Below are 111,635 nucleotides of genomic sequence, written 5' to 3'. Positions count from 1 at the left end.
ACGCGTCGGCTGCTTCCGCCCGCCCTCGGTCCCCGACGGGGTCTCCCGGCTGCGGGTCACCGCCGGCGCGGGGGTCACCCCCGAGGACTGGGACCGGGCCGTCAAGGCCATCGACACGATCGTGGGTGAGGTCGGATGAGCGGGCGCGTGGTGATCGTCACCGGCACCAGCACCGGCATCGGCAAGACCGTCACGACGGCGACCCTGGCCTCCCGGGCGCGCGCCGACGGGGAGCGGGTCGCGGTCGTGAAGCCGGTCCAGACCGGCACAGACGACGGCGACTGCGACGCCGCCGAGATCCAGCGGCTGACCGGGATCGAGGTCCACGAGCTGACCCGGCTCGGGGAGCCGCTCGCGCCCGACACCGCGGCCCGTCGGGCCGGGGTGAAGATCCCGGCGGTGGCTGCGTACGCTCCGACGATCTCGGCCCTGACCAGGGACAACGATCTGGTCCTGGTCGAGGGCGCCGGGGGTCTGCTGGTGCGCCTGGACACCGACGGCGGCACGCTCCTGGACCTGGCCGACGCGCTCCTCGTCAGCGGCACACCGACGTCGTTCGTCGTCGTCACCTCGGCCGGCCTCGGCACGCTCAACCACACCGAGCTGACCGTGGCCGCGCTGCGCGCTCGCGGGTATGAGCCCGACGGGCTGATCATCGGCTCCTGGCCGGGCGATCCGGGACTGGCCGAGCGGTGCAACCGCATCGACCTCCCCCGGGTGACCGGTGTCCCTCTGCTGTTCGGCATCCCGGAAGGAATTGACAACCATTCTCAACTCGCCTGAGAATGGTTCTCATGGCCCCCACTCCCCGCTCCGCCGGACTCCTCGTTGCCGGCGCGCTCCTGCTCACCTCCGGCTGTGCCGCCCTCTCCGACGACTCTGGCTCCTCCGCCTCCGGTTCGGACGGGAAGGTCCAGGTCGCCGCCGCGTTCTACCCGCTGGAGTTCGTCGCGGAGCGGGTGGCCGGCGACCTCGCCGACGTCACCGGCCTCACCAAGCCGGGCGTCGAACCGCACGACCTCGAGCTCAGCATCAACCAGACCGCGGCCCTGCAGAGCGCCGACCTGATCCTCACCGAGCACGGCTTCCAGCCCGCCGTCGACGACGCGATCGAGCAGGACGTCAAGGGTGAGGTCGTCGACGTGGAAAAGGTCGTCGAGCTCCGCAAGGCCGAGGAGGGCGAGGACGAGCACGGCCACGAGGAGGAGGCCGCCGGCGAGGACGAGCACGCCCACGGCGAGTCCGACCCGCACTTCTGGCACGACCCGCTGCTGATGGCGCAGTACGCCGAGAGCGTCCGCGACGCACTGGTCGAGGCCGACCCCGACAACGCCGAGACCTACGAGGCAAACGCCAAGGCGCTGACCGAGGACCTGACGAAGGTCGACGAGGAGTTCAAGACCGGCCTGGCGCAGTGCAAGATCCAGGACGTCGTGGTCTCTCACGACGCCTTCGGCTACCTGGACAAGTACGGCCTGGAGTTCGAGTCGATCGCGGGCCTGACCCCCGACGCCGAGCCCAACCCGGCCCAGCTCGCCGAGATCGGCGAGCACGCCAAGGAGCACGGCGTGACCACGATCTTCTCCGAGCGCCTGGTCAGCACCGCGCTCGCCGACACCCTCGCCGACGACCTCGGTCTCAAGACCGCCGTGCTCGACCCGATCGAGGGCCTCTCGGCAGACACCGAGGGAGAGGACTACCTTTCCCTCATGCGCCAAAACCTCGACGCCCTGAAGGCGGCCAACGGTTGTCAGTGACCACACCAGGGGCCGGCCCAGGAAACAGCACGGTCCCCGCCGATGTCCCCGTGCAGCTGCTGCACGGGGATGTCGCCCTGTCCGGACGTCCCGTCCTGCGTGAGGTGGACCTGACGGTCAGACGCGGTGAGTTCGTCGCGCTGATGGGCGCCAACGGCTCCGGCAAGTCGACGCTCGTCCGCACCCTGGTCGGCCTCAACCCGCTCTCGGCCGGCCGCCTGGAGCTGTTCGGCCGCCCCCTGGCCGGCTTCCACGACTGGTCACGCGTCGGCTACGTGCCGCAGCGAAGCACGGCCACCGGCGGCGTACCCGCCTCGGTGTGGGAGGTCGTCGCCTCCGGCCGGCTCACCCACCGCAAGCTGCTGCGGCCGCTGCGCAGCGCCGACCGGGCCGCGATCCGCGCGGCCCTCGAGGTGGTCGGGATGGATGCGTACGCTCACCGCGGGGTCGCCCAGCTCTCCGGCGGCCAGCACCAGCGGGTGCTGATCGCGCGAGCGCTCGCCGGCCGTCCCGAGCTGCTGCTCCTCGACGAGCCGACCGCCGGCGTCGACCTGCCCAACCAGCACGCGCTGGCCGGGGCCCTCGGCCGGCTCAAGGACGACGGCGCCACGATCGTGCTGGTCGCCCACGAGCTGGGGCCGCTGGCTCCGCTGGTCGACCGCGCCGTGGTGATGCGCGACGGGCGCAAGGCCTACGACGGTGCGCCCCTCTCCGACGCCGACGTCCACGCCCAGGGCTTCGACGCCGGGCACGTCCACTGCGACGACGCCTCGACCCGCAAGCCCAACCCCGCCGTCCCCACCCCGCTGAAGGAGCTCTAGTGACTCTCCTCGAGCTCTTCTCGGTGCCGTTCATGCAGCGCGCCCTGATCGCGGCGTTCCTCGTCGGGATCGCGGCGCCCGCGGTCGGCACCTACATCGTGCAGCGACGCCTGGCACTGATGGGCGACGGCATCGGCCACGTCGCGGTCACCGGCGTCGCGATCGGCCTGTGGACCCAGACCTCGCCGACCTGGGCCGCGGTGATCGTGGCCATCGCCGGGGCCGTGGTCATCGAGATCGTGCGCGAACGCGGCCACGCCGAGGGTGACGTCGCCCTGGCGATGCTCTTCTACGGCGGGCTCGCCGGCGGCGTCTTCGTCACCGGGCTCGCCGGCACCGGCGCCTCCCGGCTCCAGGAGTTCCTCTTCGGCTCGATCCTGACGATCTCGGTCGACGACCTGCTCGTGACGATGGCCCTCGCGGTCGTGCTGATCGTGATCTGCGTCGGCCTCTCGCCGCAGCTGTTCGCGGTCTCCCAGGACGCCGACTACGCCAAGGTCGCCGGGCTGCCGGTGCGGTTCTACTCCATCCTCGTCGCGGTGCTCGCCGCCCTGAGCGTGGTGATCGCGATGCGCACCGTCGGGCTGCTCCTCGTCTCCGCCCTCATGGTCGTACCGGTCGCGATCGTGCAGCAGCTGACCCGGTCGTTCCGGATGACGCTGCTCGGCGCGATGGGCGCCGGGCTGATCGCCTCGGTCGGCGGGCTGGTGCTGGCCGCCGCGCTCTCCCGCACCGGCGCCAACGTGCAGCCCGGCCCCAGCATCGTGCTGGTCGCCCTGGCCGGGTTCTTCCTGGTCTGGCCGCTCGGCGCGTGGCTGCGCCGCCGGCGCGCCCTGGTGGCGCCGTTCCCGGAGACCTCGCCCGAGGAGAAGCCGGTCGAGGCACACCCGCACCACCACGGCGAGAAGTGCGGCCACGTCGCGGTCGAGCACGGCGACCACGTCGACTACATCCACGACGGCCACCGGCACGCCGCACACGTCGGCGCGGAGGGAGAGCACTATGACGAGCACTGAACCGCCCAACGCGCTGCGACCCACCAAGCAGCGGCTCGCCGTCGCCGAGGCGCTACGGACGTACGACGGCTTCCACTCCGCCCAGGAGATCCACTCCCGTCTCGACGGCGCCGTCGGCCTGGCCACGGTCTACCGCACGCTGACCGCGCTGGCCGAGGCGGGCGCGGTCGACGCGATGCGCTCCGAGGACGGCGAGACGATCTACCGCCGCTGCTCCGACACCCACCACCATCACCTGGTCTGCCGCCAGTGCGGCCGCACCGTCGAGGTCGAGGGCCCCGCCGTCGAGCGCTGGACCAAGACCATGGCCGAGGAGAACGGCTTCACCGACGTCTCCCACACCCTGGAGATCTTCGGCACCTGCACCGACTGCCGCTGACCCCAGCCTCCCGAGAGGTCAGTTCTTGACCACGACGCGTCAGTTTCTGGCCCCGACACGTCAGTTTCTGAGCGCGAGAGGTCGGTTTTCGACGCCGACATCTAGGCGTCAAAAACCGACTTCTCGGCGTCGAAGATTGACTTCTCGGCGCCAAGAACTGACGCCTCGGGGAGGGTCGGTCAGACGGGGTTGGGGAGGGCGCCGCCGTATCTCCGGTCCCTGCTCGCGTACGTCTCGACGGCGTGCCACAGGTGACGGCGGTCGACGTCGGGCCACAGCACGTCGGTGAAGACGAACTCGGAGTAGGCGGCCTGCCAGAGCATGTAGTTGGAGAGCCGCTGCTCGCCGGAGGTGCGCCAGATGAGATCGGCGTCGGGGAGGTCGGGGACGTAGAGGTAGCGCTCGAAGGTCTTCTCGGTGATCTTCTCCGGACGCAGCTTCCCGGCGCGTACGTCCTCCCCCATCCGGCGCACGGCGTCGGTGAGCTCGGCGCGACCGCCGTAGTTGACGCACATCGTCAGGGTGCAGACGGTGTTGTCCTTCGTCATCTCCTCGGCGATCTTGAGCTCGTTGATGACGGACTTCCACAGCCGCGGCGCGCGGCCGGCCCAGCGCACCCGGACGCCGAGCTCGTTCATCTCGTCGCGGCGGCGGCGGATGACGTCGCGGTTGAAGCCCATCAGGAACTTCACCTCGTCGGGCGAGCGCGACCAGTTCTCGGTGGAGAACGCGTAGGCCGAGATGGCCTTCACGCCGATCTCGATGGCCCCTTCGACGACGTCGAAGAGCGAGGACTCACCCTCTTCGTGGCCCTTGGTCCGGGGGAGGCCACGCTCCTTGGCCCATCGGCCGTTGCCGTCCATGATGATCGCCACGTGGTGCGGGACGAGGTCCTTGGGGACCGGGGGCGGGGTAGCCCCGGACGGGTGGGGTGTTGGGGTACGGACCGGCTTGCTCACGAGGTCCAACCCTAGTCGGGCGGTAGCCAGGAGGCGGCTGCGGCCCGGGAGCCTGCGGCCGGGGCGGCTGCGGCCTGGGCGGGACCATCGGGCGGCGCGGGGCGTCGTACTCCATCTCCGCAGCGTCGACGGCGGGGCCGGGCACGGTCAGCGCACCGATGATCGTGGTGATCGGCATCGCCAGCACCACCCCGATGCCCGCAGCCATCGTGGCGACGATCTCGCCGGCCATCTGCTCGGTGGTCAGCAGCGAGAAGAAGGTGCGGTCGTAGAGCTGGATCACCAGCAGCAGGGTCAGCGCGCTGCCGACGTAGGCGAACACGATCGTGTAGATCGTCGAGGCGACGTGGTCGCGGCCGATCCGCATCGCGCCGCGGAAGACGTCCCAGCGTGAGGTGTTCGGACCGGCGGCGCGCAGCTCCCACACCGCGGAGGCCTGGGTGATGGTGACGTCGTTGAGCGCACCGAGGCCGGCGATGATCACCGCGGCGACCAGCAGGCTCTGCAGGTCGAGCGCGGCGTCGAGCGAGGAGAGCGTCTGTCCGCTCTCCGAGCCCAGGCCGCTGAGCCGGCTCGCGCCGATCGCGAAGGTGCCGATCAGCGCGGTCACCGCGACCCCGGCCAGGGTGCCGGCCAGCGCCACCGAGGTGCGCACCGAGAACCCGTGGGTGGTGTAGAGCACCACGTAGAGGATCAGCACCGAGGAGACCAGCGCGGCCCACGCCGCGGGCTCGCCGGAGAGCAGCGCGGGCAGCAGGAACAGCCACACCACCGCCCCCGCGAACCCCAGACCGAGCACCGCCATCAGACCGCGCATGCGCGCGACGGCGACGACGCACCCGACGAAGAGGCCGACCAGCAGGAGCAGCGGCGGCCCCCGCTTGACGTCGAAGAAGGCGTACGTCGCCTCCCCCTCCTTCTCGGTGCGGGAGAGCTCCACCTCGTCGCCGGTCTCCAGCCCGGAGCGGGCCATCGGGGTCGAGATCTCGACCGCGACCTCGGTGCCGGTGTCGGGTCCGCTGGTGAGCTTCGCCGACGCCTTGTTGCAGCCCTTGGGTGTGCCCTCGGCGCTGCACGGCTCGGCGACCGAGGTCACCTCGGCGGTCTCGAAGACGACGCCGTCGGCGATGAACTCCTGCGATCCCTGGAGCTTGTCGACGGCAGCACTGTCGGGCCACCAGACCGCGACCCCGACGACGGTGAGGACGGCGACGAGCACCAGCGAGACGGTGAGCACCAGCCGCGGCAGGGCCTCGACCTCCACCTCGGCGTCGTGCCCACCGTGGGAGTGGCCGTGGGAGTGGCCGTGGGAGTGGGCCATCGTTCCTCAGCTCTCGACGTATTCGAGCGAGCGCAGGTTGCGGTCAAGATGCCAGGAGAGGTACGCAGCGACCAACCCGCTCGCCTGCCTGCTGGTCCGGTCCTCGGCGCCGCCGACCGTATCCCAGTCACCTGAGAGCAGCGCACCGAGGTGGCTGAGCGTCTCGGGCGAGGGTGTCGCCGAGCCCGGCACCCGGCAGGTCGTGCACAGCGCACCGCCCATGGACACGTTGAACCACCGGTGCGGCCCCTCCAGCCCACAGCGCGCGCACGCCTCGAAGCTCGGCGCGTAGCCGGCCACGGCCAGCGAGCGGAGCAGGTAGGAGTCGAGCACGTGGCGCGGGAGCCGGTCGCCCTGGGCGAGCACCCGCAGCCCGCCGACGAGCAGCAGGTACTGCTGCGGCGCCGGCTCGCCCTCCTCGTGGACCAGCCGGTCGGCGGTCTCGAGCATCGCGGTGCCGGCGGTGTAGCGGTCGTAGTCGAGCCCGATCCCGGCATGGAACAGGGTGAGCGTCTCGGCCTGGGTGATCGTGTCGAGGTTGCGCCCCTCGGCGAACTGCAGGTCGACGTGGGTGAACGGCTCCAGCCGGGAACCCCATCGTGAGGTCGTACGCCGCACGCCCTTCGCCACCGCACGCACCCGTCCGTGGTGGCGGGTGAGCATGGTGATGATCCGGTCGGCCTCACCGAGCTTGTGGGTGCGAAGCACGATGGCCTCGTCGCGGTAGAGGGGCACGACACCATTCTGCCGCGCGGCACCGACAACCGCGGCAGCGACAGACCGAGAACGATGCCCACATGATGGCAACGACGCGTGTGGCTGACCTGCTTTGGTGGACGTGTCTCCTATGGTGCCCACCATGAGCTCCTCGGGCATCGACCGTCGCCATGACGACCGCGAGCCGGGCGCCGCGTCGTCGCCGCCGGTCAACCTGGTCGACTGGCTGATGCTGGCGCTCGCGATCATCTCGGTCGGCCTGCTGGTCTGGGTCACCTTCTGGGACGTACCCCCGGTCTGGGAGGACCGGGTGATCATCGCCGACTACGTGATCTGCGGGATCTTCTTCCTCGAGTTCTGCGTCCGCTGGGTCAGGTCCGGCCTGGGCTGGAAGTTCCTGGGCCTCTACTGGTACGAGATCATCGGCATGATCCCGCTCTCCAACCCGGCCTTCCGCGCCTTCCGGCTGCTGCGGCTGGTGGTCATCTTCGCGCGGCTGATGCGGGTGGCCGACCGTGCCTTCGGCGACCGGGTCTCGGCGTACGTCGTGGGCAGGTTCTCCGGATCGATCGTCGACGCGATCCGCAAGCCGATCACGGTCGCGGTGCTCGACGAGGTGATCGCGGTGATCCAGACCGGCAACTACACCCGGCACATCTCCACCGCGATCGAGGAGAACCGTGCCGAGATCGACACGCTCATCATCGACCTCATCCGTCAGGACCAGGCGGCCGGGAAGCTGAGGTATCTCCCCTTCCACGACGACGTCGTCCGGCTCGTGGCCGACACGGTGCTGCGCCTTGTCGACCAGGGCCTGGCCGACCCGCGAGTCCACGAGATCATCTCCGACGCCATCCGCGAGTCCGCCCAGGAGCTGCGGGAGAACATCGGCTCGGAGAAGCACGCCGCCGTCAAGCGGGACAAGGAACGCTTCGGGAAGTAGGTCTCGATTTACTTGCGAAACCGGCAGAACCTGGTGTCACCGCCGCCTCGGTCGCCCGATCCAGGGCATGATTCGGGCATGACTCACCGGCAAGGCTCTCGGGGTCGGGAGCGATGAGCGCGACCTTCCCGACCAACCTCGGGCGGCTGCAGCAGATCCGCCACATCGGCGCCGGTGCGTTCGCCTCCGTCTGGCTCTACTACGACCCCGATCTCGACTCCCATGTCGCGGTCAAGGCGCTCTCCCCCGGCTGGGTCTCGAACCCGGAGATCCACAAGCGCTTCCTCCAGGAGGCGCGGCTGCTCCGCTCGGTCGACTCACCCCATGTCGTGCGCGTCTACGACATCGGCCAGACCTCGACCGGCATCCCGTTCTTCGTGATGTCGTACGCCGATGGCGGCTCGGTCGCGGACCTGCTCAAGGGCTCCCCGGGCGGTCTGGACGTGCACGAGGTCGCCGACATCGTCGCGCAGGCGGCCGACGGACTCATGGCGCTGAAGGCTCGCGGGGTGATCCACCGCGACATCAAGCCCGCCAACCTGCTGCTCACCTCCGAGACCTCCGGCGGCACCGCCGGCGCTCGCCGGGTGATGATCGCCGACCTCGGCGTGGCCCGCTCGCTCGACTCGCTCAACGAGGTCACGCGCGACATCGGCACCCCGTCCTACATGGCGCCCGAGCAGCTCGACCCGTCGCTGCCGATCGACCACCGCGCCGACGTACGCGCCCTCGGCGCGGTCGCCTGGGCCCTGCTCGCCGGCCGCTCCCCCGCCCCCGCTCTCGGGCTCACCTCCCGCGTGCCCGAGGCCGGTTCGGTACGCCCCCTCCCGGCCCCGATCAGTCAGGCCATCGCCCGCGCGCTGGAGCCTCGGGCCGAGGACCGCTGGCCGGACGCGCGCTCGTTCGCCGACGGTCTCCGCGGTGCGGTCGCGGGAGCCCGCGCCACCCCGGGGCCACCGTCTCGTTCCGTGTCCCAGCCTCCGCCGCCCGGCTCGACATCCTCGACGTCCCCGTGGCAGAAGTCGGCATCCCACGTGCCGCCCGTCGGCCCGCCCAGCCGACCGCCCAGCGGCCGGCCCAGCGGCCCGCCCAGCGGCCCACCGACCGGGCCTCCGACCGGGTCGCCGTTCGACCAGCCCACGACGGTGCCGACCGGCATCGCGACCCAGCACCCGCCGAAGCGCAAGCGCACCGGCCTCTTGGTCGGTGGCCTGGCCGCGCTCGTGGTCATCGGGCTGATCGGCGGGCTGATCTTCGTCGTGACCAACGGCGGAAGTCGCGTACCCGAGGCCGGCGAGTGCCGCGATCTCGACTACGCCGCAGCCACCGAGTTCGTCGACGAGACCGAGCCGGTCGACTGCGCCGAGCCGCACACGCTCTACACCTTCCACGTCGCCACCGACGTGAAGACCTACAACGACAACGAGGCCGCCGGCGCCGCCTGCTTCACCCGTCTGGAGACGGGGCTCGGGCTGCATCCCGACACGCTGGCCCGCACCGCCTACATCGTGAGCTGGTACTGGCCCTCGGAGGCCACCTGGAACGACGGCGACCGCTACGTCCGGTGCGACGTCGGGGTGACGGTCCAGGGCGCCCCGATGATCGACCTGCCCGAGGACCCGGTCCCCGACCCGTTCCCGGCCGACCTGCGGGCCTGCGTCGACAGCAAGATCGACAAGATCGTCCGGTGCGGGACCACCCACGACTACATCGTCGTCGACACCTTCGAGATGACCGGCGACGCCTACCCCGAGCAGAGCGACACCAACGTCCAGGGCATCGGCGGCTGCCCGACGGACGCGACGATGTTCAAGGCCCCGTTCAAGACCGCGTGGATGGCCGGCAGCCGCCTGGGCCTGTGCGCCAAGTACGACGTCGGCTCCTAGAAGACTTCTAGGAGATGAGTGGCGCCAGCCGCTTGACCGCCTCCCGGAGGCGGTCCGGGGTCGTCGCCGCGTAGCCGATCACCAGGCCGGGCGGACCCGCACCCTCGCGGTGCCGGCTCAACGGGTGCACGGCGATGCCCGCCTCGAGCGCGGCCGTGGCGACAGCGGTGTCGTCGACGCCGTCGGGAAGCGTCGCCAGCACGTGCAGCCCGGCCGCGACGCCGCGGATCCGAACGGCCGGCAGGTGCTCGGCGAGCGCCTCGAGCAGGGCGTCGCGCCTTGCCTTGTGCCGGTGCCGGACCAGTCTCAGGTGTCGCTCGAAGGCACCCGAGGTGAGCATCCGCGCCAGGGTGATCTGGGGTAGTGCCGGGCTGGCGAGGTCGAGCCAGTAGCGAGCCTCGACCAGCTCCTCCTGCATGCCGGACGGGGCGACCAGCCACCCGATCCGCATCGCCGGCGCGAGCGTCTTGGAGACGCTGCCGAGGTGGACGACCCGGTCGGGTGCGAGCACCTTGACGGCCGCGACCGGCGGCCGGTCGTAGCGGTGCTCGGCGTCGTAGTCGTCCTCGATCACCAGCCGGTGCGGCACCGCCCGAACCCACTCGACCAGCTCCCGGCGCCGCTGCGGAGAGAGCACGACCCCGGTCGGGAACTGGTGGGCGGGGGTGACCACGACGGCGTCGACACCGCTGGCGCCGAGCGCCGCGACGTCCAGTCCGTCGGCGTCCACCGGCACCGGGACCGTCGTCATCCCCCACCGCTGCAGATGCACGCGCGCGCCGTAGGAACCGGGCTCCTCGAAGCCGATGGTGGTCCTGCCGCGCTCCTCCAGCCAGCGCGCCAGGAGCACGAGCCCCTGGGCGACGCCGTTGATCACCAGGATCTCGTCGGGCGAGACCGTCAGACCGCGGGTGCGGCCCAGCCAGACCGCGAGCGCCTCCCGGAGGGCCGGCACGCCGCGCGGGTCGCCGTAGCCCAGGTCGGCGCTGCCGATCTCGGCGAGCACCTCCCGCGACGCCTTGGCCCAGGCTGCCCGCGGGAACGCCGAGAGGTCCGGCACTCCCGGGGAGAGGTCGAGATCGGGAGTCGGCAGCCGGGTGGCGGCACCGAGGCGGCGTACGGCTCCGGGGACGGCGCTGACGCGCGTGCCGCCGCCGCTGCGCGCCGAGAGCAGCCCCTCGTCGGTGAGCCGCTGGTACGCCTCGACCACCACCCCGCGCGAGACCCCGAGCTGGGTGGCGAGGGTGCGCGATGCCGGCACCCGGGCCCCGACCGCGAGCCGGCCGTCGGCGACCGCGTCGCGCAGCGCACCGGTGAGCCAGCTCGCCAGCCCACCGGCCGGAACGCCGGCCGGGTCGAGCTGCAAGAAGTCCGCGCCGGTCACTTGGTCCACTCTGCCACGCCCGGTTTGGATCTGTCGGCCAGACCAAGATCGGAGCGAACCTCGTAGACGTGACCACCGAAGCCCTCCCCGCACCCGCCACCACCGACGCCACTATCGGAGCGGCGACCCACCGCGGCGCCCTGCTCGGCGTCGTCTTCGCCGCTGCCGGAATGGCCTGCGTCGGCAGCAGCGTCGCCGTCTCCGCCGCGATCACCGATGCCCCGCTGTTCACCCTGCAGACCGTCCGGTACGCCCTCGCCGCCCTGCTCCTGCTGGCGGTCGCACGCGTCACCGGCTGGCGGGTGCCACGACCGCGCGGTCGCGAGTGGCTCTGGCTGGCCGGGGTGGCGACCGCCGGCCTGGTGCTCTTCAACGTCGGCGTCGTCCGCGGTGTCGCCCACGCCGAGCCGGCAGTGATCGGCGTCGCCGTCGCCGCGGTCCCGATGCTGCTGGCGATCGTCCCGGCGGTCGCGACCCGCACCCTCCCGGCTCGCACCGTGATCGTCGGGGCCATGGTCGTGACCGCGGGCGCCGTCGTGGTCGAGGGCTTCGGGAGGACCGATGCCGCAGGGGTGGGCTACGCGCTGCTGGTCCTGGTCTGCGAGGCGGGCTTCACGCTCCTGGCGGTGCCCGTCCTCGCCCGTCTGGGCGCCTTCGGTGTCTCGTTCCACTCGGTGTGGATGGCCACCGCCGGGATGGCGATCATCGGCGTCACGACCGAGGGACCGGCCGCCGTCACCGCCCTCGACACCGTCGACCTCCTCGCGGCGCTCCACCTGGCCGCGGTCGTCACCACGCTCGCGTTCCTGCTCTGGTTCACCGCCGTCCGGCGCCTCGGCTCCGGGCGCGCCGGCCTGCTGACCGGGGTCGTGCCGGTGGCCGCGGCTGCCCTCGGCGTACCGCTCCACGGCGCCGTGCCCGGCCCGATGGTCTGGCTGGGCACGGCGGTGGTCGCCATCGGCCTGGCGATCGGGCTGAGCGGGCGGCCACGCAAGGGGTAACACGGTGTTACATCGGGTAGCAGCCTGCTGCAGCACGCTGCTACCCGGGCGAACACCGTGTTACCCCTGGGCGGCCGGAGCGATCAGCCGCGCGGGATCGTGACCGCCTGGGCGCGGTTGGCCGCGCAGACGACGGCCCGCAAGGAGGCGGTGACGATGTTCTCGTGGATGCCGATGCCCCACACGATCTCGCCGGCGATCTCACACTCGACGTAAGCAGCCGCGGCCGCGTCGCCACCGGCGGAGAGGGCGTGCTCGGCGTAGTCGAGGACCCGGATCTCGGCGCCGGCCTCCTTCAGCGCGTCGACGAACGCAGCGACCGGGCCGTTGCCGACACCCTTGTAGGTGCGCTGCTCACCACGGACGCGGAGGTCGACGATCTGCTCGTCGCCACCCTCAGCGTCGGTGACCGAGGACCAGCTCTCCAGGGCGTACGGCTCCTCGCGCTCGAGGTACTCCTTCGAGAAGATCGACCAGATCTCCTCGGGGCTGACCTCGCCGCCCTCGGTGTCGGTGTGCTGCTGGACGACGCGCGAGAACTCGATCTGGGCGCGACGCGGCAGGTCCAGGGAGTGCTCGGTCTTGAGCAGGTAGGCGACACCGCCCTTGCCGGACTGGCTGTTGACCCGGATGACGGCCTCGTAGGTGCGGCCGACGTCCTTGGGGTCGATGGGCAGGTAGGGCGCCTCCCACGGGATCTCGCTGACGTCCTTCCCGGCCTCAGCAGCCAGACGGTCGAGGTCCTCCAGGCCCTTCTTGATGGCGTCCTGGTGGGAGCCGGAGAAGGCGGTGTAGACCAGGTCGCCGGCGTAGGGGTGGCGCGGGTGGACGTTGATGTTGGTGACGTACTCGACGGTGCGGCGGATCTCGTCGATGCCGCCGCCGATGGTGAAGTCGATCTGCGGGTCGATGCCCTGGGAGAAGAGGTTCATGCCCAGGGTGACCAGGTCGACGTTGCCGGTGCGCTCGCCGTGGCCGAACAGGCAGCCCTCGACACGGTCGGCGCCGGCCATCAGGCCGAGCTCGGTGGCGGCCACCGCGGTGCCGCGGTCGTTGTGCGGGTGCAGGCTGATGGCCGAGTGCTCGCGGCGGGTCAGCCCGCGGCCGAAGTACTCGATCTGGTCGGCGTAGGTGTTCGGGGTCGACATCTCCACGGTGGCGGGCAGGTTCAGGATGATCTCCCGGCCGGCCTCCGGCTGCCACACGTCCGAGACCCGCTCGCAGACCTCGAGGGCGTAGTCGGTGTCGGTCTGGGTGAAGATCTCCGGGCTGTACTGGTAGCCGAAGTCCTCGGTGCCGACCAGCTCGGGGACGTGCTCCTCGGCGTACTTCATCACCATCTCGGTGCCGCGCACCGCGATCCCGATGCACTCCTCCGGGGTCACGTTGAACACGACCCGGCGGAACAGCTCGGCGGTGGCGTTGTAGAGGTGGATCGTGGCGCGCGGGGCGCCGGCGATCGACTCGGCGGTGCGCGAGATGAGGTCCTCGCGGGCCTGGGTCAGGACCGAGATCTGTACGTCATCGGGGATCCGGTCCTCCTCGACCAGCTTGCGCACGAAGTCGAAGTCGGTCTGGGAGGCCGACGGGAAGCCGACCTCGATCTCCTTGTAGCCCATCGCGACCAGCAGCTCGAACATCCGCAGCTTGCGGGCGGGCGTCATCGGGTCGATCAGGGCCTGGTTGCCGTCACGCAGGTCGGTGGAGAGCCAGCGCGGAGCCTTGGTGATCTTCTTGGCGGGCCAGGTGCGATCGGGTACGTCGACGGGCACGAACGCGCGGTAGCGCTGGTGCGGCATCCCCGACGGCTTCTGCTGGTTGCTGGAGTTGCTCAGATTGGTCATGGAGTCCTCGCTGTGTCTTGGTCCGGAAGGGCCGGGCACGACAAACCTCCGCAGCGAGGGGGTCCGGCTGTCTCAGGCCCCGCTGCGGCAGCTAAGGAGGAGGCTGCGCATCATGACTCGGTAACAATAACAGAACAGAACTGGCAGACTGGCCGCGCAGTCGAATGAGCCTCGAACACTGAGACAGCGAAGTACTGTGACGCGGAAGAGATGGCGAAGGGGAGGAACGGGCGTGGCCCAACTCGAAGAGCTGACGGTCGAGGAGTCCTGGCGGCTCGCGGCGGACACCCAGATCTCCCGGATCGGCTGGAACGGGCCACGCGGTCCGGTCGTGCTGCCGGTGAACCATCTCGTGCACGACAGATCGGTCTGGATCCGCACCTCGGCCCACTCCTCGATGGCCGAGCAGGTCGACGAGAGCTCCGTGGCCCTGTTGGTCGACGACCTCGACCCGGACACCCACGTGGGCTGGTCGGTGCAGTTCAAGGGCCGCGCGGAGATCCTCTACCGCGACGACCAGATCCCCGAGGCCGTCAAGGACCTCCACACCTGGCCGGCCGGGCCGCGTCCGCTGTGGGTGCGGCTGCACCCCAAAGAGGTCACCGGCCGCCGTCTGGCCGCTGACGGCTGATGCCTCGGCTGCTCGTCGTCCACCACTCCCCCACCCGGTCGCTGCAGCGGCTGACCGATGCGGTGGTCTCCGGCGCCAACGACCCCGAGATCGAGGGTGTCGAGGTCCTCGTACGTCCCGCGCTGGAGGCGACGGCCGACGACGTCCTGGCCGCCGACGGCTACGTCCTCGGCACGAGCGCCAACTTCGGCTACATGTCGGGCGCCCTGAAGCACTTCTTCGACTCGACCTTCCTGGCCGTCGGCGGCGCGCTCGACCCGTCGGGGGCAGCCGGTGAGTCCGCCGGAGAGACCGCGAAGCGGCCCTACGGCCTCTACGTCCACGGCCGCTACGACACCACCGGCGCGATCCGCTCGGTGCAGTCCATCGTCGGCGCGCTCGGCTGGGCCCAGGCCTACGACATCCTCGACGTCCTGGGAGACGTCGAGGACGCGCACCTCGAGGCGGCGTACGAGCTGGGAGCCACGCTGGCGGCCGTCCTCGCCTGATCTGTCCTTTCGGCTCGCTCATGGATTCGCAAGTAGAGTCGATCCCCGTGATCGGCCATACCCCCAGACGTACGACTTCGTTGTCGCTCCTGATCGTGGTGCTCGCCGCCCTCGCGCTCAGCGGGTGCGGCGGTGAGCGGGCGGCTGCCGAGGGCGAGGACCCGAAGCAGGTGGACTCGACCGCGCTGCCCGAGGTCGGCAAGTGCCGCAACCTCACCCACGAGGACGTCGCCGAGGCCTACAACTTCGACAAGTACGTCGCCTGCGACGAGCCGCACAACGCCGAGACCTTCGGCGCCGGACCGCTCCCGGACGAGTTCAAGGACGCCGAGTACGGCGACGAGAAGGTCAACGAGTGGGCCTTCAGCCAGTGCCGCAAGCTGCTGGAGAAGTACGTCGGCTCCGACCAGTCGCTGCTGATGCGCTCGATGCTCTCCCACGTCTACTTCGGCCCGTCGGAGAAGGCCTGGGACGAAGGCGCGCGCTGGATCCGCTGCGACGTGGTCGGCGGTGGCCAGCAGGGCGCCGAGTACGTCGACCTGCCGACCACCACCCGCAACCTCCTCAAGGTCAAGAAGGTCGAGGACGTCGAGGACCGGTGGATGGTGTGCGCCGAGGGCAAGACCGTCGCCTCCGCGAAGGTGCCCTGCTCCGAGCCGCACCAGATGCGCGCGGTGACGACCATCAAGCTGGGCGAGGACAAGACCAAGTTCCTCGGCGTCGCGGAGTCCAAGAAGAAGGCCTCGCAGTACTGCAAGGGCTCGGTCCAGGCCTGGCTGGGTTACCCGGAAAGCTTCGACTACGGGTACACATGGTTCGGAGAGAAGGAGTGGAACGCCGGCAACCGCTGGGCGGTCTGCTGGGCGGTGACCGAGGAGTGAGCATGCCAGAGACGCTGAAGCGGAGCCCGAAGCGGGCGGCGCCGCTGTGGGGGGCTCTCGTCGTCGTCGGGGCCTTGGCCCTCGCCGGTTGCGGCGGCGGCGAGCCGAAGTCGGCCCCGTCACCCTCCTCGGCGCCTCCGTCGCCCTCTGCCTCGGCAGCGCCCTCCCCGAAGGAGGGGGCCTGCTACAACCTCACCTACGACGAGGCGCTGGCCCCGACCGCCGGCGGCACCGCGGTCACCTGCAAGGGCAAGCACACCACCCAGACGTACGCCGTGGGCCGGCTGAAGAACGTCGTCGACGGTCACCTCGTCGCGGTCGACTCCGAGCAGGTCGCGGCCCAGGTCGCCGAGGCGTGCCCCAACAAGGTCACCAAGTATCTCGGTGGCGACGCCGACGACCTGCGGCTCTCGATGCTGCGCCCGGTCTGGTTCACGCCGACGATCGAGGAGTCCGAGGCCGGTGCCAACTGGTTCCGCTGCGACGTCATCGGCATCGCCGGCCCCAAGGCCCTGATGACCCTCAAGGGCAACATGAAGGGCGTCCTGGGCGACTCCGAGACCGCCGAGCCGTTCCGGATGTGCGGCACCGCCTCACCGAAGTCCGACTCCTTCAAGCGCGTCCCCTGCTCCCTCAAGCACACCTGGCGGGCGCTGTCGGTCATCGACCTCGGCTCCGGGAAGTACCCCGGCGAGTCGAAGGTCAACAGCGCCGGCGCCGAGGACTGCAAGGCCGCTGCCGCCGAGGTCGCCGACGACCCGCTCAAGTACGAGTGGTCCTGGGAGTTCCCCAGCGCCGAGCAGTGGGAGGGCGGCCAGAACTACGGGATCTGCTGGGCGCCTAGCTGATTGCGTGCCGAGTCGGCTCGTGTTCAGAAACCGAGCTTGCGCAGCTGCCGCGGATCCCGCTGCCAGTCCTTGGCGATCTTGACGTGCAGGTCGAGATAGACCGGCATCCCGAGCAGCTCCTTGATCTGCAGGCGGGCGCGCTGACCGACGTCCTTGAGCCGTGAGCCCTTGTGGCCGATCACGATGCCCTTCTGGGAGTCGCGCTCGACGTACAGGAAGGCGTGGATGTCCATCAGCGGCTTGTTCTCCGGGCGGTCCTCACGCAGGCGCATCTCCTCGACGACGACGGCGATGGAGTGCGGGAGCTCGTCGCGTACGCCCTCCAGGGCTGCCTCGCGGATGAGCTCGGCGACGATGATCTCCTCGGGAGAGTCGGTGAGCTCGCCGTCGGGGTAGAGCGGCGGTCCCTCGGGGAGGAGCTTGATCAGCAGGTCGGCGAGGAGGTCGACCTGGTCGCCACCGACGCTGGAGACCGGCACGATCTCGGCCCACTCGATGCCGAGCTCGACCCCGAGGTTCTGGATCGACATCAGGTGCTCGCCGATCTGCTCGGGGGTGGCGAGGTCGGTCTTGGTGGCGACCGCGACCCGCTTGATGCCCTTCTTGAGCTTGTTGGCGTTCTCCGCGATCCGGCGGTCACCGGGGCCGATCTTCTCGTTGCACGGGAAGCAGATCGCGACCACGTCGACCTCGGTCCAGGTGGCCTCGACCAGGTCGTTGAGCCGCTCGCCGAGCAGCGTACGCGGCCGGTGGATGCCCGGGGTGTCGACGAGGATCAGCTGGCCGTCGGGGCGGTGGACGATGCCCTTGACCACGGTGCGGGTCGTCTGTGGCTTGTCGGAGGTGATCGCCACCTTGGTGCCGACCAGCGCGTTGGTCAGGGTCGATTTGCCCGCGTTGGGGCGTCCGACGAACGACACGAAGCCGCTCCGAAATTCTGGTGCTGGCGGCGCCGGGCTCGGCTCGGTCACTGTTGCTCCTGTTGCTCGTCGTATCGCTGCCAGATCTGCTCGTCGGTGAGCCCCTGGGCCTTGCCCTCGCGCCACACCGGTCCGGGATCGACCGCGCGCGGCTGTCGCTTCTGGCCGCCTCCGCGCCAGTAGCCCATCACGTCGTAGGCGTGGGAGTCGAGCTTCCGCTCCCGCATCAGATGCTTGCGGATCGCCCGCATCTGGCTCGACTCACCCGCCATCCAGAAGTAGCCGTCGCCGGCGGGCCACTCGATCTTCTCCACGGCCGCGGCCAGGTCGGAGGTCGTCTCCGAGGGCGGCGCCGACCAGGTGACCTCGACGCCGTCGGGGAGATACCCGGGCAGGTCGTCCGGCGTCTCCGCCCAGATCCGCGTCGGCAGCGTGGTGGTCTCGGCGATCCGCGCCATCGCCGGCATCGCGGTCAGGTCGCCCACCAGCAGCAGCCACTGCGCGCCGTCGGGCTCGGCATAGGAGCCCTTGGGCTCGGTGATCGTGACCGTCTGTCCCACCGGGTCCAGCCGGGTGGCCCACTCGGTCACCAGCCCGACGTCGTGGACGACCACGTCGAGGGTCAGCTCGTCGTCGCGCCACGACCGCACGGTGTAGTAGCGCGACTGGAACTGCCCGGGCACGATCAACCCGACCCACTCGTCGGGGATCCCGGTCGACTCGAAGCCGGCCAGGCCGGGACCGCCGAGCACCAGGCGTACGAGGTGGGGCGTGATCTGCTCGCGCCGCAGCACCTCCGCGGCGTACTGCTCGGCCTTGACACTCATCGCCTCAAGGTTATCCGCGCACCCGCGGCCCGCCCGCATCAGCGGCGCACTCACCCCTGGCCGATGGCGAGCAGAGCCTCCCGAGTCGCGTCGTCGGCCGGGAACATCGCCTCCACGGCGATCTCGTCGACCGTCACGTCGCGAGGTGCGCCGATCACGGAAAGGACGTAGAGGAAGGACAGGTCGCCGAGGCTCGTACGCAGCATCAACGGCAGCACCGGCAGGGCACCCGCCGTGACCGCCGGCGCGTCCACGTCGGCCCCGGGCGGCGCCGGATAGCCCTCCACCTCCTTGAGGAGCTCGACCAGCCCCTCGGCCGCGGTGCGGTCGAGCTGGCGACGGATGCGGCCCACGACGTGGGCTCGCCACTGGGTGTAGTTGCGGACCTGCGCCGCCAGCCCGTCGGGGTGCAGGGTCGCGCGCAGCATGTTGAGCCGCGGCTGCCGCAGCGCGTCCGGCAGCGGGGCCAGGAAGAGCTCCATCGGCCGGTTGGTCAGCACCACGTCCCAGCGGACGTCGACCGCACAGGCCGGATAGGGCTCGTGGGCGGTGAGCACCGCCTCGACCGCGGACCTGGCGGCCCCGAGGTCGTCGAGCGGCAGCTCCTGGTGGACGGGCGCGAAGCCCGCCGCGAGATAGAGCCGGTTGCGCTCGCGCAGCGGCACCTCGAGCTCCTCGCAGAGCCGCTCGATCATCGTCCGGCTCGGACCCGACCGGCCGGTCTCGATGAAACTGAGGTGACGCGCCGACACCTCGGCCGCGATCGCCACCTCGAGCTGCGAGCGACGGCGCCGCTCGCGCCAGTCACGAAGCAGCTCACCGACGCTCAGCTGGGCCGTTGTCATGCCCTCAGGCTGCCGGGCGGAGCGCGGCGCGGCAACTACCCGGGAGGTAATCGACAGGGCTCGCGCAGAGGCGGATCGTCATGGCCATGACGACTGAAACCACACCTTTCTCACCTGCCGCCACCGCCGAGGCGTACGTCTCGTTCTGGAACCTCCCCGCCGACGAGCAGCGCACCCTCGGCGCCACCCTGTTCGCCTCCGACGTCGCTCGCTCCACTCCGATCGGCGAGACCACCGGCCTCGAGCCGCTGATCGACTTCACCCGCCAGTTCGCCGAGGGCGTCGGTGACTTCACGTTCCTGGCCCGCGCCGAGCCCGACGCGCACCACGGGCACCTCAGGGTGCGCTGGGAGATCCGCAAGGAGGAGGGCTCGTTCGCCGAAGGTACCGACGTGCTCGACCTGGACCGGGCCGGGCGGATCGCCGCGATCACCGCGTTCATCGATCGGGCCCCCGACGGCTTCGATCCGGACGCCCACCACGAGGAGGCCTGAGGGTTCCTCGGCCGCCCGGCCCGACCCTGCTCAGGCGGGAGCGTCGCCGCTCCCGCCCGGGCCACCTCCCAGCCCGATCTCGTTGCCGTCGGGATCACGGAAGATGGTCTTCCGGACCCCGTTGTCGTACGTCTCCTGCGACTGCGGCCGCAGACCGCGGTCGGCGATCGCGGCGAGGCGGGCGTCGAGGTCGTCGACGAAGAGGGTGAGGAAGCCACGGCCGGCGATCTGCGGCCTCACCTCGATGTAGAGGTAACCGTGCTCGACCACCTCGAAGACGGCCTCGACGTCGTTGGGGTAGAAGGCCGGCGGGCCGCCGAGCAGCGCCTCGTACCAACCGGCGGACCGCGCGAGGTCGGTGACCGGAAGGCCGGCGAACAGGTCGGTCATCTCAGAACCTCCAGCGGGTCGCGCCGTAGGGCTCGACGGTGGCCACCGCGTGCGCGGAGGTGGCGTCGATGCGGAAGACGTGCCAGGGCGCCGGGCCCGCGCTCTGCGCGTTGAACGGCGCCGTGAGGGCCTCGCCCGACCCGTCGACCTCGGCCGGCCAGCCCTCGTCGTCGTGGTAGTGCTTCGCCACCCGCTCGAGCTCGTCGCCGAGGACCCGCCGCACGCGGCCCTCCACGACCAGGTCGAACTCACGCACCGTGAGCGACAGCGCGCAGCGGGGATCGCGGGCGAGGTTGCGGCCGCGGCGCGTCCCCGGCCCGGTGACCAGGTAGAAGCTGCCGTCGAGCCAGATCGCACCGACGGCGTTCACGTGCGGTCCTCCGTCGGCGTTGATCGTGCTCACCCAGGTCGTGTAGCGCCCGGGCTCGCCCTCCTGCGACCCGGGGCCCTGGTCGAAGCCCTGGTCCAGGCGAGCGGTCACCTCCGCCCAGGACATCGGCGGGGCGTCGTACATCTCAGCGAGGTTGTGGGTCTCCATGGCGGTGTCTCCTTCGACTGGTTCAGACTCTTCACCTGTTCCACGAAGGAGTCACCGCCATTTCGACAGTGCCGCGACCTCGAGCTAGAAGGTGTGCCGCAGGGGGTAGCCCGAGCGACCGTCCACGGTCTTGGTCGCGAGCACGTGGTGGAGCTGGATGTTGTTGCGCTCGAAGCCGATCCGGGAACCGGCCATGTAGATGCCCCAGACCTTCGCGGTGCCGAGACCGACCTCGTTGACGCAGGCGTCCCAGTTGTCGCGCAGGTTGTCGTTCCACGCCGTCAGCGTCTTGGCGTAGTGGACCCGGATGTTCTCGTGGTGCTGGACCTCGAGGCCGGTGTTCTCGACCGCGGACACGATGGTGCCCGAGCCGATCAGCTCGCCGTCGGGGAAGACGTAGCGGTCGATGAAGGCCCCCGCGTTCGCCCGCGAGACGTTGTCGGGACGGGTGATGCAGTGGTTGAGCAGCCGGCCCCCTTCGCGCAGCTTGCCCTTGATGAAACCGAAGTAGGCCGGGTAGTTGGCCACCCCGATGTGCTCGGTGAGCCCGATGGAGCTGACCGCGTCGAAGTCCCCCTCGACCACGTCGCGGTAGTCGGAGAAGCGCACTTCGGCGACGTCGTCGAGACGATCGGCCTTGATCGCCTTCTGCGCCCAGCTGGCCTGCTCGCGCGAGAGCGTGACCCCGAGCGCCTTGACCCCGTAGTGCTGAGCCGCGTGGCGCACCATCCCGCCCCAGCCGCAGCCGATGTCGAGCAGCCGCATCCCGGGCTCGAGCCCGAGCTTGCGGCAGATCAGGTCGTACTTGGCCGCCTGCGCCTCCTCGAGGGTGGCGTCATCGGTCGGGTAGAGGGCACAGGTGTAGGTCATCGACGGGCCGAGGACGTACTCGTAGAAGGTGTTGGAGACGTCGTAGTGGTGGTGGATCGCGTCGGCGTCGCGCTCGGGCGAGTGTCGCGTCCACGGCAGCGCGCTGATGGCGCGACCGGAGAGGTGGCGTACATTCTCGGCCCGCTGCCGCCAGGCGGGCAGGTGCTCCTGCGGCGGTGGCTTGGGCGGCACGAAGTTCTTCACCCCGAGCGCGCGCACCATCTCGACCGTCTCCCGAGGACTGGGCCGCTTGAAGTCGGTCTTGTCCAGGATCAGGTTCAGGAGCGGGTAGGGGTCGCCCGGATGGATGCCGTGCAGGGCCATGTCACCGCTGACGTAGGCACGTGCCAGGCCGAGATCGCCCGGCGCGGTCAGCAGGAACGCGAGCCCGCGGGGGTTGAGGATCTCCATCCCGAAGGGAGAGTCCCTGTCGCCGGCGACGCTGCCGTCGTACGCGGTGAGCTTGATAGGGAGCCCACCGTCGAAGAGTTCGTTGATGGTCTCTGCAATGTGATTCACAGTCTCTTCACCGCCTTGCTGTACAGATCGGTCAACCGGTTGCCGGGGTCATACCTCGCCTTCACGGCAGCGAGGTTGTCCCCGTCATAGAGAGCGTCGAAGACATCCTTGTCGTAGAACGCCTCGGAGTAGAGCGATTTATGCCCGCCGAGCTCGTGCACCTTCGTCTCGATCGCACGGTTCTTGGGAGCGTTGACGGCGCCGGGGCCGACGTGGACCGTGCCCCAGAAACCGACGTTGACGTACGTCCGGCCCGCCTCGAGGGGGTAGGTCGGCCATTTCCCTCCTGTGTTCGTCCCTCGGGAGACCAGCGGGCACAGCCACACCGGCCGCATCCCGATCTCGGCGTCGAACCACTCCAGGAACGCCGGAAGGTTCTCGACCGGGACCTCGATGTCCTGGATCACCCGTTCCCTCAGGAGCCGTCCGGCACGCGCGTCGAGCTTGTCGGCGATGCCGAACCTCCGGTCCAGGCCGACCAGCTTCATGTAGACGTCCGAGCGCCGCAGCCGGCGCGGCCAGACCCTGCGGAGGTACTTGTTCTGCGCCCCGAAGGCACCCGAGCACCAGAACCAGTCGGTGTCCCAGCGCCACAGGTAGTCGTAGGTCGTCAGGAGGTCCACTCCGCCGTTTTCTTGGGAGAGCTGCTGGATCGAGCGGTAGTAGATCTGCTGGCCGCCGTAGTCGCTGGGCGCCTGTGTGGCCTGCTCGGTCCAGGTCGCCAGGGTCAGGTAGTACTCCCCCGGCTCGAAGGCGACCCCGTCGAGCCCGTCGACCCGCTCCCCCTCGTACGTCCTGGTCTCGGTGATCTGCGCGATCGTCTTCGTGAGCAGACCGAGGTCGTCGAAGCGTACGTGCCGCAGCGCGACGTAGCCTGGCACCTTCTCCAGCTTGATCTTGAGCCGGGTGGCGTAGCCGAGGGAGCCGTAGGAGTTCGGGAAGGTGTCGAACAGCTCCTCCCCCGGTCGGGTCGTGACGATCTCGCCCGACCCGGTCAGGATGTCCATCTCGAGCACCGACTCGTGCGGCATCCCGTTGCGGAACGAGGTGGCCTCGATGCCCATCCCGGTCACCGCGCCGCCGAGCGTGATCGTGCGCAGCTGCGGGACGACGTAGGGGATCATCCCGTACGCCAAGGTGGCATCGACGAGGTCCTCGTAGGTGCACATCCCCTGGACGTCGGCGGTGCCCGCTCCGGCGTCGACCTCGATCACACCAGCCAGTCCGGAGACGTCGAGACCGGGGGCATCGGTCGCCGCCCGGGCCCGGAAGAGGTTGGTGGTGCGTTTGGCGAGCCTGACGGGAGCGCCGTCAGGAATCCTTCGGTAGGAGGCCGTCAGCCGCTCGACGGCCTCGGTGTGTCGTTGCCAACCAGTCTCACCCGTCACTCCACGCACTTTACTCGCGCGCTGCGATCTCGGGTTTCGATTTTCACGTTCGTTCGCTTACAGTCACAAGCGCCGACTGCTCCCGTCGAGCTCCCCCATCTCGTGCACCCTGGAGGGTCCCCATGTCCAGTGCTGCCCATCGTGACGCTGTCTCGACGCTCGCCGAGAAGGCGACCCCCTACTTCACCGAGAACCAGGTCAAGTGGCGCAACAAGTCCGTCTCGCAGGCCCGGCTCGCGCTGGCGATCGACCAGATCGTCGTGCACATGCGTGAGAAGGGCGTCGACATGGCCACCATGAACGGCCTCACCGCCTACCGTGACGAGGACGGGATCCACGTCACCATCGAGCTCGGCACCCTTCCCCTCCTCGCCGAGTCCGGCGGGACCGGCGGGCACCGAGCCGCTCGCTGAGCGGCTCGCAGGGGCTCAGCGGAGGTTGCCGCGCGGGTCGCCGACGAGGACCGGGACGTCCTCGCCCGCGAACTCCTTGACGATCGAGAGGTCGTTCGCCGAGACGTCCTCGGCCTCGCCGAGCACGACCACGGCCTCGAGGCCCTTGGCGCCCGACGCCACCGCCATCGCCACGCAGACGCCGATCGCGGAGACCTGGAGCGAGGGCAGGTCCACGGTGGCAGCGGCGTAGGTGCGACCGTCGAGGTCGCGTACGGCTGCTCCTTCGGCCGCACCGGTGCGGGCGCGCGTCGCGCGGGCCAGGGTCACCAGCTTGCGGTCCTCCACGGAGGGCTCACTCTGCTCGGGCATGGGCCTCTTTCTTCCTGTCCGACTTCTCGCTGTGCTCGTCCTCGTCGTCGGCCTCGGTCTCGGCCGGGACGACGGCGCTGATGCGTACGGTACCGATCTTGTTCCGCCGGCCGGCAGCCTCCTCGGCCACGAAGCAGAGCCCGTGGGCCTCGACCTCGGACCCGGGGATCGGCACGAGGCCCAGATGCTTGGCCATCAGACCGCGTACGGAGTCGACGTCGTCCTCCTCGACGGGGACGCCGATGAGCTCCTCGAGGTCGCTGACCAGGAAGCGGGAGGGCACCCGCCAGGAGCCGTCGCCGAGGTGGAGCGGCTCGCGGTCCTCGAGGTCGTACTCGTCGGTGATCTCGCCGACGATCTCCTCGAGGATGTCCTCGATGGTGATCAGGCCGGCGGTGCCGCCGTACTCGTCGACGACGACCGCGATGTGCTGGCGGTGCTGCTGCATCTCGGCCAGCAGCTCGTCGACCGGCTTGGAGTCGGGCACCCAGGTCGGCTTGCGCATCAGCGACTCGACCCGCTGGGTGGTCTCGACCTCCGGCGCCTCGAAGTCTCGCGCGACGACGTCCTTGAGGTAGACCATCCCGATGATGTCGTCGAGGCTGTCGTCGATCACCGGCATCCGGGAGTAGCCCGAGCGCAGGAACAGCGAGAGCGCCTGTCGCAGGGTCTTGCGGCGCTCCAGGAAGACGATGTCGCCGCGGGGCACCATCACCTCACGGGCACGGGTCTCGCCGAGCTCGAAGACCGAGTGGATCATCCGGCGCTCGTCGGCCTCGATCAGGTCGGAGGCCTCGGCGATGTCGACCAGCTCGCGCAGCTCGGTCTCCGTCGAGAACGGGCCCTTGCGGAAGCCCTTGCCGGGGGTGAGCGCGTTACCGAGCATGATCAGCAGGCTCGGGATGGGGCCGAGGATGGCGGTGATCGCCCCGATCGGGCCGGCGACCGCGAGGGCGATGCCCTCGTGGTGCTGACGCCCCAGCGTGCGGGGACCGACGCCGATGACCACGAAGGAGACCACGGTCATCGTCGCGGTCGTGGTGAGCACCGTCGGCCACCAGCGGCCCTGGTAGAGGTCGTAGGCCCACAGCGCGGCCAGCACCGTGGCCCCGATCTCGCACAGCAGCCGCAGCAGCAGCACCGTGTTGAGGTAGCGGGCGGGGTCACCGACCACCGCCACCAGGCGCTTGGCGCCGGCACGTCCTTCGGAGACGAGCTCCGCGGCCCGGGCGCGGGAGAAGGCGCTGAGCGCGGCGTCGGCGGCCGAGAAGAGGCCGGCGATGAGGACCAGAACTGCGGCTGCGATCAGCAGCCTCGCATCGTCCATGGGTGTTGGTCGAGCTCCTACTCGGGTGCGTTGGCCGACGAGCCCCAGGCCGTGAGCAGCTTGGCCTGCAGCCCGAACATCTCGGCGTGCTCTTCGGGGTCCACGTGGTCATAGCCGAGCAGGTGGAGGATGCCGTGGGTGGTCAGCAGCTCGATCTCCGCCACCGTGCCGTGGCCGGCTGCCTCTCCCTGCTTGGCCGCGATCGTCGGGGCGATGATGATATCGCCCAGGTCGCCCTCCTCCGGCTCCTCGTCAAGGCGGCCGGGGAGGAGCTCGTCACCGGGGAAGGACAGCACGTCCGTGGGGCCTTCGGTGTCGAAGTAGCGCTCGTTGAGCTCGGTGATCGTGGCCTCGTCGCCGAACTTGATCCGCAGGTCGGCCTGCGGGTGCACGCGCAGCTGCTCGAGCAGGAAGCGAGCGAGCTTGGCGACGTGCTCGACGTCGATCTCCTGCTCGGACTCGTTGATGATCTCGGTGCTCATGTGGTCGCTCGCTTGCGCTCGCTCATCGCGTCTCTCCGGAAGCCCGCTCGCGCTGGGCCTGGCTCTGCACGTCGTGCTCCTCGTAGGCGGCGACGATCTTGGCGACCAGCCGGTGGCGTACGACGTCGTGGCTGGTCAGGTTGTTGAAGCTGATGTCCTTGACGTCGTCGAGGATGCCCTCGACGACCCGCAGCCCCGACCGTTGGCCCGAGGGGAGGTCGGTCTGGGTGACGTCACCGGTCACCACGATCTTGGAGCCGAAGCCGAGGCGGGTCAGGAACATCTTCATCTGCTCGGGCGTGGTGTTCTGCGCCTCGTCGAGGATGATGAAGGAGTCGTTGAGGCTTCGTCCGCGGAGGAACGCGAGCGGGGCCACCTCGATGGTCCCCGACGCCATCAGCTTGGGGATCATCTCCGGGTCCATCATGTCGTGCAGCGCGTCGTAGAGCGGGCGCAGGTAGGGGTCGATCTTCTCGGTCAGGGTGCCGGGCAGGAAGCCGAGCTTCTCACCGGCCTCGACCGCCGGACGGCTCAGGATGATCCGGTTGACCTGCTTGGTCTGCAGCGCCTGGACCGCCTTGGCGACCGCCAGGTAGGTCTTTCCGGTGCCCGCCGGGCCGATGCCGAAGGTGATCGTGTGCTTGTCGATCGCGTCGACGTAGCGCTTCTGGTTGAGCGTCTTGGGGCGGATGCTCCGGCCCCGGTTGGAGAGGATGTTGAGGCTCAGCACGTCGGCCGGCTTCTCGGTCGTGTCGGCCTGGAGCATGCCGATCACCCGCTCGACGGTCTCGCCGCTCACGCCCTGACCGGTGCGGATGATCTGGACCAGCTCCTCCAGGACCCGCTCGATCATCGCGATCTCGCTGGGGGCGCCGTGGAGGGTGATCCGGTTGCCGCGCACGTGCACGTCGGCGTCGAAGTGGGCCTCGATGATCGCGAGGTGCTCATCGGCGGGGCCGAGGACGGTCACCATGTCGACGCTGTTCGGAACGACCACGGTGTGCTTGGTCGAAGCGGAGCCCGAGACAACCTGGGCGGTCGTAGGTGTGTCGGTAGGAAGCGGGCTTGGGTGTCGATCGGTCATGGATGCCCGGAGCGGGCCCTTTCTCGTCATGAGGCTGATACGTCCATGGTACGCGGGCGCTCCGCCCCGCTCCTACTGGATAGTTCGGGGTCAGCTGCCGAGCAGCGATTCGACCCGGGAGGTCTCCTCGGCGAGCTCGTCGCGCTCGTCCGGGGTGAGGTCGCGGAGCAGCTTGACGATCTCGACCTTGCCGTCGACGGGCTTCCAGAGGCCGACGAGGTGTCCGCCCGCGATCATGACCGCGCCGCCGCCCCCGATGCCCCACTCCTTCCGGGTGCCCTTGGCGGTGATCCGCTCCCGGTTGGCGTGCGAGAGCCAGACGTTGTCGAACCTCCCCAGCAACCGCACCGGAGCGTGCTCCTCGCCGGTGGCGAGCGGAGCGTCCGGGACGTCGTAGAGGGTCTTGCCCGCCTCGTCGCGATAGGTCACCAGGCCCTCGATCCGCTTGACCACCGGGCCCAGCCGGGTCAGCGACGACCACGTGGTGATGTCGGCGGCGCTCGCCGGTCCGAAGGCGAGCAGGTAGCGGCGTACGATCTGCGGGGCCAGCGTCTCGACGACATCGTCCACGGCCACCGGGGGCACGCCCGTCCAGCGCGGGAGCAGGTCGTAGACGAGCCCGCCCGAGCCCTTCCACAGGCCGCGCGGCGGCAGCTGGACCAGCGGCAGCTCGTTGCGAGCGCGCAGGCCGAGCGCCTTGGCCGGCACGCCGGGGAAGTGCTCGACCAGACCGGCCTCGAGAGCCGCATTGGGCAGCGCCCCGAGAGCGAGTACGTCCTCGGCGGCCTCCACGAAGCCCTCCAGCTGCGCGGCCGGGCGGACGATCTCGACCCGCTGGGTGTAGAAGTCGTGCACCGGCTGGGTCCAGGCCCTGATCAGCGCGGCATCGGCCGCGGTGTGCATGTGGATGGTCGAGCGCAGCGAGGAGAGCCGGACCAGCGCGCTCGACTCGAGCTGCGCGCTGAGCGCGTAGGGGTCGAACGACTCCAGCCGGGCGGCCAGCGCGAAGAACGGCGGCAGCGACTCCTGCGCCTGCAGGCCAACAAGATGCTCGATCATCTCGTCCGGGGCGAGCGAGGCCCGCGACAGCAGGTGCTGGCGGAGCAGGAGGGTCCGGTTGAGCTGCCGTTCGGTGAGGATCACGGTAGCGATGATGTCCTACTCGACGGTGATCCGGGCGCCGACCTCCTCAGAAGGCTTCCCTTCGCCGTCGGAGGTGTCGTCGGTGCGAGCGATGAAGAGGTAGGTCCCGGGCTCGAGCCCGGAGACGTCGACCGTCGTCGTCCACGGGTAGAGCTTGTCCACCCAGCCCTCGGCCGTCGCATGACCTTCGAGCACCGTCTCACCGGAGCCGTCGCGGACCTCCCACGGCACGTTCGCCTCGGGAGAGTTGGCCTTGCCCGAGGCCTCGAAGCTGCCTTCGACGGTTGCTCCCTCCGCCGGCGCCGCCAGCGTGATCAGGCCGGAGGTGCGTGGCAGCGTCGACGGCTCCTGGGACGGCTGGGCCGACACCTCCGGGTCTTCGGCGACAGCATCGTCGCCTCCACACCCGCCGGCCGCCAGGGCCAGCGCGCCGGCGAACACGGTGGCTGCGACACGGCGCGCCAAGAACGTACCTGTGCTCCTCATGCCCCCATCGTCACCCTCCGCTCGCCAACCGCGAACCCACCACGCCGAGCAGTCACTTTCTGGTCGGTTCTAACGCCGAGGCGTCGAAAATCGGCGTCGAGAGGTCAAAACTCGAGCCCGAGATGTCAACCCTGGCGGCGAGGCCGGCGCGTTAGAACTGACGTCTCGGCGTCAGACTTCGACGTCTCGGCGTCAGATTTTGACGTCTCGGCGATCAGTCCCAGCGGCGGGTGCGGGCCAGCAGGGCGGCGCTCGCCGCGACGCCTGCCGTCGAGGTGCGCAGGACCTCGCCGCCGAGACGGATGGTGGTGGCGCCGGCCTTCTCGAACAGGGCGATCTCGTCCTCCGTGAGGCCGCCCTCGGGGCCGACCACGACGAGGATGGTGCCCTCGTCGATGACGGGGACGGCACCGAGCGGGAGGGTGCCCTCCTCGTGGAGCACGACGGCCACGTCGGCCGCCTCGATCTTGGCCACCACGGCCTCGGTGGTGGCCATCGGCTCGACCTCGGGGTGCCACAGCCGGCGCGACTGCTTGGCGGCCTCGCGGGCGGTGGCCCGCCAGCGGGCCAGGGACTTGACCGCGCGCTCGCCCTTCCAGACGGCGACCGAGCGGGCCGCTGCCCACGGGACGATGCGGGCGGCGCCGATCTCGGTGAGCATCTCGACGGCGAGCTCGCCGCGGTCTCCCTTGGGCAGTGCCTGGACGACCGTCAGCGCGGGCTCGGGCGGCGCGTCACCGACGATCACCTCGTCGACGCGTACGGTCATCGACTTCTTGGTGGTCGCCGAGATCGTGCCGGTCACGCCCTCGCCGGCGCCGTCGGTGAGCACGACCGCCTCGCCGACGCGGAGGCGGCGTACGACGACCGCGTGGTGGCCCTCGTCACCGCTCACCTCGATGTCGTCGCCGACACGGGTGCCGGCGAGCGACTCGACGAGGTGGACAGGGAGAGTCATCGTGGATCAGTGCCCGTTGAGGGTGTCCTTGAACCAGGAGAAGACGCCGCCCTTGTGGGCCGCTTTGAGCTGGCCCTGGACGGACTCCTCACCGCGCATCTCGGCGAGCTGGCGCAGCAGCGCCTCCTGCTCGAGGTCGAGCTTGGTGGGCGTCTCCACGTTGATGGTCACGATCAGGTCGCCGCGACCGCCCCGCAGACCGGGCACCCCGCGGCCACGCAGGACGTGGTCGGTGCCGGACTGGGTGCCGGGCTTGAGGTCGATCTGGATCGAGGCGTCCTCGGGGTCGATCTGGTCGGCACCCTCGCCGACGAGGTCGGCCTCCAGCGTCGGCAGGTTGAGCGTGGTGCCGAGCGCGGCCGCGGTCATCGGCACCTTCGCGGTGCAGTGCAGGTCGTTGCCCCGACGGGTGAAGGTGGCGTGCTTGGCGACGTGGATCTCGACGTAGAGGTCGCCGGCGGGGCCGCCACCGGGGCCGACCTCACCCTGCTCGGCGAGCTGCACCCGGGTGCCGTCGTCGACGCCCGGCGGGATCTTGACGGTCAGGGTGCGGTGGGAACGCACCCGGCCCTCGCCGCTGCAGTCGCGGCACGGGTCGGGGATGACGGTGCCGAAGCCGTTGCAGGCCGAGCACGGGCGCAGCGTACGGATCTCGCCCAGGAAGGAGCGCTGCACGACCGCGACCTCACCCTGGCCGTGGCAGGTCTCGCACGGGATCGGGTGGGAGCCCTCCGCAGCCCCCTCGCCACCACAGGTGTCACAGACGACCGCGGTGTCGACCTTGAGGTCGCGGGTGACGCCGAAGGCGGCCTCGGCCAGGTCGATGTCGAGCCGGATGAGGGCGTCCTGCCCGCGGCGTACGCGGGGGCGGGGGCCACGGCCCGCGCCACCGGCGCCCGCACCGGCGCCACCGAAGAAGGCGTCCATGATGTCGGTGAACGAGAAGCCCGCGCCCTGCGCGCCGAAACCGCCCCCGAACGGGTCCCCACCGCGGTCGTACGCAGCCCGCTTCTGGGGGTCGCTCAGCACCTCGTAGGCGTGGGAGATCTCCTTGAACTTCTCCTGCGACTCGGCGTCGGGGTTGACGTCAGGGTGATACTGGCGCGCCAGCTTCCGGTACGCCTTCTTGATCGTTGCGTCGTCGGCGTCCTTGTCGACACCGAGGAGCTCATAGGGGTCCAACGTCGGTCTTCCTGCCATCGAAGTTCGCTGATCTTCCTTGAATCGAGTCTGCTGCTCAAGCCTCGTCGAGGATCCGGGAGAGGTAGCGCGCCACCGCGCGCACCGCCGCCATGGATCCGGGGTAGTCCATCCGGGTCGGGCCGACCACGCCGAGCGTGGCCAGCGCCTCGTCGCCAGGTCCGTAGCCGGTCGCGACCACGCTGGTCTGCGACAGCTCCTGGTAAGGGCCCTCGGCACCGATCCGCACCGTGACCAGTCCGCCCGCGGTCGCCTCGCCCATCAGCTTGAGCAGGACGACGTGCTCCTCGAGGGCCTCCAGGAGCGGGCGTACGGCGGTGTCGAAGCTGTCGCCGAAGCGGGCCAGGTTGCTGGTGCCGCCGATCGAGATCCGCTCGTCGGAGCGGTGGTCGCTCATCGCCTCGATCAGCGCCTCGGCGACGCTGGTCGTGAGGTCGTCGCTCGGCGCGTCCTCCTCGGGCTGGGCGATCGCGCGCAGCGCCTGGCAGGCCTCGCCGATGATGACGCCGTCCACGGCGGCGTTGACCTGCGTACGCAGCCCCGCGAGGGTCTCCTCGGAGACCTCCTCGGCCACCTCGAGCAGCCGCTGCTCGACACGGCCGGTGCTGAGGATGAGCACGAGCAGGAGCCTGGTCGGAGCCAGCGAGACCAGCTCCACGTGGCGGACGGTCGAGCGGCTCAGGGTCGGATACTGCACCACCGCGACCTGGCGGGTCAGCTGGGAGAGCAGCCGGGTCGAGCGGCTGACCACGTCGTCGAGGTCGACCGCGCCGTCGAGGAAGCCGGCGATCGCCCGCTTCTCGGCCGCGGTCATCGGCTTGACCGTGGTCAGCCGGTCGACGAAGAGCCGGTAGCCCTTGTCGGTGGGCACCCGGCCGGCGCTGGTGTGGGGGGCGGTGATGTAGCCCTCCTCCTCCAGCGCGGCCATGTCGTTGCGTACCGTCGCCGGCGAGACACCCAGGCCGTGACGCTCCACGAGCGCCTTGGAGCCGACCGGCTCCTCGGTCTTCACGTAGTCCTCGACGATCGCTCGAAGGACGGAGAGTCTGCGTTCGTTCTGCATCTGCCCTCCTGTCGTCCTGGCTGCCTGGCACTCATTCCGTGCGAGTGCCAATCCTACCGGTTCGCAGCACAGGAACCAGTTTCCGGTGGCCGCTTCGCTCTGTGGAACGGATTACTTCTCTCGCCATCGAGATAGCCTTAGGTTAGGCTGACCTTAGAGTCATTGTTCCTCTGCTTCCGCCCCACTGGAGGGTCCCATGATCGCCGACGATCTGCTGGTCCGCATCACGGCCCACGCCAACGACGAGCACCAGGCCGACCTGTGCCGCTCGCTCTCCGCCCGGCTCGGGCTGCGGCCGCGTCACATCGTGGGCGTACGCCTCTCCCACCTCACCGCGGAGAGCGTCGAGGTCTCCTGGATCACCCTCGACGGCGGCCACCACGTGACCTTCCGGTTCCCGGAGACGGCGGCCACGCCGGACGATGTTCTCGAGCAGCTCGGGCGCGTGCTCACCGGTTCTCGCTGCTGACGCTAGTAGCGTTCTCCGGATGAGCGATCGCTATGGCTCCGACGTCCTGGCCGGTGATTGGAAGAAGCCCAAGCACGGGCGTGCCGTCGAGACTCCTGCCGAGCTGGGCGCGGTGGTGGAGGAGGTCGAGACCGACTTCGTCGGTGAGATCGTGCGGATCGACCGCGACCTGCACACGCTGACCCTCGAGGACCGGCACGGCAAGCGGCGTACGTTCCCGCTCGGGCCGGGCTTCTGGCTGGAGGGCAAGCCGGTCATCCTCACTCCCCCGGTGACCCGGGTTGCGCCCGCGGCGCCGACCCGGACCGCGTCGGGGTCCGTGGCCGTCACCGACGTCAAGGCGCGGGTCGCGCGCGAGTCGCGGATCTTCGTCGAGGGGCGTCACGACGCCGAGCTGGTCGAGAAGATCTGGGGCGACGACCTGCGGATCGAGGGTGTCGTCGTCGAGTACCTGGGCGGGGTCGACGACCTCGCCGACCACCTGGTCTCGTTCCGTCCCAGCCGCGAGCGGCGGGTCGGGGTGCTCGTCGACCACCTGGTCAAGGGCTCGAAGGAGGCCCGGATCGCGGAGTCGATCCGGCGCTCCGCGGTCGGCCAGCACGTGCTCATCGTGGGCCACCCGTTCATCGACGTGTGGCAGGCGGTCAAGCCGGCCCGGCTCGGGCTCGAGGCGTGGCCGAACGTGCCGCGCTCGATCGAGTGGAAGAAGGGCATCTGCCAGCATCTGGGCTGGCCGCACCGCGATCAGGCGGACATCGCCCGGGCGTGGAAGACGATCCTGGGGCGGGTGAACTCGTTCGGCGATCTCGAACCCGCCCTGCTCGGGCGGGTCGAGGAGCTGATCGACTTCGTCACCGAGCCGGTCTGAGGTCTTCGGTCAGCTTGGGTCAGTAGGACGACTTCTTCGGCATGATGATCCACAGCACGATGTAGACGATGAACTGCGGTCCGGGAAGCAGGCAGGAGATGAGGAAGGCCAGCCGGATCAGGTTCGAGTTGATGCCGAAACGCTGACCGAGGCCGCCGCACACGCCGGCGATCCATTTGTCGTTGGTGGGACGGGAAAGAGTTGTGGTTGCCATGACTCCACTCTCCCCTGTCGGACGCTCTTTACCAATCAGGATCACCCCTGATCCTGCGGTCAGGACCAAGGTCCCGGACTCAGGGCTGCTCAGGGCTCATCAGGGGAGCAGGTCTCGGACCACCGCGTCGGCGAGGAGCCTGCCGGTGTCGGTGAGGAGGATCGTGTCGCCCTCGACGGTGACCAGGCCGCGGCGTACCTGCTCCGGAAGAGCTTCCCGGCCCTCGTCGTCCAGGGCGTCTGCCGGGAGGCCGTCGGCGAGCCTCAGCTCGAGGAGCACACGCTCGACCCGGCGGTCCTCCTCGGCGAGGATCTCGCGGGCGTGGGCGGGGCTCTGGTTGCTGCCGATGCGGTCCGCGTACGCCTTGGGGTGCTTCACGTTCCACCACCGGGTGCCGCCGACGTGGCTGTGGGCGCCGGGACCGACGCCCCACCAGTCGCCGCCCTGCCAGTAGAGCATGTTGTGACGGCAGCGCTGGGACTCGTCGGTGGCCCAGTTGGAGACCTCGTACCAGCTCAGACCGTGCTTTCGGAACGTGGCGTCGGCCAGCTCGTACTTGTCGGCGAGGTCGTCCTCGTCGGGCATCTCGATCTCGCCTCTCCTGACCCGTCGGGCCAGGGCGGTGCCGTCCTCGACGATGAGGGAGTAGGCCGAGACGTGGTCGGGGTTGCTGGCCAGGGCGGTGTCGAGGCTGGTGCGCCAGTCGTCGACCGACTCGCCCGGGGTGCCGTAGATGAGGTCGAGGGAGACCTGCTCGAAGCCGGCTTTCCGTGCCCACTCGACGACCAGCGGGACCCGCTCGGGGTCATGGGTGCGGTCGAGGGTCTTCAGTACGTGGGGGACGGCCGACTGCATGCCGAAGCTGAGGCGCGTGAAGCCGCCCTCGCGCAGGGTGCGCAGGTAGTCCAGGTCGACCGAGTCGGGGTTGGCCTCGGTCGTCACCTCGACGTCGTCGGCGAGGCCGAACTCGTCCTTGATACTTGTCAGGATGCCGGTCAGGTCCTGGGCCGGGAGGAGGGTCGGGGTGCCGCCGCCGAAGAAGACGGTGTCCACCGCCTTGTCACGCTCACCGAGCACGCGGCGGGCCAGCCGGACCTCCTCGATGGCCTGGTCGGCGTACGTCTGCCGGCTCACGCCGGGGCCCAGCTCGACCGCGGTGTAGGTGTTGAAGTCGCAGTAGCCGCATCTGACCGTGCAGAACGGGACGTGGACGTAGAAGCCCAGTCCCTTCTCGCCCAGCGTGCTCAGCGATTCGGCCGGGAGCGACCCGTCGGTGGGGGCGGGGTCGCCGGGAGGCAGAGCGGAAGGCACGTCTCCATTATCGATCCACCTGTCGAAAAGGGTTAACCGCGCCTGATGGGGTGGTGGGAAAATCCTGGGGTGCCCGCCTCGCAGCCAGATCTTCTTCTCGACGATGTTCTCGACAACCCGGTCTGGCACTCGCTGACCGGTGCGCACGCCTCGCTCTCCGAGGGCTCGGGGCTCGCTCGTCGCTACCGGCCCGACGTCTCGCCCTTCGCCGCCGTCTCCGACCCGGGTTCGGCTCAGGCATGGCGCGATCTGGCCGCGGTGGTCGGGCCCGGTGGCACCGCGCTGATCACCGGAGCCGCGGGTGTCTGCGGCGAGGGCTGGGAGATGGTCGGAGGTGGCGAAGGAGTCCAGCTCGTCGAGACTGCTCGGGTCGCGGCCGTGGCTGATCCCGAGGCGGTCGTGCTCGGAGCCACCGACGTCCCCGAGATGCTCGATCTCGTCGCCCGCACCGAGCCGGGACCGTTCGAGAAGTCGACCCACACGATGGGTACCTATCTGGGGCTGCGTCACGAAGGCCGCCTCGTCGCGATGGCCGGCCAGCGGATGCACCCTGGTGGATGGATCGAGATCAGCGCCGTCTGTACCGCTCCCGAGGCCCGCGGCCGCGGCCTCGCCGGCCGCCTCGTCCGCGCGGTCACCGCCGACATCCACGCCCGCGGCTCTCGCGCCCTGATGCACGCCTCGGCCACCAACACCGGCGCCATCTCGGTCTACCTCGGTCTCGGCTTCGAGCAGCGGCGGCGTACCACCTTCGAGCTCTTCCGCGCGCCCCTCTGACCCCCTGCCGAGGCGTCACGTACGCCGGCCGAGAGGTCGCGTACGTCGGGCGAGACGTCGCGTACGTCGGGCGAAGCGTCACCTACGGCAGGCCGAGACGTCACCTACGGCAGGCGAAGCGTCACGTACGTCGGCCGAGAGGTCACCAACTGACGCCTCGAGCGACGGGAGCGACGCCTCGACCAACCGCAGTGACGCCTCGACCGACGTAGCCGACTTCTCGGCGCGTCAGTGGAAGTCGCGGGAGCGGTGGCGGGAGGCGATGGCACGGGCTGCCTCGGGGTGGAGCTCCTCGAGCGGGGCGAGGCGGTCGGCGACCAGGTTGGTGACTCCGTCGTTGCGCTCGAGGATGCCGCGGATGAGCATGACGGAGGTGGAGACGGCGATCTTGCGGTGCTTCCTCCACAGGCCGGCGGAGCAGACGACGTTGAGCATGCCGGTCTCGTCCTCGAGGTTGATGAAGGTGACACCACCCGCTGTCCCGGGGCGCTGACGGTGGGTGACCAGGCCGGCGACGGTGATGCGCCGGCCGGGTTCTGCGGTGGGGAGATCACTGATCTTCGGGAGTCCCGCCGCGGCCAGGCCGGCCCGGAGATGGGCGAAGGGGTGGCTGCCGGGGGTCACGCCGGTCGCCCACAGGTCGGCGAGGGTCTCCTCGACCGGGTCGAGGCCGGGCAGCGCGGGGGTCTCGGCGGTGAACCGTACCCCTTCGAGCTGGTCCTCGGTCTCCGTCCAGCCCGCCTGCCACAGCGCCTCGCGACGGCTCGATGTGAACACCTCCAAACATCCCGCGGTGGCCAGTGCCTCGAGCTGGGCCCGTTCCAGGCCGGCGCGACGGGAGAGGTCGAGGGAGTCCTTGAACGGTGACTCCTCGCGGGCCTTCACGATCCGCTCGGCCACGTCCTTGCCGATGCCGCGTACGGAGTCCAGGCCCAGGCGTACCGCGAAGTTGGCGTCACGCCGGTGCTCCGGGGTCGGGTCGGGGGTGCCGGGCACCCACGGGGTCTTCTCCCCGTCCAGCCGGCAGTCCTCCTTCCCGGTCGGCGTCATCTCGTCGGCGATCGGCTCCAGGTCTGCGGCGGCCTGGCTGCGGAGGAGGTCGGGGCGGCGTACCTCCACCCCGTGACGACGGGCGTCCTGGGTCAGCGACTGCGGTGAGTAGAAGCCCATCGGCTGGGCTCGGAGCAGGCCGGCCAGGAACGCGGCCGGGTAGTGGAGCTTGAACCACGACGAGGCGTAGACGAGCTTGGCGAAGCTCAGCGCATGGGACTCGGCGAAGCCGAAGTTCGCGAAGGAGAGGATCTGGGTGTAGACCGCCTCCGCGGTCTGCTCGGTCATGCCCTTGGCGCGCATGCCCTGGTAGAGCTGCTCCTTGAGCGAGTCGATGCGCTCGAGCCCACGTTTCGAGCCCATCGCCCGGCGCAGCAGGTCGGCGTCGTCGTGGTCGAAGTCGCCCAGGACCCGGCCCATCTCCATGAGCTGCTCCTGGAACAGCGGCACCCCGAGGGTGCGCTCCAGCACCGGCTCCAGCAGCGGATGTGCGTAGCCGACCTCCTCCCGCCCGGTCGCCCGGCGTACGTAGGGATGGACCGCTCCGCCCTGCACCGGGCCCGGCCGGATGAGCGCGATCTCGATGGCCAGGTCGTAGAAGCACCGCGGCTGCAGCCGCGGCAGGGTGCCGATCTGCGCGCGTGACTCGACCTGGAAGACCCCGATCGAATCGGCCCGGCAGAGCATGTCGTAGACCGCCGGCTCCTCCTTGGGGATGGTCGCCAGGGTCCAGCCCTCACCCAGATGCTCGAGCGCCAGATGCATCATGTGGTCGAGCGCCGCCAGCATCCCGAGCCCGAGCAGGTCGAACTTCACCAGGCCCATGTATTCGGCGGCGTCCTTGTCCCACTGGATCACGGTGCGCTTCTCCATCCGCGCCCGCTCGATCGGGACCACCTCCCCGATCGGCTCCTCGGTCAGCACCATCCCGCCGGAGTGGATGCCGAGATGGCGCGGAGCCCCGTGGATCTCCTCGGCCAGGGCGAGGACCGGAGCGGGGATGCCGACGTCGTCGGGTGCCTCGACGCGGGAGTAGCCGAGGTGCTTGGACCAGGCGTCCTGCTGCCCCGGCGAGTGGCCCAGCGCCTTGGCCGCGTCCCGGACCGCCATCTTCGGCCGGTAGCCGACGATGTTCGCGACCTGCGCGGCGTTGCGCCGGCCGTAGGTGTCATAGACCCACTGGATCACCTGCTCCCGCTTGTCGGAGTCGAAGTCGACGTCGATGTCGGGCTCCTCCTCCCGGTGCTCGGAGATGAACCGCTCGAACGGGAGCTCGTAGAAGACCGGGTCGATCGCGGTGATCCCGAGCGCGTAGCAGACGGCGGACGCGGCCGCCGACCCTCGGCCCTGACAGAGGATCTTCTGGCTCCGCGCGAACTCGACGATGTCGTGCACGATCACGAAGTAGCCCGGGAAGTCCTTGCGTTCGATGACATCGAGCTCATGCTCCACGCGTTCCCGGGCCTTCTCGACGAACTCCGGGTCGGAGGCGTACGGCTCCGCATAGCGCTCCGCGAAGCCCTCCTCGGTCAGATGGCGCAGCCGGCTCGCGGCGGTCTCACCCTCGGGGATCCCGCGCTTGGGCAGCTTGGGGGTGGCCTTGCGCAGGTCGAAGGCGCACTCCTCGGCGATCTCGACGCTGCGTGCCACCGCGCCCGGGTAGCGCCGGAAGAGCTGGTGCATCTCCTCCCCCGACCTGACGTACGCCACCGGGCCCGCCGGGAGCCAGCCGGCGATGTCGTTCAGGGTGCGGCGCGCACGGACCGCCGCGAGCGCGTCGGCCACCCGGTGCCGGTCGGGAGTGGCGTAGTGGACGTTGTTGGTGGCGACCGTGGGCAGGCCGGCCTCACGGGCGATGCCGGCGAGCAGGTCGTTGTCGTAGGAGTCGGTCGGATGACCGCGGTCGGTCACCTCGACGACGACGTTGTCGTGGCCGAACCGGTCGGTGAGCTCGCGCAGCGCCCGGGCGGCGGCGATCGGGCCGGTGTCGGTGAGGGCTTGGCGTACGGCGCCCTTGCGGCACCCGGTCAGGATCAGCCAGTTGCCGCTGCGAGCCCGGTCGGCGAGCTCGTCGAGGTCGTAGGTCGGCCGGCCCTTCTCGTCGCCGCGCAGCTGCGCCTCGGTGATCGCGCCGGCCAGCTGCCGGTAGCCCTCGACACCCCGGCCGAGCACCAGCAGGTGGCTGCCCTCGGGGTCGGCGACCCCGTTCTGCGGCTTGGTCAGCCCCAGGGACAGCTCGGCGCCGTAGATGGTCCGCAGCTGCTGCTCCCCGCTGGTCGGGACCAGCTTCTGCGCCGCCTCCGCTAGGGCAGGCGCCCCGTAGAACCCGTCGTGGTCGGTGATCGCGATCCCGTGCAGCCCCTGCCGGATCGCCTCGGCGACCAGCGCCGACGGCGAGCTCGCTCCGTCGAGGAAGGAGAAGTCGGAGTGGGCATGGAGCTCGGCGTACGGCACCACCGGGCCCTCCGGTCCGCGCACCTCCTCCTCGGGCAGCCGCTTCTTGCGGCGCGAGATCGGCGCGTCACCGTAGGGGTCCTTCGGAGGGCGGCCGGACAGCCTCCGCTCCAGCTCCTTCCAGGGGATCTCGGGGTTGTTCCAGCCCATCGGTCACCCCGTCAGTCATAGCTGGCTTCGGTGAGCCAGTGGTCGGTGTCGAAGGTGGCCAGCCAGGCGCGGCCGTCGACCCCGACGAGCTGGAAGCGCGCGACGCGCCGCCCACCGCCGGGCTCCCACCACGCCTCGGTGACCGGCCAGGGACCTGCCCAGGAGGCGACCCGCTGCCAGGGTTGGCCGGCCGCGGGCCGGTAGCGGACGGGATCTCCGGAGACACCACCGCGCGGGAGCACCACCACCTGCCGTCCGGCCTGGTCGCAGACCTCCGCCTGCCAGGGCTCGGCGAGCACCCGGGCGGGCGCCGGCGGCGGGATGCTCCCCGGCCACGGCAGCGCGCGGTCGCGGAGGGTGCTGGTGCGGTCGCCCCAGGGGACGTACGCCTGCCGGTCGCTCGGGCTCCGGCCACCCTGCAGCACCGGGGCGACGACGGCCTCGTGGCCGAGCAGTCCCTGCACCCGGGCGATGCCCCGGTCGACGCGCTCGTTGGTGCCGCCCCAGAGCCCGTCGGCGTGGACCGCCTCGGAGACGGCGACCTCGGGGACGAACCGGACCGCGGTCACCGCGCCCCCTCGCCCACCCGAGATCGCCCCGGCGAGCTGCCAGTGCAGCCGGTCGATGAGGTCTACCGAGGAGAACCAGCGCGGGTGCGCCCAGGTGCGGCAGGAGTCGGCGACGTCCTCCATCACGACCTCGATCCGCACCTCGGTGCAGACCTCCTGCCGCGTGGCCAAGCCCTTCACGAACCCCTCCGCGGCCTGTCGGGCCGAGAAGCAGACCGCCTCGGCGGAGTCGAGCGGCGGCTCGAAGGCCACCTCGGTGGCGAGCTCGGGCGGTGGCGTACGCCCGGTCACCGGCCTCGCTCCCTCACCGTGGATCACCTGGCGGACCCAGGCGGCCTGAGCCCCGAAGCGCGCCTTGACGTCGGCGCCGGGCAGGTCGGCGAGGCCCCCGAGCGTGGTCAGGCCGAGTCGTTGCAGGAGGCTGACCGCGTTGGCGTCCTCGAGGACGTGGACCGGCAGCGCGCGCAGGAACGCGGTGGAGCCACCATCCGCCGGGACGGCGTACGTCTCCTGCAGCCCGGCGCTGCGCGCGGCCTGCTCGGCGGTGAAGAGCTCATCGGCGATGCCGATCCGTACGTCCCAGATCCCGAGCCCGACCACACACTCGGCGATCGCCGCGCCGGCCTCGGTCTCACCGCCGTAGAAGCGGGCGGGCGAGCGCAGCGCGACCAGCCCCGGGCGGAGCGGCATGACCCCGGGCCGCAGCTCCTCCAGGCGCACCAGCACCTCCTCGAAGACCCGCGCGTCACGGGCCTCGTCGGCGGCGAGCACCTGGACCTCCGGGCAGCGCGACTGGGCGTCTCGACGCCGTATCCCGCGCTTGATCCCGAACTCCCGCGCCGCCTGGTTGGAGGTCTGGACCCGGTTCTGGGCGAAGACCGCGGCGGGCAGATGTCGCGGCAGGCCGGCATCGCCCAGCGCCGCGGCGACCGGCCAGTCGGCGCACCAGACCACCAGCGTGCGGCTCTTCTGGGTGGTCATGCCGACTCCTGTTTCCGCAGGTCAGCAAGGCCAGCGACGGGTTCGAGGACGCGGCGCAGACCGCCGTCCTCGGCCGGGAACCAGAGCGCCGTACGCCGCGGCGGAGCCGTCCCGCGCACTGCCTCGACCACCATCCTTCTCGCCCGGAGATGGCCGTCGCCGTTGCCCAGACCGACCCAGCGCGGCTCGGTCGCCCGCAGGCGTACGTCTGCTCTCGGCCACTCCCCCAGCGCGACCAGCGCAGCGCCGCGGGTGCGCAGCCGGGCACCGATCTTCTCGGCGACGCTCGGGGTCACCCGACCGGTCGGCCGGACCAGCACCAGCGTGACCACGTCGACCAGCGCCGCGGTCGCCTCCAGCCAGGAGTCCTTGGGCCGTGGCACCAGGATGGTCCGCTCCAGGTCGACCCCGGCCTCGGCCGCCGCCTCGACACCGAAGTCCTCGACACCGACGACGGCCGTCCACTCCCCCGCTCCCGACGGCCCCGCCAGCAGCAGCATCGCCAGCGACAGCGAGTCGGCCGCGTACGTCCCGCCGGCCCGCAGCTGCACCACCCCACCGAGCGCCTCGTGCGTCGCCAGCTCCGCACCCATGCCAGGCTTCTGCTCCAGCCGTCGCACCTTCGACCGGAGCTGCTCGATCTGAGCCAGCTTCTGGTGTCGCTCAATCCCCGCTACCACTCCCACTCAATGAGTATCGAACATTTGTTCGAACAGAGCAAGGTCGCCGAGGCGTCACTCCCGCAGGCCGAGACGTCGCCCCCGTCGGTCGAGTGGGCAACCCGCTGCCCATTCGGCCGACCGGGGTGACGCCTCGGCCGACCGGGGTGACGCCTCGACGAGGAGGGTCAGCCGCGGAGCGCGGAGGCGAGATAGGTGAGGCGGGGGTGGTCGGAGGTGGGGAGGGCGGTGACGGTGGTGGTCTTGGCCACCGCGACCTTCCAGTAGGTCGCGCCGGCGACGACGAGGAAGTCGGCCTTGGACGAACCATCGCCGGACAAGGGCGTGGTGATCAGCTCGGGCACACCGAAGGCGCGCAGGGCCGCGATGACCGGGGAGTCCTCCTCGAGGGCCGCGCGGGCGGCGGCGACGAGGCCCTCGTGGGCATCGGGGACGGCCACGATCCGCAGGGTCTGGATGCGCGGCTCGGTCTCGGGCGAGAGCATGACCTCGATGTCGTAGCGGCCCTTCTCGGCCGGCACCACGGCCAGCGCGACACCCATCGCACGGGAGAAGTAGCCGTAGGGCGCGCCGCCCAGCGGCAGCCCGACCTTGGCCCGCGCCTGGGTGATCTGGACGCGCCGGCCGGCGTCGGGGGCGTCGAGCTCGACGTTGTCGGCGAAAAGAGCAGGCGAGGCGAAGACCTCGGCGCCCGCCGGGTCGAACGTACGCAGCCGCTCGACCGCGGCCTCCAGCGCCGAGTCGAGCCGCGGCCGCAGGCCCTTGACCACCGTCGAGAACCGGTGCGGACCGCCACCGGCGAGCTCGTCGGAGACCAGCGAGCGCAGCGCGGTCATCGCGGTCGGGTAGCCACCGGCGTAGGTGCTGTTGGACAGCGTGATCACACCCAGGCCGGTCGCGGGGTGCCAGACCATCCGCGAGCCGTAGCCGGGGTAGCCGCCGGAGTGGTGGACGATCTGCCCGAGCCGACTGTCGTGGTCGACCATCAGACCGTAGCCGTAGCCGGCCGCGACCGCCCCGATCCCGGCCTCGGCCCCCGAGAGCTCCAGCGAGGCCGACACCGAGCCGAACCGGTGCAGCTGCTGCATCTCCCGCCGCGACGCCTTCGACAGCGGATGACCGTCGACCGCGGGCGAGAAGGCGCCCAGGAACCCGCCGACCCAGCGCGCCAGGTCGGCCACCGAGGAGTGCAGGCCGCCCATCGCCGCGAACGACCCCGACGGCACCGGCGCGGCCGGCGCCCACGTCGGCGGACCCTCGAGCCGGTCACCGGCCCAGGCCGGATGCAGCGGCGGCACATGGCCCGGCACCAGATTCGGCACCGCGGACGGCGAGTAGGCCGAGGAGGTCATCCCCAGCGGCGCCAGCAGCTCGTGCTCGACGAAGTCCCGGTTGGCCCCCTCGGGAGCCGAGCCACCGACGACGTTCTCGATCGCCCGGCCGAGCAGCGCATAGCCGAGGTTGGAGTACTCGAACCCGACCCCCGGCTCCCGTCCGGTCGAGAAGCCTCCGTCGAGGAACGTCCCGAAGGCGTCGTAGGACAGCGACTCCTGCCGATCGCCCCACGGGTCGTCGGTCGGCAGCCCGGCCGACATCGAGAGCAGCAGCCGCAACGTCACCGCCGGTGAGTCGGCCGAGTAGGGCGGCTGGTCGACGAGCTCGGGCACGTACTGCGCGATCGCCTCGTCGAGGTCGACCAGCCCGCGGTCGCGCAGCAGCAGCACCGCGGCCGCCGTGAAGGACTTCGACATCGACGCGATCCGGAAGACGCTCTCGGCCGTCGGCGCCGGACCACCCTCGGTCGTCGCCCCGAACGCGCCGGAGTGGACCAGCTCGGAGCCGCGTACGACCCCGTAGGCCAGGCCCGGAGTCAGGTTCTCCTCGAAACGTTCCTGGAAGAGCGAGTCGACGAGGGAGGTGTTGAGACTCATACAGGCGTTCCTTCGCTGGCAGGTTGCTCGACGCGTTGCAGCCTAACCACCGAGGGCACCGAGAGCGCGGCAAGGCAGACCGCGGCGTAGAGCACGCCGCTGACCAGGAAGACCGGCCGCTCCCCGAACCAGCCCGCCAGCGGCCCGTAGAGCAGCTGCCCGACCGGCATCGCGAGGAACGAGCCGAGCGCGTCGTAGGAGTAGGCGCGCGAGAGCATCTCGCCCGGGACGTTCTCCTGCATCGCCAGGCTCCAGCCGAGACTGAAGATCTCGATCCCGGCGCCGGCGATGGCCATCGCCACGATGAGCGGCAGCGTCTCCGGCCACAGCGCGAGCGCGAAGAAGGGCAGCGAGAACGCCATGATCCCGAACATCCCGGCCCGCAGCGGCCGCCGGATCGTGGCCCGCATCAGCACGATCGTCATGATGAGCATCCCGGCCGCGAGTGCGGAGTTGGCCAGGCCCCAGCCCTCGACGCCGAGCGAGGTCGACTTCGCGTACGCCGGCCCCAGCACGTTGAGCCCACCCGACTGGATCGCGTTGAGGACCATGAAGGCCACCACCACGACCCACAGCCAGGTGGTGCTGCGGAAGTACGTCCAGCCCGCCCGGAGATCCTCGATGGCCGAGGTCTTCTCCTCGTCCGCCGGGCGCGGTGGGATCCGCACCGGGAGCAGGAAGAGCGCCGCGAGCAGCCAGGTCAGCGCGTCGACCGCCAGCGCCCAGCCGGCGCCGACGCCGACGACGAGAGCGGCCGCGACCGACGGGCCCAGGATCGTCAGGGTGCTGCGCGACATCGAGAGCAGCAGGTTGGCCGGCTGCAGGTCCTTCTTCGCCACCAGCTGCGGCACCATCCCCTGCATCGCCGGGAACGCCATCGCCATCGTGGTGCCGTTCATCGCCTCCAGGACGACCAGGTGCCAGATCTCGGCATGCCCGGTGATGACCAGCGCCGCCGCGGCCGCCTGGGTCGCGGCCGAGGCGATGTTGCTCAGCTGCAGCACCAGCCGCCGCGGGAACCGGTCGGCGATCACCCCTCCGACCAGCAGGAACACGACCATCGGGATGGTGTGCGCCGCGACCACATAGCCCAGCGCCGAGGCCGAGTCGGTCACCTCCAGCACCGCGAACGCGAGCGCGACGTGCGACATCGACGACCCGGCGAGGTTCACGAACCGCGAGGCGAAGAACCATCCGAAGTCGCGTTCCTTGAGGACGAAGAGGCTCTCCCGGATGCTCACCGGCGCAGTCTGTCGCTCGACCGCGTCGACGTCCAACGGGTTTTCGGATGCGGTGCGCGTGCGACTAAACCGATCATGGCGCCTGTGCGTCATTCGGGCGTGAGCCGAGAAGAGTTCGCCGACTTCTACGTCGGTGCCAAGGACCGCTGCCTGCGTGCGGCCATCGCGACCGGCATGGACCCCGGGCGAGCCGAGGAAGCGACCGCCGAGGCCTTCGCGCGCGCCTGGTCGCGCTGGCCGACGGTCAGACTGGCCAGCTCCCCGGCGGCATGGGTGGTGCGTACCGCGGTCAACGTCGACATCTCCTGGTGGCGCAAGCGCCGCCGCGAGCTGATCGTCCCCGACACCCCCGAACAGCTTCCCCGCGACGGCTCGGGCCTCGACCACGACCTGCTGGAGGCCGTACGCCGGCTGCCACCGCGTCAGCGCCAGGTGGTCGCGCTTCGCTACTTCCTCGATCTCGACGCCGAGACGACCGCCCACGAGCTCGGGATCGCACGCGGCACCGTCTCGGCCACGCTCCACCATGCGCTCAAGACTCTGCGGCTGCAGCTGACCAACCCCGAAGGGATGCTGTCATGAACGACATCGAGATCTTGCTGCGCGACGGCAGCCGCCGGACCCTGGACGTACCTGCCGACGAGATCCTGCGCCGGGGGGATCGGATGCGGCGCCGCCGGCGCGGCTCCAAGGCGGTCGCCGCGGTCGCCGCCCTCTCGCTCGCCGGGGTCATGGCGTACGTCGCGATCCCTGACCGTCTGATCGACTCGAACATCGCCACCCCGGAACCGTCCACAACGGCCGCGCCCGAGCAGAAGACTCCGGTCGACTGGTCGGGCAACCCGACCAACCTCACGTCCGAGGAGCTCGACACGCTGAGCAAGCGGTGCCTGGAGACGGCCTGGGTTGACGTGGAGTCCCTGTACGCCGACGCCCCCGAGGCGAACAATGCCATCGACCCCGATGAGGTCGAGCGGATCCCGTCAGACACCTGGCCATTCCTCGCCGAGAAGCGTGGCTCGACGGCCATGGCGATCTTCGACGGCCCCGACTATGAGGTGACCTGCTCGACGCCGCAGAGCGCCGAGCAGGACGCCGACGGCGAGCCCGATCTCGCGGGGGCATTCGGCCTACCCCAGGTCTGGGGCACCTTCGCCGAGACCGGGCAGTGGGAGGACTTCTACCGTGGGGGCACCGGAGACGGCACGGAGTTCCTGCTTCCTCTCCCCGAGAAGATGAATGTCACCGAGGTGGTCTTCACCTCGGACGGTGAAGACTTCCCGGCGACCATCGTCAACGGCGTGGCGGTTGCGTGGACCGACCACCGGGTCGACGTCGAGTCAGCAAGCTTCCGCGCCTACGACGCCGACGGAGATCTGGTCTATCCCGAGCCGGATGAGGCGAGGCGGCAACCGCCGACCATCGAGTGGACCGAGACCGCAGAAGGGATCCGGGTGACGCGATCACTCGGCAACGAGAGCCTGGAGTCCGCCTGGTTCTGGGTCGGCAAGCAGCGGTTCGACGCGACCATCACCAAGGACAACGTGGCAGTCGCGCTGATCCCGATCGGGAGGCTCACCACGGATCAGCTGGGCAAGCTGCAGATCCAGGGCCGCTCCGCCGACGGCCTCTATCTGAGCGGCTGCAACGGTAAGCCCTGCGGCCCCTAGGACCGGGCGGCGACGTACTTCTCCGCCGTGGCCCGCGGTTTGCTCCCGAGCCCCTCGATCCCGATGAGGCTCGGGAGCAGGCTGCGGTCGGTGGTGAGAGCCCTGAAGAGGGTCGAGACGGTGAGGTCGTGGTCGGGGCGGTGGACGACGACGATCTCGTCGCCGGCCTGCAGCTGCCCCTCCTCGAGGACGCGGAGATAGGGCCCCGGGCGCGCCTCGGCGGCGAACCTCTTGACCCAGCGGGCGTTGTCGTAGCCGGAGACGCCCATCCAGTTCTTGAAGTCGTTGCAGGGCGTACGCACGCTGCAGATCTCCAGCAGCACCGTCCCGATCCGCCACTGCTCCCCCACGAGAGCCGCGTTGACGTCGATCCCCTCGGTGGTGAGGTTCTCGGCGAACTGCCCGTCACGAAGGGACACCCCCAGCTGCGAGCCCCACAGGTCGAGGTCCTCGCGGGCGAACGCGTAGACCGCCTGCTCCTCGCCGCCGTGGTGACGACGGTCGGTCTGGGTGTCGGTGAGGATGCCCTCCCGGCCGACCGTCACCGGCTCGGGCGTCGCGAGCTTCTCCATCGAGGTGGCGCCCACCTCCGCCCACTCGGCGGGCTTGGACTGACCGATGTTGACGCTTCGCACGATGGGCACAGGGCGATTCTCCCGTGGCTCCCGCATGCGGTCGAACGGGTTTCTCAGTCCTGGACGGCCTTGACGAGCGAGATCATCGCGGTGATCCAGTCTTTGTCCGGCGCCGGGTTGTCCTCGACCTCGTCCTTGACGTTGACCATCAAGCGCAGCACCACCCACGCGCGGGCGCGGTCCTCGTCGAGCTCGGCGGCGTCGACCAACGCGAAGAACCGGTCCCGGACACCGTCGCGGATCCGGCCCGCGTACTCGTCGAAACGGTTCCAGAGCATCGGCGCGAGCTCGTAGTGCGGGTCGCCGGAGAGGGGCTTGGGGTCGATGACCAGCCACTCCTCGCGATCACCGCGAAGAACGTTCTCGAAGTGCAGATCCGTGTGGACCAGCCTCCCGTCGGTGGCCTCGTCCGCGGCGAGGTCGCGGGCGATGGCCCGGGCCTGCTCGACCATCCGCGGCGGCACCGGAAGCCGCCGGCTCCTGTCCCCGAGCTCGTCGGCCCAGCGCGCGGCCTGCTGCGACAACGTACGCAGCTGCGGCGGAGCCGGCACGTGCAGGCGCCGGTAGAACCCGCCCACGATCTCGCAGGCCTGCACGTCCCACAGCTGCGAGAGGTCCTCCTCGGGATGCAGCCGTTCGAGCAGCAGCGCGAACCGCTTCGGGTCGGCCCGGAGCAGGCGTACGGCACCCCGACCGCCCCACACCTGCAGCGCCAACGCCTCGTGCTCGGCCTCCCAGTGCGGCCAGCCGACCTTCAGCACCGCGGCCTCGCCGTCGGCCGTGCGGACCGGGAGCACGACCGCGCAGCTGCCGTGGGTGGTCGGTCCGTCGAGGCTCAGCGACCACTCCTCGACCAGGTCGCGCAGCAGGCCCGGGAGGTCGTCGAGCCACGCGGCCCAGGACGGCCCGTTGGCGGCGAGGGCCAGGAAGGAGTCCGGGACGAGCGTCACGGCGGCAACCCTACTGACACATTTCTAATGGACTTCCCAACCCCGAGCGCGTGCGGCAGGTTGGGCCCATGTCACTTCCAGAGTCGATGGGGACCCGAGGTGTCCCCTACCCGCCCGAGCGCTACGACGGCGAGGCCGGTGAGGTCTCGGCGTTCCATCGTCCCGACAAGACCCCGCCCGACCTCGAGTATCCCAACGGCGTGAAGGTCGACTATCTCGCCACCGGCGCGACGACCGCGGGCGACTACGGGCTCTACCGGTGGCACTTCGGCCCCAACGAGACCGGTCCTGGGCCGCACTTCCACCGTGCCGTGGCCGAGTCGTTCTACGTGCTGACCGGGACCGTGCGGATCTACAACGGCGAGGAGTGGATCCCGGCCTCCGCCGGCGACTTCGTGCACGTGCCGGTCGGCGGTCTGCACGGCTTTCGCAACACCACCGACGAGCCCGCCTCGATGCTGCTCCACTTCACCCCGGGCGCGCCGCGGGAGGGCTACTTCGAGGGCCTGCGTGAGCTCGCCGAGGGCACCGAGCTCGGTCCGGACGAGATGGCCGAGTTCTACAGACTCCACGACAACTACTGGGTCGACTGAGCGACCTTCAGCGCCTCGATCCCCATCCGGACGATGGGGCTGGTGGAGTCGGCTCCGATCGCGGGGTCGTCCAGCGCGACCCACGCGGCGAAGTCGGTGGTTCCGTCGACCTCCAGCGTGCCCAGCTCACCCCCGACGATCCGCGCCTCGAAGACCACGCGGGTCGACTGGTAGGGCCGGCGCCCCGGGTCGAACGGCACGACGAACACGTCGGTCGTCAGCGGAGTCCCGACCTCGACGTCGTAGCCGGTCTCCTCCTTCACCTCGCGCACGACGGCGGCGGGCATCTGCTCGCCGTAGTCGACGCCGCCGCCCGGCAGCGTCCAGCCCGGGTCGTTGCGGTGGTTGCCGTTGAACCAGCTCAGCAGGATCCGCCCGGCATCGTCGACGATCACGGCGTACGCCGCCACCCGGGTGTCGTAGTCGGTGAAGTGCATCCCCGCGAGACTAGCGCGGACCAGCCGGATGTCAGTCGAAGACGAAGGCGGTCGCGTCCTTGGGGAACGAGGTCCAGGCCCGGATCCGCCGTGGATGCACCACCGGCGCGCCGTCGACGTAGTGCTTGGCCTCGAAGACGTTCTCGCCGTACTCGGGGTACTTCGCGTTCAGCAGCCCGGCGATCTGCTCGGCGACCTCCGGCGCGAACCTCGACTCCCGCACCTCGCCCTCGATGACGACCAGCTTCCACGGGTCCGGCAGGTTGACCGTCACCTTCGGATGCTCGGCCGCGAGCCGCCGGTGCAACGTCTCCGGGCTGCCCCCGTAGACCAGCTTTTCCTCGAACCAGATCCCGTCCAGCGGCGTCACGTGCGGACTCCGCCCCGGCCTCTCGAACGCGAACCAGAACTGCTTCGCCTCGACCAGCCGCTGACGTACGTCCTCCCACGCCAGCAGCTCGCTCGGCGTGCCATAACCCTGCGGAAACCGCACCTGTTCTGTACGCATGTCCCGAGTCAACCACCGCCCGTGCGCCCCTTGCCCGACCGAAATTGCGCACCTCGGCAGCGTCGGGCTCATCCGCTCCTGACCGGGTTCTCGGCCGCTGCTCGCCTGCCGCTCGCGATGATCAGCACCACGAGCATCACGGGCACGACCACCGTCCACGAGGTGGGGAGCAGGCCGGCGACGCACCCGATCGTCGTGAGGACGAACCCTCGCCTCGGTCGCCGGGGCAGGAGCAGGGTGCCGGCCAGCACCAGCACACCTCCACCGACGAGCGTGCCGAACCAGAAGAGGAAGCCACCGTCCCCGCTGCGTAGGACCCGAACGGTCTCGGCCGCGCCGGCCGCGAGGAGCGGGCAGCCGAGGAACATCCCGTACCACCAGACCCAGCCGCGCTCCGTGGGTTGCCTCATCATCGGTCCTGTTCGCGCCAGACGAGCCCGAGGCGAGCATCCGGCGGTACGTCGCCGACGATCCGCAGGCTCACGGTGTGCGCCCGGCCGGGAGACACGACCAGGCCCGGCCCTCCCCCGCCGAGGGGCAGCCCGGTCTCCGGGATCCCGTCGACGTACACCTGAACCTCCTGGTCGCCCGAGCCGGAGGTGTACCAGTCCACCTCGACCGGGATGTCGCTGGCCGGGTACGTCGAGGAGAGCTCCCGCGTCCCGGGGTCCGACTCCTCGTCGCGGACCATGCGGAACTCGCGGCCGCCGTCCACCTCGAGGGCCTGCACCTGGTGCCCCGCCACGGTGGCGGCGGGAGCGGGGAGGCGGTAGACCGCGGCACCGAGCTGCCCACGCTCCGGCGCCACCTTCTCGCCCCCGGACGTCCGGGTCAGCCAGAGCCGGAGCGTGTGCCGGCCCTCCTGCGGGTACTCCGGCCCGAGCTGGTAGGCGATCCAGCGGCCGGTGAGGAGCTCGACGTCGCAGGGCAGCGCACCGGCCTCTCCGTCGTCCATCGAGATGTGCATCGTGTAGCCGCTGCCGACTCCCGTGCAGATGGCTCGCCACTCGGTGTTGCGGGAGACCTCGGCGGTGAACACGAGCTCGCTGCGACCGGTGACGACCTCGGAGTCGATCAGCGTACGGCCGGCGAAGGCCTCGACGAACGAGCCTTCCGAGCGGTCGGGCGGCGTCACGATCGGCGCGGTGCGGTCGAACGGGTCGACCCCCAGTGCGGCCAGCCCCGCCACCGGAAGCACGATCGCCGCCACCGCGACCACGGCGATCCTCCGGCGCAGCCGGATCGTGGCCGCCCGGCGACGGACCGCGGCGCCCCTGCCGACGACACCGGTGTCCTCGATCGACCCGGCGTGCGCGCGCAGGGTCTCCTGGAGCTGTTCGATGCTCATCGCGCCGCCTCCCCGTGCGTCTCCTCGGCCAGCGCACCGTCGAGACGCAGCTTGGCCAGCGCCTTCACGCGCTGGCTCTTGACCGTGCCGACCGAGCAGCCGAGCAGCCGAGCCGTCTCCGCCTCGCTGAGATCCTCCATGTAACGCAGCACGATCACCGCCCGCTGTCTCGCCGGGAGCCTGCCCAGCGCCGTCCACAGGTCGTGGGTCGCGGCCCGGTCCTCGTCGTACTCGGCGTCCGGCAGCTCCGAGGTCGGCCGCTCGTCGTTCCACCTCCGCCGCCACCAGGTGGCGTAGGTGTTGACGAGGATCCGGTGGACGTACGCCGCCGGGTCGCTCTCGATCCGCGACCAGGACAGCCACGCCTTGACCAGCGCCGTCTGCAGGAGGTCCTCGGCGCGCCCGCGATCGTGGGTCAGCAGGTAGGCGGTCCGGAGCAGCCGCGTGGAGCAGGACGCGACGAAGTCGTCGAACTCCCGAGCAGCCCCGGCGCTGCTCCTCGTGCCCGAGACCTGGATGGCATCCACGTCCCCTCCCCGCTCGGCGCCCCCGACGGGGCGCCCCTACCCAGGACGACCAGGTCGCCCCCGGGAAAGGTTGTCCACCATCGAGCGTAAGACGTCCAAGGTTCTACGAGGGACAGAGGCGGTGGGTCACTTCTTGCCGGCGGTCTTGTCCGTAGAGGGCTGGGTGGTGGAGAGCGCGGCGACGAAGGCTTCCTGGGGGACCTCGACGCGGCCGACCATCTTCATCCGCTTCTTGCCCTCCTTCTGCTTCTCGAGCAGCTTGCGCTTACGCGAGATGTCGCCGCCGTAGCACTTGGCGAGGACGTCCTTGCGGATGGCACGGATGGTCTCGCGCGCGATGACGCGGGCGCCGATGGCGGCCTGGATGGGCACCTCGAACTGCTGGCGCGGGATGAGCTCCTTGAGCTTGCCGGCCATCATCACGCCGTAGCCGTAGGCGGCGTCGCGGTGGATGATCGCGGAGAAGGCGTCGACGGGCTCGCCCTGGAGCAGGATGTCGACCTTGACCAGGTCGGCCGCCTGGTCGCCGCTGAACTCGTAGTTCAGCGAGGCGTACCCCTTGGTCGAGGACTTGAGCTGGTCGAAGAAGTCGAAGGCGATCTCGCCCATGGGCAGGACGTAGCGCATCTCGACGCGGTCCTCGGAGAGGTAGTCCATGCCGCCGAGGGTGCCGCGCTTCTTCTGGCACAGCTCCATGATCGTGCCGATGTAGTCGGACGGCGAGAGGATGGTGGCCTTGACGACCGGCTCGCGCACCTCGCGGATCTTGCCCTCAGGGAACTCCGAGGGGTTGGTGACGATGTGCTCGGAGCCGTCCTCCATGATCACGTCGTAGACCACGTTGGGAGCCGTCGAGATGAGGTCGAGGTTGAACTCGCGCTCGAGGCGGTCGCGGGTGATCTCCATGTGCAGCAGGCCGAGGAACCCGACGCGGAACCCGAAGCCGAGAGCGCCCGAGGTCTCCGGCTCGTACGTCAGGGCAGCGTCGTTGAGCTGCAGCTTGTCGAGCGCCTCACGCAGCACCGGGTACTGGTCGCCGTCGATCGGGTAGAGCCCGGCGAAGACCATCGGGTTGGGGTGGGAGTAGCCGCCGAGCATCTCCGTGGCCGGACGGTTGTTGCCGGTGACCGTGTCACCCACGCGCGACTGGCGTACGTCCTTCACGCCGGTGATCAGGTAGCCGGTCTCGCCGACGCCGATGTGGTCAGCCTTGACCGGCTCCGGGCTGATCACGCCGAGCTCGAGCATCTCGTGGACCGCGCCGGTCGACATCATCTTGATCTTGTCGCGGTGGGTCAGCTTGCCGTCGAAGACCCGGACGTACGTCACCACGCCGCGGTAGGTGTCGTAGACCGAGTCGAAGATCAGCGCTCGCGCGGGCGCGTCCGGGTCGCCCACCGGGGGCGGCGTCTCGGAGACGATGTGATTGAGCAGGTCCTCGACGCCGAGCCCGGTCTTGGCCGAGACCTTGAGGACGTCCTCCGGCTCGCAGCCGACCAGGTTGGCCAGCTCCAGGGCGTACTTCTCGACGTTCGCCGAGGGCAGGTCGATCTTGTTGAGCACCGGAATGATGTGCAGGTCGGCACCCATCGCGAGGTAGAGGTTGGCCAAGGTCTGCGCCTCGATGCCCTGCGCCGCGTCGACGAGCAGGATCGCCGCCTCGCACGCCTGCAGCGACCGGGAGACCTCGTAGGTGAAGTCGACGTGGCCAGGGGTGTCGATCATGTTCAGCACGAACGTCTGGCCGGCGTCGTCGCCCTCGGTGACCGTCCACGGCATCCGTACGGCCTGGGACTTGATCGTGATCCCGCGCTCACGCTCGATGTCCATCCGGTCGAGGTACTGCGCCCGCGCGGCACGCTCGTCGACCACACCGGTCAGCTGCAGCATCCGGTCGGCCAACGTCGACTTGCCGTGGTCGATGTGGGCGATGATGCAGAAGTTGCGGATGATCGCCGGATCAGTGGAGCCGGGCTGTGGCGCGGAGTGAGTCACAGGCTGCTTTCGTAGATGCTCAAGAACGGGGGCGGGTACGTCACCGCCTATTGTCCCACGCTCAGTACTGATGGAACCAAAGCGGCAGCTGCACCGACTCGCCGGGGCAGGTCACGTTGCGGTCGCGACCGTTCTCGAGCCACTGCACCATCACCGCCGCACCGCCCTGGAACATCCACTCGCCACCGCACCGCTCCAGGGCCGCGGCCCTGGAGGCCTCGCCCGCCGGGCGCCACTCGGGCAGCTGCAGCTGCAGGTCGCCGACGATCGGCGTCCACAGGCCCTCGATCGAGTAGACCCCGACCCGCTTCCCGGCTTCCTGGTAGCCGGTCAGGGCGCCCCGGACCACCGCCCGGTTGGCCTCGATGTCGTCGGACCACTCCCAGACCGCGACCGGCTCGACGTCGAGCCAGACCGAGGGGGACTCCAGGCCGGCGCCCTTCATCTGCGCCAGGTTCCACCGAGCCTGCTGGTAGCCGACGTTGGTCAGCCGGCCGATCTTCGTGTCCGGATCGCCGGGGCCTTCCTCACCGTGCTCGCGGAGATCGGCCTCGGTGGGGTAGGAGATAACCGCATAGGCCGAGGTCATCAGCTTGCTCTTCTGGGCCCACTCGGCCTGTGAGGCCAGGCACGGGTTGGGGGTGAAGGCCGGGCCGTTGGTGAGCCCGATGACCACGTACTCCGCGGAGTCGAGCGGCATCGGCAGCCCCAGCGTCCGCCGCTCCTTGATGCCCATCCCCTCGGGACACTGCGGCCAGCTGAGGTCGCCGCCCTCGACGATCCCGCGATCCTCGGCGGGCGGGACGGACGGGATCTCGAGCGACTCGGGCGCGCGCGGTGGCGCGCTCGGCGACGTCTCGGCCTGCGCGCTCGCAGAGGTCGACGGCGAGGCGGACTCCGCCTCGGCCGGGGGCTCGGCGGCGCAGCCGAACAGCACCGGCGCCACCAGGAGCAGCAGCACAGCGGCGTGGGGGTTCCTTCTTGCCGACATCACCGCAGATACTGCCACCCGCATCCCAGCGGGTCACGCCGGGCGCCGGCAGCCATCGCGTACGTGTTCACCGACACGACCCGCGGAACTCACCGGTCGTTCCGCCGGGATCGGCAGGTTTGGTCCATGACCCCACTCAACCGCCGCTCCGTCCTCGGCCTCGGTGCCGCCGCCGGTGCCGGACTCGTCATCCCCACGACCGCCACCACCGCCCACGCAGCACCCGTCTTCGGCCCTGCCAATTTCGTACGGGGCAACCGCCCGAACCTCACCCACGGCGTCCAGTCCGGCGACGTCGGCGCCCGGGGCGGGGTCCTGTGGAGCCGCGCGGACACGACCTCGCGCCTGGTCGCGGAGATCTCGACCGAGGAGTCCTTCCGCCGGGCCCGCCCGGTCAGCGGCCCCGTGGTGACCGCGCGGAGCGACTTCACCGGGGAGCTGAAGGTCGACGGCCTCGAGGCGGGGCGCGACTACTTCTACCGGATCCGTGCCGTCGACCCCGACGACCCGCGACGCGGCAGCGCCTGGGAGCTGGGCCGGCTCCGTACGGCACCGAGCAGGCGCCAGGACATCCGATTCCTGTGGTCCGGTGACATCGCCGGCCAGGGCTGGGGCGCCAACCCCGACTTCGGTGGCTTCCGGATCGCCCCCGCGATGGCGGCGCGCGAGGCCGACTTCTTCCTGAGCTCCGGCGACAACGTCTACGCCGACGGCCCGCTCACCCCGACCGTGACGCTCCCCGACGGACGCGTCTGGAACAACATCGTCACCGAGGAGAAGCACAAGGTCGCCGAGACGCTGAGCGAGTTCCGTGGGCAGTACGCCTACAACCTGCTCGCCGACAACTGGCGCGCGTTCCTCGCCCAGACGCCGATCGTGGCGCAGTGGGACGACCACGAGGTCACCAACAACTGGTACCCGGGCGAGATCCTCCCCGACGACGGCCGCTACACCGAGCGCCGCGTGGACGTCCTCGCGGCCCGCGCGAAGCAGGCCTTCCACGAGTACATCCCGGTCGGCGACGCCTCCCCCGACCCCGACGGCCGGATCTACCGCAAGCTCTCCTACGGCCCGCTGATGGACCTGTTCGTCCTCGACATGCGCACCCACAAGGACGCGAACACGACCGACGTCGAGACCAGCGCCGACGGCGGCGTGCTCGGTGAGCGTCAGACGAGGTGGCTCCTGCGCGAGCTGGCCGCCTCCCGCGCCACCTGGAAGGTCATCGCCGCCGACCTGCCCATCGGCCTGGTCGTCCCCGACGGCACCCTGCAGGAGGGCCTCGCCCAGGGCGACGCCGGCGCCCCGCTCGGCCGCGAGCTCGACATCGCCAAGGTGCTCACCGGGCTCAAACGCCTCGGCATCCGCAACCACGTCTGGCTGACCGCCGACGTCCACTACACGGCCGCGCACTCCTACTCCCCCGACCGGGCGGCCTACCAGGACTTCGACCCGTTCTGGGAGTTCGTCTCCGGACCGCTCAACGCCGGCGCCTTCGGCCCCAACAAGCTGGACCCGACCTTCGGTCCGGCCGCCGAGTTCGTGGCCGCTCCCCCGGCCGCCAACACCTCGCCCGCCGACGGCTTCCAGTTCTTCGGCGAGGTCGAGATCGACGGGCGTACGCAGCAGCTCACCGTTACCCTCCGGGACATCGACGGCGGTGCTCTTTTTACGAAGACGCTGGACCCGAGTTTCCGTTAGGGTCTGCGGGCTAGGGCGTGTCTGTTGTGAGGACACGCCCTAGCCGTCTCCCGTTCGGGCCCAGGAGGACCAGCAGACCATGAGCGAAATTCATGTCGTCCCCAAGGACATGAAGACATCCATCGGCATCGCCACGGACGCCGAGAGCGCCGTACGCAAGGCCGATTCCGCCGGCTATCTGACCAAGGCGGGCGCTGCTGTCCCCGGAGCGGAGTCGGTCGGCTACCTGTCCGACCTCGGCACCCGCTGGACCGATGAGACGAAGGCCGCGGCCGACAGCTCCCAGAAGCTCGCCGCGGAGATGCAGAAGGCTCTCGACGAGTTCGAGGCCGCCGACAAGGCCGCCGGCGAAAAGGGCGGAAAGGTCATGGGCCCGAACTGATGGCGATCACGTTCGGCCAGGTCAAGACCTGGAAGGCGGCACCGTTGGGTGACGCCGGCGACGGGCTCAAGGCCGACCTCCGCAACCTGGAGACCAGTCGCGACGAGCTCGAGGCCAACGGCGTGGCCAAGTCCTGGACCGGTGCCGCCGCCGACGCCGCGCGCGGTCACCGCGACGCCCTGGTCAAGAACCTCAGCGCCCACATCACCGGCAAACAGGGTATGCAGAAGGCCCTCTACTCCGCCGAGACCCAGGTCGAAGCCATCGAACGCCTCGTCCAAGGCATCCTCGACCGCGCCAAGACCCAGGAGTTCACCGTCGGTGACGACGGCTCGGTCACCAGCACCGCCACGCCACCCACCTTCCACAACCGCTACGAGGCCGAGGAGTGGGGCACCAGCCGCCAGACCATCGCCCAGGAGCTCGCCGACGACATCACCGACACCCTCGCCAAGGCGGCCGGCGTCGACCAGATCCTCACCGACGGCATCCCTGCGGGCACCGACGCGGACCTCGACCAGACCCGTGATCAGCGCGGGATGGCCTCCCCCGAGACGGCCGAGCGGTGGGCCCAGCTCACCGATGCCGAGCGCAAGGCGATCATCGACCAGAAGATCGAGGAGCTCGCCGAGGAGTACGGCGTCGAGGTCGAGGACATCGTCTGGGACGCGAAGGGCAGCACCAACGGCTACTGGAGCGAGGACGACCACACCGTGCACCTCAATCCGGGCAACGTCGACAACCCCGACATCCTGCACACCGTGGCCCACGAGATGCGCCACGCCCGGCAGTACGAGGCCATCGACGACAACAACGACTTCCAGTTCTGGTGGGAGGACGACCCCTTCGACATGCACGAGGAGGACGGCATCACCGAGAAGCAGGCCGAGGAGTGGGAGGAGAACTTCGACGACTACAAGAGCACCGAGAACGGCGACACCTACGACGAGTACTACAACCAGCCCGTCGAAGCCGACGCCCGCAAGTCCGGCCGCGAATATCTCGACAACCTGACGCCCGCTGAGCTCGACCGTCTCCTGAAGGAGTCGAAATGACGACGTACGCCCATCTGGTCACCGCCTATCTCGACGACCCCGGCCCCGAGACCCTCGGACCGCTTCGCCGCGCGGTCCGCAGCTCGGCCAACTTCACCGTCGACCTCGATCTCAGCGGTGTCGACAAGCTGCTCGACGAAGGCGCCTACGCCGAGGCGGCCGACGCGCTGCGGGCACTCATGCCCGGGGCGATCTTCAGCCCGTCCGCCCACCTGCGTCTGGCGACCGCCCTGGAGCGCTCCGGCGAGGAGCGCTCCGCCGCCCGTGAGCGCCAGGTGGCCAGCGCCGCCCTGCGAAGCATCCGGGCGAGCGGCGACGGCAGCGCGGAGCATCCCTGGACCGTGCTGCGGATCAACGACGAGTACGACCTGCTCCGTGCCCTCCAGAAGGTCCCGGGCCGCCAGGATCTCCTGGAGACCGACGGGCGGCGGATCGACCGCCACACCTGCACCGACGGGACGCTCGCCCACTTCGACGCCACCGCGCTCGTCTGATGGCGATCACGTTCGGCCAGGTCAAGACCTGGAAGGCGGCGCCGCTGGGCGATGCCGGCGACGGCCTCAAGGCCGATCTCCGCAAGCTGGAGACCAGCCGCGACGAGCTCGAGGCCAACGGCGTGGCCAAGTCCTGGACCGGGATGGCCGCCGATGCCGCCAGAGGACACCGCGACGGTCTGGTCAAGGATCTCGGCAGCCACATCACCGCCAAGCAGGAGATGCAGAAGGCGCTCTACACCGCCGAGACCGAGGTCGAGGCGATCGAGCGTCTCGTCCAGGGCATCCTCGACCGGGCCAAGACCCAGGAGTTCACCGTCGGCGACGACGGCACGGTGACCAGCACGGCCACCCCGCCGACGTTCAAGAGCCGCTACGAGGCCGAGGAGTGGGGCACCAGCCGCCAGAACGTCGCCGAGGAGATCGCCGACGAGATCGAGAAGGCGCTGGCCAAGGCGGTCGGCGTCGACGCGATCCTCGCCCGTGGCCTGCCGACCGGCATCGACGAGCAGGGCGACGAGTACGGCAACATCGACCCGGCCATCGCGGAGAAGTGGGAGACGCTCAGCATCGAGGAGCGCAAGGCCGTGCTGGAGCAGATGGTCAAGAAGATCGCCGAGGAGAGCGGCGTCGACATGCCCACCATCGACTGGTCCGACCTGGGCAACGACACCTGGGACGACGGCAGCATCACCTACGGCTACTGGAACGACGAAGAGCCCACGATGGCGCTCAACCCCAACGTGCTCGACGACCCCGGCCAGCTGATCAACACCGTCGCCCACGAGGTCCGTCACGGTCGCCAGCACGAGGCCATCGACGACATGAACGACTGGCAGTTCTGGTGGGAGGACGACCCCTTCGACGAGCACAAGGCCGACGGGATCACCGAGCAGCAGGCCGAGGAGTGGGAGGACAACTTCGACGACTACAAGAGCACCGACAACGGCGCCACGTTCGACGAGTACTACAACCAGCCCGTCGAGAAGGACGCCCGCAACTCCGGCCGTGACTACCTGAACAACCTCACCGAGGAGGAGTTCAACCGCCTCCTGGAGGAGTCGAGGTGACGACGTACGCCGACCTGGTCACCGCCTACCTCGACGACCCCGGCCCCGAGACCCTCGGGCCGCTTCGCCGCGCGGTCCGCGGCTCCGCCGACTTCACCCCCGACCTCGACCTCGACCCGGTCGACAGGCTGCTCGCCGAGGGGTCGTACGCAGCCGCCGCCGACGAGCTGCGGCGGATCATGCCGGGGGCGATCTTCAGCCCCTCGGCCCACCTGCGGATGGCCACCGCGCTGGAGCAGTCCGGTGACGGACGGGCCGCCGCGCGCGAGCGGCAGGTCGCGGGGGCCGCGCTGCGCAGCATCCGCTCCACCGGCGACGGCAGCGAGCAACATCCGTGGTCGGTGCTGCGTATCAACGACGAGTACGACATGCTCCGAGCCCTCGACAAGGTCCGTGACCGTCAGGACCTCGTCGAGACCGGGGGCCGACGTCTCGACCGACTCACCTGCACCGACGGCACCGTCGCCTACTTCGACGTGTCCTCGTTCGCCTGACAGATGCTCGCCTGACAGTCCTCGGGAAGGACCGATGAAACCCCGAACGTACGCCCTCACCGTCCCGCTCATCGGCGTGCTCGCCGCCGCGCTCCTGGCCGGGTGCGCCGGCGACTCCGACCAAGACGGCTGCGACATCTCCGCGCTGGGCGGGTCCGGTGACTCGATCAGCCTGGCCGCCGCGGTCATGCCGTCGCGGCTGGTCGCCGGCTCGCTGGTCACCGACCCCGAGGGGAAGTACGTCGTGGCCAGCTGCACCGACGGCACCTGCCGCTGGAGCGCCGCCGGTGGGGCGTACGAGACGATCTCCGAGTCCGGCTACCGGGCCATCAGCCCCGACCTCACGCTCGTCGCGCGGAAGGTCGGCTGCTCGGACATCGCGCTGGTCGAGGTGGACGGCGACAAGCAGGTCCAGCGGCTCGAGGGCCTGCCGAACCCGAAGGTCACCGACGTGAGCCCGGTCAGCGAGATCGCGTTCAGCCCCGACGGCGAGCTCGTCGCCGGCGCCGGGCTCGAGGGCGACCTGGTCATCTGGTCGGTCGAGGACGGCGACGAGGTGGCGAGCACCGACCTCGGCAACGGTGTCGGATCGATCTCGTTCAGCCCCGACGGCACGAGGGTGGCGGTCGCCTCCGGCGACAAGGTCTCGATCCTCGACGCCGACTCGGGCGACGAGGTCGGCACCGTCGCGGCCGCGCGCGGCGCCGCCCCGGTCTGGAGCCCGGACGGCCGCTGGATCGCCGGCGCCACCACCGAGGGCTACCCCACGATCTGGGACGCCGAGACGCTCGAGGCCGCCGAGACGCTACCCGGTCACCCGGTCGGCGCAGTCGCCTTCTCCCCCGACTCTGGCTCGCTGGCTGTCACGAGCGACTCCGACGATGCCGAGCTGATCCTGTGGGCACCCAAGGCGCTGGGCGGTACGGGCGAGTCCCGTGACCTCGTCCGTACCGCGGTGCCGAGCTCGAACGTGATCTTCAGCCCCGACGGCAAGGCCCTCTACACCGCGTCGGCCGAGGAAGGCGTCGCCGCCTGGGACGTCGCCACCGGCAAGCCCGCCGGGGAGTTCGACCAGCCGCCGATGTCCTAGCGCCGTGGTGCGCTGGCGCATCACGGCCGGCGTACACAAGGATGTGGTCGTGAGCGCGATCCCGACGAACATCCCGCACGGGCAGACCGCCCGCCGCTTGGAGTGGACCCACCTGCCACCTTTCCTGCGGTCCTCGATCGAGAAGCGGCTCGGCGGTGGGCCGGTGGTCTCGGCGCAGTCGCACGGGGCCGGGTTCACGCCGGGGTTCGCCTCGGTGCTGACCTGTCAGGACGGCTCCCGGCACTTCGTGAAGGCGGCCTCCGCCAAGGCGCAGCGCGACTCCGCGGCGCTCTTCCGTGAGGAGGCGGCGAAGCTGAAGAAGCTCGCCGGCTGGGTCCCCGCCCCGAAGCTGAAGTGGTTCGACGACGGCGAGTGGGTGGTCCTGGCCTTCGAGCACGTCGAGTCCCGGCTACCGTCGCGGCCCTGGACCCTCGCCGATCTCGAGCTCGTCTCGCAGGCGCTGGTCGAGACCGCCGCCGCGCTCACCCCCGCCCCCGGCATCGGCTGGCCGACCTTCGCCGAGGAGCACGCCTCCTACCCCGCCCTGTGGGACCGGGTCGCCGGCTACCCGCATGCCGACCGGGCGGCCTCGCTCGCAGCGGGCTTCGCCGAGCACACCACCGGCGAGACGCTGGTCCACCTGGACGTACGCGACGACACCGTCCTCATCCGCCCGGACGGTGGTGTTCTGCTGGTCGAATGGACCTGGCCGGTCCTCGGCGCCGACTGGATCGACTCGCTCCTGCTGCTGCTCGGGCCGCGCGGCGACGGCCTCGACGCCGAGGCGTTCCTGGCCACGCATCCGCTGCTGTCGAAGGCCGCGCCGGAGGCCATCGACTCCGTCCTGGCCCTCTTCGCCGGCTACTTCCTGGCCGCCGCCGACCAGCCGGTCAAGACGACCTCGCCCCACCTCCGCAGGATGCAGCGGTGGCAGGGCGAGGTGTGTCTGGACTGGCTGACTGAGCGCCAGGGGTGGGCCCAGGACGTGGCTCAGGACCCGGCGTAGAACGCGTCGATGCGCGCCTGCTCCTTCGCCTCGACCACGTTGCGCTTCACCTTCAGCGACGGGGTCAGCTCACCGCTCTCGACGGTCAGGTCGTGCTCGAGGATCTCCCACTTCTTGATGGTCTCCCAGCGGTTGAGGCCCGCGTTGAGCTCGTCGACATAACCACCGATCAGCTCACGCACCTGCGGCGAGGTGACGATCTCCTCGTAGGACTTCCCCTCCAGCCCGTGGGAGGCGCCCCATGCGGTGATCGACTCGGGGTCGAGGGTGATCAGCGCGGTGACGAAGTTGCGGTTGGCACCGAAGACCAGGAACTGGCTGGAGTAGGGGCACAGCGCGGCGAACTTCGACTCGATCGCCGGCGGCGCGACGTACTTTCCGCCCGAGGTCTTGAACAGCTCCTTGATCCGGCCGGTGATGGTGATGTAGCCCTCCTCGTCGATCGAGGCCTTGTCACCGGTGTGGTACCAGCCCTCGGCGTCGAGCGCCTTGGCGGTCTCCTCGGGCAGGTTGTGGTAGCCCGGCATCACGTGCGGGCCGCGGATGAGCAGCTCGTCGTTGTCGCCGATCTTCACCTCGCTGCCCGGGAACGCCTTGCCAACGGTGCCGAGCTTGTTCTCCTCCAGGGTGCCGACCGCCGCGCCGGCAGCGTTCTCGGTCGAGCCGTAGCCCTCCATGATCAGGATCCCAGCGGCCCGGAACCACTCGGCGATGTCACGGTTGAGCGGGGCGGAGCCGGAGATGAAGAAACGTACGCGGCCACCGAAGCGGTCTCGGACCTTGCTGAGCACCAGCTTGTCGAGCACGGCGTGCTTGAGCGCGACCGAGGTCGGCACGGACTTGCCCTCGCGCAGCAGCCGGTCGCGGGCGATGCCGTTGGCGAAGGCGGCGTCGAAGAGCTTCTTCTTGATGCCGCCGTCGGCCTCGGTCATCATCACGATCCTGGAGTGGACCTTCTCGAAGATGCGCGGGGCCGCGCCCATGAAGGTCGGCTTCACGATGCCGAGGTTGTCGACGATCTTGTCCATCCGGCCGTCGATCGCGGTCGGGAAGCCGCAGGCGATCTGGATCGAGAGCAGCACCTTGCCGAAGACGTGGGACATCGGCAGCCACAGGAACTGCAGGTCGTCGGGGCCGAGGACGTCGCCCCGGACCCGGACGGCCTCGCCCTCGTAGACCCAGGCGCGGTGGAGCAGGCGCACGCCCTTGGGCCGGCCGGTGGTGCCGGAGGTGTAGACCAGCGTGGCCAGGTGGTCCGGGGTGATCTTGGCGGCGGTCTCCTCGATCAGGTCCGGGTGGTCGGCGAGGTACTTGTCGCCGATGGCCGCGAGGTCGTCCAGGCCGATGACCCGCTCGCCGTCGGTCTGGCCGTCGAAGGTGATGACCTTGACGATCTCGGGCAGGTCGGCGGCCTTCTCGGCGATCTTGGCGAGCTGGCTGTCGTCCTCGGCGAAGACGAAGCGGCACTCGGCGTCACCGAGGATGTAGGCGGTGTCCTCGACGTTGGTCGTCGGGTAGACCGTCGTGGTGGCGCCGCCGGCGAGCATCACCGCGAGGTCGGCGATGATCCACTCGTAGCGGGTGGTCGAGGCGATGCCGACCCGCTGCTCGAGGTCGAGGCCGAGCGAGACCAGACCCGCGGCGAGGCGGCCGGCCAGGTCGCTGGCCTCCTTCCAGGTCAGCGACTTCCACTCCTCTCCGCCTGCCTCGGTCGTCGAGCCGACCACCGGATAGCGGAACGCCTCCGCATTCGGGGTCGCCTTGACCCGGTTGAGGAAGTGAAGGGCGAAGTTCGCCGGCATCTCGTCGAGGAATGCGAGATCGATCGCGGACTGGGTCGGCATGATTCTCCTGGCCTGCAGTGTGTGCGTGGGGGTGAACGGTGGGCGGTAAGCACGAGAGGGACCGCGCGGGGGACCCTAGACGCTGGAGCCGAGCCGCAACAGGGGGTTCCGCCGGAAATCTCGTGACCGAGATCACCACAGCCTACCCCGGAGTAGCTAGGTGAGGTACGGCGATTTGAGGCCAAACGACGCGAGTCTGTAATCTTGACCGCAAGCGTGTTCGCGTAGGCCTCTCCCCTCTCATTTCCCCGAGGGGCCGGATTGAGAGCTCGCACCACCACACGTCGAAGCACTGGAGATCATTCACCCATGGCGAACATCAAGTCGCAGATCAAGCGCAACAAGCAGAACGAGAAGGCGCACGAGCGCAACAAGGCCGTCAAGAGCGAGCTCAAGACCGTCATCCGCAAGTTCCACGCCGCCGCTCAGGCCGGCGAGAAGGACGCCGCGGTCGAGACCGCCAAGGTCGCCACCAAGAAGCTCGACAAGGCCGCCTCCAAGGGCGTCATCCACAAGAACCAGGCCGCCAACCGCAAGTCGGCGATCGCCAAGAAGGCCGCCTCCCTCTGAGGCACCTTCTCTGACAAGCCCCGTCCTTTGGGACGGGGCTTGTGTCATTTCTGCCGAGGCGTCACGTACGTCGGCCGAGTGGGCACCGTGTTGACGGCTCGACCGACCGGAGCGACGTCTCGACCGACCGGGGTGACGCCTCGACCAACCGGGTTGACCCCTCGGCCAACCGGGTTGACCCCTCGGCCAACCGGGATGAGACCCCTCGACCAACCGGGCTGACCCCTCGACCAACCGGGCTGACCCCTCGACCAACCGGGCTGACCCCTCGACCAACCGGGATGAGACCTCTAGACCACGGGCTGACCCCTCGACCAACCGGGCTGACCCCTCGACCGACCGGGGTGACGCCTCGACCAACCGGGGTGACGCCTCGACCGAGGCTCGGCCGACCGGGGTGACGGCTCGGCAGACGGGGGCGAGGGCTCGGCGGACGGGGTGAGGTCTCGGCGTGGTTGTCAGCGCTGGCGGAGGGCGGCGATGGTGAGGACGAGACGCTCGAGCGTGTACGCCGGGTCGCTGGCCGCGCCCTTGAGGTCGGCGTCGGCTCGGGCGACCGAGCGGAGGGCCTCACCGATGCCTTCGCGGGACCAGCCGCGGGCGAGACCCGCGATGGACTTCTGCTTCCAGGGAGGGGTGCCGCTGTCGCGGATGCCGGCGACATGGTTGGCGACGGTGCGCAGCTGGCCGGCCACGGCGGAGAGGACGTAGACCGGCGAGGAGCCGGTGTCGAGGGCCCAGCGGATCTCCTCGAGGGCCTTGACCCGGTCGCCGGAGATGATCGCGTCGGCGATCACGTAGTTCTTCACCTCGGCCCGGCCGCCGAAGTACTGCTTCACGTGCTCCAGGCCGAGTCGCTTCGCCTCGTTGTCGCCGGCGAGCTGGCTCGCCGCGGCCGCCAGAGCACGAAGATCCTGGCCGACCGCCTGGATCAGGAAGTCGGCGCCCTCCTCGTCGATGCTCGCTCCGTGCAGCCGCAGCTCGGCCTTCACGAAGCTGCCGAACTCGCGCGCCTTGAGCTCGACGGACTTGTGCTCGGTCACCTTCGGGAGCTTGCGGAGCTTGGCGAGCGTGCCGCTGCCCTTCTGCCCACCTCCGTGGACGAGGACGAGCGCGACCTCCTCCGAGGGCATCCCGGCATACTCCATCAGACCCGCGACCGACTCGTCCGGCAGGTTCTCCAGGTTGCGCACCACGACGCAGCGGATGCTCGAGAAGAGCGAAGGTGCACTCAGCTCGCCGAGCGTCGCCAGCGTCAGGTCGGCAGCGGTCGCCTCGGAGACCTCGGCCTCGGCGTCGTAGGCCTTCACCGCGGCCTTTGCCGCTACGACCGTACGCTCCCCCAGGAACTCTTCCTTGCCGGTCACCAGCGTCACCCGACCCAGGACGTCGGAGGCAGACAGGTTGCCGGTGGGGCTCGGTGCGGAGGCGGTGCGTGCCATGCTCAAACCCTCCCACACGGCACCGACATCCGAGCCTTGGCCGGCGCTTGCGTCGGCCAAACGCGAGGAGGTCGAGCGGGTCGAGACCAACGCTAACGCGTAACAGCCGCTGCCTCACCTCCCGACTCGACGACCGCGACCGAGCCGTCACGGTCGGTGCGGTAGACCTTGGTGCCGCTCTCCTCGAGCCCCCGGACCGTGACGGTGGCCGGATGGCCGTAGTCGTTTCGCGCACCGACCGAGGTGAGTGCGATCTGCGCGTGCAGCGTACGCAGCCAGTCGAGGTCCTGGTAGCGCGAGCCGTGGTGAGGCACCTTGAGGACGTCGATGTCGAGCCCGGCCAGGTCATCGGCGAGCTGGTCCTGTCCCTCCGGCTCGATGTCGCCGGTCAACAGCAGACGCAGGCCGCGGGACTCGACGAGCAGGACCACGCTCGCGTCGTTGGCCGTGGAGCCGTCCCCAGGCCCTCGGGTGTCGGACTCACCCGTGGGCCAGAGCACCTGGATCCGCACCTCGCCGATGGTGGTCGTGGCTGCGTAGGGAGCCGGAACCGGCACCACTCCGGCCCTGCCGGCGGCCTCCCCGAGGACGCGTACGCCTCCGGGCGGGTCCTGCAGGCGCGAGGTCCACAGCTCACCGACCCTGCGTCCGGCGAAGACACCTTCGATGCCGTCGACGTGGTCGGCGTGGAAGTGGGTGATCACCGCGAGCGGCACGTCCTCGATCTCGAGGCGGTCGAGGCAGTCGTCGACCAGCGCCGGGTCGGGGCCGGCATCCACGACGACGGCACTTCCCGACCCGGTGCGTACGACCAGGGCATCTCCTTGTCCCACGTCGCACATCACCAGCACCCACCCCGCCGGGGGCCAGCCAGGGCTCGGCAGCCGCACCAGCGCGACCGCGAGCAGCACCAGGCATCCGGCCACCCCGGTGACCGGATGCCGCAGGACCCGAGGAGCGAGGAAGGCGATCGCGGCACAGATGACCACCAGCACCGCCAGGGCTGTCGGCCCGGTCGCCCACCCGACCTCCGCGGTCGGCAGACCGGCACCGAAGCGGGCCACGGCGATGATCCAGGCGACGCACCAGGTGGCGATCGTGCCCGCGACCATCCCGAGCGGATCCCACACCAGCCCGAGCAGACCGCCCAGGAGACCGAGCACCGTCGCGGGTGCGACGGCGGGCTCGACGAGCAGGTTGGCGAGCACCGCGACAAGACTGACCTGGCCGGAGATGGCCGCGACCACCGGGGTGCAGGCCAGCTGCGCCGCTGCCGGGACGGCGATCGCCTCCGCGCACCACTGCGGCATCCAACGTCTCAGGGCATCACGCCAGGGTGGCCCGAAGAGCAGGATGCCGGCCGTGGCCAGGACCGAGAGGGTGAACCCGATCGAGGTCGCCAGCCCCGAGTCGATCAGCAGCAGCCCGATCACCGCCGCGCCCAGCCCGCGCAGCGCTCGCTGCCGTCCGTTGTGCGTCATCGCGAGCAGTCCGACCGCGCCCATCGCGGCGGCCCGCACCACACTCGGCTCCGTGCGGGCGAGCACGATGAATCCGAGGATGCCGAGCACCCCGACGGCGTACAGCCATCTTCCCCGCACCCCGGACCAGCGGGCGACGATGAGCAGGAACCCCACCACCAGGGTCAGGTTGGTGCCCGAGACCGCGAGCAGATGGGTGAGCCCGGTCGTGCGGAAGTCGTCGGCGAGGTCGTCGGAGAGGCCGGTGTCATCGCCGTCGACCAGCGCCGGGACCAGGGCCGCCTGGTCGGGCGGCCGGTGCGCCACCGCGTCGCGGATCGAGCCACGCAGCGTCTCCGAGGCTCTCCACCAGATCCCCGGACCCGCGACGACCCGTGGCTCCCCGGCGATCAGCAGCGCGGACTCCTCGTGCGAGTCGCTCCCGCCCAGGCGCCCGGTCGTCGACACCGTCGTCCCCAGCGGGATGTCCGCCCATGTCTCGTCGCCGAGCACGACCACCGGCGTACGCAGCCGGTAGACCACCCCACGGCCCCTGATCTCCCGCACGCTGGCGCGCCGGAGCTGGTACGTCGCGTGCTCGCCCCGCACCTCCTTCGGGTCGGTGGTGATGGTGGCCACGACCCGCACCTGCGCCTTGCGCGCAGCCAAGTCCACCACCGGGTTGTCGCTGACGCGGGCGGCGTGCAGGCCCGCGACGACCGCCACGCCGGCGGTCATCAGCACCAACGCCAGCGCGGTCGGGCGCCGCTTCCGTGCGGCCCAGCCACCGCCGATGCCGAGGCCCGCGGCCAGGAGCACGAGCAGAACCACCCCGGGCCTTCCTCCTGCCACCACGACCGGCCCGGCCAACGCCCCCGCCCACGCACCGGCCCCGAGAAGCGGCAGTCGCAGGTCGTTCACAACGTGACCAGCGGTGCCAGCGAGTCAAAGGTCTTCGGCCCGATCCCGTCGACCTCGAGCAGCTCGTCGACGGAGGTGAACGCGCCGTTGGTGGTGCGCCAGTCGATGATCGCCTGCGCCGTCACCGGTCCCACGCCGGGCAACGTCTCCAGCTCTTCCATCGAGGCGGCGTTGAGGCTCACCATCGTGCCGGGCGTCCCAGCCACCGGCGCGCCGGAGCCGGGTGCCGCGACGCCTCCGGCCGCGTTCGGCGCACCGACCACGATCTGCTGACCGTCGCTGAGCAGCGCGGCGAGGTTGAGTCCGGCGAGGTGCTTGTGAGATGCCCCGCCTGCGGCCTCGACCGCGTCCACCACCCGCGAGCCGACCGGCAGCACGACAATGCCGGGCTTGGGCACCTTGCCCTCCACGTCGACCGTCACCGTCCCGGCCGATGCTCCGCCCGACGGCACCGCGGCCGTGCTCGGGGGCGGAGCCGAGCCGCTCGGCAACGGAACCAGTGGCGAGGCCGAGGGCGAGGCCCGGGCGGCCGGCACCACCTCCGGGTCGGCGCGGATCATCCACCAGCAGGCCACCGCCAACCCGGCGACCAGCACCAGCGAGACGACCACGAGATGCCAGGGACCTAGGCTCACCCGTCCGCGCAGCGGCTCCGGCAGCACGGCGTCGGGCGAGATCACGACCTGACGCCGCGACGCGTGGCGTCCTGGGACCGGCACCAACGGGTCCAGCTCCCCGGTGTCGGTCGCACCCGGCCCGTCCCACCACGGCGGCTGCCAGTCCTCCTCGCCCTCGTCCTCCTCCCCCGGCGGGTCGAGCTCGGCGCGCAGCTGCTCCAGCCGCCGGGCCACGGCATCGGCGTGATCAGAGGTCGGTCGGGTCCGCATGACGCCGAAGGTATGCGCCTACGCCGACACTTCCGAGCGCGTTCTCAGCGCCTGTGGACAACTCGATCCTCAACCGTCCCTGTGGACGGTGATCGGCCCGAAATCAGCCCAGGATCAGAGCTTGGGCCCCACGACGACCGCCACGCACCCCGGCCCGACATGCGCACCGAGCACCGCACCGAGCTCCCCGACACGTACGTCGCCGTTGATCTTGCCGTCCAGCTCGGCGGAGAGCCCCTCGGTCATCGCGGCCGCCCGGTCCGGGCTGCCCAGGTGGGCGACGACGACCTCGACGGCCTCCGCATCCTCACCCGCCTCGGCCCCGAGCGCCTGCAGCCGCGCGATCGCCCGCTCAGCCGTACGCACCCGCTCGTGCGGCACGACCCGCCCCTCCTCGATCGTGAGCAGCGGCTTGACCGCCAGCGCCGTCCCGAGCAGCGCGGCAGCAGCACCGATCCGCCCGCCCCGGCGCAGATACTCGAGGGTGTCGACATAGAAGTAGGAACGCGTCGCAGCGACCCGCGACAACGCGGCCTCGCGCGCCTCAGCGGCGCTCCCGCCGCGCCCGGCCACCTCCGCGGCAGCCAGCACCGCGAACCCGACCCCGGGTCCGACCAGCCGCGTGTCCACGGTGATCACCGGCACCGGAGCCTCCCGCGCGGCGAGCATCGAGGACTCGCACGTCGCGCTCAGCTCCGCGGAGAGGTGGATGGAGACGATCTCCTCGAAGCCCTGCGCCGCCAGCTTCGCGTACACCTCGCCCAGGAGCGCCGGAGAGGGCCGCGAGGTGGTCACCGTCTTGTGCGCTGCCAACGCCGCCAGCAGCGCTTCGGGCGACGTCTCCTCCGCCCCGTCGTCGTACGACGTCCCATCCACGATCACCTGCAACGGCACCGATGTGATCAGCTCCGCGGCATCCCCGAGATCGGATGGAAGCATCGCGGTCGAGTCGGTCACGATCGCTACCCGGGCCATGTCAGAAGCCTACAGATCGACCCATCGGGTCGACACCACGTGCCGACCCGATCAGGTCGATCGGGGGCGATCAGACGACGATGTTGACCAGCTTCGGCGCGCGGACGATGACCTTGCGTACGGTCTGACCCTCGATCGCAGCCGCGATCGTCGGGTCGGCCAGCGCGGCGGCCTCCAGGTCGGCCTCGGAGATCGAGGGCGAGACCTCCAGGCGCGCACGCACCTTGCCCTTGATCTGCACGACGGCGGTCACGGAGTCCTCGACGAGCAGGTGGGGCTCGACCGCCGGCCACGCGACCCGCGCAACCGTCGGCTCGTGCCCCAGACGCTCCCACATCTCCTCGGCGGTGTAGGGCGCGACCAGCGAGAGCAGGATCGCGACCGTCTCCGCGGCCTCACGTACGGCGGGGTCGGCGGGGCCGACACCGGAGTCGATCGCCTTCCGGGTCGCGTTGACCAGCTCCATCACGCGAGCCACGACCACGTTGAACCGGTAGGACTCGATCAGCTGCTCGGCCTCGGCGATGGTCTTGTGAGTCGTACGCCGCAGCGCGACGTCCCCACCGGACACATCCACACCCGGCGCCGACGTCACGTCCCCGGCCAGGCGCCAGGCCCGCTGCAGGAACTTCGCCGAGCCACCCGGCGAGACGTCGGCCCAGTCGATGTTGTCCTCCGGCGGGGAGGCGAAGACCAGGGTCAGGCGGGTCGCGTCGACACCGAACTCCTCCAGCACGTCGCTCAGGTTCACGCCGTTGCCCAGCGACTTCGACATCTTCTTGCCGCCGTTGATGACCTTGCCCTGGGACAGGTAGGCCGAGAACGGCTCGTCCCAGTCGATCAGGCCGATGTCGCGCAGCGCCTTGGTGAAGAACCGCGAGTACAGCAGGTGCAGCACCGCGTGCTCGTCGCCACCCAGGTAGAAGTCGACCGGACCCCACTCGCGGGCCAGCTCAGGAGAGAACGCCTGGGTCTCGTCGGTCGGCGACAGGTAGCGCAGGAAGTACCACGAGGAGTCCACGAAGGTGTCCATCGTGTCCGTGTCACGCGTCGCCGGACCACCGCACGTCGGGCAGGTCACGTTGACCCACTCCGTGGCGGCCGCCAGCGGCGAGACGCCCTTCGGCTTCAGGTCGGCACCCTTCAGCTCGGGCAGCTGCACCGGCAGCTCGGCCTCGGGCACCGGCACCTCGCCGTCGACCGGGCAGTGGATGATCGGGATCGGCGCGCCCCAGTAGCGCTGCCGCGACAGCAGCCAGTCGCGCAGCCGGTAGTTGATCGTGCCCTTGCCGTGGCCCTCGGCCTCCAGCTTCTCGATGATCTTGTGGATGCCGCTCGCCTTGTCGGCGACGCCCTCCAGCACGGCTGAGTTCACGTACGCACCGTCACCCGCGGTCGCGACGTACGTCTCCTCGGGGTTGTCCGCGCCGGGCACGTCCACGACGCGGCGCACCGGCAGCGAGAACGCCTTGGCGAAGTCCAGGTCGCGCTGGTCGTGGGCCGGGACGGCCATGACCGCGCCGGTGCCGTAGTCGGCCAGCACGTAGTCGGCCGCCCAGACCGGGATCTGCTCGCCGGTGACCGGGTTGGTCGCGGTGACGCCCAGGTCGACACCGGTCTTGGGACGGTCGGTCGCCAGCCGGTCGATGTCGGAGGCCTTGCGTACGTCCTCCAGGTAGCTCTCCAGCGCAGCCGCCCGCTCCGGCGCCACGATCTCGGCAGCCAGGTCCGCGTCGGCGGCGACGACCATGAAGGTCGCGCCGTAGAGCGTGTCGGGACGGGTGGTGAACACGGTCACCGTGCGCGTCTCGCCCGAGGTCAGCGCGATCTCGAAGTCGACGTGCGCGCCCTCGGACCGGCCGATCCAGTTGCGCTGCATGTTGACGACCTTGCCGATCCAGGTGTCCTGCAGCTGGTCCAGGCCGTTGTACAGCTCCTCCGCATAAGCGGTCGTGCGGAAGTACCACTGCGTCAGGTCACGCTTGGTGACCGTCGCGCCGCAGCGCTCGCACTCACCGTTGACGACCTGCTCGTTGGCCAGCACGGTCTGGTCGTTGGGGCACCAGTTGACCGGAGACTTCTTGCGGTAGGCCAGGCCGGCCTCGTACAGCTTCAGGAAGATCCACTGCGTCCACTTGTAGTACTCCGGGTCGGAGGTGTGCAGGCGGCGCGACCAGTCGAAGGAGATGCCGTAGCGCTTGAAGGACTCCGCCTGGGTCTCGATGTTGGCGTAGGTCCAGCCGGCGGGGTTCTCGTTGCGCTTGATCGCCGCGTTCTCGGCGGGCAGGCCGAAGGAGTCCCAGCCGATCGGGTTCAGGACGTCGAAGCCCTTCAGCCACCAGTAGCGGGCCAGCACGTCGTGCAGCGCGGTCACCTCGGCGTGACCCATGTGCAGGTCGCCGGACGGGTAGGGGAACATCGTGAGCGCGTAGCGCTTCTCGGCTCCCTCGCGCTGGCCGGCCTTGAACGGCTCCAGCTTCTCCCAGATGGGGCGCCACTTGTCCTGCAGCTCCACGACGTCGTACGTCGCCTGCTCAGCCTGCTCCTGCGTCATTGGTCTTTCGTCCTTGTCGAGAATTCGATGCGTCAAGATTGCTTCTGAAACAGAAGAACCCCTCACATGGAGGGGTAGCCGCGTGACCGGGGTGTGTCCCTCAGGGTCAGCGCGGCTGCCTAAGAAGCAGGACAGACGACTGCATGTGTCCAGGGTAGCCGACCACGGCGTCCATCGTCATTCGCGACCCCGCCCCCAGGCGTCGCGGGGCTGGGCCGGAGGACCCGGAAAGTACGGTCCAAATCCTCTGGTCTAGTACTTTCGATAGTCCATGAGTTCCGCCCTGCAGATCGACCGACAGAAAATAGCCTCGGAGGGGCCTTCACCTATTGCGACCGCGTGTCTGAGCGTGCCAGACTGGCGGCGCTCCGCTGCTCGTGATGTCGGTCGTGAATGAGGACCCCCCCATCTCATCCAAGGAACGCTCCGAGCAGCGGAGTCCAAGTTTTAGAGCATTTGGGTCATGTGCGACAGCCGGCCCGATGGCTAACGTCGCCCCGTGGAAAGCGCCAACGAGCGACACGGGGCCGCGCTCGTCGGCCGTGACCCGGAGCAGGCTCGCCTGACCGCATTGCTGCGCCGTACGCGGAACGGCAGCGGCGGGTCGATCGCGGTTCTGGGCGAGCCGGGCATGGGGAAGACGGCCCTGCTCACGACGGCCACCGCGGGCACGACTCTGCGCGTGGTCCGGGTCGACGGGTACGAGTCGGAGTCGGACATGGCCTTCGCGGCGGTGCAGCGGCTGGTGACCAGCCTGCGTGCGGAGTGCGGGACCCTTCCGGACCAGCACCGGCAGGCGCTGCTCGTCGCCTCGGGCGAGGCCGACGGCCCGCCACCCGACCGCTACCTGGTCGGCCTCGGCGTGCTCGGGCTGCTGGCCGCGGCGAGCACCGAGCAGGGCATCGTCTGCACGATCGACGATGCCCACCTGGTCGACACGGAGAGCCTGGACGCGCTGGCGTTCGTGGCACGCAGGATCGCCGTGGAGCGCGTCGCCGTGGTGTTCGCCGGGCGTGAGGAGGCCGCTCTGGCCGAGCATCTCGGCGGCGTACCCCAGCTCGCCCTGACCGGCTTGGACACCGAGGCGGCCGTACGCCTGCTGAACCGCGCGGCGACGGAACCGCTCCCGCCGTCGATGGCCCTCGCGATCGCCCAGGCCACCGGCGGCAACCCGCTCGCCCTGATCGACCTCGCCGGGGAGTCGCTGGTCCACGAGCTGCCCGACCTGGGCATGGCCGGCGAGCCCGTCCCCGTCGGCCGTCACCTCGAGGCCCACTACGTACGTCAGGTGCGGCAGGCCGACGACGCGGTCCAGACCTGGGTGCTGCTGGCCGCGGCCGACTCGACCGGCAACATCGACCTGCTCACCGCGGCGGGCACCGAGCTCCACCTCACCCTCGATGACGCCGACCGCGCCGAGCTCGCCGGGCTCGTCCAGCTCACCCCGGACGTACGGTTCCGCCATCCGCTGGTGCGCTCGGCCGTCTACAACGCGGCGACAGGGGTCGACCGCCGCCGGGTCCACCGGGCGCTCGCCCACGCCGCCGACCGGTCGGGCCTGGTCGAGGCGGAGGCGTGGCATGCCGCCCGAGCCGTCATCGGGACGGACGAGGCCGTGGCCGAGCGGCTCGACCGGACCGCCGAACAGGCCGCCCGGCGTGGCGGTCTGGCCTCCAGCGCCCGTCTGCTCGCGCGCAGCGCAGACCTCAGCCCGCCGGGCGAGGCGCGCGCCGCGCGGCAGGTCGGTGCGGCCGAGGCGGCCCTGGCCGTCGGCGCCGCACATCTGTCGCAGCGGCTCATCGACGACATCGACGAGGCCTCCGCCGGGCCGGTCACCCGGGGTCGCGCGCTGACGACCCGCAGTGCGCTGGCCCTGCTCCGCGCCGAGCGGACAGGGGTGATGAGCGGCGCGGCCGACCACCTGCGGGCAGCCGACCTCTTCCACGGTTTCGACGACGTACGCGAGCAGGACGCCCTGCTCCGCGCCTTCGACCGGTGCTCGAGCGCCGACCGGCTCATGTCCGGGGTGACGCGGGCGGAGCTGGGGCATCGGATGCTCGCGGGCGCCGGTCGCAACGGCCGCTGGGCGGTCGTCCTGCGCGGTCTGGCCGCCTTGATCCTGGAGCCGTACGACACCGCGTACCCGAAGGTTCGCGCGGCGTACGACGCGGTGCTCGCCCTGCCCGATGAGGAGGTGATGTACTTCGGTGCCGTGATCGCCGGCCTGGGTGGCTATCTGTGGGACGACGGGAGCCGGGCGGCCGGCCTCGACCGTGCCGCGCGTGCCGCACGCGACCGCGGCGCCCTGCTCGTGCTCGACGCGCTGCTCTGGATCATGGCCCTCTCCGAGGTCTACGGCGGCTCCGTGCGGCGCGCGAACCGCTGCGTGGAGCTGAACCGGGAGGTACGTGTCGCGATGGGCTACGAGGACGCGGTCGTGCCCAACGTCGCGGTGATGGCCTGGTCGGGCGAGCCTCGCGAGCTGGTGGAGGCCGTGGCCGACAGCGCCGGTGCGATCGGGTTCGGCGGCGTACGCTCCTCGGGGATCGAGGGCCTGGTCGCCCGCGATCTCGCCGACCGGCGCTACCAGGACGCCTACCAGCGCCACAAGCCGCTCATCGACGACCCGTTCCTCCAGGTCACCCCGCTGTGGTACGCCGACTTCGTCGAGTCCGCCGTACGCTCCGGCCACCCGGACGAGGCGCAGCGCGTCGCGCAGGACCTGGCGGGCCGGGCCACGGTCAACGGCATGCCGTGGTGCGAAGGGGTCGCCGAGCGCGCGCTCGCCCTGGTGAGCCCGGACGAGGAGGCCGAGGCCCACTACCTCGCCTCCGTCGCCGCCCTCGACAAGACGCTCGCCGAGTCCGAGCTCGGCCGCTCGCACCTGCTCTACGGCGAGTGGCTCCGTCGCGCCCGACGCCGTCGCGAGGCCGGTGAGCAGCTCCGGCTCGCGTTGCGCCATCTGCGCCACAGCGGCGCCGAGATCTACGTCCCACGGGTGCTGGCCGAGCTCGAGATCCTCGGGCTCCGGCCCGACGACGACCCTGGCTCCGAACCCCGGCTCGACCTCACCACCCAGGAGCACACGATCGCGCGGCTGGCCGCGTCCGGGCACACCAACGCCGAGATCGCGGCCAACCTGTTCATCAGCCCCAACACCGTCGACTACCACCTGCGGAAGGTCTTCCAGAAGCTGGGCATCTCCTCCCGCCGGCAGCTGTCCGACAGGCTGAACGGCTAGGGCAGGTCGGGCTAGACGGATAGACGCAGCGGCTCGCCCGGCGTCGCCCACCGGAAGCGACCCGCGGTCTCCCGGGTCGCGGTGTCCAGATCGGCCAGGATCCGGTCGCGGCCCTGACGGAAGTGCGACCAGCCCTCGTAGTGCACCGGCACCACCGTGACCGGGTCCAGCAGGTCGCACAGCACGACCGCGTCGCGCCCGCCCATCGTGTACGCCAGCGGCCCGGTCACCGGGAACCCGACCCGTCCCAGATGCAGCACCGCCGTGCCGACGTCGATCCGCGCCGCGACCTCGCGCAGACCGTCGTAGAGCACCGTGTCACCCGAGAACCAGACGGCTCCGTGCTCCTGTCCCGGCCAGGTCAGGGAGAATCCGATGACGTCACCGACGATCGGCCTGCTGCCCCGGACCCCGTGACGCGCAGGGGTCGCGGTGACCGTGATCGTCGGGCGGCCCTCGGCCTCGAGCACCGTGGTCTGCCAGGGACGCAGGCCCCTGACCTTTCGCTCGCCCAGGCCCGACGCCGTGAGCCTGGTGGCGCCCGATGCGGTCGTGACCACGACCCCGGCGTCCGGCAGCAGTGCCCGGCCGGCGTCGTCGAGGTTGTCGGCATGGTGGTCGTGGGTGAGGAGCACGGCGTCGACCTGGCCGATCTCGGTCGCGGGGATCGCCGGACCGGTCGTCTTACGCGAGGACGTACCCCAGCCGAACCGGTACGTCCGGCCGGGGGCGTCGAAGGTCGGGTCGGTCAGGATCCGCCACCCTGCCACCTCCAGGAGCGTCGTCGGCCCGCCGACATGAGTGAGGGTGAGGTCCATCGCGCGGCCTCAGGAGGCGCTGGGCTCGGAGGCGCCCCGCTCTCCGGCGTGGGCGAGCGCCCACTCCAGCGCGTGGTCGGCGATCTCCTCCCACCCGGGACCCGCCACCATCAGGTGCGGCCGGCCGTCGTACGTCTCGTGCTCGGTGAGGGTGCCCTCGCCCTGGTAGTGCTTGGCGTTCGACGCCTGCACGGCCGGGGGCATGATGTGGTCCTCGGATCCGGACAGGAACAGCAGCGGCGCGCGGTCGGCATTCTTGAAGTCGACCCAGGCGCCCTGATGACCGGGCTGGAAGTTGGCCAGCACGGAGTCGAACAGTACCCGGCCCGAAGCCGGGATGTGGTAGCGCTCGTAGAACGCGAGCGACTCCTCCTCGGTGTAGGTGTTCGTGAAGGCGTACGTCCACTGCTCGGCGTCGAACCCGACGGCCCGGTGGTGGTTGGCCGGGTTCTTGAGGACCGGGAAGACCGAGCGCAGCTGGCTCCACGGCGTGACCCGTACGCCCTCGGTGGGGGCGGAGTTGAGCACGACGCCCGCGGCGCCGTGGCCGTGGTCCATCACGACCTGCGTGAAGGCCCCACCGGCCGAGTGGCCCATGATGATCGGCTCGCTGTCGAGGGTGTCGAGGAAGGCATCCAGGTGGGCGACGATGGCTTCCAGGGTGAGATCCGCGATCGGCGTCGGGTCGGCGCGGAGCGCCTCGACCTCGACCTCGAATCCGGGGTAGGCCGGGGTGTGCACGGTGAAGCCCTTGGCCTCGTACCGCGCCTTCCAGTGCTCCCAGGAGCGTGGGGTGACCCAGAAGCCGTGGATCAGGACGATGGTGTCCGGAGTGGGCATGGTGTTTCCTCTCGATGGTCGGTCGGGCTGGTCAGCGCGCCGTCGAGCGCGCCGCGTTATGGACGACGTCGGCCACGAGGCCGGGGTGGCTGATCATCACCGCGTGGGAGGAGTCGACCGAGACCGTTCTCGACCCGGCCCTGGCGGCCATGGCACGCTCGGCCTCCGGCGGGATGATCCGGTCCTGCTTCGCGACGACGTACCAGCTCGGCAGGTCCTCCCAGGCGGGCTCGCCCGACGGGGTGACGAGCGCGGCGAGCGCGCCCGGTCGCTGTGAGGCCGCGAGGAACCGGGCCTCGTCGCGCGGCAGATCCTGCGCGAAGCCGCGCGGGAACCAGGCCGGGTCGATGTAGGCGTCCATGTCGCCGGGCTGGGCGCCGGGGAAGGGCCTGGTGACGAGGTGGTCGGCCACCTCGGTGTGGCCGCCGCCGAGCTCGTTCATCGCCAGCACGTTCTCCCCCTCCGCCGGCGCGTACGCGGCGACGTAGACCAGCGCGGTGACGTCCGGGTCACCGGTCGCGGCGTTGGTGATGACCGCGCCGCCGTAGGAGTGACCCACGAGCACGACGGGGCCGTCGATCGTGTCCAGGAACAGCCGTAGGTACTCGGCGTCGGACAACGGGCCGCGCAGCGGGTTGGAGAAGGCGAGGACCGGGTAGCCGCGGTCGGTCAGCCTGTCGGCGACGCCGGCCCAGCCCGAGGAGTCTGCGAAGGCGCCGTGAACGAGCACGACGGTCGGCTTCGGCGCCGGGGCGTGCCCGCGGCTGGTCAGCGCATCGGCCGACGGGGCGAGGGCGATCACGGCTGCTACGAGAACGGCCAGCAAGCCGCTCGCGCGATGTGTGAAGGACATGGTCTGGCTCCTGCTCTGGGGGCTGGGACGCTCCGATCGTCCATCGCGCGACGCCACCTCCGAACCACGTAGGGCACGTAGTCCGAGCGGGACTACGCGGTGCACGTGGTCCGGGGCCAGGGGTGGCCGGGTCAGGCTCGAGGGGACAGATCCCGTCCGACCGTGGGAGGAACCCGATGCCTTACATCACCGCCGACGACGGCGCCCAGATCTTCTACAAGGACTGGGGCGACAGCGGAAGCCCCGTGCTGCTCAGCCATGGGTGGCCGCTCAACTCCGACGCCTGGGAGGCCACCGCGCTCTTCCTCGCCCAGCACGGCCACCGCGCCGTCGCCCACGACCGCCGGGGCCACGGCCGCTCCAGCCAGACCTGGTCGGGCAACGAGATGGACACCTACGCCGACGACCTGGCCGGCCTGATCGACGCGCTCGACCTGCGCGACCTCACCCTCGTCGGGCACTCGACCGGTGGCGGCGAGATCGTCCGGTACGTCGGTCGGCACGGCACCTCCCGCGTCGCGCGGATCGTCCTGGTCTCGGCGGTGCCGCCGCTCATGCTGCGCACCGAGGACAACCCCGACGGGCTCCCGATCGAGGTCTTCGACGAGATCCGCGCGGGAGAGGTGGCCAACCGGGCCCAGCTCTATCGCGACCTGGCCGACGGCCCGTTCTTCGGGCACAACCGGAACGGCGACGTCCCCCAGGGCTTCCGCGATGCCTTCTGGCTCCAGGGCATGGCCTCGGGGCACCGGGGCGCCTACGAGTGCATCGCCGCCTTCTCGGCCACCGACTTCCGGCCCGACCTGGCCAAGATCGACGTGCCGACGCTGGTCGTGCACGGCGACGACGACCAGATCGTGCCGATCGGGGTCGGTGGCAGACGCTCGGCCGACCTGATCGACGGTGCGGAGCTGAAGGTCTACGAAGGCTCGAGCCATGCCCTGCCGGACACCGACCGGGACCGTCTGCACGCCGACCTGCTGGCCTTCATCGACGGCTGAGCGGCCGCTACGGCACCCGTGCCCGCCAGGCCAGGGTGCCGTGCTTGGTCTCGACCAGCGCCGCGGCCTCCTCGATCGTGGCCTGATCGAGGCCGACGTACGCCGCCCCGAAGCTCTGCTCGAACTCGGCCAGCAGCGCCTCGATGACCTTGTCGCGGCTCAGCCCGGTCTGGGAACGGATCGGGTCGACACGCTTGGCCGCGCTGCGGGTGCCCTTGTCGGACATCTTCTCCCGGCCGATCCGGAGCACCTCGAGCATCTTGTCGGCGTCGATGTCGTAGGCCATCGTGACGTGGTGCAGCACGCCGCCCGGGATCCGCTTCTGGGCGGCCCCGGCGATCTTGCCGACCGGGGAGGCGATGTCGTTGAGACCTGCGTAGGCGGCCTCGATACCGACGCTGCGCAGGCCGCGCAGCACCCACTCGTCGAGGAAGGCGTAGGACTCCTGGAAGGACATGCCTGCCACGAGCGTGTCGGGCACCGCGAGGCTGTAGGTGATCGTGTTGCCCGGCTCGATGAACATCGCGCCGCCACCTGAGATGCGGCGTACGACGTCGATGCCGTGGCGCTCGGCGGCGGCCTCGTCGACCTCGTTGGAGAGCGACTGGTAGCTGCCGATCACGACCGCGCTGCTCGCCCAGTCCCAGAACCTCAGGTTGGGGGCGCGGCGGCCCTCGGCGACCTGGCGGACGATGACCTCGTCGAGGGCCATCTGCATCGTCGGCGACAGCGGGCCGGTCTCGACGATCTCGAGGTCGAGGTCGTCCCAGGTCGTGGCCCTACCGAGCGCCCGCAGCACCGTCAGGGCGATGTCGCGGGTGCCGAAGCCGACCAGCTCGGCGTCACGGGCCGCGGCGTCCAGCTCCGCGGTCAGCTGGTCGAGGGACACCTCGACGGACTGCCCCTCCAGCGCGGCGGTCAGCCACCCCAGCGCCTCGTCGGGTTCCAGGAAGAAGTCGCCCGAGAGGACGACGTCGATGATCGTGTCAGCGGACACCGTCGCGTCGACGACAACCAGCTTGCCGCCGCGTACCTTCCGCTCGCCATGCACTCGTTCACTCACAATTCCTCAACACCGTCCCCGCGCCGATTCATCCCCTGCCGAGGCGTCACTCCCGTCGGCCGAAGCGTCACCCCCGTCGAGCGAGACGTCACTCCGGTCGGCCGAGACGTCACTCCCGTCGAGCGAGGCGCCACTCCCGTCGGCCGAGACGTCACTCCCGTCGAGCGAGGCGCCACTCCCGTCGGCCGAAGCGTCACTCCCGTCGAGCGAGGCGCCACTCCCGTCGGCCGAAGCGTCACTCCCGTCGAGCGAGACGTCACTCCCGTCGGCCGAAGCGTCACTCCGGTCGAGCGAGGCGTCACCGCATGCCCATTCGGCCGACAGAAGCGACGCTTCGGCCGACGTACCTGACTCTTCGCCCGACCTACCTGACTCTTCGGCCGACGTACCTGACTCTTCGCCCGACCTACCCGACGCTTCGCCCGACCTACCTGACGCTTCGCCCGACCTACCTGACGCTTCGCCCGACCTACCTGACGCCTCGCCCGACGTAGACGCCTCGCCCGACGTAGACGCCTCGCCCGAAGTACCTGACGGCTCGGCCGACGTAGCTGACGCCTCGGCAGGGGGGTCAGACGGCGGCGGCGCAGGAGCCGGCGGTGTCGGCCAGGCGGGTCAGGCCGGCGGGGCCGACCAGGGGGCGAGGGTCCTCGGTGAGGGTCCAGGCACCGTCGACGAGGACGTAGTCGCCCCGGACGTCACCGGCGAGAAGGGAACGTACGCCGGCGACCAGCCGGTCCACGTCGGCGACCGAGGTGCCGATGCCGATGCTCGCGCGGACAGCGCCGGCGGTGAGCCCGAGGCGCTTGAGGAGCGGCTGGGCACAGAAGCGGCCGTCGCGTACGCCCAGGCCGTGCTCGGCGGAGAGGTAGGCCGCGACGCGACCGGGCTCGATGCCGTCGACGGTGAACGTGACCACACCGACCGGCTCGTCGGAGTCGGGCCACAGCCGGATGACCTCGACTCCGCCCAGCGCGGACAGGCCGGCCACGAGGCGCCCCCTCAGCGACGCCTCGTGGCGGTCCAGCTCGGCGACCGAGAGGCCGTCGAGAGACGTACAGGCGGCCGCGAGCGCGGCGGCGCCGATGACGTTGGGCGAGCCGCCCTCGTGGCGCGCGGGGGCGGGCTGCCACGTGGTCTCGCCCACCTCCACGTCGTCGACGGCGCCTCCCCCGGCGAGGTAGGGGGTGCCGACGTCGAGCCAGTCGCGGCGCCCGACCAGGGCGCCGGCGCCGTAGGGGGCGTAGAGCTTGTGGCCGGAGAAGGCGACGTAGTCGGCGCCGGTCGCGGCGAGCGAGAAGTGGCGGTGGGCGAGCAGCTGGGCACCGTCGACGAGCACCCGGGCGCCGTGGGCGTGGGCGAGGGTGACGATCTCGCCGACCGGCAGCGCCTCGCCGGTGACGTTGGAGGCACCGGTGATCGCGACCAGGGCGTAGTCGCCGCGAGCCAGCTCGCCGGCGAGGGCGTCGATGGTGCCGGCGAGGCTCTCGCGGCCGGCGATGGCGGTGACGCCGGCCTCGACCCGGTGCCACGGGAGCAGGTTGGCGTGGTGCTCGATGTCGAGGACGAGCACCCGACCGGGTACGCAGCCGGCCAGCAGGTTCACCGCGTCGGTGGTGTTGCGGGTGATGACGGTGACGTCGTCCTCGCGGGCGCCGACATAGGCGCCGATGGTCGCGCGCGACTCCTCGTAGAGCGCGGTCGAGACCTGGGACAGGTAGCCGGCGCCACGATGCACCGAGGCGTACCAGGGCAGGACCTCGGCCACCCGGTCGGCCACGGCCTGCAGCGCCGGCGCCGACGCGGCGACATCGAGGTTGGCGTACGTCGTCGTCGTTCCGTCCAGCAGCGGGACCTGTGTCTTCGAGCCGACGAGCGGAAGCAGGGACATGGGGGCACCCTTCGGGTCATGGCTCCCCCAGGGCCACCCGGCGAAGCACGCGCTTGCCCGCGCCACCTCGGCGAGGGCCTGGTCGTCACCCGGAGCACCCCACCGCGTGGGAGGGTTGCCCGCCAGCAAGCCGGGGCTTCACGCTGGCAGTCGTGACCTTCGCCGGAGATGCTGCCCGAGACCGGGCGCCCCCACCAACTCGTCATCTCGGTTGATGGACGCAGGTCTCAGATCATGGACGCCCGCCCCATGGGTCGCCCTTGTCCTTGCCCTTGCCGTCGCAGGCCCCGAAGAACTCCGCGATCGGGTCACACTCCTCGCCGTCGTCCTTGTCCGGCGGAGGCGGCGGCGCGATCAGCTGCTTCTCGTGTCCGGACTCGGGATCCTGGCCGTCGACGTAGACCGGCTCCGGGAAGTTCTCGACCTCCTTGCCCTCCATCGCCTTCGCCATGATGGCCGCCCAGGTCTCGGTGGGATAGTCGGCGCCGAAGTAGGACGGCATCCAGCCACCGTCGAGCTTCCCCTCGCCGTTGCCGCGCGAGTAGCGGACGGCGGTGGCGATCTGCGGGGTGAACCCGACGAACCACGACGAGCAGACGTACTGCTCGTCGGTGCAGGTGCCGGTGCCGGTCTTGCCGGCGACCGGCCGGCCGATGCTCTGGGCCTTCTGGCCCGAGCCGCTCTGCACCACACCCTGCATCGCGTACGTCACGTCGGCGGCGACGTCCTCGGAGATCGCGTGCCGGGCGTTCTTGCGGCCGTTCCAGCTGTAGAGGACGTTGCCGGCACGGTCGCGGACCTTCTTCACGATGTGCACGTTGTGGCGGTAGCCGCCGTTGGCGATCGTGGCGTAGGCGTTGGCCATGTTGATCGGACTGACATTGGCGCGGCCGAGCGCGATCCGGTCGTCGGTCTTGTGGTCGAAGTCGGTGGTGGTGCTGGGGATCCCCGGGAACTTCGGGGTCGCCTTCGCCGGGGCCACCCCCGCCGCGACGGCGGTGTCGTAGATCGCCTTGCGGCCCTCTTCGGGCCCGCCCATGGACTCGGTCATGTCGATGTAGGCCGTGTTCACCGACTGCTCCAGCGCCTTGAGCATCGTGATGTGCTGGCCGTAGTCCATCCCGTCGGCGATGCCGGCCTGCTCCCCCTCGTTGACGACCGGCGCGCCCGTATAGGTCGTGAACGGCGAGTCACCGGCCCACGTCGACTCCAGCGAGTAGCCCTTGGCGATCGCCGCCGCGGTGGCGAAGACCTTCATGGTCGACCCGGCGTGGCCACCGGTCGCGGCCCAGTTGTGCTGGCTGTCGAGATAGTCCTGACCACCGTAGAAGCCGAGGAGCGCGCCGGAGCCGACGTCGACCGAGGCGGTCGCCACGTGCAGAGCGTTCTTCTGCTCCGGGTCGCCCTTGACGTACGCCTTCCGGTTCTTCGGCTTCACGGTCTTGGCCGCGCTCGCCGACGCCTTCATCACCTTGGGCGAGAGCGTCGCGGTGATCCGTAGGCCGCCGCTGTCGATGTCCTCTTCGGTGAACAGCGGCTTGCCCTGGGCGTTGGTGAGACCGAGCAGCTCGGCCTTGATCATGGTGAGCGCGTGGCCGCGCTGGCCGCCGAGCCGGCTCGGCACCGTCTTCGCGGGGAACTTCGGCAGCTTGTCCTTCACCTTGTCGGCGTCGGCCTGCTTCAGGTAGCCGAGGTCGACCATGCCGGAGAGGACGTAGCGGTAGCGGCCGAGCAGCTTCTCCTCGCCGCGGAAGGTGCTGCTGGCCGGGTCGAAGCCGGCCGGGTTGTTGAGGATCGCCGCCAGCGCCGCGGTCTCCTGCAGCGAGAGGTCCTTGGCCGACTTCGCGAAGTAGGCCTTCGCGGCGGCCTCGATGCCGTAGGCGCCGCGGTTGAAGTAGATCGTGTTGAGGTAGTCGGTGAGGATCTGGTCCTTGCTCTTCTGCCTGGTCAGCTTCAGGGCGATGACCGCTTCCTTCAGCTTGCGGGAGTAGGAGCGCTCGGAGTTGAGGTAGTAGTTCTTGACGTACTGCTGGGTGATCGTGGACGCACCACCCGCGGTGCCCTCGGTGGTGTTGGAGAACGCGGCCCGCACGATGCCCTTCACGTCGACGCCGCTGTTCTCGTAGAACGTACGGTCCTCGGCGGCCACCACGGCGTGCTTGACGACCTCCGGGATCTCGTCGGCGTCCAGCTTGGTCCGGTTCTGGTCGCCCTCCTGGTAGCGGCCGAGCTCGGTCTTGCCGTTGCTGTAGTAGACGAACGAGGTCTCGACCTCGAAGGCGGCGTTCGGGTCCGGCACGTTGATCCGGTTGTACGTCACGATCGCCGCCATCGACCCGATCAGGGCGATGGCCAGGAACCCGACCAGCGCCACCTTCGCCGTCACCTTCCCCCAGCGTCGCCAGCTCGCCGAAGCCCAGGAGGTCGAGGCGGTGGAGGTCGAACCAGTGGTCGAACCCCTGGATGTGGCGCTCCTGGCCGCCGCCCACTTCTCGGCTGCCCAGACCTTGGCCGGCTCGGCGCGGGCGAGCCAGGCCCGGGCGGAGGACGGCTTGGGCGCCGCGCGACGCGCGCCCGGCGGTCTGCTGGGCGTGGTCCGGGGTGGCTCGGCCGCGATCCGCGGGGCGGGCGGAGGCGGCGGCCGCCACGACGGCGGCGGACCGGTCGGACCCTTCGGAGGCTCGGCGCTCCGGTGTTCCATTGCTCCACCTGACCTAGGCGACTGATTGCGGCGGCCGTTGATCCTACCCGGGTGGGTATGACGACGGAGGCCGACCCCATGAGGGGCCGGCCTCCGTGTCGGTCGTACGCGCCGCGGCGTACGACCCTCAGATCCCCATGATCAACGGAGCTTCAGGTCGAAGCGGTCGTTCTCCATGACCTTGACCCACGCCTTGACGAAGTCGTTGACGAACTTCTCCTTGGCGTCGGAGCCGGCGTAGAGCTCGGCGATGGCGCGGAGCTCGGAGTTGGCGCCGAAGACCAGGTCGACGCGGGAGCCGGTCCAGCCGTTGGTGCTGGTGTAGGTCGTCTCGTCGGCGGACGGGGTCCACTGCTGGTCGTAGTCGAGCAGGTTGACGAAGAAGTCGTTCGTCAGCGCGCCCGGGGTCTTGGTGAAGACACCGAGGTCGGAGCCGTCCCAGTTGTTGCCGATCACGCGCAGGCCGCCGGTGAGGACGGTCGCCTCGGGGGCGGAGAGGCCCAGGAGGTTGGCGCGGTCGATGAACAGGAACTCGGAGGGCAGGTTGAGGAACCCGGAGTCGTAGTTGCGGAAGCCGTCGGCCACCGGCTCGAGCCAGGCGAAGTTCTCCTCGGAGGTCTGCTCCTGGGTGGCGTCGACGCGGCCGGCCGTGAACGGCACGGTCACCTCGTAGCCGGCAGCCTTCGCAGCCTGCTCGACACCCACGCCACCGGCGAGGACGAGTACGTCGGCGAAGGAGACCCCGGTCTCGGCGGCGATCTTCTCGAACGCGGCGAGGACCGGCTTGAGCTCCTCGGGCTGGTTGACCTTCCACGACACCTGCGGCTCGAGGCGGATGCGACCGCCGTTGGCGCCACCGCGCTTGTCGGAGCTGCGGAACGTGGCCGCGGCCTTCCAGGCGGTGGAGACGAGCTGCTGAGCGGTCAGCCCGGACTCGGCGATCGCCTTCTTCGCAGCCGCGATCGAGGCGTCGTCGGTGGCGGCCGAACCGGTCGGCAGCGGGTCCTGCCAGTCGAAGTCCTCGGCCGGGACCTCGGCGCCGGCGTAGCGGCTCTTCGGGCCCATGTCGCGGTGGGTCAGCTTGAACCACGCGCGGGCGAAGGCGTCGCTGAACGCGTCCTGGTCGTCCTTGAAGCGACGCGAGATCTCGTCGAACTCCGGGTCCACACGCAGGGCGAGGTCGGAGGTGAGCATGCGCGGCTCGCGCTTGCCGTCACCGAACGCCTCGGGCACCAGGTCGGCGCCGCCGTTGTTCTTGGGCTTCCACTGCTTGGCGCCGGCCGGGGACTCGGTGAGCTCCCAGTCGTAGGCGTAGAGGATGTGGAAGAACTCGTTGTCCCAGCGGGTCGGGTGGTAGGTCCAGGTGACCTCCAGGCCCGAGGTGACCGCGTCGGGGCCGACACCGGTGCCGTGGCCGTTCTTCCAGCCGAGGCCCTGGTTCTCCAGCGGCGCGGCCTCCGGGTCGGGGCCGATCAGGTCGTCGGGGTGGGCACCGTGGGTCTTGCCGAAGGTGTGACCACCGGCGATGAGGGCGACGGTCTCCTCGGAGTTCATCCCCATCCGGCGGAAGGTCTCCTTGATGTCCACCGCGGACTTCAGCGGGTCGGGCTCACCGTTGGGACCCTCCGGGTTGACGTAGATCAGACCCATCTGGACGGCGGCCAGCGGCGCCTGCAGGTCACGGTCGCCGGAGTAGCGCTCGTCGTCGAGCCAGACCTTCTCCGGGCCCCAGTAGACGTCGTCGTCGGCCTCCCACACGTCCTCGCGCCCACCGGAGTAGCCGGCGGTCTTCAGACCCATGGTCTCCAGCGCGACGTTGCCGACCAGCACGAACAGGTCGGCCCAGGAGAGCGCCTGGCCGTACTTGGCCTTGACCGGCCACAGCAGGCGGCGGCCCTTGTCGAGGGAGACGTTGTCGGGCCAGGAGTTGAGCGGCGCGAACCGCTGCTGACCGCTGCCGGCGCCACCGCGGCCGTCGTGGCTGCGGTAGGTGCCCGAGGCGTGCCAGGCGAGGCGGATCATGAACGGGCCGTAGTTGCCGAAGTCGGCCGGCCACCAGTCCTTGGAGTCGGTCAGGACGGCGGCGATGTCAGCCTTGACGGCGTCCAGGTCGAGAGCCTCGAAGGCCGTCTTGTAGTCGAAGTCGGGGTCGACCGGGTTGGCCGCGGGGTGATGCTTGGCCAGGATCTTCAGGTTCAGCTTGTTGGGCCACCATTCCTGGTTGGCGCTGCCGACGGTCGGGTGAACGCGGCCGGCGTTCATGACCGGGCACTTGCTCACGGACTCTTCAGACATCAGGTTCCAGTCCTTCTTGTTCGGATCATTTGCTGCGCTGCTCAGTTCTTGCCCTGGGCGGCCTGGCACTGCGGACAGGTGCCCCAGTAGATGACCTCGGCCTCGTCGACGACGAAGCCGTTGTCGTCCGATGCCGTCAAGCAGGGCGCATGGCCGACGGCGCAATCGACGTCGGCGATGTTCCCGCAGGAGCGGCAGACCACGTGGTGGTGGTTGTCCCCGACCCGGGTCTCATAACGAGCCACCGAGCCGGACGGCTGGATGCGGCGTACGATCCCGGCGGCCGAGAGGGCGGCAAGGGAGTCGTAGACGGCTTGATGGGAGACGTCGGGAAGCCGCTCGCGCACCGCTCCGAGGATGGTCTCGGTGTCGGCGTGCGCGTTCTCGGTGACGGCCCCCAGAACGGCCACTCGCGGGCGAGTGACGCGCAGGGAGGCACCTCTCAGCAGCTGTTCGTAGTCCGTGTGCCCCACAACCCAGAGCCTACGCGAATTCTTGAATGAGTCAAGAAACGGAGGGTGATTCTTTTCCTTCGGATCTCGCTGCCGGACGGGTCGCGAAGCGGCCGGCCATCAGCGGGATCAGGACGGAGATCGCCAGCGGGATGACGAACATCGAGCGCTCGCCGAAGAGCTCGGCCACGGCGGCGATCAGAGAGGCCGCGGCGAGGTAGCCGGCGTAGTTGGCGAGGTTGACCCGGGCGATCGCATCCTCGGCGTTGTCCGGGGAGATGTGGGCGGCAGCGACGAAGGACTGCGGCGGGACCATCGCCAGGCTGCCGCCGAGGATCGCGAACCCGACCGCCGCCACGCTCCAGTGCGGGGCGACGACGATCAGCACCAGGGCGCCCACCCCGACGATGCCGCCGGTGCGGATCACCCGCTCGGCGCCGAAGCGCGCGACGAGGCGGTCGCCGGGGAGGCGTACGGCCAGGAGGACGAGCTGGTAGGCGGCATAGATCGCCGGCGCGACCGCAGCCGCCGCGCCCAGGCCGTCGACGACATAGATCCCACCCCAGGCAGAGGCTGCCGAGTCGATGAACCACATCGCGAACGTCGGCACCGCGACCAGGAGGAGCGTCAGCCACGGCAGCGGGGGCTTCGGGCGCTGCGTACCGCTGGGCCTCTTCTCCGCCGCGTCCACCGCCTCCGGCGGCAGCAGCAGCCGGAAGGTGGCGAGGTTGGCGGCCAGGCCGACGATGGCGATGGGGATCATGTCCAGACCCAGAGGTACGCCGAGGGCGATCGTCACGGTCGCATAGACGGCGCCGAGGACCGCCGCCGCACTCCACATCGCGTGGAACCCGTTCATCAGCGGGCGGCCGTACGCGTCCTGGGTGGCCGTGCCCTGCATGTTCATCGAGGCGTCGACGCCGCCGAGGAAGAAGCCGTAGACGCCGTTGAGGACCAGCAGGGTGACCATCGTCGGCGCGAAGGCGGGCGCAACCGCGGCCAGGGAGGCTCCGCCGAGCATCAGCGAGAGAGTCGCGGCGCTACCGACCCTGCTGGCGAGGTGACCTGCGACGACGCTGCCGACGGCCCCGACCGCGGTGGTGATGCCGAGCACGACGAAGACGTCGCCGGCGCTCAGGTCGAGCTTCGTCGCGATCGACTCGAGCCTGGTGATGAGCGAGGCGAAGGTCAGTCCCTGGATCGCGAAGGCGACGAAGACCGCCGTCCGGGCCAGCTGGAGTCGGGTCATGGACGCGAAGTCTGCACCCTCGCACGCTGATCGCGCACGCGTTTGTGGGGTCAGTTGCCCTTGAGCAGCCCGTCGAGGATCTTCTCGCCGTCCTTGCCGTCACGCTTGCCCAGGCTGTCGAACTCCTCGCGGAGCTGCTCCATCTCGCGCTTGGCGCTCTCGCCCTTCTCGACCAGGTCGCGGATCTGCTGGATCTGGTCCTCCCACTCCTGGGACTGGCCACCGTCGATGACGTTCCAGCTCTCCAGGTTCTCGCGCCAGTGGTCGAGCTTGTCGAGGCGCTTGAGGGTCTTGTTGTCCGACTTGCTGGTCTCGGTGTTCTCGGAGCCGTCCGAGCCGTCCGCGTTGTCCGAGCCGTCCGCGTTGTCCGAGCCGTCCGAGTTGCCGGACGTGTCCTCGGAGGTGTCGGATCCGTCGGAGCCCTGGGAGGACTGGTCGGCCTGGGCGGGCTCGTAGGAGGCCAGCCAGGACGCGGCGAAGACGCAGGCGATCACGAGCGCGACCGCACCGACGAGCCGGCCGGTGGGGAAGCTGCGCAGCGACCCCGGCCGCGGCCCGCGTGCGGGCGGCGGGGCTGCGGGACGGGGCAGGACGCCGGTGCGGGAGCCGGGCAGCGCCATCGGCTCGTCGAGCGATCGCTGGGGCATCGCCTGGGTCGGGTGCGGCGCCTGACCGGCGGAGAGCCGGTCGGTCGCGTCGGGGTCGGCGCCGCTGAGGACGTAGCCGAGCTCGTGTCCGACCTGGTCCATCGACGGCCGGGCGGCCGGGTTCTTGTCGAGCATCCGGGTGACCAGCCGCGCCAGCGGCGCGGGCACCGACCGGAAGTCGGTGATGCGCGGCACCGGGTCGCTGAGGTGCATGTGCAGGATCTTGACCGGGTGCGGCGCGGAGTAGGGCACCTTGCCGGTGAGCATCTCGAAGAGCACACAGCCCAGCGAGTAGACGTCCGCGGGCGGCCCGACGGGGTCGCCGGCGGCCTGCTCGGGCGAGAGGTAGGACGGGCTGCCGATCACGTGGCCGGTCTGGGTCAGCCCGGCGTCGACCCCCGTCATGGCGTACGCGATTCCGAAGTCGAGCACGGTCAGCCGGCCGTCACCGTCGAACATGAGGTTGGCCGGCTTGATGTCGCGGTGCACCACACCGGCCCGGTGAGCGGCGCCGAGCGCACCGGCGACCTGGCGGGTGTATTCGACCGCCATGTCGACCGGCATCGCGCCACGCTGCTGGAGCGGCTCGGCCAGGGTCGGTCCGGGCAGCAGCTCCATCACCAGGAAGACGTCGTTGTCGTCGCTGCCCGCGTCGAAGATCTTGACCACGTCGTCGTGGACGACCCGGGCGGTCGAGAGCGACTCGCGGCGGAACCGCTCGGCCATCGTGGGGTCGTCCACGTCCCGCAGCAGCTTCACCGCGACATCGCGGTCCAGGACGGTGTCACGCGCCCGCCAGACCTCGCCCATGCCGCCGGCTCCGAGCAGGGTGAGGAGCCGATAACGACCGGCGATCGGGGGAAGCTCGTCCATGACGGAAATTATGCCGGGGTCACCCAGGAGCTGAAGAGCGGGATGCCCTCCCAGGCTCCCCCGCGCGCGACCGCGACCACCGCGTGCGGCCGGTCGAACCTCAGGTCGATCTGCCGCACCTTCGTCTCGCGCGGCACCGCGGCGGCGGCCCGGACCATCATCCCGGTCACCGCGGCCGCCTGGAAGCCCTCGCGGTCGTAGGACGCCACGGCCTTCTGGACGCAGACGGCCTCCGTCTCCTCCTCGACCGCGGCCATCACGCCGCGGGCGATCTCGGCGACCCCTGGCGCGGCCGACAGGTCGTGACGATCCTCCTCGCTCCACTCGGGCAGATGGCTGCGCCAGCGGTCGGACGGGGCTCCGCCGAAGACCGTGACCTCCCGGACCGTCCAGGCGTGACCGTCCTCCTGGCCGGCGTCGAACGTGCGGTCGCCCACCTGGCCCGCGTCGACCCGCCGGACGACCTCGTCGGCGGCCCGCCACACGTCGTCGGGAGACACTCCCTCTCCGGCGATCACGGAGTAGACCGAGATGCCGTCCTTGCTCGGCGGGCAGGCGACCGCGACCGGGCCGGCCGCCTCGGTCTCCACCACCGCCTGGAAGCCGTCCTCGAGCAGCAGCAGCCCGTCCTCACCCTCGCCCAGCTGCTCGCTCCAGCGCGGCGTGACCACCAGCGCGGAGGCGAGCACGATCAGCGTCTGGGCGTCGATCTCGAGCGGGAACTGCTTGATCAGGCCGCGGGTGTGCTCGTCGGCCCAGGCGTCGAGACCGGCCTGCTCCGGGAGCGGGTCGAGCACGACCGGCAGGCCCCTGGTCAGCTCGACCCCCGGGCGCAGCCAGCCGGCGACCGCGGCCCCGATGGTGGCGTGCGGCGCCTCCAGCAGCGCGAGCGCGGCGGCCCGCGCGTCGGCCCGGTTCAGCCCCAGGATCTCGTCGGTCTCGGTCTCCGCCGCAGGCGCCAGCGAGGCGAGGAGCAGCCACAGCCCGGCGTACGAGATCACCGGGGACTCGGCGGAGCCGAGAGCGGAGCGGGCGGTGGCGGCGTACGTTCGGACCGCCTCGGCGGCAGCGGTGGACAGGGGCGTCTGCGTTCCCGACTTCTCCATGCCCAAGACATTACGGCGAGAGTCCCCACAGGTGACCCAGATCACGATACAGTTATGTATCGAGCGAGGAGGCACCATGGCCAAGAAGTCGCGCACAGCCGGACTGGACCCGGAGACCGAGTTCCAGGAGATCTCGAGGCGTCTGGGTCTCTACGAGTTCCCGTGGGACACGACTCAGGCGCTCAGCTTCGCCCTGTTCCGGACGTACGCGGTGCCCTCGATCGGCCGGCTGCTGGCCGATACGCACCAGTTCACCGAGAACACCCAGAAGCGCTACGACGACACCGCGCTGCTGCTGGAGGACGCGGCGGTCGAGGACCTGGACAGCCCTCGCGGCCGGGCCGCGGTGCGGCGGATCAACCAGATGCACCGGATGTACGACATCTCCAACGACGACATGCGCTACGTCCTCTCCACGTTCGTGGTGATCCCACGGCGCTGGAACCAGGACTTCGGCTGGCGGCAGTCGACCGCGGACGAGCAGCTCGCGGCACTGCGCTATTACCAGGCGCTCGGGAAGCGGATGGGGATCAAGGACATCCCGGCGACCTATGCGGAGTTCGAGCAGTTCCTCGACTCCTACGAGGCCGAGCACTTCGCGTACGACGAGGGCAGCCGTGCCGTCGCCGACTCGACGCTCGAGCTGCTGACGACCTTCTACCCGCGCCCGCTGGCACCGATCATCCGGATCTTCTCGCTGTCGCTGATGGAGCCGCACCTGCTCGAGGCGTTCCGCTACCCCGAGCCGGGGCGTGTGGCGCGCTCGCTGTCCCGTGGGGCGCTGAAGGCGCGGGCACGCGTGGTCGCTCTGCTGCCGGCACGGCGGAAGCCCGCGTACGTCCGGGACATGCCCCGCATCAAGAGCTATCCCCACGGCTTCAACACCGAGGACCTCGGCACCTTCGCGCCGGGCTGTCCGGCGCACCGGGTGGGGTGAGTGTCGATCCCGGGCGGGGCGCCGGCCCGGGCTTAGCGTGACGACGTGATCAACGTCGTCGGCAACGCGATGCTCGCCGTCTTCCTCGGCGTGGGGCTGGCGATCGCCGGCTTCGTCCCGGCCGCCGCGATCGCCTACCGCCGCCGGGGCTCGTTCCCGTTCGTACGCATCCTCCTCCTGCTGACCGCAGCGATCTACGCGGTCGCACTGTGGACCTACACCCTGCTGCCGGTGCCCGACGTGGGCAGCTACACCTGTGCGGGGACGCAGTTCCGTCCGTTCGGGTTCGTCTCCGACATCCTTCTGGTCCGCGAGGAGGTGGGCCGCCGGGCGCTGCTCACCAGCGCCGCGTTCCTCCAGGTGGCGCTCAACGTCGTCCTGTTCGTGCCTCTCGGCTTCTTCGTCCGGGCCATCGCCGGGCGCGGTGTACTCGTCGCCGGCGCACTGGGTCTGGCGACCTCGCTGCTCATCGAGACCACCCAGCTCACCGGGATCTGGGGCCTCTACCCCTGCGCCTACCGCGTCTTCGACGTCGACGACCTGATGCTCAACACCGTCGGCGCGGTGATCGGGTCCCTCGTCTCGGTACGCCTCGTCCGCCCGCGGGCGCCGAAGGTGCCCACCACGGTCACCGTCGGGCGCCGCCTGGTCGGCATGACCGCCGACCTCCTGGTCGTCCTCGGCAGCGGCGCCCCGCTCGTCGTGGCATGGCGAGCCTGGCAGCTCTACGGCATGGACGTCCCCGTCGACGAGATCCCGGCCGCCACCCAGTTCTGGCTCCTCTGGGGCCCGCCGCTCATGCTGGAGACCGTCGCCGTCCTAGGCTTCGGACGCACGGTCGGCGAGTGGGTCGTCGGCCTCCGCACCACCGCCTCCACCGGGGTGTGGTGGCGCCGGGTCGTCAAGCTGGTCACCGGCGTCGGCGGTCTGACCCTGCTTCTGATGGCCGACTTCCCCGGCTCCACCCTCCTCCTGCTCGCCTTCGTCGCCATGACCCTCGTGACACTCCCCCGCACCGACGGCCACCGAGGGATGAGCAACGCGCTCGCGGGGATGCAGGTCCGGCCGGCTCGACCAGGCTGAGTCACTGTCCGCCGGCCAACGGCGAGACCTCGAGGTCGCCGGTCAGATGTGCCAGCGTGACACCGTTCGACAGCACCACCCGCCGCCCGTTGTCATCACGCCTCTGCAGCGACCTCAGGGCGGCGAGCACCCGCTCCGGATGGTCGAACAGCCAGAACCCCACCCGAACCACCTCGCCCCGCCACCGACGAGGAAGGAGCCGGATCCGGCGGCGCCTTGTGGATGACCAGGACGGCGCGTCCCGCCTCGGTGTCACCTCGAGAAACCGGTTGGTCACCGTGATCCCTTCTGGCGTCGACACCTGCTCGAACACGTCGACGCGGATGTCATTCCACGCCGCGGAGACCACCTCGCCGGCGAGCTCCAGGGTCAGGCTCTCGGGCGTGATCAAGAGCGCCCGGCGCATCTTCAACGTCAACACGTGATCGACAACCACCACGGCAAAGAATGCCGCGGGCGCCGTGAACAACACGCCGACCACGATCAGGCCGTCTCGGAACGAGAGCCCCGCGAACTGACACAGCATCGCCACGAAGCACACGAGCATCAGCTCGCCACATATCTCAGGACCCCGTCTGAGCCTGATCTCATTCCCCGGCCCGTGCGCAGTCGTGGTCCAGCGAACCCTCCGGTGTGCGCCACCGCCGCCGCGGAGACCTTTCGTCATGTGGCTATAGACGCCCAGCAGCACGAACATCACGCCACAAGTGACACCGATCAGGTGCGCGCCGCTTTCACCATCGTCCGCCACAAGGAACCCGACGCTCGACATGAGGCCGATCAGTAGGATGAACATGCTCAGCAGCGTCCAACTCACCCTGCGCGCCGTCGCCTTCCACGGCGACCCCAGACCCTCGTCCCCCAGCACGCGTCGACCCTATGGCGCACGCCGTTGCGCAGCCATCTCGGCGCTCGATCCGGGTATACATGTCGCGTGATGCTGCTCGTGATCATCCTCGTTCTCGGGGCCGCGTGGTCCTTCTTCATCGCCGCACGGCCGGAGGTCGGCTTCTTCCTCGAGGAAGGCTGGAAGTTCCGCGACGCCGAGCCCTCCGACCTCTATCTCGGCCTGACCCGCTTCGGCGCGGCAGCCGTCGGCGTCGCCCTCCTCGTCTTCGCCGCCGTCTTCGCCTTCGGCGGGCCAGGAGATAGCGACAGCGCGCCCACGACAACGACTGATCCTGATGGGCGCTCCGCCCCACCGATAACCGCCACCGCGGACCCACAGGACACCACAGCGGAAGCCTCACGCCATGCCAAGGAGGAGTGCGAACGACTCAAACCGACGTTCGAAGAAGAGGCGAAGTGGGACGCGCAAGGAAAGCTCACCAACCGGGAGTCCCTCAATTCCCTCGCAGCGTATGAGAAGGCCGAACTGGTCGTCGAAGCGCGGACGGATGGCGATCTCGTCTCTCTGCGGAGCGAGAACGCCAAACTCGGCACGTTCGGACGGACCCTCTTCACTCTGACGCGGTCAGGCGCGACCTGTATGCCCTGATCGAGGCGTCGGCCTCATCGGCGGTGATGTCTCCGATCAGGACCCGCAGGGTGAGGCCGTCGGAGAGCGAGAGCAGCTCGATGGCGCGCGCACGAGCCTCGGCCTGATCGAGACCGTCAGCCTCCTGGAGGTGGCGGGTGCACTCCTCGACACCGACCCTCGTCGCCTCGGCCAGGATCCGGCGTACGGCGGTGTGGGTCATCGCCTTGGCGACGTAGGCGTACCAGACGGTGACCCCGATCCGGCCTGCTTCGGTGGCGGGGATCTGCCGGAGCAGGAGCTGGAGGAGGCGGTCCTCGGGCGGGCGTCCTTCGGTGGCCTCGTACTCGATGACGGCCTGCTTGATGAGCAGGTCGATGCCGGCGACGACCAGCGCGTCCTTGGTGCCGAAGTAGTGCTGCACGCGGCCCATCGAGACCCCCGCCCGGGCGGCGACGGTCCGCAGGCTGACGCCCTCGATCCCCTGCTCGGCGACGACCTGCCAGAGCCCGGCGACGATCTCGAACCGGCGCTGTTCGTGGTCGACGGCTCTTGGCATGGCGCCAGGTTAGCAATACAGTCGCATCGCAACGGGTTTCAATGCGATCGCATCGTTATCGGGAACGAGGGGATGACATGGACGGAGCAATCGAGAATGAGGGCAGCGAGCCGCGCAGGAATCGCCGACGCTGGCCGGTGGTGCTCCTCACCGTCGTCGCGGTCGTCTCGACCGGGTGCCTGGTGATGGTGCTCGGCACGAGCGGCCCCGGCGTCGGCCACTTCCGCACCCCGGCGGGACGCCAGGCCTACACCGAGGCGTACGAGGCGGCCTTCGCCGCGCTGCCGAAGCCGACCGAGACGCAGGACGTGGAGACCACCTTCGGCACGGTCCGGACCTATGCCTGGATCGACCCGGACCCGGTCGACGAGGTCCCCGTCGTGCTCGTGCCGGGGCTGGCCAGCGGCGTACCGATGTGGGGCGAGAACCTGCGTGACTTCGCCGAGCACCGCACGGTCTACGCCTTCGACGCGATCGGCGACAGCGGGCTCTCCGAGCAGACCCTGCCGTTGCGCGGGATGGACGACAACGCCCGCTGGGTCGAGGAGGCGCTGGCTGATCTCGGGCTCGAGCGGATCCATCTGGTCGGTCACTCCCAGGGCGGCGGGCTCGCCGCGGCCGTCGCCGTGCGCTACCCCGATCGCCTGGCCAGCCTCACCCTGCTCGAGCCGATCATGACGTTCGGCATGCTGCCGGCCTGGGCGATCGGCTGGTCGGCGGTGGCCGCACTCCCCTTCCTGCCCGACTCCTGGCGCGACCACGCGCTGAACCGGATCGGCGGCGTCGAGGACGACGAGGTCGACCCGGAGGACGCGATGGCTCGCATGATCGCGGCCGGGACGGCGCACTTCGACTCCGGCAGCCTGCCGACGCCCTCACGCCTGACCGACGCCCAGATCCGCGCCCTCCGGATGCCGGTCTACGTCGCGATCGCGAGCGACAAGTCGCTGGCCGGCGGCGAGGACGCCGCCGAGAGGGCCGAACGACTCCCCCACGCGACCGTCAAGGTCTGGCCCGAGACCACCCACTCCCTGCCCATGCAGGTCGCGGCCGAGCTCGATACCGAGCTCGAAAGGTTCTGGGCAGACGTACGTTGACGGTTTCTGCCCAGAGTTATGCCCAGAGCCCGAAGTACTCGATGAACATCCTGAAGCCGCCGTTGAACTGAGCGGTGTTCGTGATCGCGTTGATGGCGCGTACGCCCCAGAAGACCACCAGCGTGTAGCCGATCCCGAGCGCGATCCCCGCCGCCGCGGCGCTCGTTCCGGCTGCTTTCGCCCGGCTCAGACCGAGGTGACCGAGCACCACCGCCGCAGCGATCGGGATGATCGAGGCGATCATGAGCAGCCCGAGGACCAGCCAGATGATCGGCCGATCCTCCATGCTGACGAGGGCGTTGTAGTAGCCCTGGCTGACGTCCGGGATCCCGACGATCACCCGCACCAGGGCGACGATCACCAGCATTCCCGCCCCGATTCCCAGCCCGGTGAGCCCGAGCCATCCGCCGCTTTGCGGACCACTGGCAGGTGTCGACGGGTTCGCCGTTGACCAAGCCGGTCCCGCTCCTGCCGCCTCGTTCGGTTGTGACATCGCGCCCTTCCGTCCCGTGGGATCGAGCCCGCCCTGCCGGTGCCGGACGGACCTCGTACGGCCCACGACGCTATCCCAGAGTCCGGGCACCTTCGGGCAGATCCGCGCGGGCGAGCGCGTCGAGATGCGGGAGCGGCTCGGTACAAGATTTCTCGACGATTTGTGTTTGAACTCCGGAATTTGGGGTAGGAGATAGTTACCAATCGCTCCGAACGTCTTGGGGGACCCTCTCGTGAACGTCGAAATCGTCGTGCCGCAGGTGAAGAAAGCGGCCAACTCCATCGGCACCGCGGCCGACGCCGTCGCCGGTCTCGATCTCGAAGGCCCGATGGGCAAGGTCGCTGCTGCGCTGCCCGACAGCACGGTCGTCGGCGCCGCGAATGGCCTCAAGGCCGAGTGGAAGAGCGATAAGGACAAGTGGGTCAAGGATGCCCGCGACCACAAAACGACCACCGTCGCCGACGCCGACGCGATTGTGGAGGCCGACACCATCACGGCGCAGCAGGCGCGCTACCGCGAAGCAATGATCGGAAGAGACTGATGGCCGTCACCTATGAGAAGCTGCAGAGCTGGAAGCCAGAAGGGCTCGACACCGCAGCCGATGACCTCAACACCGCTCGCAAGAAGCTGCTAGACCAGCAGGACGAGATGGATGCCGGCAAGGTCCCTGACACGTGGATCGGTGAGGCCGCCACTCGCGCCGAGAACCGCCACCGAGGTCTGGTCGAGAGTCTGAACGACATCGCCGCTCCGCTCGGGCAGGTCATCATGGGCCTCGACGACGCCAGCGCCACGATCAAGAAGGCGAAGAGCTCCGCCCAAGGCGCCTACCAAGCCGCGACAGGGAAGGGCTGGAAGGTCAGCACTGGCAGTCCCATCTCGATCACGGCAGGAGAGGCCAAGACCGAGGACGGCGACGAGGCCACTATGAAGGAGCTGGCCCAGACGATCCAGGACGCACTCACCGATGCGGAACGCGCTGAGAACGACCTGGTCGCGGTCCTCAACAGCGCGACCAAGGGTGGGTACGACGGCGGTACCGGGTCGATCGAACAAGCAACGCTTCCTCCGGAGCTCCGAGGGCTCTCGGACGACGAGCTCGCCAAGAAGCTTCTGGACAACCCCGAGCTGATGGATGACAGCTGGGAGGTGCTCCCACCCGAGGTGCAGGCCCAGATCGGTGACTACACCGCCAAGAAGCTCGAGGATCTCGACGACATCGACAGTGTCGCGGAGCGTAAGGAGGCCGAGAAGTGGTTCAGCATCCTCGGGAAGCACTCCGACGACCGTGACTTCGGCGAGGCCGTCATCGATCGCCTGGGCCCGGAGGGCGTGAACAACGTCATCCACCAGATGACTGGTTGGACCAGGAACCAGATCACCTACCCCGACTACGAGAACCCGCCGGTCACGATCGGCGACGAAACCATGGCACTGCAGAAGCTCCAGAAAGAGGGTGCCGGCAACCTCGCTGCTCTCCTCGGTTCTGCGTCCCGGGACGGCTGGATCGACAACGCGGACTACGCCGAGAAAATCGGCCAGGATTCAACAGCTGCCGCCATCCTTCTCCACGCCGCCGAAGGACGTAACGTCGAGCTCGGCGCCGACTTCACGCACAAGCTCGGCACCCAACTCTTGGAGACAGAGAACGGCGACCCTCTCCGGTACTCCCAGATCAACAACGGCCTCTTCTTCGGCGGCGAGTCGTTCATGGACGAGAACGGCGACCCCCTCCGTCAGTTCGTCAAGGTCGCCGACAACGGGATCGGCTCTGCCCAGGCGGTCATGGGCGACGAGAACATGGCCAGCTACCTGATGCACGACCGTCTCACCGCCAACCACCTCGCTGAAGACATGGACAGCGTGGTTCGCGTGGCCACCGTCGATGCCGCTGCTCAGGAGGGTGAGGTTGGCAAGAAGGCGGCCGACATCGCTTCGTGGACCATCGACTACGCGGCCAAGAACGAGTTGGACGACCATTACGATGAAGAACTCGGCGGGATCATCGCCACCTACATGGAAGATGTCTATCCGGAGGTGGTGGATGACGCTGCACCGATCAAGCCTCCGCTGCTGGACCACCACGCAGACTTCTCAAGAGACGATCTCGGCAAGGTACTCCGGCATATCGGAGGAAACGAGACTGCGACGAGTGTCGTGGGATCAAGCGCGGCCCAGTTCAACCAATTGCTGTTGGATCGTGGCGCTCAGGCCACGCTCGACGGAGTTGGCACCGGGGACCCTTCATTCGACGTTGGGTCAGACGATCCCCTGGTGAGCGCAACGCACCGTGCGGCTGGTCTCCGTGGCTTCCTGGAGGACAACCTGGCCGACGGCGCAGTCGCCGATGGTGAGAATGAGGCCGAAGATCGCAAGAGGGTCGCAGAGATGTTCACCCTCCCACTCGACGCAATCCCTACAGATGGCACCGGTCCTGTCGGCGGCTACCTGGTCGACCAAGTGAAGGATCAGATCATCAAGGGGTATGTCGGCGACCCCGCGGGCGTGGCCGCCGCTGAAGGCGACGAGTCCTACGCGAGCGCCCGTCGCAGCACCGAACTGCAAAGCCTTTACGCAATGGCCCACGCCGAGGGACATGCACAACAACTGGGCAATCTCCCCGAGCAGGTCGACCAGGGGGCCGATGGAAGTCTGCGGTTCAACAACGGAATCGCTGAAGACTGGCCTCGGGACTCGGAAGGTAACCTCAAGCCACCCGGATCCCTGACGCCCGCAGAGATGGAAGCGATGCTCAGGCGGCCTGAGGACGAGAGCGGGATCGGTTCCGCTGTCAAGCGCGCGGTCGACAACGGATACGACAACTACCAGAACCGGAAGAAGCTGGAGGACCACGGTTGAGGATGATTCGTACGGCAGCCACCTTGGTACTCCTCGGAGCCGCGCAGGTCCTGTCGGGATGTGGCGGCGAAGATGAGCCGCCGGTCTACTCGAAGGAGTCGGTCTGCGGAGTCGCGGTGGATGCGGTTGAAGGCGTCATGGGGACGAAAAGGTTCACCGCGAACGAGGTAGCCACCCGATCGACCGCCGACAGCTCACCTGCACCGCGCGGCGGCGACCTTCCGCTCAACAGCGGGAGCGGGGGCATAACGAAGATGGAGTGCGACGTACGGACGACGGAGGATGCACCCTCGATGACATTCACGTACTCGCTTACCAACGGCGTGGACGCGGACGATTTGATCGAGGCCATCAGCGAGTCCGCGGAGAAGTTCGAGGTGCATGACGGAGTCGCAACGACGAGTTTCTCTGGCGACGACCACTCCAGTTGGCGGTGGGCCTGCACGGCACCATCGGAGTCTTCGACGCCCACCGCCGGTGGCTCCTTCGGCCGAGAGGACGCGACCGAGGAGCAGCGGCGCGCGCTGGTCGAGGCAGTCGCGACAGCAGCCGGGTGCTCTACCAAGGACCCGTCCGAGTCGTAGCCATCGGTTCGGGAGACCGACGACAAGAAGGCACCGAGTAAGACACTGACCAGCGGCGCTGGTACGACGGTTGAGGCCGTCGTACCAGCGCCGCCGGCATTTCTGCCTGCGATAAGGACTTGACCTTTCGGCACTACTCAGCGCTACTATGTACTGGTAGCTAGCAATACTGAGTAGCCCGGAATTGGGCAGAGGGGAGGTGCCCGATGGGCAAGCAGATGACCGAGATGCTCAAGGGCACGCTGGAGGGGATCGTGCTGGCGTTCCTGACCGGCAACCCGGCGTACGGATACGAGATCACGACCTGGCTGCGGAGCCAGGGGTTCACCGAGATCGCCGAGGGCACGGTCTACGCGCTGCTGGTCCGGATCGAGAAGAACGGGCTGGTGGACGTGGAGAAGCGGCCGAGCGAGAAGGGGCCGCCGCGGAAGGTCTACTCGCTGAACGAGGCGGGCCAGAAGTACCTGGATGAGTTCTGGACGACGTGGGGGTTCCTGGCCGAGCGCCTGGAGAACCTCCGAGAAGGGAAGTAAGAGATGTCCATCCGATCGATCTTCGAGACCGTGGTCGGCAGCATCGACCAGAAGCGGCAGTGGCGGTCCTACAAGGCGCGCGTGGCACAGCTGCCCCCGAGCCACCGCAAGGCGCACGACGCGGTGCAGCGGTACCTGATGTACGCCGGCGGCATCGCCGACAGCGAGGTACTCACCCAGATGGGTGGCGATCTGCTCGACCTCTTCGAGCAGAGCGCTGCGGACGGCACTCCCGTCAGCGCGATCGTGGGCGACAACCCGGTCGAGTTCGTCGAGGAGTTCGCCAGGAACTACTCCGAGGGCGCCTGGATCAAGAAGGAGCGCAACCGGCTCAACGCCGCGATCGACACCATCAACAAGGAGGACGAGTCATGAGCGCGACAGCCGCCATCTCCGTACGGGGACTGGAGAAGTCCTACAAGGACAACCAGGTGCTGCGTGGGGTGGACTTCGAGGTGGCGCGGGGCTCGATCTTCGCGCTGCTCGGGTCCAACGGGGCCGGAAAGACCACCGCCGTACGCATCCTCTCGACGCTCCTGAAACCCGATGCCGGCGCTGCGCTGGTCGAGGGTGCCTCGGTCGTCGAGGAGGCGCAGCGGGTGCGGGAGGCGATCTCGCTGACCGGTCAGTTCGCGGCGGTCGACGAGATCCTGACCGGGCGGGAGAACCTGGTCCTGGTCGCGAAGCTGCGTCACCTCCCCTCCCCCGGCGACATCGCCGACGGGCTGCTGACGCGCTTCGACCTGGTCGAGGCGGGCGCCCGGAAGGTCGCGACGTACTCCGGCGGCATGCGACGGCGGCTGGACATCGCGATGTCGCTGATCGGGTCGCCGTCGGTGATCTTCCTCGACGAGCCGACCACCGGGCTGGACCCGGAGGCGCGGCTGGAGGTGTGGAAGGTGGTCAAGGAGCTGACCGAGCAGGGCACGACCGTCCTGCTCACCACGCAGTACCTGGAGGAGGCCGAGCAGCTCGCCGACCGGATCGCCATCCTGCACGGCGGGGCGATCATCGCCAACGGCACCCTCGCCGAGCTCAAGGCGATGCTGCCGCCGGCCAAGGTCGAGTACGTAGAGAAGCAGCCGTCGCTGGAAGAAATCTTTCTTTCACTCACCGGCTCCACCAACAAAGGGGCACAGAAATGAACAAGCACGCATTCGCCGATGCCGGCACCCTGCTGGGGCGCTCGCTGCGGCACATCACCCGCAGCCCGGACACGATCATCACCACCGCGCTCACCCCGATCGCGATGATGCTGCTCTTCGTGTACGTGCTGGGCGGCGCGATCCGGACCGGCACCGACAACTACGTCAACTACGTGCTCCCGGGCATCATGGTGATGGCGATCGCCTCGGGCATCGCGTACACCGCGCTTCGGCTCTTCACCGACATGAAGAGCGGGATCTTCGAGCGGTTCCAGTCGATGCCGATCGCCCGTTCGGCGGTGCTGTGGGCACATGTCGGGACCTCGATGGTGGCCAACATGCTGACCATGGTGATCATCTTGGGCGTCGCGTTCGTGATGGGGTTCCGCACCTCGGCGGACCTGGGCGCCTGGCTCGCGGTCGCTGGGATCCTGGGGCTGCTCACCCTGGCCCTGACCTGGCTCGCCGTCATCCCCGGCCTGGCAGCACAGACGATGGAGGGGGCCACCGGGTTCTCCTACCCGCTGATCTTCCTGCCGTTCATCAGCTCGGCGTTCGCGCCGACGGAGACGATGCCGGGGCCGGTGCGCGCCTTCGCCGAGAACCAGCCGGTCACCTCGATCGTCAACACCATCCAGGCCCTCTTCGCGGGGCAGCCGGTCGGTGACGACATCTGGGTGGCGCTGGCCTGGTGCGTGGGCATCCTGGTCGTCTCCTACATCGCGGCCATGGCCGTCTACCGGCGCAAGATCAGTTGACGGCTTCAGGTTCAGGAGCGGTGAAGAGCCGATCTACCCCTTGCGGTGGTAGGTCGGCTGCTCGCCGTCCCTGAGGTTGCCCCGGTAGAAACCCGTCCGCAGCTCGTAGGTGTACTCGTCGAGCTCGGGCATGCCGACACCGGCGGCGTACGCGATCTCGGCCTCGGCGTCGTAGGGAACCCGGACCCACTGGATGCCGAACGGCGCCGCCTGCTCGCTGTCCATGACGCCCTCGAGGATGACGTAGACCGGTGTCGGGTCGCTCATGCAGTTGCCGACGCTGCCGGTGTTGAAGACGGTGCGCCGCTCCCGGTCGGTCTCGTAGTAGGGGTCGTGGGTGTCGGCGTAGCCGACGATGTCCGGCTCCGGGACGTCGAGGCCGGTCGCCTCGGTGTTCTGGAACAGGCCCAGGAACTCCTGCTCGTCGTGGTCGAACCTGACCCGGCGGTGGACGGTCTCCTCGGAAGCATGGAAGAGCCGGATCCGGCGGCCGCTCATCGTGAAGTCGTGGCTGAACGGGAGCGTACGCAGCCACTCGGCCTGCTCCCATGCCTGCAGCCGCCACCACATCAGCCCGACCGACTCACGGCCGAAGTCGGGCTCGGGCGCGAGCAGGAAGTCCTCCCAGTTGCCGAGGATGTTGACCTCGCACCGCTCCCGGCAGATCTCGGCGACCTCACGTCCTCGCGGGCCCTTGCCGACGTAGTCGCCGAGGTTGAAGATCCTGGTGATTCCGCGCGCCTCGATATCGGCGAGGACGGCTTCGAGGGCGGTGAGGTTGCCGTGTACGTCCGAGATCAGCGCGATGCGCTCTGGGGTCATGGGCGCAGGCTATGCGATGGCTGGGAGACTGGCCCGGTGAGGATTCTGGTGACGGGTGGGGTGCGCTCGGGGAAGTCCCGGCATGCCGAGTCGCTGCTCGCGGCCGCGCCGTCGGTGGCGTACGTCGCCCCGGGGCCGACGCTCGAGGAGGAACCGGATCCCGACTGGGCCGCGAGGCTGGCTTCGCATCGGGCCAGGCGGCCGGAGCGGTGGCGTACGGTCGAGTCGCGCGATCTCGCCGGGGCGCTGGCCGACGCCCTGGCCGCCGACGATGCGGTCATGGTCGACTGCCTGGGCACCTGGCTCACCGCCGTCATGGACTCGCGCGGGTTGTGGGAGGCCACGTCCGAGGAGGCGACCGCGGCGGTCTCGGCGCTGGTCGAGGACGCCGTCACGGTCCTCGGCCGCCACGGCGGGGACGTCGTGCTGGTGACCAACGAGGTCGGCCTCGGGGTCGTCCCGGCGCATCGCTCGGGCCGCCTCTTCCGCGACCTGCTGGGGCTGGTCAACCAGCGGCTGGCCGCGGCCTGCGACGAGGTGCACCTCGTCATCGCCGGACGGGTCCTGAAGCTCTAGCCGGCGCTCAGCGTGACCAGGACGGCTGCCAGCGCCGCCTCGACGGTCGCTCCGAAGACGTCGCCGGTCACTCCGCCGAATCGTTTGACCGCCCGCAGGACGATCACACCGACGACGGCTGCGGCGACGACGACCGCGAGGACTCCTCGCCACCACGGCAGCCCGGCCCAGGCGCCGGCACCTGCGAGCGCGGCCGCGACGACGGCCCAGACGACGACGGTGACCAGGGGCGGCAGGGTCTGGGTGAACGTACGCCCCAGCCCGTCCTCGCGCGCCGGCCTGATGCCGCGCGTGCAGCACAGTGCCAGGGCCGCGCGCGAGGCGCAGACGGCGACGGCGACGAGCACCGAGGAGCGTAGGACCTCGTCGCCGAGCACCGAGGCCAGCCCGGCCACCTGGAGGCCGAGGACCAGGACGATCGCGGTGACGCCGGCGGGGCCGGAGGTGCCGGTCTTCATGACCGCCAGCGAGCGCTCACGGTCGTAGGAGGCGGCCATCCCGTCGACCGTGTCGGCGAGGCCGTCGAGGTGGAGCGCCCGGTTGCCGACGACCACGGCGCCGATCACCAGGAGGGCGATGACGGTGTGCGGTAGGCCGGCGAGCTGTCCCAGGAGTGCGATAGCGCCGGCGCCCAGCGCGAGGGGCAGCGCGGCCAGGGGCGCGACCGCCATTGCCACCGCGGCGCGACGGCGGTCGACGTGCTCGGGAGGAGGCACGGGCATCGCGGTCAGCGTGCCGACCGCGAGACGCCAGGCGTCCCGCAGGAACATCAGGCGGGGTCGCCCGGGGCGAGCTCGGAGAGGAGAGCGACGTCGCGCAGGAGGGCGACGGCGCTGCGTACGACCGGGACCGCGGCGACCGCGCCGGAGCCCTCGCCGAGCCGCAGGTCGAGGTCGAGCAGCGGCGCCAGGCCGAGCTTCTCCAGTGCCATCGACTGGGCGGGCTCGGTGGAGCGGTGGCCGGCGGCGAACCACGCCGCCGCGCCCGGCTCGATCCGGTCGGCGGTGAGGGCGCAGGCGACGCTCATCAGGCCGTCGAGAAGCACCGGGGTGCCGCTGCGGGCGGCCTCGAGGAGATAGCCGGTCGTGGCCGCCAGGTCGGCGCTGCCGAGCGCGGCGAGAGTCTCGATCGGGTCCTCGACACGCTCACCGGCACGGGCCAGCGCGGTGGTGATGACCTCGGTCTTGGTCCGCAGCGCGTCATCGCCGATGCCGGTGCCGCGGCCGGTTACCTCGCTCGCGGGGAGCCCGAGCCCGGCGGCCACCATCGCCGCCGCGGGCGTGGTGTTGCCGATGCCCATGTCGCCGCTGATCAGCAGCTGCGCACCGGCGGCGATCTCTTCGCGGGCCACCGCGGCACCGGCCTCCAGCGCGGCCATGGTCTCCTCGGCGGTGAGCGCGTCCTCAAGATGGATCGCACCGCTCCCCCGCCGGATCTTGTGCCGCGTCAGGGCCTCGCGGGTCGCCGCGTCGAGCTCCTCGAACTCCTCGTCGACACCGAGGTCGAGCACCCGGACCTGGACGCCGTGCGCCTTCGCGAGGGCGCTGACCCCGGCCCGGCCGCCCAGGAACGTACGCACCATCGCGCCCGTGATCGCCGACGGGAACGCCGAGACCCCGTGCTGGGCGACGCCGTGGTCACCGGCGAAGATCACCAGTCGTACGTTGTCGACCGGTCGCGGCGGCACCTCGCCCTGGCACGCGGCCACCCAGACCGCCAGCTCTCCCAGGCGGCCCAGGGCTCCGGGAGGTGTCGCGAGGGCGCCGAGCCGCTCGGTGGCGGCGCGGCGTACGTCTTCGTGCGGGGTCTGGATCGTCACCAGCGCAAGGTACCCCACCCCGCCGGAGCCAGGCCTCGCTGGTTGAGCCGTGAGCGCCAGCGAGCGTGGAGCTGGCTCGACCAGCGGGGTCAGGTGAGGCCTCGCGAGACGCCCTGGGCGGCGACCTTGAGTGCGGAGACGAGGCGGAGGCGGTTGCGGCGGAGGTCGGAGACGACGATGCCGAGGGCCCCGACGACGCCGGAGGCGGTGGTGATCGGGACCGAGACCGAGCAGGCGCCGAGGGTCATCTCCTCGACGGTGGTCGCATAGCCCTCGGAGATCGCCCGGTCGAGCTGGCGCCGCAACAGGCCGGGGCTGGTGATGGTGTGGCGGGTGAACGGTCTGAGCGGGCCGGCCAGCACCCGGTTGCGTACGTCCTCGGGCGCATGGGCCAGGAGCACCTTGCCGACACCGGTGGAGTACATCGGCAGGCGTGAGCCGACCGAGGAGACGATGGGGACGTTGCGGGTGCCGCGGAGCGTCTCGAGGTAGAGCACGTGGTCGTCCTCGCGCACGGCCAGGTGGACCGTCTCCAGGGTCGCGCCGTAGAGGTCGTGGAGGAACGGGGCCGCGACCGATCGCAGGTCGGTGGCGACCGGGGCGAGCAGGCCGGCGTCCCACAGCCGGCGGCCGACGGCGTACGTCCCATCCTCGTCCCGCACCAGGCCGCCCCACTCGACCAGCTCGGCGACCAGGCGGTGGGCGGTCGGGAGGGAGACGTCGGCACGCGACGCGAGCTCGCTGAGGGTGAGCCGGCGATGACCGGCGTCGAAGGCACCGATGAGACCGAGGACGCGCGAGGCGACCGTGCGGCCTCCACTGCCACCTGCCATTCGGCGCCTCCTTTTGCTCAGCGGAATTCCGCGCTTTCATCGTACGCCTCCCGCACCTAGCGTTCGGAACGTGACAGCGACCACTGAGACTCAAGCGGACCTCTCGGCCGAGATAGCGAAGATCGAGGCCGACTCCGAGGGCCAGAACGTACGCCAGCCCCTGCTGGACTACCCGCCCTACCGGTCCAGCATCCTGCGCCACCCCACCAAGGACCCGCGCCATGCGGACCCGGAGACGATCGAGCTGTGGGCTCCGTGCTTCGGGCACTCCGACGTGGAGCCGCTCGAGGCCGACCTGACCATCGCCGGCAGCAACGAGCCGATCGGCGAGCGGATCACGGTCAGCGGCCGGGTCCTCGACGGCGAGGGACGCCCCGTGCGCAACCAGCTCGTCGAGATCTGGCAGGCGAACTCCGCGGGCCGCTACATCCACAAGCGCGAGCAGCACCCCGCTCCGCTCGACCCCAACTTCACCGGTGTCGGCCGCTGCATCACCGACGCCGAGGGGCGCTACCGGTTCCAGACGATCAAGCCGGGGCCGTACCCGTGGGGCAACCACATCAACGCCTGGCGGCCGGCGCACATCCACTTCTCGCTCTTCGGCCGCGCGTTCACGCAGCGGCTGATCACGCAGATGTACTTCCCCAGCGACCCGCTCTTCGCGCTCGACCCGATCTACCAGTCGATCACCTCGCAGAAGGACCGTGACGCCCTGGTGGCGAGGTACGACCACGACCTCTCCACCCCCGAGTACTCGATGGGCTACAGCTGGGACATCGTCCTGACCGGCCCGAGCCGCACCTGGACCGAGCCCGAGGAGGGCGACCTGTGAGCACCATCCCGACCCCGGGCCAGACCATCGGCCCCTTCTTCGGCTACGCGCTCCCCTACGAGGGCGACGCCGACCTGGTCCCGCCGGGCAGCCCCGGCTCGATCCGGCTGCACGGCTGGGTCTACGACGGCGCCGGCAACCCGATCCCCGACGCGCTGCTGGAGATCTGGCAGACCGACGCCGAGGGCAACGTCCCGCAGGCCGAGGGGTCGCTGCACCGCGACGGCTGGACCTTCACCGGCTGGGGCCGCGCCGACACCGACCCGAACGGCCACTACACCTTCTCGACGGTGCTCCCCGGCGCGGCCGAGGAGGGCGCGGCGCCGTTCGTCGCTCTCACCGTCTTCGCCCGTGGTCTGCTCGACAAGCTGCACACCCGGATCTACCTGCCCGAGCACCCCGCCAACGCCGGTGACCCCCTGCTGGTGTCGCTGTCCGAGGACGAGCGTGCGACGCTGGTGGCATCTGCGGACGCAACCGGGTTGCGATTCGACGTGCACCTCCAGGGCGACCGCGAGACCACTTTCCTTACCTACGGCTGAGGAGTCGAATGTCGCTGCTGTGGCCAGGCGAGGAGCGCGCCGGGGACCTCTTCTCCGAGGCCGCCTACCTCGCCGCGATGGTTCGGGTCGAGGAGGCCTGGCTGGCCGCGATCGTGTCCTCGGGGATAGCCCCCGAGGAAGCGCGTACGCCACTGGCCGGCCTGGTCTCCGAGGCCGATGTCCCGGGGCTGGCCGAGGGTGCGGAGGCCGGGGGCAACCCCGTCATCGGCCTGGTGAAGCTCCTGCGGAGCCGCCTCGACGGTGAGGCGGCCCGGTGGCTCCACAAGGGCCTGACCAGCCAGGACGTCGTCGACACCGCGCTCGTGCTCTGTCTGCGCGACGCGCTCGATCGAGTCGAGGGGGAGCTCGCCGCACAGGCCGCCGCGCTGGCCGGTCTCGCCCGGGAGCACCGCGCCACCGTGATGTCGGGCCGCACCCTGACCCAGCACGCGGTGCCGATCACCTTCGGCCTCAAGGCCGCGACCTGGCTCGGCGGTCTGAGCGACGCCGCCGAGGCGCTCCGCGCGACGCGTACGTCGTTGCCCGCCCAGGTCGGCGGCGCGGCCGGCACCCTGGCGGCGGTCGTCGGCCTGGCCCGGCTCCGTGGTCTCGGTGATCCGGTGGCCGCGGCCCAGCAGGGCGCCGCGACCACGGCGACCACGCTCGGACTGACCCCGCGGGTCCCCTGGCACACCAACCGCGCCCCGCTGACCTCGGCCGCCGACGCGCTGGTCACCGCGGCCGACACCTGGGGCCGGATCGCCACCGACATCACCCTGCTGACCCGCCCGGAGATCGGCGAGCTCGCCGAGCCGGCGGGTGAGGGCCGCGGCGGCTCCTCGACGATGCCGCACAAGTCCAACCCGGTGCTCTCGGTCCTCATCCGCCGCCACGCGCTCGCTGCTCCCCCGCTGGCCGCGACGCTCCACACCGCCGCGGCCTCCTACCTCGACGAGCGTCCCGACGGCGCCTGGCACGTCGAGTGGGAGACGCTGCAGATCCTCGCCCGCCGCAGCGCCGTCGCCGCCTCGCAGACCACCGAGCTGCTCGCCGGGCTCCGTGTCGACGCCGCCCGGATGCGCGCCACCGCCGAGGCCGCGGGCGCGGACCTGCTGGCCGAGCAGCGGTCGCTGACCGGATTCGTGGGCGGCGAGATCCTGGCCGGCTCCGAGGCCGCGGCAGGTCTCGATGCCTATCTCGGCGCCACCGATGCCCTCATCGACACCACTCTCGCCCGCGCCCACGAAATCTGGAAGACCGGACTTTGAAAGGAAGCGTCATGACTCCGAGGATCACCCCCGTCGAGCTGGCCGGAGACCCGAGCAAGCCGCTCCTGGTCGTCGGCCCGTCGCTCGGCACCTCGGTGAGCGCGCTCTGGGCCGCCACCGCCGAGCTGCTCGCGGACAGGTTCCACGTCATCGGCTGGGAGCTCCCGGGCCACGGCCACGGCGCTCCCACCAAGGAGCCGTTCTCGATGGCCGACCTCGCCGCCGGGGTGCTCGCCTGTGTCGACCGGGTGCTCACCGACCGCGGCGAGCGCCACGGCACCTTCGCCTACGCCGGCGACTCGGTCGGCGGAGCCGTCGGCCTCCAGCTCATGCTCGATGCCCCCACCCGGGTGAGCGCCGCGGTGCTCACCAACACCGGTGCGAAGATCGGCGAGCCCGAGGGCTGGAACGACCGGGCGACGACCGTGCGCGCCGCCGGCACCGCCTCCCAGATCGCGGGCTCCACCCAGCGCTGGTTCGCCCCCGGCTTCCTCGAGCGCGAGCCCGCCCGGGGCGGCGTCCTGCTCCACTCGCTGCGCGACGCCGACGCGGAGAGCTACGCGCTGGTGTGCGAGGCGCTGGCGGCGTACGACGTCCGCGGCCGGCTCGCCGAGGTCGCCGCCCCGGTCCTGACGGTCGCGGGTCTCGACGATGCCCCGACGCCGCCGGCCTCGCTCGAGGAGATCGCCGTCGGGGTGCGCAACGGGCGGCTGGTCACCCTCGACGCCGTCGGCCACCTGGCTCCCGCCGAGGCTCCGCACGCCGTCGCCACCCTGGTCACGTCCCACGTGACGGCATCGGACCCGGCCTACGCGGCCGGGATGAACGTACGCCGCCAGGTGCTCGGCGACGCCCACGTCGACCGGGCCACCGCGGCGATCACCGACGTCAACCGCGACTACCAGGACCTGATCACGCGCTACGCCTGGGGCACGATCTGGACCCGCCCCGGCCTCGCCCGCCGGGACCGATCGATCGGCGTCCTGACCGCCCTGGTCGCGGGGCGCCACTTCGAGGAGCTCGAGTTCCATCTCCGCGCCGCCCTCACCAACGGGCTGACCCGTGAGGAGATCATCGAGGTGCTCCTGCAGACCTCGATCTACGTCGGCGTACCCGCCGCCAACACCGCGTTTGCCGTCGCCAACCGGGTCCTGAACGAATAGCTTGTCGACATGACCAGCACCGCGACCGTCGTCGGCGCCGGGCCCAACGGCCTGGCGGCGGCGATCGTGCTCGCGCAGCAGGGCGTGCGGGTCACCGTCCTCGAGGCCGCCGAGACGGTCGGCGGTGGCACCCGCACCGCCGAGCTGACCCTGCCCGGGTTGCGCCACGACATCTGCTCGGCGATCCACCCGCTCGGGGTGGCCTCCCCGTTCCTGCGCGGCCTCGAGCTGGAGAAGTACGGCCTGACCTGGCGTTTCCCCGAGATCCAGCTCGCCCATCCGGTCGACGCGAGCACGACCGCGCTGCTGCACCGCTCCGTCGAGGAGACCGCCGCGGGGCTGGGCACCGACGGGCGGCGCTGGCAGCAGCTGTTCGGCCCGGTCGTCCGCGGCTTCGACACGGTCTCGGAGCACATCCTCGGTCCGATGGTGCGGCTCCCGCGCCATCCGTTCCGGCTGGCCTCCTTCGGGATGCGCGCCGCTCCCCCGGCCGCCGTGCTCACCCGGACCTTCCGTGAGGAGCCGGCCAAGGCGCTCTTCGCGGGCTGCGCGGCGCACGCGTTCCAGCCGCTGGACCGCCCCGGCACGGCCGGCGTGGGCACCATGCTCGTCGTCAGCGGGCATCGCCACGGCTGGCCCGTCGCCGAGGGCGGCTCGCACGCGATCACCCTCGCCATGGCGCAGCGGCTCGAGGAGCTGGGCGGCACCATCGTCACCGGCACCACCGTCCGCGACCTGGCCGATCTTCCCGACGCCG

Annotated in this window: 109 protein-coding genes, 1 pseudogene and 1 riboswitch (2 of these 111 only partly in view); of the genes and pseudogenes, 49 read left to right on the top strand and 61 right to left on the bottom strand. The window is 70.2% G+C overall.

What is annotated here, in order from left to right:
* The 6 genes in view from ACZ6WN_RS23290 to ACZ6WN_RS23265 are tightly spaced (at most 11 nt apart) and all read left to right on the top strand, a layout consistent with a single transcriptional unit that may run on beyond the window.
* Positions 1-139 carry the 3' portion of an 8-amino-7-oxononanoate synthase gene (locus ACZ6WN_RS23290; RefSeq protein ID WP_465868001.1) on the top strand. 980 nt of this gene lie to the left of the window's left edge, so 139 of the gene's 1,119 nt are visible here — the last part of the coding sequence; the start codon falls outside the window, past its left edge; it ends in the stop codon at positions 137-139.
* On the top strand, positions 136-783 hold the full coding sequence (gene bioD / locus ACZ6WN_RS23285) for a dethiobiotin synthase (protein ID WP_465868000.1): 648 nt from the start codon (positions 136-138) through the stop codon (positions 781-783). Before ACZ6WN_RS23290 ends, bioD begins: the two co-directional genes overlap by 4 nt.
* Before the next feature lie 11 nt (positions 784-794).
* The gene (locus tag ACZ6WN_RS23280) at positions 795-1,757 is read left to right on the top strand and encodes a metal ABC transporter substrate-binding protein (RefSeq protein ID WP_465867998.1); all 963 of its coding nucleotides are present in this window, start codon (positions 795-797) and stop codon (positions 1,755-1,757) included.
* Positions 1,754-2,578: a metal ABC transporter ATP-binding protein gene (locus ACZ6WN_RS23275; RefSeq protein WP_465867997.1), complete on the top strand. Its 825-nt coding sequence runs from the start codon at positions 1,754-1,756 to the stop codon at positions 2,576-2,578. Before ACZ6WN_RS23280 ends, ACZ6WN_RS23275 begins: the two co-directional genes overlap by 4 nt.
* Entirely contained in the window at positions 2,578-3,594 is a 1,017-nt protein-coding gene (locus ACZ6WN_RS23270; RefSeq protein ID WP_465867995.1) for a metal ABC transporter permease, read from the top strand. The genes ACZ6WN_RS23275 and ACZ6WN_RS23270 overlap by 1 nt, the downstream gene beginning before the upstream one ends.
* Complete coding sequence (locus tag ACZ6WN_RS23265) at positions 3,581-3,973, top strand: Fur family transcriptional regulator (RefSeq protein ID WP_465867994.1); 393 nt, start codon at positions 3,581-3,583, stop codon at positions 3,971-3,973. The genes ACZ6WN_RS23270 and ACZ6WN_RS23265 overlap by 14 nt, the downstream gene beginning before the upstream one ends.
* Positions 3,974-4,152: 179 nt before the next feature.
* On the opposite strand, the gene ACZ6WN_RS23260 is transcribed toward ACZ6WN_RS23265, so the two are convergent.
* The 3 genes and pseudogenes from ACZ6WN_RS23260 to recO all read right to left on the bottom strand — a co-directional run bounded on the left by ACZ6WN_RS23260 (position 4,153) and on the right by recO (position 6,988).
* Positions 4,153-4,941 carry an isoprenyl transferase gene (locus tag ACZ6WN_RS23260; protein WP_465867992.1) on the bottom strand — a complete coding sequence of 263 codons (789 nt, stop codon included), beginning with the start codon at positions 4,939-4,941 and terminating at the stop codon, positions 4,153-4,155.
* A 154-nt stretch (positions 4,942-5,095) separates the two neighbouring features.
* A pseudogene (locus tag ACZ6WN_RS23255) lies at positions 5,096-5,905 on the bottom strand (YibE/F family protein); the annotation flags it as partial.
* 354 nt (positions 5,906-6,259) lie between these two features.
* Entirely contained in the window at positions 6,260-6,988 is a 729-nt protein-coding gene (recO, locus tag ACZ6WN_RS23250; RefSeq protein WP_141805688.1) for a DNA repair protein RecO, read from the bottom strand.
* 124 nt (positions 6,989-7,112) lie between these two features.
* On the opposite strand from recO, the gene ACZ6WN_RS23245 reads away from it, so the two are divergent.
* Positions 7,113-7,913, top strand: a complete 801-nt coding sequence (locus tag ACZ6WN_RS23245) for an ion transporter (RefSeq protein WP_465867990.1) — start codon at positions 7,113-7,115, stop codon at positions 7,911-7,913.
* A gap of 113 nt (positions 7,914-8,026) precedes the next feature.
* Positions 8,027-9,799: a serine/threonine-protein kinase gene (locus ACZ6WN_RS23240; protein ID WP_465867989.1), complete on the top strand. Its 1,773-nt coding sequence runs from the start codon at positions 8,027-8,029 to the stop codon at positions 9,797-9,799.
* Positions 9,800-9,806: 7 nt separating this feature from the next.
* On the opposite strand, the gene pdxR is transcribed toward ACZ6WN_RS23240, so the two are convergent.
* Complete coding sequence (pdxR, locus tag ACZ6WN_RS23235) at positions 9,807-11,183, bottom strand: MocR-like pyridoxine biosynthesis transcription factor PdxR (protein ID WP_465867987.1); 1,377 nt, start codon at positions 11,181-11,183, stop codon at positions 9,807-9,809.
* A gap of 68 nt (positions 11,184-11,251) precedes the next feature.
* Here pdxR and ACZ6WN_RS23230 point away from each other — a divergent pair, with 68 nt between their 5' ends.
* Complete coding sequence (locus tag ACZ6WN_RS23230; protein ID WP_465867986.1) at positions 11,252-12,184, top strand: DMT family transporter; 933 nt, start codon at positions 11,252-11,254, stop codon at positions 12,182-12,184.
* Positions 12,185-12,267: 83 nt separating this feature from the next.
* Here the strand turns inward: ACZ6WN_RS23230 and leuA are convergent, their stop codons facing one another.
* Positions 12,268-14,028 (bottom strand): 2-isopropylmalate synthase, encoded by a 1,761-nt coding sequence (gene leuA, locus ACZ6WN_RS23225; RefSeq protein ID WP_465867984.1) that lies wholly within the window; start codon positions 14,026-14,028, stop codon positions 12,268-12,270.
* Between the two features lie 232 nt (positions 14,029-14,260).
* Between leuA and ACZ6WN_RS23220 the strand changes: the two genes are divergently transcribed.
* The 4 genes from ACZ6WN_RS23220 to ACZ6WN_RS23205 are packed head-to-tail and all read left to right on the top strand — an operon-like array spanning position 14,261 to position 16,876.
* Entirely contained in the window at positions 14,261-14,659 is a 399-nt protein-coding gene (locus tag ACZ6WN_RS23220; RefSeq protein ID WP_465867982.1) for a pyridoxamine 5'-phosphate oxidase family protein, read from the top strand.
* The gene (locus ACZ6WN_RS23215; protein WP_465867980.1) at positions 14,659-15,147 is read left to right on the top strand and encodes a flavodoxin family protein; all 489 of its coding nucleotides are present in this window, start codon (positions 14,659-14,661) and stop codon (positions 15,145-15,147) included. The genes ACZ6WN_RS23220 and ACZ6WN_RS23215 overlap by 1 nt, the downstream gene beginning before the upstream one ends.
* A 47-nt stretch (positions 15,148-15,194) precedes the next feature.
* Positions 15,195-16,028, top strand: coding sequence for a septum formation family protein (locus ACZ6WN_RS23210; protein WP_465867979.1), 834 nt, complete (start codon positions 15,195-15,197; stop codon positions 16,026-16,028).
* Positions 16,029-16,030: 2 nt separating this feature from the next.
* On the top strand, positions 16,031-16,876 hold the full coding sequence (locus ACZ6WN_RS23205; RefSeq protein ID WP_465867978.1) for a septum formation family protein: 846 nt from the start codon (positions 16,031-16,033) through the stop codon (positions 16,874-16,876).
* Between the two features lie 23 nt (positions 16,877-16,899).
* Here ACZ6WN_RS23205 and era read toward each other — a convergent pair whose 3' ends face one another.
* The 3 genes from era to ACZ6WN_RS23190 are packed head-to-tail and all read right to left on the bottom strand — an operon-like array spanning position 16,900 to position 19,468.
* Positions 16,900-17,847 (bottom strand): GTPase Era, encoded by a 948-nt coding sequence (gene era / locus ACZ6WN_RS23200; protein WP_465867976.1) that lies wholly within the window; start codon positions 17,845-17,847, stop codon positions 16,900-16,902.
* On the bottom strand, positions 17,844-18,623 hold the full coding sequence (locus ACZ6WN_RS23195) for a siderophore-interacting protein (protein ID WP_465867974.1): 780 nt from the start codon (positions 18,621-18,623) through the stop codon (positions 17,844-17,846). Before ACZ6WN_RS23195 ends, era begins: the two co-directional genes overlap by 4 nt.
* Before the next feature lie 50 nt (positions 18,624-18,673).
* Positions 18,674-19,468: a helix-turn-helix domain-containing protein gene (locus ACZ6WN_RS23190; RefSeq protein WP_465867973.1), complete on the bottom strand. Its 795-nt coding sequence runs from the start codon at positions 19,466-19,468 to the stop codon at positions 18,674-18,676.
* Positions 19,469-19,554: 86 nt separating this feature from the next.
* On the opposite strand from ACZ6WN_RS23190, the gene ACZ6WN_RS23185 reads away from it, so the two are divergent.
* Positions 19,555-19,962: an isomerase gene (locus ACZ6WN_RS23185; RefSeq protein ID WP_465867971.1), complete on the top strand. Its 408-nt coding sequence runs from the start codon at positions 19,555-19,557 to the stop codon at positions 19,960-19,962.
* 30 nt (positions 19,963-19,992) lie between these two features.
* On the opposite strand, the gene ACZ6WN_RS23180 is transcribed toward ACZ6WN_RS23185, so the two are convergent.
* The 4 genes from ACZ6WN_RS23180 to ACZ6WN_RS23165 all read right to left on the bottom strand — a co-directional run bounded on the left by ACZ6WN_RS23180 (position 19,993) and on the right by ACZ6WN_RS23165 (position 23,667).
* The gene (locus ACZ6WN_RS23180) at positions 19,993-20,352 is read right to left on the bottom strand and encodes a VOC family protein (protein ID WP_465867969.1); all 360 of its coding nucleotides are present in this window, start codon (positions 20,350-20,352) and stop codon (positions 19,993-19,995) included.
* Between the two features lies 1 nt (position 20,353).
* Positions 20,354-20,890 carry a pyridoxamine 5'-phosphate oxidase family protein gene (locus ACZ6WN_RS23175; protein WP_465867967.1) on the bottom strand — a complete coding sequence of 179 codons (537 nt, stop codon included), beginning with the start codon at positions 20,888-20,890 and terminating at the stop codon, positions 20,354-20,356.
* Positions 20,891-20,974: 84 nt separating this feature from the next.
* Positions 20,975-22,279: a class I SAM-dependent methyltransferase gene (locus tag ACZ6WN_RS23170; RefSeq protein WP_465867965.1), complete on the bottom strand. Its 1,305-nt coding sequence runs from the start codon at positions 22,277-22,279 to the stop codon at positions 20,975-20,977.
* Positions 22,276-23,667, bottom strand: coding sequence for an FAD-binding oxidoreductase (locus ACZ6WN_RS23165; RefSeq protein WP_465867963.1), 1,392 nt, complete (start codon positions 23,665-23,667; stop codon positions 22,276-22,278). Before ACZ6WN_RS23165 ends, ACZ6WN_RS23170 begins: the two co-directional genes overlap by 4 nt.
* Before the next feature lie 122 nt (positions 23,668-23,789).
* On the opposite strand from ACZ6WN_RS23165, the gene ACZ6WN_RS23160 reads away from it, so the two are divergent.
* On the top strand, positions 23,790-24,080 hold the full coding sequence (locus ACZ6WN_RS23160; protein ID WP_465867962.1) for a hypothetical protein: 291 nt from the start codon (positions 23,790-23,792) through the stop codon (positions 24,078-24,080).
* Between the two features lie 15 nt (positions 24,081-24,095).
* Here the strand turns inward: ACZ6WN_RS23160 and ACZ6WN_RS23155 are convergent, their stop codons facing one another.
* The 9 genes from ACZ6WN_RS23155 to hrcA all read right to left on the bottom strand — a co-directional run bounded on the left by ACZ6WN_RS23155 (position 24,096) and on the right by hrcA (position 32,174).
* A complete protein-coding gene (locus ACZ6WN_RS23155) occupies positions 24,096-24,431 on the bottom strand; it encodes a cytidine deaminase (RefSeq protein ID WP_465867960.1) in 336 nt (111 codons plus the stop codon).
* Positions 24,415-25,758, bottom strand: a complete 1,344-nt coding sequence (locus tag ACZ6WN_RS23150) for a hemolysin family protein (RefSeq protein WP_465867959.1) — start codon at positions 25,756-25,758, stop codon at positions 24,415-24,417. The genes ACZ6WN_RS23155 and ACZ6WN_RS23150 overlap by 17 nt, the downstream gene beginning before the upstream one ends.
* Positions 25,759-25,775: 17 nt before the next feature.
* Positions 25,776-26,240 (bottom strand): rRNA maturation RNase YbeY, encoded by a 465-nt coding sequence (ybeY, locus tag ACZ6WN_RS23145; protein WP_465867957.1) that lies wholly within the window; start codon positions 26,238-26,240, stop codon positions 25,776-25,778.
* Between the two features lie 22 nt (positions 26,241-26,262).
* On the bottom strand, positions 26,263-27,213 hold the full coding sequence (locus ACZ6WN_RS23140) for a PhoH family protein (protein WP_465868289.1): 951 nt from the start codon (positions 27,211-27,213) through the stop codon (positions 26,263-26,265).
* A 201-nt stretch (positions 27,214-27,414) separates the two neighbouring features.
* Entirely contained in the window at positions 27,415-28,467 is a 1,053-nt protein-coding gene (locus tag ACZ6WN_RS23135) for a winged helix DNA-binding domain-containing protein (RefSeq protein WP_465867956.1), read from the bottom strand.
* A gap of 15 nt (positions 28,468-28,482) precedes the next feature.
* Positions 28,483-28,953, bottom strand: coding sequence for a Gmad2 immunoglobulin-like domain-containing protein (locus ACZ6WN_RS23130; RefSeq protein ID WP_465867954.1), 471 nt, complete (start codon positions 28,951-28,953; stop codon positions 28,483-28,485).
* Positions 28,954-29,167: 214 nt separating this feature from the next.
* Positions 29,168-29,911 carry a 16S rRNA (uracil(1498)-N(3))-methyltransferase gene (locus tag ACZ6WN_RS23125; protein WP_465867953.1) on the bottom strand — a complete coding sequence of 248 codons (744 nt, stop codon included), beginning with the start codon at positions 29,909-29,911 and terminating at the stop codon, positions 29,168-29,170.
* 6 nt (positions 29,912-29,917) lie between these two features.
* Positions 29,918-31,111 (bottom strand): molecular chaperone DnaJ, encoded by a 1,194-nt coding sequence (dnaJ, locus tag ACZ6WN_RS23120; RefSeq protein ID WP_465867952.1) that lies wholly within the window; start codon positions 31,109-31,111, stop codon positions 29,918-29,920.
* Between the two features lie 37 nt (positions 31,112-31,148).
* Positions 31,149-32,174 (bottom strand): heat-inducible transcriptional repressor HrcA, encoded by a 1,026-nt coding sequence (gene hrcA / locus ACZ6WN_RS23115; RefSeq protein WP_465867951.1) that lies wholly within the window; start codon positions 32,172-32,174, stop codon positions 31,149-31,151.
* 196 nt (positions 32,175-32,370) lie between these two features.
* On the opposite strand from hrcA, the gene ACZ6WN_RS23110 reads away from it, so the two are divergent.
* Both ACZ6WN_RS23110 and ACZ6WN_RS23105 read left to right on the top strand, forming a co-directional pair.
* On the top strand, positions 32,371-32,643 hold the full coding sequence (locus ACZ6WN_RS23110) for a hypothetical protein (RefSeq protein ID WP_465867950.1): 273 nt from the start codon (positions 32,371-32,373) through the stop codon (positions 32,641-32,643).
* A 19-nt stretch (positions 32,644-32,662) separates the two neighbouring features.
* Entirely contained in the window at positions 32,663-33,511 is an 849-nt protein-coding gene (locus ACZ6WN_RS23105; protein WP_465867949.1) for a DUF3097 domain-containing protein, read from the top strand.
* A gap of 19 nt (positions 33,512-33,530) precedes the next feature.
* Here ACZ6WN_RS23105 and ACZ6WN_RS23100 read toward each other — a convergent pair whose 3' ends face one another.
* On the bottom strand, positions 33,531-33,725 hold the full coding sequence (locus ACZ6WN_RS23100) for a PspC domain-containing protein (RefSeq protein ID WP_465867947.1): 195 nt from the start codon (positions 33,723-33,725) through the stop codon (positions 33,531-33,533).
* A 99-nt stretch (positions 33,726-33,824) separates the two neighbouring features.
* A complete protein-coding gene (hemW, locus tag ACZ6WN_RS23095) occupies positions 33,825-35,036 on the bottom strand; it encodes a radical SAM family heme chaperone HemW (RefSeq protein WP_465867946.1) in 1,212 nt (403 codons plus the stop codon).
* A gap of 69 nt (positions 35,037-35,105) precedes the next feature.
* On the opposite strand from hemW, the gene ACZ6WN_RS23090 reads away from it, so the two are divergent.
* A complete protein-coding gene (locus ACZ6WN_RS23090; protein ID WP_465867945.1) occupies positions 35,106-35,813 on the top strand; it encodes a GNAT family N-acetyltransferase in 708 nt (235 codons plus the stop codon).
* 228 nt (positions 35,814-36,041) lie between these two features.
* On the opposite strand, the gene ACZ6WN_RS23085 is transcribed toward ACZ6WN_RS23090, so the two are convergent.
* From ACZ6WN_RS23085 to ACZ6WN_RS23065, 5 genes are all read right to left on the bottom strand, one after another.
* Positions 36,042-39,467 (bottom strand): error-prone DNA polymerase, encoded by a 3,426-nt coding sequence (locus tag ACZ6WN_RS23085; RefSeq protein WP_465867943.1) that lies wholly within the window; start codon positions 39,465-39,467, stop codon positions 36,042-36,044.
* 11 nt (positions 39,468-39,478) lie between these two features.
* Positions 39,479-41,017 carry a DNA polymerase Y family protein gene (locus ACZ6WN_RS23080; RefSeq protein ID WP_465867942.1) on the bottom strand — a complete coding sequence of 513 codons (1,539 nt, stop codon included), beginning with the start codon at positions 41,015-41,017 and terminating at the stop codon, positions 39,479-39,481.
* On the bottom strand, positions 41,014-41,703 hold the full coding sequence (locus ACZ6WN_RS23075; RefSeq protein ID WP_465867940.1) for a hypothetical protein: 690 nt from the start codon (positions 41,701-41,703) through the stop codon (positions 41,014-41,016). The genes ACZ6WN_RS23080 and ACZ6WN_RS23075 overlap by 4 nt, the downstream gene beginning before the upstream one ends.
* Before the next feature lie 161 nt (positions 41,704-41,864).
* Entirely contained in the window at positions 41,865-43,628 is a 1,764-nt protein-coding gene (locus tag ACZ6WN_RS23070; protein WP_465867939.1) for a serine hydrolase domain-containing protein, read from the bottom strand.
* Entirely contained in the window at positions 43,625-44,869 is a 1,245-nt protein-coding gene (locus ACZ6WN_RS23065; RefSeq protein ID WP_465867938.1) for an MFS transporter, read from the bottom strand. Before ACZ6WN_RS23065 ends, ACZ6WN_RS23070 begins: the two co-directional genes overlap by 4 nt.
* Positions 44,870-44,968: 99 nt before the next feature.
* On the opposite strand from ACZ6WN_RS23065, the gene ACZ6WN_RS23060 reads away from it, so the two are divergent.
* Positions 44,969-45,451, top strand: coding sequence for a sigma-70 family RNA polymerase sigma factor (locus ACZ6WN_RS23060; protein WP_465867936.1), 483 nt, complete (start codon positions 44,969-44,971; stop codon positions 45,449-45,451).
* The gene (locus ACZ6WN_RS23055) at positions 45,448-46,539 is read left to right on the top strand and encodes a hypothetical protein (protein ID WP_465867934.1); all 1,092 of its coding nucleotides are present in this window, start codon (positions 45,448-45,450) and stop codon (positions 46,537-46,539) included. Before ACZ6WN_RS23060 ends, ACZ6WN_RS23055 begins: the two co-directional genes overlap by 4 nt.
* Here the strand turns inward: ACZ6WN_RS23055 and ACZ6WN_RS23050 are convergent.
* Positions 46,536-47,183: an MOSC domain-containing protein gene (locus ACZ6WN_RS23050; protein WP_465867932.1), complete on the bottom strand. Its 648-nt coding sequence runs from the start codon at positions 47,181-47,183 to the stop codon at positions 46,536-46,538. The genes ACZ6WN_RS23055 and ACZ6WN_RS23050 overlap by 4 nt on opposite strands.
* Positions 47,184-47,227: 44 nt before the next feature.
* Complete coding sequence (locus tag ACZ6WN_RS23045) at positions 47,228-48,124, bottom strand: aminoglycoside phosphotransferase family protein (RefSeq protein ID WP_465867930.1); 897 nt, start codon at positions 48,122-48,124, stop codon at positions 47,228-47,230.
* A 68-nt stretch (positions 48,125-48,192) separates the two neighbouring features.
* Here ACZ6WN_RS23045 and ACZ6WN_RS23040 point away from each other — a divergent pair, with 68 nt between their 5' ends.
* On the top strand, positions 48,193-48,717 hold the full coding sequence (locus tag ACZ6WN_RS23040) for a cupin domain-containing protein (protein ID WP_465867928.1): 525 nt from the start codon (positions 48,193-48,195) through the stop codon (positions 48,715-48,717).
* On the opposite strand, the gene ACZ6WN_RS23035 is transcribed toward ACZ6WN_RS23040, so the two are convergent.
* The 7 genes from ACZ6WN_RS23035 to ACZ6WN_RS23005 form a co-directional block, all read right to left on the bottom strand.
* Positions 48,702-49,154, bottom strand: a complete 453-nt coding sequence (locus ACZ6WN_RS23035) for an NUDIX hydrolase (RefSeq protein ID WP_465867927.1) — start codon at positions 49,152-49,154, stop codon at positions 48,702-48,704. The two genes, ACZ6WN_RS23040 and ACZ6WN_RS23035, sit on opposite strands and share 16 nt — an antisense overlap.
* A 31-nt stretch (positions 49,155-49,185) precedes the next feature.
* On the bottom strand, positions 49,186-49,662 hold the full coding sequence (locus ACZ6WN_RS23030; protein WP_465867925.1) for a pyridoxamine 5'-phosphate oxidase family protein: 477 nt from the start codon (positions 49,660-49,662) through the stop codon (positions 49,186-49,188).
* A gap of 68 nt (positions 49,663-49,730) precedes the next feature.
* Positions 49,731-50,072 (bottom strand): hypothetical protein, encoded by a 342-nt coding sequence (locus ACZ6WN_RS23025; protein WP_465867923.1) that lies wholly within the window; start codon positions 50,070-50,072, stop codon positions 49,731-49,733.
* Entirely contained in the window at positions 50,072-51,010 is a 939-nt protein-coding gene (locus ACZ6WN_RS23020; RefSeq protein WP_465867922.1) for a hypothetical protein, read from the bottom strand. Before ACZ6WN_RS23020 ends, ACZ6WN_RS23025 begins: the two co-directional genes overlap by 1 nt.
* Entirely contained in the window at positions 51,007-51,537 is a 531-nt protein-coding gene (locus tag ACZ6WN_RS23015; RefSeq protein ID WP_465867920.1) for a SigE family RNA polymerase sigma factor, read from the bottom strand. Before ACZ6WN_RS23015 ends, ACZ6WN_RS23020 begins: the two co-directional genes overlap by 4 nt.
* Before the next feature lie 126 nt (positions 51,538-51,663).
* Positions 51,664-53,532 (bottom strand): translation elongation factor 4, encoded by a 1,869-nt coding sequence (lepA, locus tag ACZ6WN_RS23010; protein WP_465867918.1) that lies wholly within the window; start codon positions 53,530-53,532, stop codon positions 51,664-51,666.
* A gap of 61 nt (positions 53,533-53,593) precedes the next feature.
* Positions 53,594-54,523 (bottom strand): hypothetical protein, encoded by a 930-nt coding sequence (locus ACZ6WN_RS23005; RefSeq protein ID WP_465867916.1) that lies wholly within the window; start codon positions 54,521-54,523, stop codon positions 53,594-53,596.
* A 126-nt stretch (positions 54,524-54,649) separates the two neighbouring features.
* Between ACZ6WN_RS23005 and ACZ6WN_RS23000 the strand changes: the two genes are divergently transcribed.
* The 8 genes from ACZ6WN_RS23000 (at position 54,650) to ACZ6WN_RS22965 (ending at position 61,815) form a co-directional block, all read left to right on the top strand.
* On the top strand, positions 54,650-56,224 hold the full coding sequence (locus ACZ6WN_RS23000) for an alkaline phosphatase D family protein (protein WP_465867915.1): 1,575 nt from the start codon (positions 54,650-54,652) through the stop codon (positions 56,222-56,224).
* 79 nt (positions 56,225-56,303) lie between these two features.
* Entirely contained in the window at positions 56,304-56,606 is a 303-nt protein-coding gene (locus ACZ6WN_RS22995) for a hypothetical protein (protein WP_465867913.1), read from the top strand.
* Entirely contained in the window at positions 56,606-57,661 is a 1,056-nt protein-coding gene (locus ACZ6WN_RS22990; RefSeq protein WP_465867912.1) for a hypothetical protein, read from the top strand. Before ACZ6WN_RS22995 ends, ACZ6WN_RS22990 begins: the two co-directional genes overlap by 1 nt.
* Complete coding sequence (locus ACZ6WN_RS22985) at positions 57,658-58,155, top strand: DUF4919 domain-containing protein (protein WP_465867910.1); 498 nt, start codon at positions 57,658-57,660, stop codon at positions 58,153-58,155. Before ACZ6WN_RS22990 ends, ACZ6WN_RS22985 begins: the two co-directional genes overlap by 4 nt.
* Positions 58,155-59,225, top strand: coding sequence for a hypothetical protein (locus tag ACZ6WN_RS22980; RefSeq protein WP_465867909.1), 1,071 nt, complete (start codon positions 58,155-58,157; stop codon positions 59,223-59,225). Before ACZ6WN_RS22985 ends, ACZ6WN_RS22980 begins: the two co-directional genes overlap by 1 nt.
* Positions 59,222-59,719 (top strand): DUF4919 domain-containing protein, encoded by a 498-nt coding sequence (locus ACZ6WN_RS22975; protein WP_465867907.1) that lies wholly within the window; start codon positions 59,222-59,224, stop codon positions 59,717-59,719. The genes ACZ6WN_RS22980 and ACZ6WN_RS22975 overlap by 4 nt, the downstream gene beginning before the upstream one ends.
* A 34-nt stretch (positions 59,720-59,753) precedes the next feature.
* A complete protein-coding gene (locus ACZ6WN_RS22970) occupies positions 59,754-60,809 on the top strand; it encodes a WD40 repeat domain-containing protein (RefSeq protein ID WP_465867906.1) in 1,056 nt (351 codons plus the stop codon).
* A 49-nt stretch (positions 60,810-60,858) separates the two neighbouring features.
* The gene (locus tag ACZ6WN_RS22965; RefSeq protein ID WP_465867905.1) at positions 60,859-61,815 is read left to right on the top strand and encodes a hypothetical protein; all 957 of its coding nucleotides are present in this window, start codon (positions 60,859-60,861) and stop codon (positions 61,813-61,815) included.
* On the opposite strand, the gene ACZ6WN_RS22960 is transcribed toward ACZ6WN_RS22965, so the two are convergent.
* The gene (locus tag ACZ6WN_RS22960; RefSeq protein WP_465867903.1) at positions 61,800-63,659 is read right to left on the bottom strand and encodes an AMP-dependent synthetase/ligase; all 1,860 of its coding nucleotides are present in this window, start codon (positions 63,657-63,659) and stop codon (positions 61,800-61,802) included. The two genes, ACZ6WN_RS22965 and ACZ6WN_RS22960, sit on opposite strands and share 16 nt — an antisense overlap.
* Before the next feature lie 309 nt (positions 63,660-63,968).
* Here ACZ6WN_RS22960 and rpsT point away from each other — a divergent pair, with 309 nt between their 5' ends.
* A complete protein-coding gene (gene rpsT, locus ACZ6WN_RS22955) occupies positions 63,969-64,229 on the top strand; it encodes a 30S ribosomal protein S20 (RefSeq protein ID WP_465867901.1) in 261 nt (86 codons plus the stop codon).
* 458 nt (positions 64,230-64,687) lie between these two features.
* On the opposite strand, the gene holA is transcribed toward rpsT, so the two are convergent.
* The 5 genes from holA to leuS all read right to left on the bottom strand — a co-directional run bounded on the left by holA (position 64,688) and on the right by leuS (position 72,468).
* Positions 64,688-65,671: a DNA polymerase III subunit delta gene (gene holA / locus ACZ6WN_RS22950; protein WP_465867899.1), complete on the bottom strand. Its 984-nt coding sequence runs from the start codon at positions 65,669-65,671 to the stop codon at positions 64,688-64,690.
* A gap of 92 nt (positions 65,672-65,763) precedes the next feature.
* Complete coding sequence (locus ACZ6WN_RS22945) at positions 65,764-67,962, bottom strand: ComEC/Rec2 family competence protein (RefSeq protein ID WP_465867898.1); 2,199 nt, start codon at positions 67,960-67,962, stop codon at positions 65,764-65,766.
* An 86-nt stretch (positions 67,963-68,048) separates the two neighbouring features.
* Positions 68,049-68,939 (bottom strand): helix-hairpin-helix domain-containing protein, encoded by an 891-nt coding sequence (locus ACZ6WN_RS22940; protein WP_465867896.1) that lies wholly within the window; start codon positions 68,937-68,939, stop codon positions 68,049-68,051.
* Positions 68,940-69,053: 114 nt separating this feature from the next.
* On the bottom strand, positions 69,054-69,914 hold the full coding sequence (locus ACZ6WN_RS22935; protein ID WP_465867895.1) for a DegV family protein: 861 nt from the start codon (positions 69,912-69,914) through the stop codon (positions 69,054-69,056).
* A gap of 70 nt (positions 69,915-69,984) precedes the next feature.
* Positions 69,985-72,468, bottom strand: coding sequence for a leucine--tRNA ligase (leuS, locus tag ACZ6WN_RS22930; protein WP_465867893.1), 2,484 nt, complete (start codon positions 72,466-72,468; stop codon positions 69,985-69,987).
* A gap of 499 nt (positions 72,469-72,967) precedes the next feature.
* Here leuS and ACZ6WN_RS22925 point away from each other — a divergent pair, with 499 nt between their 5' ends.
* Complete coding sequence (locus tag ACZ6WN_RS22925; RefSeq protein ID WP_465867891.1) at positions 72,968-75,709, top strand: helix-turn-helix transcriptional regulator; 2,742 nt, start codon at positions 72,968-72,970, stop codon at positions 75,707-75,709.
* Positions 75,710-75,720: 11 nt separating this feature from the next.
* On the opposite strand, the gene ACZ6WN_RS22920 is transcribed toward ACZ6WN_RS22925, so the two are convergent.
* The 3 genes from ACZ6WN_RS22920 to ACZ6WN_RS22910 are packed head-to-tail and all read right to left on the bottom strand — an operon-like array spanning position 75,721 to position 78,220.
* Positions 75,721-76,527: an MBL fold metallo-hydrolase gene (locus tag ACZ6WN_RS22920; RefSeq protein WP_465867889.1), complete on the bottom strand. Its 807-nt coding sequence runs from the start codon at positions 76,525-76,527 to the stop codon at positions 75,721-75,723.
* Positions 76,528-76,536: 9 nt separating this feature from the next.
* The gene (locus tag ACZ6WN_RS22915; RefSeq protein ID WP_465867887.1) at positions 76,537-77,367 is read right to left on the bottom strand and encodes an alpha/beta hydrolase; all 831 of its coding nucleotides are present in this window, start codon (positions 77,365-77,367) and stop codon (positions 76,537-76,539) included.
* 31 nt (positions 77,368-77,398) lie between these two features.
* Positions 77,399-78,220: an alpha/beta fold hydrolase gene (locus tag ACZ6WN_RS22910; protein WP_465867886.1), complete on the bottom strand. Its 822-nt coding sequence runs from the start codon at positions 78,218-78,220 to the stop codon at positions 77,399-77,401.
* Positions 78,221-78,396: 176 nt separating this feature from the next.
* On the opposite strand from ACZ6WN_RS22910, the gene ACZ6WN_RS22905 reads away from it, so the two are divergent.
* On the top strand, positions 78,397-79,221 hold the full coding sequence (locus tag ACZ6WN_RS22905) for an alpha/beta fold hydrolase (RefSeq protein ID WP_465867884.1): 825 nt from the start codon (positions 78,397-78,399) through the stop codon (positions 79,219-79,221).
* A 7-nt stretch (positions 79,222-79,228) separates the two neighbouring features.
* Here the strand turns inward: ACZ6WN_RS22905 and ACZ6WN_RS22900 are convergent, their stop codons facing one another.
* The 8 genes from ACZ6WN_RS22900 to ACZ6WN_RS22865 form a co-directional block, all read right to left on the bottom strand.
* Entirely contained in the window at positions 79,229-80,284 is a 1,056-nt protein-coding gene (locus tag ACZ6WN_RS22900; RefSeq protein WP_465867883.1) for a lipoate--protein ligase family protein, read from the bottom strand.
* 571 nt (positions 80,285-80,855) lie between these two features.
* Positions 80,856-82,175, bottom strand: a complete 1,320-nt coding sequence (locus ACZ6WN_RS22895) for an aminotransferase class V-fold PLP-dependent enzyme (protein ID WP_465867881.1) — start codon at positions 82,173-82,175, stop codon at positions 80,856-80,858.
* A 44-nt stretch (positions 82,176-82,219) separates the two neighbouring features.
* Positions 82,220-82,333, bottom strand: a riboswitch (SAM riboswitch).
* 74 nt (positions 82,334-82,407) lie between these two features.
* The gene (locus ACZ6WN_RS22890) at positions 82,408-84,876 is read right to left on the bottom strand and encodes a transglycosylase domain-containing protein (RefSeq protein ID WP_465867880.1); all 2,469 of its coding nucleotides are present in this window, start codon (positions 84,874-84,876) and stop codon (positions 82,408-82,410) included.
* A gap of 141 nt (positions 84,877-85,017) precedes the next feature.
* Positions 85,018-87,171, bottom strand: coding sequence for a catalase/peroxidase HPI (katG, locus tag ACZ6WN_RS22885; RefSeq protein ID WP_465867878.1), 2,154 nt, complete (start codon positions 87,169-87,171; stop codon positions 85,018-85,020).
* Between the two features lie 41 nt (positions 87,172-87,212).
* Positions 87,213-87,644 carry a Fur family transcriptional regulator gene (locus tag ACZ6WN_RS22880; protein WP_465867876.1) on the bottom strand — a complete coding sequence of 144 codons (432 nt, stop codon included), beginning with the start codon at positions 87,642-87,644 and terminating at the stop codon, positions 87,213-87,215.
* Between the two features lie 31 nt (positions 87,645-87,675).
* Positions 87,676-88,872 (bottom strand): MFS transporter, encoded by a 1,197-nt coding sequence (locus ACZ6WN_RS22875; RefSeq protein WP_465867874.1) that lies wholly within the window; start codon positions 88,870-88,872, stop codon positions 87,676-87,678.
* A 50-nt stretch (positions 88,873-88,922) separates the two neighbouring features.
* Positions 88,923-90,392, bottom strand: coding sequence for a protein kinase domain-containing protein (locus tag ACZ6WN_RS22870; RefSeq protein WP_465867872.1), 1,470 nt, complete (start codon positions 90,390-90,392; stop codon positions 88,923-88,925).
* Between the two features lie 8 nt (positions 90,393-90,400).
* On the bottom strand, positions 90,401-91,498 hold the full coding sequence (locus ACZ6WN_RS22865; protein WP_465867870.1) for a hypothetical protein: 1,098 nt from the start codon (positions 91,496-91,498) through the stop codon (positions 90,401-90,403).
* 76 nt (positions 91,499-91,574) lie between these two features.
* Here ACZ6WN_RS22865 and ACZ6WN_RS22860 point away from each other — a divergent pair, with 76 nt between their 5' ends.
* Positions 91,575-92,435 (top strand): oxygenase MpaB family protein, encoded by an 861-nt coding sequence (locus ACZ6WN_RS22860; RefSeq protein WP_465867869.1) that lies wholly within the window; start codon positions 91,575-91,577, stop codon positions 92,433-92,435.
* Positions 92,436-92,480: 45 nt separating this feature from the next.
* Positions 92,481-93,518 carry a VanZ family protein gene (locus tag ACZ6WN_RS22855; RefSeq protein WP_465867867.1) on the top strand — a complete coding sequence of 346 codons (1,038 nt, stop codon included), beginning with the start codon at positions 92,481-92,483 and terminating at the stop codon, positions 93,516-93,518.
* A 1-nt stretch (position 93,519) separates the two neighbouring features.
* Here the strand turns inward: ACZ6WN_RS22855 and ACZ6WN_RS22850 are convergent, their stop codons facing one another.
* On the bottom strand, positions 93,520-94,386 hold the full coding sequence (locus ACZ6WN_RS22850) for a hypothetical protein (protein ID WP_465867865.1): 867 nt from the start codon (positions 94,384-94,386) through the stop codon (positions 93,520-93,522).
* Between the two features lie 69 nt (positions 94,387-94,455).
* Between ACZ6WN_RS22850 and ACZ6WN_RS22845 the strand changes: the two genes are divergently transcribed.
* Complete coding sequence (locus ACZ6WN_RS22845; protein ID WP_465868287.1) at positions 94,456-95,016, top strand: DUF6199 family natural product biosynthesis protein; 561 nt, start codon at positions 94,456-94,458, stop codon at positions 95,014-95,016.
* Here the strand turns inward: ACZ6WN_RS22845 and ACZ6WN_RS22840 are convergent.
* A complete protein-coding gene (locus tag ACZ6WN_RS22840; protein WP_465867864.1) occupies positions 94,979-95,554 on the bottom strand; it encodes a TetR/AcrR family transcriptional regulator in 576 nt (191 codons plus the stop codon). The genes ACZ6WN_RS22845 and ACZ6WN_RS22840 overlap by 38 nt on opposite strands.
* A 77-nt stretch (positions 95,555-95,631) precedes the next feature.
* Here ACZ6WN_RS22840 and ACZ6WN_RS22835 point away from each other — a divergent pair, with 77 nt between their 5' ends.
* Entirely contained in the window at positions 95,632-96,651 is a 1,020-nt protein-coding gene (locus tag ACZ6WN_RS22835) for an alpha/beta fold hydrolase (RefSeq protein ID WP_465867863.1), read from the top strand.
* 16 nt (positions 96,652-96,667) lie between these two features.
* Here the strand turns inward: ACZ6WN_RS22835 and ACZ6WN_RS22830 are convergent, their stop codons facing one another.
* Positions 96,668-97,018: a hypothetical protein gene (locus ACZ6WN_RS22830; protein ID WP_465867861.1), complete on the bottom strand. Its 351-nt coding sequence runs from the start codon at positions 97,016-97,018 to the stop codon at positions 96,668-96,670.
* A 358-nt stretch (positions 97,019-97,376) separates the two neighbouring features.
* On the opposite strand from ACZ6WN_RS22830, the gene ACZ6WN_RS22825 reads away from it, so the two are divergent.
* The 7 genes from ACZ6WN_RS22825 to ACZ6WN_RS22795 all read left to right on the top strand — a co-directional run bounded on the left by ACZ6WN_RS22825 (position 97,377) and on the right by ACZ6WN_RS22795 (position 103,023).
* Positions 97,377-97,685, top strand: a complete 309-nt coding sequence (locus ACZ6WN_RS22825; protein ID WP_465867859.1) for a hypothetical protein — start codon at positions 97,377-97,379, stop codon at positions 97,683-97,685.
* A complete protein-coding gene (locus tag ACZ6WN_RS22820; RefSeq protein WP_465867857.1) occupies positions 97,685-100,003 on the top strand; it encodes a hypothetical protein in 2,319 nt (772 codons plus the stop codon). The genes ACZ6WN_RS22825 and ACZ6WN_RS22820 overlap by 1 nt, the downstream gene beginning before the upstream one ends.
* A 23-nt stretch (positions 100,004-100,026) precedes the next feature.
* A complete protein-coding gene (locus ACZ6WN_RS22815) occupies positions 100,027-100,587 on the top strand; it encodes a hypothetical protein (RefSeq protein ID WP_465867855.1) in 561 nt (186 codons plus the stop codon).
* 206 nt (positions 100,588-100,793) lie between these two features.
* Positions 100,794-101,120 (top strand): PadR family transcriptional regulator, encoded by a 327-nt coding sequence (locus ACZ6WN_RS22810; RefSeq protein WP_465867854.1) that lies wholly within the window; start codon positions 100,794-100,796, stop codon positions 101,118-101,120.
* Between the two features lie 3 nt (positions 101,121-101,123).
* Entirely contained in the window at positions 101,124-101,495 is a 372-nt protein-coding gene (locus ACZ6WN_RS22805; protein WP_465867852.1) for a DUF1048 domain-containing protein, read from the top strand.
* Complete coding sequence (locus tag ACZ6WN_RS22800; protein ID WP_465867851.1) at positions 101,492-102,265, top strand: ABC transporter ATP-binding protein; 774 nt, start codon at positions 101,492-101,494, stop codon at positions 102,263-102,265. Before ACZ6WN_RS22805 ends, ACZ6WN_RS22800 begins: the two co-directional genes overlap by 4 nt.
* Entirely contained in the window at positions 102,262-103,023 is a 762-nt protein-coding gene (locus ACZ6WN_RS22795; RefSeq protein ID WP_465867850.1) for an ABC transporter permease, read from the top strand. Before ACZ6WN_RS22800 ends, ACZ6WN_RS22795 begins: the two co-directional genes overlap by 4 nt.
* A gap of 33 nt (positions 103,024-103,056) precedes the next feature.
* On the opposite strand, the gene ACZ6WN_RS22790 is transcribed toward ACZ6WN_RS22795, so the two are convergent.
* Positions 103,057-103,845: a metallophosphoesterase family protein gene (locus tag ACZ6WN_RS22790; protein WP_465867849.1), complete on the bottom strand. Its 789-nt coding sequence runs from the start codon at positions 103,843-103,845 to the stop codon at positions 103,057-103,059.
* A 36-nt stretch (positions 103,846-103,881) separates the two neighbouring features.
* Between ACZ6WN_RS22790 and cobU the strand changes: the two genes are divergently transcribed.
* Positions 103,882-104,421, top strand: a complete 540-nt coding sequence (gene cobU / locus ACZ6WN_RS22785; RefSeq protein ID WP_465867847.1) for a bifunctional adenosylcobinamide kinase/adenosylcobinamide-phosphate guanylyltransferase — start codon at positions 103,882-103,884, stop codon at positions 104,419-104,421.
* Here the strand turns inward: cobU and ACZ6WN_RS22780 are convergent.
* The 3 genes from ACZ6WN_RS22780 to ACZ6WN_RS22770 form a co-directional block, all read right to left on the bottom strand.
* Entirely contained in the window at positions 104,418-105,191 is a 774-nt protein-coding gene (locus tag ACZ6WN_RS22780; protein ID WP_465867845.1) for an adenosylcobinamide-GDP ribazoletransferase, read from the bottom strand. The genes cobU and ACZ6WN_RS22780 overlap by 4 nt on opposite strands.
* Complete coding sequence (gene cobT, locus ACZ6WN_RS22775; protein ID WP_465867843.1) at positions 105,191-106,240, bottom strand: nicotinate-nucleotide--dimethylbenzimidazole phosphoribosyltransferase; 1,050 nt, start codon at positions 106,238-106,240, stop codon at positions 105,191-105,193. Before cobT ends, ACZ6WN_RS22780 begins: the two co-directional genes overlap by 1 nt.
* Positions 106,241-106,329: 89 nt before the next feature.
* Complete coding sequence (locus ACZ6WN_RS22770) at positions 106,330-107,073, bottom strand: IclR family transcriptional regulator (protein WP_465867841.1); 744 nt, start codon at positions 107,071-107,073, stop codon at positions 106,330-106,332.
* Between the two features lie 70 nt (positions 107,074-107,143).
* Between ACZ6WN_RS22770 and pcaH the strand changes: the two genes are divergently transcribed.
* The 5 genes in view from pcaH to ACZ6WN_RS22745 are tightly spaced (at most 11 nt apart) and all read left to right on the top strand, a layout consistent with a single transcriptional unit that may run on beyond the window.
* Positions 107,144-107,905 (top strand): protocatechuate 3,4-dioxygenase subunit beta, encoded by a 762-nt coding sequence (pcaH, locus tag ACZ6WN_RS22765; RefSeq protein WP_465867839.1) that lies wholly within the window; start codon positions 107,144-107,146, stop codon positions 107,903-107,905.
* The gene (pcaG, locus tag ACZ6WN_RS22760) at positions 107,902-108,447 is read left to right on the top strand and encodes a protocatechuate 3,4-dioxygenase subunit alpha (RefSeq protein WP_465867837.1); all 546 of its coding nucleotides are present in this window, start codon (positions 107,902-107,904) and stop codon (positions 108,445-108,447) included. Before pcaH ends, pcaG begins: the two co-directional genes overlap by 4 nt.
* Positions 108,448-108,455: 8 nt before the next feature.
* Positions 108,456-109,715 carry a lyase family protein gene (locus tag ACZ6WN_RS22755; protein ID WP_465867836.1) on the top strand — a complete coding sequence of 420 codons (1,260 nt, stop codon included), beginning with the start codon at positions 108,456-108,458 and terminating at the stop codon, positions 109,713-109,715.
* Positions 109,716-109,726: 11 nt separating this feature from the next.
* A complete protein-coding gene (gene pcaDC, locus ACZ6WN_RS22750) occupies positions 109,727-110,878 on the top strand; it encodes a bifunctional 3-oxoadipate enol-lactonase/4-carboxymuconolactone decarboxylase PcaDC (RefSeq protein ID WP_465867834.1) in 1,152 nt (383 codons plus the stop codon).
* Positions 110,879-110,887: 9 nt separating this feature from the next.
* Positions 110,888-111,635, top strand: the 5' portion of a protein-coding gene (locus ACZ6WN_RS22745; RefSeq protein ID WP_465867832.1) for a phytoene desaturase family protein. 701 nt of this gene lie beyond the right edge of the window; only the first 748 of its 1,449 coding nucleotides appear in the window; the start codon lies at positions 110,888-110,890; the stop codon falls past the right edge of the window.

The organism is Nocardioides sp. NPDC054178, from assembly GCF_055585005.1.
The sequence above is the reverse complement of the archived record's forward strand: the minus strand, read 5'-3'. Positions and strand labels throughout refer to the sequence as shown.

Bases quoted from the DNA above. Each gene is read 5' to 3' on its own strand.
- ACZ6WN_RS23080 (WP_465867942.1), bottom strand. From the start codon at position 41,017: ATGACCACCCAGAAGAGCCGCACGCTGGTGGTCTGGTGCGCCGACTGG.
- ACZ6WN_RS23205 (WP_465867978.1), top strand. From the start codon at position 16,031: ATGCCAGAGACGCTGAAGCGGAGCCCGAAGCGGGCGGCGCCGCTGTGG.
- ACZ6WN_RS22985 (WP_465867910.1), top strand. From the start codon at position 57,658: ATGACGACGTACGCCCATCTGGTCACCGCCTATCTCGACGACCCCGGC.
- ACZ6WN_RS22995 (WP_465867913.1), top strand. From the start codon at position 56,304: ATGAGCGAAATTCATGTCGTCCCCAAGGACATGAAGACATCCATCGGC.
- ACZ6WN_RS22910 (WP_465867886.1), bottom strand. From the start codon at position 78,220: ATGTCCTTCACACATCGCGCGAGCGGCTTGCTGGCCGTTCTCGTAGCA.
- ACZ6WN_RS22960 (WP_465867903.1), bottom strand. From the start codon at position 63,659: ATGCCGACCCAGTCCGCGATCGATCTCGCATTCCTCGACGAGATGCCG.
- ACZ6WN_RS22780 (WP_465867845.1), bottom strand. From the start codon at position 105,191: ATGTTCCTGCGGGACGCCTGGCGTCTCGCGGTCGGCACGCTGACCGCG.
- ACZ6WN_RS22805 (WP_465867852.1), top strand. From the start codon at position 101,124: ATGTCCATCCGATCGATCTTCGAGACCGTGGTCGGCAGCATCGACCAG.
- ACZ6WN_RS22915 (WP_465867887.1), bottom strand. From the start codon at position 77,367: ATGCCCACTCCGGACACCATCGTCCTGATCCACGGCTTCTGGGTCACC.
- ACZ6WN_RS22830 (WP_465867861.1), bottom strand. From the start codon at position 97,018: ATGCTGGTGATCGTCGCCCTGGTGCGGGTGATCGTCGGGATCCCGGAC.
- ACZ6WN_RS22935 (WP_465867895.1), bottom strand. From the start codon at position 69,914: ATGGCCCGGGTAGCGATCGTGACCGACTCGACCGCGATGCTTCCATCC.
- ACZ6WN_RS23150 (WP_465867959.1), bottom strand. From the start codon at position 25,758: ATGGACGATGCGAGGCTGCTGATCGCAGCCGCAGTTCTGGTCCTCATC.
- ACZ6WN_RS23030 (WP_465867925.1), bottom strand. From the start codon at position 49,662: ATGCGTACAGAACAGGTGCGGTTTCCGCAGGGTTATGGCACGCCGAGC.
- ACZ6WN_RS23245 (WP_465867990.1), top strand. From the start codon at position 7,113: ATGAGCTCCTCGGGCATCGACCGTCGCCATGACGACCGCGAGCCGGGC.
- ACZ6WN_RS23280 (WP_465867998.1), top strand. From the start codon at position 795: ATGGCCCCCACTCCCCGCTCCGCCGGACTCCTCGTTGCCGGCGCGCTC.
- ACZ6WN_RS22770 (WP_465867841.1), bottom strand. From the start codon at position 107,073: ATGGCAGGTGGCAGTGGAGGCCGCACGGTCGCCTCGCGCGTCCTCGGT.
- ACZ6WN_RS23040 (WP_465867928.1), top strand. From the start codon at position 48,193: ATGTCACTTCCAGAGTCGATGGGGACCCGAGGTGTCCCCTACCCGCCC.
- ACZ6WN_RS23100 (WP_465867947.1), bottom strand. From the start codon at position 33,725: ATGGCAACCACAACTCTTTCCCGTCCCACCAACGACAAATGGATCGCC.
- ACZ6WN_RS23190 (WP_465867973.1), bottom strand. From the start codon at position 19,468: ATGACAACGGCCCAGCTGAGCGTCGGTGAGCTGCTTCGTGACTGGCGC.
- ACZ6WN_RS22895 (WP_465867881.1), bottom strand. From the start codon at position 82,175: ATGTCCCTGCTTCCGCTCGTCGGCTCGAAGACACAGGTCCCGCTGCTG.
- katG (WP_465867878.1), bottom strand. From the start codon at position 87,171: ATGTCTGAAGAGTCCGTGAGCAAGTGCCCGGTCATGAACGCCGGCCGC.
- ACZ6WN_RS23110 (WP_465867950.1), top strand. From the start codon at position 32,371: ATGATCGCCGACGATCTGCTGGTCCGCATCACGGCCCACGCCAACGAC.
- ACZ6WN_RS23070 (WP_465867939.1), bottom strand. From the start codon at position 43,628: ATGAGTCTCAACACCTCCCTCGTCGACTCGCTCTTCCAGGAACGTTTC.
- ACZ6WN_RS23155 (WP_465867960.1), bottom strand. From the start codon at position 24,431: ATGCCCGAGCAGAGTGAGCCCTCCGTGGAGGACCGCAAGCTGGTGACC.
- ACZ6WN_RS23175 (WP_465867967.1), bottom strand. From the start codon at position 20,890: ATGGAGACCCACAACCTCGCTGAGATGTACGACGCCCCGCCGATGTCC.
- ACZ6WN_RS22870 (WP_465867872.1), bottom strand. From the start codon at position 90,392: ATGGACGAGCTTCCCCCGATCGCCGGTCGTTATCGGCTCCTCACCCTG.
- ACZ6WN_RS23240 (WP_465867989.1), top strand. From the start codon at position 8,027: ATGAGCGCGACCTTCCCGACCAACCTCGGGCGGCTGCAGCAGATCCGC.
- ACZ6WN_RS22905 (WP_465867884.1), top strand. From the start codon at position 78,397: ATGCCTTACATCACCGCCGACGACGGCGCCCAGATCTTCTACAAGGAC.
- ACZ6WN_RS22920 (WP_465867889.1), bottom strand. From the start codon at position 76,527: ATGGACCTCACCCTCACTCATGTCGGCGGGCCGACGACGCTCCTGGAG.
- ACZ6WN_RS22845 (WP_465868287.1), top strand. From the start codon at position 94,456: ATGCTGCTCGTGATCATCCTCGTTCTCGGGGCCGCGTGGTCCTTCTTC.
- ACZ6WN_RS23035 (WP_465867927.1), bottom strand. From the start codon at position 49,154: ATGCACTTCACCGACTACGACACCCGGGTGGCGGCGTACGCCGTGATC.
- ACZ6WN_RS23105 (WP_465867949.1), top strand. From the start codon at position 32,663: ATGAGCGATCGCTATGGCTCCGACGTCCTGGCCGGTGATTGGAAGAAG.
- ACZ6WN_RS23265 (WP_465867994.1), top strand. From the start codon at position 3,581: ATGACGAGCACTGAACCGCCCAACGCGCTGCGACCCACCAAGCAGCGG.
- ACZ6WN_RS22790 (WP_465867849.1), bottom strand. From the start codon at position 103,845: ATGACCCCAGAGCGCATCGCGCTGATCTCGGACGTACACGGCAACCTC.
- ACZ6WN_RS23180 (WP_465867969.1), bottom strand. From the start codon at position 20,352: ATGACCGACCTGTTCGCCGGCCTTCCGGTCACCGACCTCGCGCGGTCC.
- ACZ6WN_RS22990 (WP_465867912.1), top strand. From the start codon at position 56,606: ATGGCGATCACGTTCGGCCAGGTCAAGACCTGGAAGGCGGCACCGTTG.
- ACZ6WN_RS23185 (WP_465867971.1), top strand. From the start codon at position 19,555: ATGACGACTGAAACCACACCTTTCTCACCTGCCGCCACCGCCGAGGCG.
- ACZ6WN_RS23025 (WP_465867923.1), bottom strand. From the start codon at position 50,072: ATGAGGCAACCCACGGAGCGCGGCTGGGTCTGGTGGTACGGGATGTTC.
- ACZ6WN_RS22865 (WP_465867870.1), bottom strand. From the start codon at position 91,498: ATGGAGAAGTCGGGAACGCAGACGCCCCTGTCCACCGCTGCCGCCGAG.
- dnaJ (WP_465867952.1), bottom strand. From the start codon at position 31,111: ATGGCAGGAAGACCGACGTTGGACCCCTATGAGCTCCTCGGTGTCGAC.
- ACZ6WN_RS23130 (WP_465867954.1), bottom strand. From the start codon at position 28,953: ATGAGGAGCACAGGTACGTTCTTGGCGCGCCGTGTCGCAGCCACCGTG.
- ACZ6WN_RS22970 (WP_465867906.1), top strand. From the start codon at position 59,754: ATGAAACCCCGAACGTACGCCCTCACCGTCCCGCTCATCGGCGTGCTC.
- rpsT (WP_465867901.1), top strand. From the start codon at position 63,969: ATGGCGAACATCAAGTCGCAGATCAAGCGCAACAAGCAGAACGAGAAG.
- ACZ6WN_RS23055 (WP_465867934.1), top strand. From the start codon at position 45,448: ATGAACGACATCGAGATCTTGCTGCGCGACGGCAGCCGCCGGACCCTG.
- ACZ6WN_RS22795 (WP_465867850.1), top strand. From the start codon at position 102,262: ATGAACAAGCACGCATTCGCCGATGCCGGCACCCTGCTGGGGCGCTCG.
- ACZ6WN_RS23195 (WP_465867974.1), bottom strand. From the start codon at position 18,623: ATGAGTGTCAAGGCCGAGCAGTACGCCGCGGAGGTGCTGCGGCGCGAG.
- ACZ6WN_RS23160 (WP_465867962.1), top strand. From the start codon at position 23,790: ATGTCCAGTGCTGCCCATCGTGACGCTGTCTCGACGCTCGCCGAGAAG.
- holA (WP_465867899.1), bottom strand. From the start codon at position 65,671: ATGGCACGCACCGCCTCCGCACCGAGCCCCACCGGCAACCTGTCTGCC.
- ACZ6WN_RS22890 (WP_465867880.1), bottom strand. From the start codon at position 84,876: ATGGAACACCGGAGCGCCGAGCCTCCGAAGGGTCCGACCGGTCCGCCG.
- ACZ6WN_RS22980 (WP_465867909.1), top strand. From the start codon at position 58,155: ATGGCGATCACGTTCGGCCAGGTCAAGACCTGGAAGGCGGCGCCGCTG.
- ACZ6WN_RS23000 (WP_465867915.1), top strand. From the start codon at position 54,650: ATGACCCCACTCAACCGCCGCTCCGTCCTCGGCCTCGGTGCCGCCGCC.
- bioD (WP_465868000.1), top strand. From the start codon at position 136: ATGAGCGGGCGCGTGGTGATCGTCACCGGCACCAGCACCGGCATCGGC.
- ACZ6WN_RS22810 (WP_465867854.1), top strand. From the start codon at position 100,794: ATGGGCAAGCAGATGACCGAGATGCTCAAGGGCACGCTGGAGGGGATC.
- ACZ6WN_RS23215 (WP_465867980.1), top strand. From the start codon at position 14,659: ATGCCTCGGCTGCTCGTCGTCCACCACTCCCCCACCCGGTCGCTGCAG.
- ACZ6WN_RS22835 (WP_465867863.1), top strand. From the start codon at position 95,632: ATGGACGGAGCAATCGAGAATGAGGGCAGCGAGCCGCGCAGGAATCGC.
- ACZ6WN_RS22820 (WP_465867857.1), top strand. From the start codon at position 97,685: ATGGCCGTCACCTATGAGAAGCTGCAGAGCTGGAAGCCAGAAGGGCTC.
- ACZ6WN_RS22860 (WP_465867869.1), top strand. From the start codon at position 91,575: ATGGCCAAGAAGTCGCGCACAGCCGGACTGGACCCGGAGACCGAGTTC.
- ACZ6WN_RS22840 (WP_465867864.1), bottom strand. From the start codon at position 95,554: ATGCCAAGAGCCGTCGACCACGAACAGCGCCGGTTCGAGATCGTCGCC.
- ACZ6WN_RS22940 (WP_465867896.1), bottom strand. From the start codon at position 68,939: ATGCGGACCCGACCGACCTCTGATCACGCCGATGCCGTGGCCCGGCGG.
- ACZ6WN_RS23085 (WP_465867943.1), bottom strand. From the start codon at position 39,467: ATGGGCTGGAACAACCCCGAGATCCCCTGGAAGGAGCTGGAGCGGAGG.
- leuA (WP_465867984.1), bottom strand. From the start codon at position 14,028: ATGACCAATCTGAGCAACTCCAGCAACCAGCAGAAGCCGTCGGGGATG.
- ACZ6WN_RS22800 (WP_465867851.1), top strand. From the start codon at position 101,492: ATGAGCGCGACAGCCGCCATCTCCGTACGGGGACTGGAGAAGTCCTAC.
- ybeY (WP_465867957.1), bottom strand. From the start codon at position 26,240: ATGAGCACCGAGATCATCAACGAGTCCGAGCAGGAGATCGACGTCGAG.
- ACZ6WN_RS23125 (WP_465867953.1), bottom strand. From the start codon at position 29,911: ATGACTCTCCCTGTCCACCTCGTCGAGTCGCTCGCCGGCACCCGTGTC.
- ACZ6WN_RS23020 (WP_465867922.1), bottom strand. From the start codon at position 51,010: ATGAGCATCGAACAGCTCCAGGAGACCCTGCGCGCGCACGCCGGGTCG.
- ACZ6WN_RS23005 (WP_465867916.1), bottom strand. From the start codon at position 54,523: ATGTCGGCAAGAAGGAACCCCCACGCCGCTGTGCTGCTGCTCCTGGTG.
- hrcA (WP_465867951.1), bottom strand. From the start codon at position 32,174: ATGCAGAACGAACGCAGACTCTCCGTCCTTCGAGCGATCGTCGAGGAC.
- leuS (WP_465867893.1), bottom strand. From the start codon at position 72,468: ATGACGCAGGAGCAGGCTGAGCAGGCGACGTACGACGTCGTGGAGCTG.
- ACZ6WN_RS22755 (WP_465867836.1), top strand. From the start codon at position 108,456: ATGTCGCTGCTGTGGCCAGGCGAGGAGCGCGCCGGGGACCTCTTCTCC.
- ACZ6WN_RS22875 (WP_465867874.1), bottom strand. From the start codon at position 88,872: ATGACCCGACTCCAGCTGGCCCGGACGGCGGTCTTCGTCGCCTTCGCG.
- pcaDC (WP_465867834.1), top strand. From the start codon at position 109,727: ATGACTCCGAGGATCACCCCCGTCGAGCTGGCCGGAGACCCGAGCAAG.
- ACZ6WN_RS23140 (WP_465868289.1), bottom strand. From the start codon at position 27,213: ATGGTGACCGTCCTCGGCCCCGCCGATGAGCACCTCGCGATCATCGAG.